This is a genomic window from Pseudomonas sp. NFX183 (genome assembly GCF_047943075.1).
Classification (GTDB): Bacteria; Pseudomonadota; Gammaproteobacteria; order Pseudomonadales; family Pseudomonadaceae; genus Aquipseudomonas.
This window is the reverse complement of sequence record NZ_CP181333.1, coordinates 1,240,914-1,354,591: the sequence shown is the minus strand read 5'-3', so window position 1 is coordinate 1,354,591 and position 113,678 is coordinate 1,240,914. Positions and strand designations below refer to the sequence as shown.

The window sequence follows — 113,678 nt, the reverse complement described above, 5'->3', positions numbered from 1 at the left end:
TCCTGGGGCTGAAGCCGGTCCCAAGGGTATGGCTGTTCGCCATTTAAAGTGGTACGCGAGCTGGGTTTAGAACGTCGTGAGACAGTTCGGTCCCTATCTGCCGTGGACGTTTGAGATTTGAGAGGGGCTGCTCCTAGTACGAGAGGACCGGAGTGGACGAACCTCTGGTGTTCCGGTTGTCACGCCAGTGGCATTGCCGGGTAGCTATGTTCGGAATAGATAACCGCTGAAAGCATCTAAGCGGGAAACTAGCCTCAAGATGAGATCTCACTGGAACCTTGAGTTCCCTGAAGGGCCGTCGAAGACTACGACGTTGATAGGTTGGGTGTGTAAGCGCTGTGAGGCGTTGAGCTAACCAATACTAATTGCCCGTGAGGCTTGACCATATAACACCCAAGCAATTTGCTTGCTTCGAGCTGAAAAGCGAAAGAGCACCAGATTGCGGTGTGTGAAGACGAAATGAACCGAAAGTTCGAATCTCACAAAACACCGAAAGCTGTCACATACCCAATTTGCTGAAGCGAGACCACATGGTCACGACTCAGTACCCGAATTTCTTGACGACCATAGAGCATTGGAACCACCTGATCCCATCCCGAACTCAGCAGTGAAACGATGCATCGCCGATGGTAGTGTGGGGTTTCCCCATGTGAGAGTAGGTCATCGTCAAGATTAAATTCCAGAGCCCCTGTTTGCTAACGCAAACAGGGGTTTTGTTTTGGGCGGTCGAAAAGCGCAGGTGCAAGCGTGCTGGCAACGAACGCCAGCAAAACGCGCATTCTCCGAATAACGCGAACGTTCTGATATCGAGCGAAAGCCCAACCTTCTCCCCGAGATCGCCAATATCAGCGGACGCTCCGTCATCCCATTATTCGCGCCGCATGCCGCGACCGCCCCCTCGACCAGCGGCTCAATCCCGGCCGACAAATTTGCACAGTTATTTCTGAACCAGACCATTAGAATAGGCACCTAACCTTTTTTAGAGTTCGAGCCCTAACTATGCCCGATCCGGTTGATACCCCAGCGGTGTCGGATTTACCCCTGGACGATCTGGTGGCATGCCATGAGTGCGACTTGCTGATGCGCAAGCCCACGCTCGCTCGAGGCGAAAAGGCTCAATGCCCACGCTGCGGTTACGAGCTCTATGCTCACCGCTACAATGTCGTTGAGCGAAGCCTCGCCTTGGTAATTGCCGCGTTATTGCTGTACATCCCCGCGAACTTTTTACCCATCATGCAGCTCAATCTACTCGGGCAGTCCTCAGAGGACACCGTTTGGAGCGGGGTTGTAGGTCTGTTCGATACCGGCATGCAAGGCGTCGCCGCAGTGGTGTTTCTGTGCAGCATGGGCATCCCATTGCTCAAATTGCTCTGCCAATTGGCTGTGCTGCTGAGCATTCGCTGGAAGATCGGCCGCAGCTATGGGTTGTTGCTTTACCGCATTTACCATCACTTGAAAGACTGGGGAATGTTGGAGGTCTACCTGATGGGCGTGCTCGTGGCGATCGTCAAACTCGCCGACATGGCCTCCATCACGGTCGGCCTGGGGCTTATCTGTTTCGTCAGTCTATTAATGGTTCAGGTGCTGCTTGAGGTGGTGATGTCGCCCCACCAGATCTGGCAAGCGTTGTCAGGAGAGGATGATCATGCGGGCGATTGATGCAGGCATTCTGATTTGTACCGAATGCCACGAGCTGAACAAGCAAGAGGCCGACACCGATGAGCAGCTCTGCACCCGTTGCGGTGCGCTGATCCACGCCCGTCGTCCCAACAGCCTTACGCGTACCTGGGCGTTACTGGTCACGGCGGCGATCCTGTATATCCCCGCCAACCTGTTACCAATCATGACCGTTAACTCCCTTGGCCAGGGCGATCCAAGTACCATCATGGCCGGCGTGATCCAGCTGGTGCAGCACGGCATGTTCCCCATTGCTGCTGTGGTGTTTATTGCCAGTATTCTTGTACCGACATTCAAGCTGGTGGGCATTGGCCTGCTGTTGTTCTCGGTGCAGCGTCGCCAGCCGCTGTCCGCACAACAACGGATTATCATGTACCGCTTTATCGAATTCATTGGCCGCTGGTCCATGCTGGATATCTTCGTGATCGCCATCCTGGTAGCGGTTGTTAACTTTGGGCGACTTGCCAGTGTCGAGGCTAATCTCGGTGCTGCAGCGTTCGCCAGTGTGGTGATCTTGACGATGCTTGCCGCAGTAACTTTTGATCCCCGACTGATTTGGGACAACACGGAGTCGGACGACGACCATGAGTGATTTGCCAAAAGCTAAAACCCGCCCGGCCTCCAACTGGTCGGCCATTTGGGTGTTGCCCCTGATAGCCCTGATCATCGGTGGTTGGCTGGGATGGCGTGCCTATTCCCAACAAGGCATCGAGATCCAGGTGCGCTTTGAAAGCGGCGAGGGCATCCAGGCCAACAAGACCGAAGTGGTCTACAAAGGCATGCCCGTGGGCAAGGTCAAGACCCTGGCCCTGGACGACGAGGGCAACAATCGTGGGGTGATCGCCACCATCGAGATGAACAAGGATGTGGAGCAATACCTCAAGACCAACACCCGTTTCTGGCTGGTCAAACCCAGCGTCAGCCTCGCCGGTATCACAGGCCTGGAAACCCTGGTCTCGGGTAACTACATTGCGGCCAGCCCTGGCGACGGCGAGCCGTCCCGCAAGTTCAAGGCCCTGTCCGAAGAGCCGCCTTTATCCGACGCCAAGCCCGGCTTGCACCTGACCATCAAGGCCGATCGCCTGGGCTCGCTCAACCGTGGCAGCCCGGTGTTCTACAAGCAGATTCAGGTTGGCCAGGTCAAAAGCTACCTGTTGTCCGAAGACCAGAGTACGGTCGAGATCAAGGTCTACATCGAGCCCACTTACGCCAGCCTGGTGCGCAAACATACGCGCTTTTGGAACGCCAGCGGCATCAGCATCGACGCCAACCTCTCCGGCGTGAAAGTGCGCAGCGAGTCTCTCGCGAGCATTGTTGCCGGCGGCATCGCTTTCGCCACACCCGAGAACCGCAAGGACAGCCCTCCCACCGATCCAAGCCTGCCGTTTCGCTTATACGAAGACTTCGACGCAGCGGCGGCCGGTCTCAAGGTCAAGGTCAAACTCACCGACTTCGAAGGTCTGCAGGCCGGGCGCACACCGGTCATGTACAAAGGTATTCAGGTCGGTAGCCTGAAAACCCTGAAGATTGACCCCGACCTGTCCAGCGCCAATGCCGAGCTGACCCTCGACCCGCTTGCCGAAGACTACCTGGTGCAAGACACCCAGTTCTGGGTGGTCAAACCGTCCATCTCGCTTGCCGGTATCACTGGCCTGGAAGCGCTGGTCAAAGGTAACTACATCGCCATTCGCCCTGGCGACAAAGGCAGTGCGCCGCAGCGCGAATTCGTCGCTCGGGCCAAGGCACCACCGTTGGACCTGCGTTCCCCCGGCCTGCACATGGTGTTGTTCACCGACAGCCTCGGCTCGCTGGATGTCGGCAGCCCGATCCTCTACAAACAGGTCAAGGTGGGTTCGGTACAGAGCTACCAGTTCTCGCGCAAGAACAAGCAATTGGTGATCGGTGTTCACATCGAGAAGGAATACGAAAACCTGGTTAACGGTTCGACGCGCTTCTGGAATGCCAGCGGCGTCACGCTGACGGGCGGGCTCACCGGGGGCATCCAGGTCAAGAGTGAATCCCTGGCCAGCTTGATGGCCGGCGGTATTGCCTTCGAGACCCCGGAACCGAACGTGCCGCTGAAAAAACGTATCCCGCGCTTCCGTCTGTTTGCCGATCGCGAAGCCGCCAATCAACACGGCACGCTGGTGACCATCAAGGTCGATCGCGCCGACGGCCTGCGCCCCGGCACCGCGGTACGCTTCAAAGGCCTGGACGTGGGCAAGATCGAGAGCGTCGACCTCAGTGCCGATATGCAGTCGGTGTTGCTCAGCGCGCGCATCACCCAAGTAGCCGATCGGATCGCCCGCGCTGGCAGTCAGTTCTGGGTGGTCAAGCCCGAATTGGGCCTGATGAAAACCTCGAACCTGGAAACCCTGGTCACGGGCCAGTACATCGAGGTGCAGCCATCCGCGAAAAACGCCGGCCCACAAAAGAGTTTCGTCGCGTTGGACAAGCCACCGGAGGCGGCCCGTCAGGAGGAAGGCCTGAGCCTGGTACTCAGCGCCGCACGCCGTGGCTCGTTGAAGGAAGGCGTGCCGGTCACCTACCGTGAGGTCACCGTCGGCAAAGTCACCGGCTACGAGCTGGGTCAGACCGCCGACCGCGTGCTGATCCATATCTTGATCGAACCCAAGTACGCGCCACTGGTGCGCAGCGGCAGCCGCTTCTGGAACACCAGCGGTTTCGGTCTCGACTTCGGCCTGTTCAAGGGCGCGACGGTGCGCACTGAATCCCTGGAGACGCTGGTCGCCGGCGGTATCGCTTTCGCCACGCCAGACGGCGAGCGTATGGGCAATGCCGCCCGGCCGCAGCAGACCTTCCCGCTGTTCGACAAGTTTGAAGATGAATGGCTGACCTGGGCGCCTAAGATTTCGCTCGGCAAATAAACCGAGGCGCGGCCATCGCGGGCAAGCCCGGCTCCCACATTCAAGCGCATTTATCCTGTAGAAATGCGCTCACCTGTGGGAGCGGGCTTGCCCGCGAAGAGGCCATAACAGGCGAAAAAAAAGGCCCCTGGGTGCTCACCCAGGGGCCTTTTTTAATTTCAGCTCAGTGGATCAAACCTCATCCAGCTCCGGCTCATCCGCCTGCACATTCACGGTCGCCTTCACCGCATCGTGACGACGGATGTACTTCCAGTCCGCCTCATCAATGTAGATGCCGTTCGGTCCACTGCCACCTTCCAGGTCAATCGCCACCTGGGCGGACACCTGCGGCTTCACACTGGCCAGAATCGGCACAAAACCCAGCTGCAAACTGGTTTCCAGCAGCGCCGCCTGGTTTTTCTCATCGATGTCCGCTGCCTCATCGAGGTAATACGGCAAACGCACACGCCCGGCCTGATCACGGTCCATCAAGTGCAGCAACAAGTACATGTTGGTCAGCGCCTTGATGGTCATGGTGGTGCCGTTGGATGCCGCGCCGTCGATGTCGGTGTGAATCACCGGCTGGCCATGCACCTTGGTGATCTCGAACGCCAGCTCGAACAGGTCCTTGAGGCCCAACTGGTTATGGTTGGCGGCTACCAGGCGCGCCAGGTACTCCTTGGCTTCCTCGTTCTTGTTGTCTTGCTCGGCGCTCTGGCTGAGGTCAAACACCGACAACGTCTCGCCTTCTTCATACTGACCGGCACTGTGGATGATCTGGTCGATATGCTTGAGGGCTTCCTTGTTCGGCGCCAGCACAATGCGGAAGCTTTGCAGGTTGGACACCTGACGCTTGTTGATCTCGCGGTTGAACAAGGCCAACTGGTGTTCCAGGCTGTCGTAGTCGCTGCGGATATTGCGCAGGGTGCGCGCAATATCGGTGACGGCTGCACGGCGCGCCTTGCCCAAGGTCAAGGCTTCGTCAGTGCGGTGCGCATACGCGTTGATCAGCAGTTGCAGGCGACGTTCGACGTCATCCTCGCTGTCAAACTTGGCCACGCCTTTAAGGCGAACCTGCGCATACAAGGCTTCGATCTGGCCATCGGCGCGCAGTAAACCCTGCCAGCTGTCCTGATAGTCATTGAGCAGCGGCAGCAGGTTATCCATGGAGTCGTCGACCGGGTCCATGAACGGCGTGCCGAACGGCAAGTCCGCCGGCAACAGCTGACGACGGCGCAGTGCGTCATCCAGCGTGCGTTGCTTGGCCTCCATGTCGCCAATCTGGCGCCCAACCAGTTGCAGCTTGGCCGACAGTTGCTGCACACGTTCGGTGAAGGCGTCGCTGGAGCGCTTCAACTCATCCTGGGCAGCTTCCATTTGCGCCAGGTTTTCCAGCTTCTCGCCTTCTTCAGCGCTCAGGGTCTGGGCGCGACGGAAGTCTTCCAGTGCCTTCTGCGCATCCAGCACTTGCTGGTACAGCGCTTCAGTTTGGGTCTTGCTCGCTGCGCGGTCGGAGGCCACGGCCTGCTGGGTCTTGAGTTGCTTGAGTTCTTTTTCCAGGCGCTCTTTCTGGTCGCGCAACGCCGCGCGGTCCGCCAGGGCCTGCAACGCCGGTGGCTCGATGTGCGAGATGTCGATGGACAGCCCCGGCACTTCGAAGCGCTCGCCTTTGAAGCCGTCGAGGATCTGCTCCAGGGATTTGACCCACTGGCCGTCCTCATCCAGCGTGATGCCGTGCTCGCCCAATGGCAGGCTGAACAACGAGCTGTTGAACAGGCGCATCAGACGCTCGACATCCTGCTGCGAAAACTCTTCGCGCAGTTTGGCGTAGCTGTTGTTGTCCGCGTGGTCGAGCTGCTGCTTGACCGACTTCAAGCGTTTTTCCAGATCGCGCAAGCGCTCGTCCAAATCCTCGGCGCTGAACTGCCGCGACTGCGCCAGGGCGCCCGCCAATTCATCGTGGGCATCCTTGGCCGCCAGCAGTTGCTGCTCCAGCACCTTGACGTCATCCACCAGGGCGAAGCGATGCTTGAGCACCGACAGCTCGCCCAGCCAACGCTGGATGCCGCTTATTTCGCGCTCCAGGCGCATCAGCTCCTGAGTGCCACCGCGCTGATCGTTTTGCAGCGCGTCCTGCTCATTGCGGTAATGCTCGGCCTGGATCGTCAGCTCTTCCTTGCGCGCACTGGCGTAGTCCGACCAGGTGCCCAGCAACGAATCCAGCAAGGGCGACAGGCGATGCAGTTTGCCGCGCAATACATCGCGCTGCCGAACGCCATTGGCCAACGCCTCAACCAACGGGCCGGCCGCCACCAGCGAGTTGTAATCCTGCTCCATGCGCCTTACATCGCGGAACGCTTCTTCGCACGCCGCGATGTAGTCCACGCTGCCGGAGCGCAGGCTGTGTTCGAAGGCATCCAGGAACAATTGCTTGAGCTTGGCGGCGGTGATTTCGCGCATGTGCAGCAGGTTGATAAACAGTGCGCGGAAGGTCTTCAGGCTCTGCTCGCTGGTGGAGCGCAGCGGAATCAGGGTCAGGTCCAGCGGGATCGACGTGTGGCCGCCCACCAGCAAGCGGCGCAGTTCGTCCGGCTTGAGCTCGTAGGCTTTCAGGCCTTCGCGCTCAAGGTTGGTGAACAGCTCTTTCTGACGCAGGCAGGTGTCGTTTTTCTGGTAATGCGCCAGGTCCAGCTTGCCGGCATAGGCAAAGAACTGGTGCCCGAAACCACCGCCGGGGCCACGCCCGACCACGCCGATCACGTGCGGGCCGTGGGGCAGCGAGACTTCCACGAGGATGTAGCTGGTGTCGGTGGCAAAGTAGAAGCGCCGCGATTGCTCCAGGGTGTACTTGCCGAAACTCATGTCCGACATGCGCGCCAGAATCGGGAACTGCAGGGCGTTGATCGAGGCGGATTTACCCAGGTTGTTCGCGCCGTACACCGACAGCGGTTCTTCCAGCGGGAACAGGCCCAAACTGTAACCGGCGGTGTTCAATAGGGCGAAGCGGCGGATGCCGTAGCGTTCCTTGCTCATGCGTCGGTCTCCTGTTCTTCGGCAATGGCGCGGGCCAGGGCGTCTTCTTCGCTTTCTTCGTCAAAGTCGCTCAAGTCCAGCGGGTCGTCGGTCTTGAGCAGTTTTTCATCGCTGTCTTCGTCGATGATCACCGGCACCGGCAAAGGCAGCACGCTGTGCACACTGGCGGCGAGGTCGCGGTCCTGCTGCACTGACAGGCACACGTCGAGGAAACGGTGCATCGGCGGCAGGAAGCGATACACGCCGTTGTCTTCGCTGGCAAAACCCAATTGGGTCATACGGCGCATGATTTTTTCTTCAAGTTCTTCCTGGGTCTGCACTTCGGCCTGGATAAACAGGTCGCGGTACTTCTCCAGCAACGACGGCAACTCGTCACGGCCCAGGCTGCCGCCGTCGAGCACGGCGATCGGGTCGCGGCCCTGGTCGGCCAGGTGCTCGACAAGGATGAAGGTGAACAGCGCCAGGCGCTGGGCGGTCTTGTTCACTTGCGCGCTGGCAATCGCCGAGTCCGGCACAAAGTAATAGAAGCCGCGTGTATCGCACACCAGTTCAAAACCCAGCGCCTTGAACAGCGTGCGGTACTGGTCCTGGAAGTTCGACAGTTGCGCGTACAGCTCCGGGTCGCGGCGGCTGACGTGGTAACCCTTGAACAGCTCGCGAAAGATCGGCGCCAGCTGGGACAGTTCGGATAGATCAAGATGCATGAGGTGTACTCGCAGAATTCTCGGCCATATCAGCGCCGGCCGGGAGCAGGGCGAATGAGCGCAGGCTGACCTGGTGCTCGTGTGTGTGGTAATCGCGGCGTTCCAGGCGTTCGCGCTTGAAGCGTTTTTCGCGGGACAGGCGTGAGAACCAGTACAACAATTCGTCGGTGGCGCCGTCCGGTTCCTGCTCCAGCAGCCAGGTCATCAGGTCTGGCATCGGCAGCGCGTCTTCGCAGCGCTCGAGCATTTCCTTGACCGTGCGCGGTGCACGCTGGGCGTCGCCCTTGTGGGATTTGTGCGCCTTGGGGAAACGCGCCGGTTTCGGCTCGAAATTCGCCAGCGCGTACACATAGGCCTCGACCTGGCTGGCACTGCCGAGGAAGGTGCTTTGCGGTCGCGTGAACATCGGCATCGCCGCTTGCGGCACGGCGTCCAGACCTTTACGGCGGATGGCCGACAAGGCCAGCGCGGCGCCACGGGTCACGGCGTTGTGCCGGCGCGCTTCTTCACGCAGCGGCAGCAGCAATTCGCGCGCATGACGCAAGGTCAGTTGGGCGCTGGTCTGCATTTCGAGGATGCGCGCGTGGGTGCGCAGCAGCATGTCGTCATCGACCAGGTGGCCGAGGCGTTGTTGCTCGGTGAGCATGCGCAACAGCACGTTTTCGACCTTGCGCACGCCTTGCTCGAAGGCGCCGTCGGCGTTCACCAGCTGGATCATCGGCTCGACGTATTCGTCCCAGGTCGCCAGCACTTCGGCGTAACGCTGGCGCAACGGGATCTGCCGGTCGCTGGTCTTGGCGCGGTCGGCCACGGCCGCGAGGGCTTGCTCATCGTTGGCGAGTTTTTTCAATACATCGCGTACGCGCATGTCCAGCAGGCGCAGCTGGCGGGCCAGGTCGTGGCCATCGCGGATGTCGAAAGCGTCCTGAATGTAGCCGGCCAGGCGCTCGAGGTGGCGCAGGTAGGCTTCGATTTCCAGGCACAGGCCAAGCCGGTGCTCCTTGCGAAGATAGGCCAGGAAGTCGTGGATCTGTGCGTTGAGCTCGAAACGGTTCGGGCTTTTGGCGACAGGCACCAGGATATCCAGGCGAATCCACACGTCCAGCAGGCTGGTGATGTCCTGGGGCGTGCTGTCCAGTTGTTGGGCGGCCAGTTGCGCGCGCAGTTCGCCAAGGCTCAAGGTGCCTTGGTCGAAGTGTTCGCACAGTGGCTCAAGTAAGGCCCAGTGTTCGGCGAGGGCGCGCAGGACGCGCTTGGGTTCGATCATGGGAATGGCCGGCTGGTTGGCGATTAAAAGTCGCGATTGTACTGCATCAGGCGCGGGATTTATCCACAGCCGGTCAGTGCGCAGTGGGCGATTGTTACCGAACAGCGGTAGAATCCCCGCTCTTTAGTTATCCACAAGTGGCCGAGCTGTGCTTATCGAGTCCCGACGTCGCGCTTACTTGACCGCCATGCAGGTGGTCAACTGGCTGCCCCGCACCGAACTGCCGTTTGCCGCCCCGTCGCGGCCCGAGCTGCTGCAGGCGCTTGAGCCTTATGAGGCGTTCGACGTGTCGGGGGAAGAGGCGGCTGCGCCGGTGGCCGTGGTCAAGCCCACACCCGAATCGCGCCCTGTCGTCGAGCGGGCGAAGGTCGAAGTGCCGCGCCCGGCACCAATGGCCAAGCCAGTGGTGGCCGAAACGGTTGCGCCGGTAGCCAAGGCGCCCGTGGTGCCGCCGCCGCGCTTTGCCCTGCAATTGCTGCGGGCCGGGCGTTGCCTGCTATTGGTGGAGTTACCCACAGGCGAGCGTTTCCAGACCCGCGACCCGGCTTACATGTTGCTCAAGGACATGCTGCGCGCTGCCGGCTTGCCCGACAGCCCGCAAATCGTCGGCGACCCGGTGCGCTGGCCGCTGCTGGTGCGTGGCAACATGGACCAGGGCCCGGAAGCCGCGCGGGATTTTGTGCAAGGTTTTGTTTCGGCGCGCCTCGAAGACGAGCCATGCGTGTGCCTGTGGCTGATCGGCCTGCCCGCCGTGCGGTTTGCCGGCGAGGCGAATGCCGAGGCCTGGTACCGTGAACTGCAGGTCGAGGGTCTTGGGTCGGTGTGGGCCCTGCCGGGCCTGGAATTATTAATGGAAGAGCCACAGCGTAAGGCTGATGTATGGCAAGCCATGCGCCGGCTGATGGCGCGCTGGAAAAGTACCGATGAGTGAAGCTTTATCTTTCCGCCCAATGACCGAGGCGGACCTCGACGCTGTACTGAAGATTGAATACGCGGCGTTCAGCCATCCGTGGACCCGCGGGATTTTTCTCGACGGCTTGGGCAAGTACCAGATCTGGTTGATGTTTGAAGGTGAGCAGCAGGTAGGCCACGGCGTGGTGCAGATCATCCTCGATGAAGCGCATCTGCTGAACATTACCGTCAAGCCGGAAAACCAGGGCCGGGGTTTGGGCCTGGCGTTGCTGGAACACTTGATGTCCCGCGCCTATGCCGCCAATGCCCGGGAATGCTTCCTGGAAGTGCGCGACAGCAATACGGGGGCGTTCCGCCTGTATGAGCGTTACGGCTTCAATGAGATCGGCCGTCGGCGCGATTACTACCCCGCCGTGGGTGGCCGCGAAGATGCCGTCGTGATGGCCTGCACGTTAGTGGACTGAATACAGAAGCCAATGTGGGAGCGGGCTTGCTCGCGAATACGGTGTATCAGTCAAAGATTTACTGACTGAACGATCGCATTCGCGAGCAAGCCCGCTCCCACATTTTGAACCGCGCTGTATCAGCGGTTACCGTCAACCGGGTCGATGTCGGCCAGCTCAGCCTCATCCAGCCCATTGCCGCCACCAATCTCATCTTCATCGACGATGCTCAAGTCGTAATCCGCCGGGTTATCCTCGCCTTCCTCCCGCGCATCCCGCGCACCGTCCTCATGGATCAGCGTTTCCGGGCTCATATCATCATCAGTCGGCTCATGGTCCGCCGTCGATGCGCCAGTCATGCCCGCTTCGCGCACCCGTTCGTCGGGCATCAATTGCTCGCGCTCTCCCGGCGGGATCTCATCACCGATTTCCGCGGTCGGTTCTTCCTCGTCAAAATCCAGCTCGCGTATCGAGCCCATGCGGTCTTCGTTGTCGTCAATCGGTTCCGGCTGCGTAGCGCCGTAGGGACGTCGTGATTCAGTCATGGCCAATCCTCATACTGTGGGGCTTATAGTGTGTGGACAGGCACGGCGCCCTAAAGATTCAAGCTAATTACGGCTTGGCGTGACCCGGACGAGCGGTTGTCTGTCACACAGCTGCGCATCATTCCTGAGGCTTTCCCTGATGAACGAACTACAAGACCTGCTTGATAACAACGAACGCTGGGCGGACGCGATCAAACAGGAAGATCCCGAATTCTTCGCCAAGCTTGCCCGCCAGCAAACCCCGGAATACCTGTGGATCGGTTGCTCCGACGCCCGCGTACCGGCCAACGAGATCGTCGGCATGTTGCCGGGTGATCTGTTCGTGCACCGCAACGTCGCCAACGTGGTGCTGCACACCGACCTCAATTGCCTGTCGGTGATCCAGTACGCAGTCGACGTGCTCAAGGTCAAACACATCCTCGTCACCGGCCACTATGGCTGTGGCGGTGTGCGCGCGTCGATGCAGGACCGCCAGTTCGGCCTGATCGACGGCTGGCTGCGCACTATTCGTGATCTCTATTACGAAAACCGTGACCTGCTGGCGCAGCTGCCCACCGAAGAAGAGCGCGTCGATCGCCTTTGTGAGCTGAACGTGATTCAGCAGGTGGCCAATGTCGGCCACACCAGCATTGTGCAAAACGCCTGGCACCGTGGGCAGAGCCTGTCGATTCATGGCTGTATCTATGGCATCAAGGATGGCCGCTGGAAAAGCTTGAACACCACCATCAGTGGGTTTGAGCAGTTGCCGCCGCAATACCGCCTGCGCCCGTTGGGCGAAGCCTAAGGTCTTTTGCGTTCACGCCATCGGGCCATGAACGCCTGACCTTCGCTGTTTAACGGCTCCTGGCTGCCGGTGATCCAGCCCCGGCAGTTCAGCTCGCCGCACAGGCAAGCGAACTGCTGGGGCAGCGCGTCCTCGGTACTGGCGTAATCCAGCGTCAGCAAGGTGCCGGCAGCGATGGGCTGTACGGTCCAGAGCTCCAGGTCTGTGGTGTCGAAAAACACATTCGGGTCGCAGGAGTGCAACAGCAGGCCGCAGAACCAGCAGTCATACAAGTGGATACGGGGCGACAGCTGCAGCGTATGCGGGCGCCGCTCACCCACGGCATAGCCGGAAACCTTGGCGATGCGCACACGGCTGTCAAAGGCGATGCGCGCCTTGACCCCGGCGGGTAATCCGTTAGCGTCCTGAATGGGCAGAAATTGCTCGGTCGAAGGATAGCCCGGCTCAAAAAGCAGGGTTTTGAAAGGGTAAAGGCAGTCCTTTGTGCTGGTTTTAGCCTTATCCATGGCTTGAGTTTTCATAACTCTCCTGGCCTAGGCTGCATCGACCTACTGAGTTGTCTGACTGCCAGTCTTGCAGCGAATGTGTGCGACCCCAGACTCGCCCAAGTTGAATTCGATTTCTACTGTCAAATCTGACAGTAGAAACCGTTCTGTTTGTGCGCTTTATAGCGCTGGCGCGGTAAGAGATGCTGCCGGCACGACGCCCTTCAACTGTTTCAACTGGGCCCTGATCGCAGGCGTGGCGCATTTGGCGTTGGCCTGTTCCGGGGTCAGGTTGCGGACCGAGGTGTAAAACAACTCACAGGTTTGCTCCTTGCGCGTGACCTGCCAGGTGTTCATGCACGCCTTTAGCAACACATTCGGATCGCTGGCGGGCTTCTGTCCCATGCCGGCTTGCCAGCAGGCAGCGCTCAAATCCTGGCCCATCACCTTCAAACCGGCTTCGTCGGCTTTTTGTTCATTGCCGTCGTAGGTGGCAGGGTCTGCCGCATACCAGATGTAGCTGGGGTGGTTGGCGCCCAGCACCGACACGGGTTTGCCCTCGGTCGGGCTGATCTGCGCCAGGCCCAACACCGCCACCGTCTGACCGTATTGCTGTTTGATCCAGCTGCGCACCGGCGCACCGAACGCCACCATCGGCAATGAGCCGTTGGCGTGCAGGCTCAGTTCCTTGACCATGCGGGTCTGATAGTCGGTGAAATAGCTGTAAACCGTTTCCAGGTCCTTGCCCGCGTTGGATGGCGCGGCGATGGGGGCGATATCGATGATGGTCTGGTAGGCCGGGGTTTCGGTGGCCGGGATGCCGTTGTCGGTGAGCAACGTGGCCCAGCGATCCGTGGTGGCCGATTCCAGGTAATCTTGGGCCTGGGTCAGCGAGTAATCCGGCGGGAAGTGCAGCAGCTCGATGCTTTTGCGGTTTTCCAGCGCCATGCCCAGCGGCAGGAACAGGTACCAGTTGTAGGCCCATTTGCCGTCGGTGTTGAGTTTGCTGGCGCCTTGGTAGGCCAGGTCAGCGGTGTTGAGCAGCGTGGTGAGGGGCTGGCCGTAGTGGTCAGGTACGCCGCTGAAGGTCGCCACGACCTCGCCGTCATGGGTTTTCACGCTGACCTTGGCGCGGCTGTACCCGTCGCGCTGCAAGCTCTGGTTCAGGTAGTGCTCGGCGGTCTGCTCCAGCGTCCATGGCCGAAAGCAGATCACGTTGCAGTTATTGGGAAACGCGAACACTTGGGTGACGCGTTGCGTGCTGCCCAGTGGTACTTCGATATCGGCGTGTACGAGCGCACTGGCCAGCAGTGCGACCAAGGTGAAGGACAGCCTGGTCGGTTTGAACATAGTTGGTTCCTTGTCAGCGAAAGCCCGTCTGCGCGGGGTGAAAGCCCACCTGCACACAGTAGCGGCTGACCAGGAAAACCGCGTGCTAAATCGCCAGGCGTGTCGTTATTGGATAAGAAAACCTACAGCTTGAATTGCAATGCGTTGCTCAAATCGCCCATGGGCGTCTGGCCGCGGGAAATCATCGCGTCATCGCGCTGCTTGAGGCCGTCCAGTTTCTCCAGCTGGAACACCCTGGTGATCAAACGCAGGATCGATGCCGTGTCGTAAACCGTGTGGTCCACGGTGCCTTTGCGCGCAAACGGCGACACTACCAGCGCCGGAACCCGCGTGCCCGGGCCCCAGCGGTCGCCTTTGGGCGGTGCCACGTGGTCCCACCAGCCGCCGTTCTCATCGACGGTCACCACCACCACCATGTTTTTCCACTGCGGGCTTTCCTGCAGCACTTTCAGGGCGCGAACGATATGGCGATCGCCCGAGGCTACGTCGGCGTAACCGGCGTGCATGTTCAGGTTGCCCTGAGGCTTGTAGAAGCTCACGGCAGGCAGCTTGCCGGCCTGGGCGTCGGCGAAGAATTTGTTGGTGCTGGCCTCATCACCCAAGCCGCCATCGCGCAGGCGTTTATCACGCTCGGCACGGTTTTCTGGCCCTTGTTGCTTGAAGTAGTTGAACGGCTGGTGGTGATACTGAAAGTTGGGGATTTTCGGAATGCCGCCCGAGTCCTTGAATTGGTCGAGGGTCGCTTGCCACGCCCCGGCGTACCAGGCCCAGTCGACGTTCTTTTTCGACAGCTTGTCGCCGATGTGTTCGTGGGTCTGCGGCACCAGTACGTTGGGCAGGTCGGGTTTGGAGTAATCCGGGTTGTCCAGGTCGCGAATCCAGGTCGGCCAGTACGGCGGGGCGAGGGTGTTCACGCCGTAGCCATCCGGCGTCAGTGCGCTGGGGCCAAACTGCGGTGGGCCGGTCATGGCGCTGGCGGGTGACTTGTCCAGCGGCTTGAGACGCGGGTCGGCTGGGTCATCGCTTTGCAGCGTGGCAATCTGCGCCTTGGCCACCGACTGCGCGGCGTTCGGATAAAACGGCGCGGTGGCGCTGATCAGGTATTGGTGGTTAAGAAACGAGCCACCAAATGCACCCTGAAAGAAGTTGTCGCACAGCACAAACTCCTTGGCCACATCCCACAGGCGCAAGGAATAACGGCTCTGGGCGTAATGGCCCATCACCAGGCCACCGGAATCGCCCCAGGCCACAAAGTTGTCGTTCTTGCCGCCGTTGATCTGCATCTGGTTCTGGTAGAACACGTGCCACAAATCGCGCGTGACCAGGCTCAAAGGCAGGTCTTCGGCGTTCGGGCCTTTGAGGGCGAACGGTGCGTTGGGCAGGTTTTCCTGGAATTGCACTTCGCTGGGGTAGGTCACCCCGTCGACACTTTGCGGGCCGACTTGCAACACACCGCCCCAGGTTGGCGGCAGGCTGGTCAGCAGGCTGCCGTCGCGGTCGCGTTGCTGGGCATCGGCGCCGGAGAGCGCCGACAGTGGTTTTTCCACGCCAGGGAAATCAGCAAACAAATTGTTGAAGCTGCGGTTTTCGGCATAGATCACCACCACGGTTTTCACCTGGTCGTGCAAGGCCTTGTCCAGCTCTTGAGGTGTGAGCGGTCGCGTCACCGGTGTGGTCGGTGTTTCACCGGTGTTGCCGCAGGCACTCAAGGTCGCGCCGACCCCCAGCACTGCCGCGCCCCCCAGGAAACGCCGGCGGCTGGTGTCCACCGGCGGTTGGGCGATGGAATCGGGAGAAGGGCGGTCTTCGTGCTCGTCACTCATTGCTGGGAGTCCCTGCGCGGTGGTTGTTTCAAGATATTTCGCAGGACGGTAGCAATGCAATGTGACGAAAAGAAGACAGTCGGGTTAAAGCCTCAGGTCGAAATGTGGCAGCGGGCTTGCTCGCGAAAGCGCTGTATCAGTCAACCGTTTCCGTCACTGACCCGCGGGCATTTTCGCGAGCAAGCCCGCTTCCACCCTGACCGTGTTAGGGCATGACGGGCGGCAAATACTTCAACGTCGTCCCCAACGCCCACAGCAGGAACAACACCAGCGGCGTATGCACCAGCAACTGCACAAACGAAAAGCCGATCAAATCCCGCGCCTTGAGCCCCAACACGCCCAGCAGCGGCAGCATATAAAACGGGTTGATCAGGTTCGGCAGCGCCTCGGCCGCGTTGTAGATCTGCACTGCCCAGCCCAGGTGGTATTGCAGGTCGTTGGCCACTTGCATCACGTAAGGCGCTTCGATGATCCACTTGCCGCCGCCCGACGGAATAAAGAAGCCCAGCACCGCCGAGTACACGCCCATCAACAGCGCATAGGTGTCGTGTGAAGCAATAGAGGTGAAAAAGGTTGAGATATGGTGCGCCAGGGTTTGGCCGTCGCCGCCCTTGACCACCGTCATCAGCGCCGCGATGGAGCCATACAGCGGAAACTGGATCAGCACGCCGGTGGTGGTCGGTACGGCGCGCGCCACCGCATCAAGGAAGCTGCGCGGGCGCCAGTGCAGCAGTGCGCCGACCATGATGAACAGGAAGTTGTAGGTGTTGAGCCCCGATATCGCACTGATCGCCGGCTTGGTCGAAAACTCATGGAACAGCCAACCGGCCGCCAGCAACGCCAGCAGAATAGTCAGCAGCGGGCTATGTTCCAGCCATTCGCCCGGGCGGGTGGGCGCTTGAAGCTTGGGCAGGTTGAACGCCGGGTCGACGCCGCAGGCCTTTGCATCACGGGCGCTGTTCGGGCCGGGCGCGGTGGCGTAGGCGATGATCAGCGAGACCACGATCAGCGCCAGTAACATCACCCCGGATTGCCACAGGAAAATCGTGTCGGTGAACGGGATCACCCCCGTAATCGACAGGATCGATGGCGGCAAGCTGGCCGGGTTGGCCTGCAACTGCGCGGCCGACGACGACAGCCCCAGCGCCCACACCGCGCCCAGGCCCAGGTAGGCCGCAGCGCCGGCTGCGCGGTAATCCATGCGTAAATCCGTGCGGCGGGCCAGTGCGCGCACCAGCAACCCGCCGAACACCAGCGACAAGCCCCAGTTGAGCAGGGACGCGACCATGGAAATCAATGCGACCCAGGCCACTGCCGAACGGCCGTTTTTGGGGATACGTGCCAGGCGGTCAATCAATCTCACCGCCGGTGGCGAACTGGCCACCACGTAACCGCCGATCACCACGAAGGCCATCTGCATGGTGAACGGGATCAGGCTCCAGAACCCGTCACCAAAGGCTTTGGCGGCTTCGGTGGGTGCGGCGCCCATGCCCAGGGTCGCCACGGCGACGATGATCACCGCGAGGGCGGCAAACACCCAGGAATCCGGAAACCAGCGTTCGGCGAAGTTGGAGCAGCGCAGGGCAAATCTGGCATAGCGGCTTTCTTCGATAGCATCGGCCACGAGTCATTCCTCTTGTATTTATTATGGTGTTGGCAGTTTTACGGCATGTTCCGCTACGGCCATTGATATGGGAATGCAGTTATCTTCATCGATCCATGAGTAAAACAAATATATCTGCCGTGATTGCCATCACCGGACTCAACTCATAACCTGCACGCCATTTTGTTTGTCTGCCGAGCTTGCACATGACTGCCACCTTTTCCCCACGGGCGCAGCGTTTTTCCCGCTCCGACTACAAAACCCTGGGCCTGGCCGCCCTCGGCGGCGCCCTGGAAATCTACGATTTCATCATCTTCGTATTCTTTGCGCTGACCCTCAGCCAACTGTTTTTCCCGCCCGAAATGCCCGAGTGGCTGCGCCTGCTGCAAAGCTTCGGCATCTTCGTGACCGGCTACCTGGCGCGCCCGCTCGGCGGCATCCTGATGGCGCACTTCGCCGATCACCTGGGTCGCAAACGCGTGTTCAGCCTGAGCATCCTGATGATGGCGCTGCCGTGCCTGCTGATCGGGATCATGCCGACCTACGCGCAAATCGGCTATTTCGCGCCGCTGATCCTGCTGGTGCTGCGCGTGCTGCAAGGTGCCGCGGTGGGCGGCGAAGTGCCCAGTGCCTGGACCTTCGTCGCCGAGCACGCACCGCGTCATCACCGCGGCTACGCCCTGGGTTTCCTGCAAGCCGGCCTGACCTTCGGCTACCTGCTGGGCGCACTCACTGCCACGCTGCTGGCGCAAGTCTTCACCCCAGCCGAAATCCTCGATTACGCCTGGCGCTTCCCGTTCCTGCTCGGTGGCGTATTCGGCGTGATCGGCGTGTGGCTGCGCCGCTGGCTCAGTGAAACCCCGGTGTTCCTCGACATGCAGGCCCGCCGCCAGGCGGCCGCCGAACTGCCGCTGCGCACCGTGCTGCGCGACCATCGCGCCGTGCTGCTGCCGGCGATGATCCTCGCCTGCGTACTCACCTCGGCCGTGGTGGTGCTGGTCGTCATCACCCCGACCCTGATGCAAAAAACCTTCGGCATGAGCCCCAGCCGCACCTTCGCCTTGAGCGCGCTGGGCATCGTCTTTCTGAATATCGGCTGCGTCCTCGCCGGCCTGCTGGTGGACCGTATCGGCGCCTGGCGCGCGGTGCTGGTCTACAGCCTGTTGCTGCCAGTGGGGATTGCGCTGCTGTACGCGAGCCTTATCAACGGCGGCCTCTGGCTGGGCGCGGCGTACGCCGTGGCGGGCTTGAGTTGCGGCGTGGTGGGCGCGGTGCCATCGGTGATGGTCGGCCTGTTTCCAGCGCACGTGCGGGTGTCGGGGATTTCCTTCACCTACAACATTGCCTACGCGTTGTGGGCGAGTACTACGCCGTTGCTGCTGATCGCGCTGATGCCCACGCGCCCGTGGATTTGTGTGGGCTATTGCGTGGTGATGGGCGCGGTGGGGGTGGCGAGTGTGGCGCTGTTTGGCAAGCGCCACCCAGTAAACGCTGTTACAAATGGCACTTAGGGCCATTAATTGACGGTTAGGAAGGTCGCTCCTATAGTCACGCCCAATCTTGACGAGCACACTTACCTCTATGTCTCAGGTCGCCTATGTCAACCCTGCAATCCTGTCCTGGTCTCGCCAGCGAGCAGGGCTATCTGAAGCGCAGGTTGCCAAAGGTCTCATGGTCAAATTGGACCGGCTGAAGGAGTGGGAAGGCGGCCAGAGTCTTCCCACCTTCAACCAGGCGCAAAAGTGGGCTGCCATTGTGCACGTGCCTTTCGGCTATCTCTTTCTCAGGGCTCCTCCACTAGAGCATTTGCCTCTTCCAGACCTGCGTACTGTGGGTGGCGTTTTTCCAGACGAGCCCAGCTTGAACCTGATGGACACAGTGAGAGACGTGCTCCGTAAGCAAGACTGGTACTTGGAGTACTTGCAGGATCACGAGCGAGCCCCGTTGCCCTTTGTTGGGCATTTCAATAGCCACTCGCCGATCAAAGACGTTGTTGCAGATATTCGTCGCGTACTCGGCGTGACGGATGCATTTGCTCGAATGGGTTACGAAGACTATGTGAGGGCTTTGGTGAGTGGTGCGGAAGAGGCCGGAATTCTCGTCATGCGAAGTGGTGTTGCCTTGGGCAACACCCACAGGAAACTCGATGTCAGTGAGTTTCGAGGTTTTGCGATCAGCAATCCGATGGCCCCGGTGGTTTTCATCAACAGTGCGGACGCGCCCACGGCGCGGCTTTTTACATTGATGCATGAACTGGCGCATATATGGATTGGTAGCACGGGCGTGTCTGATGGCAGCAGTCAAAGTGCCCGTCAGGAAGAGGCCTTCTGCAATGCGGTGGCGGGAGAGTTTCTAGCGCCGGAACTCATTTTTCGAGCGCATTGGGTTGCCGATGTTCACTGGGAAGAAAACCTGGGGCCTTTGGCCGGACGCTTTCGTGTCAGCGCATTGGTGATTGCACGGCGCGCCCGTGATCTTGGCTACATCAGTAATGATCAATACGGCGCTTACTACCGCCGGATCTTGCAGGAGTATCGAGATAAAGACGGCAGTGGAGGCGACTACTACCGCACAGCAGCTATCAGGAATAGCGCTCGGTTTAGCAAGGCCGTTCTCGCAGAAGCACAGAGCGGGCGAATTTTGTTGCGGGACGCAGGAAAATTGCTGGGTGTGCAGCCAGCTAAGCTGAAGACTTATGGAATGAAACTATCGGCATGAAGCATCTATTGGATTCGAATACATTAATCGAGGCCAAGAACCGTTATTACGGAATGACGATATGCCCAGGCTATTGGGCATGGATACTTCAGCAGCATCAGGCCTTGGAAATTGCCAGTATTGTTCCAGTCAGAGACGAACTAGCCAAAGGCAACGATGAGTTGACGCTGTGGGTAAAGGGTAATGCTGGACTGTTTGAAGACTCGAGTGATCAACAGACCCAAGTGGCCTTTGGGAATATTGTCTCAAGAATTGCCGAGCAAGTACCGGTGATGAAGGCCGGAGCACTGGAAGAGTTTCTTGAAGGGGCAGATGCTTGGCTAATCGCCAAGGCGATGACGACGGGGGCTGTGGTTGTCACACATGAAGTCTACAACCCTGACATCAAGCGCAAATACACCATTCCCAACGTGTGTGCTCTGTTTGGCGTTCCGTACATGAACACCTTCGAGTTGCTCAGTAAGCTCGACGCTCGTTTCGTTTTACATCACTGACAACGTGAAGGGGAGCGCGCGCCCCCCCGTTACAAGATCTTCAGGTCAGAAAGTGCCAGAGCAACAGCGTACCGACCAGGCCGACCACGGAAACGATGGTTTGCAGCACCGACCACACCCAGATCGTCTGCTTCAACTGCAAGCCAAAGTACTCGCGCACCATCCAGAACCCGGCGTCGTTGACGTGGCAGAAGAACACCGAGCCGGCGCCAATCGCCAGCGCCACCAGTGAACTCTGCGTCGCCGCCAAACCCGCCATCATTGGCGCGAGAATGCCCGCCGTGGTTGTCGTGGCGACGGTCGCCGAACCGGTGGCCTGGCGCAGGGCCACGGCAATCAACCAGGCCAGCAGCAGATACGGCATGTGCGCGCCTTCGGCGACTTTACTGATGGTCTGGCTGACGCCGGCGTCCAGCAATGTTTGCTTGAGGCCGCCGCCGGCGCCGATGGTCAACAGCAACACGGCGATGGGCGCGAGGGCTTTGCGCAGCGTGTTGCCGACCTCGGCGCGTGGCATGCCGGCGGCCCAGCCCAGGCAGATCACGGCGGCGATGACAGCCAGGCCGAGGGCGATCAGCGGTTCACCGAGGAACTTCAAGGTCAGTGCCAGCGGGTTTTCCGGCGCCATCGCGACTTTGGCCAGGGTACTGCCGAGCATCAAAATCACCGGCAACAAAATGATCAGCAACGACACCCCGAAACTCGGCTGGCGCGGTGCCTTGGGCGGTGCGCTGAACAGCGCGCCGATGTCGGCAGGTTCATCCACCTGCATGCGCTTGGACAGCCAGTTGCCATACAGCGGCCCCGCGAGAATCACCGCCGGCACCGCCAGGCAGAAGCCCAGCAACATGGTCAGGCCCAAGTCGGCGTGCAATGCGCTCACCGCAATCAGCGGCCCCGGGTGCGGTGGCATCAGCGCGTGCAGGGTGGTCATGCCCGCCAGCGCCGGAATGGCGATTTTCAGCAGCGGCTGATTCGAACGTTTGGCCATTACGAAGATGATCGGCACCATCATCACCAGCCCGACTTCAAAGAACAGCGGCAGGCCGATCACCATCGCCACCAGTGCCATCACCCAAGGCAACGACTTGCCTTTGCCCAGCCCGAGCAAGGTGGTGGCGATACGGTCGGCGGCGCCGGATTCGGCCATTAACGCACCGAGCATCGAGCCCAGAGCAATGATGATCCCGGCCTCACCGAGGATCGCCCCGGCGCCTTTGCTGAAGGCCTTGGCGACTTCTTCCGGCGGCAGCCCCGCGCCGACGCCGGCGATAAACGTACCGATCAGAATCGATAAAAATGGCGGCAGCTTGGTCGCGCTGATCAACACAATGATGCTAGCGATGGCCAGCAGAACGCAGAACATGAGACGGGTGTCGTGAACCATCCACGCGGCAGTCGATAACTCCAAAACGGAACTCCTTATCGAACAGGTTGGCTAATTTGTTTCTTTTTGTTTCCTGCTCGAAAAGCATACCTGATAGAACTGTTGCAGCGCGTCCATGGGCGATTTTGGTGCGCGCGATATAACGGCGAGCTGTCGCGCGGATGACAAATTTGCAACCCCTGCGCGGGGATCTGGCCTATAGCTCTATGATCAACGAACCCCACCTATTGAGGAATTTTCATGAGCGCAGGACATAATCACGGTCAGGTACGCGCCGGTCACGAGCGTCTTCTATGGATCGCCCTGGGGCTGACCAGCAGCTTCATGATTGCTGAGGTGATCGGCGCGTTTATCACCGGCAGCCTGGCGCTGTTGTCCGATGCCGCGCACATGATGACCGACGCCCTGGCGCTGGCGATTTCTCTGGTGGCCATCCAGGTCGCCAAGCGCGCGGCCGACCGCAAGCGCACTTTTGGCTACGCGCGTTTCGAGATCCTCGCGGCGGCGTTCAATGCGCTGCTGTTGTTTGGCGTGGCGTTTTACATTCTGTATGAGGCCTATCAACGGCTGCAGGCACCGGCTGAGATCCAGTCCACCGGCATGCTGGTGATTGCGTTTTTGGGGCTGATCGTCAACCTGATCTCGATGAAACTGCTCAGTGCCGCCAGCGGTGAAAGCCTGAATGTGAAGGGCGCTTATTTGGAGGTGTGGAGCGACATGCTCGGCTCCATCGGCGTGATGATCGCGGCGGTGGTGATCATGTTCACCGGGTGGGGCTGGGTTGACTCGGTGGTGGCGGCGGCGATTGGTTTCTGGGTGTTGCCGCGCACCTGGACGCTGCTCAAGGAAAGCATGAACGTGCTGCTGCAAGGCGTGCCGGACGGCATCGATATCGATCAGGTCGAGCAGGCCATTCGGGGTGTGCCGGGGGTCAAGGACGTGCACGACCTGCATATCTGGGCCCTGACCAGTGGCAAAAATGTGCTGAGCACGCACTTGGTGGCGGATGCTGCGCTGAACACGGAACAAAAAATCCTTAGCCAGGTGACGGAATTGCTGCACGAACAATTCGATATTTCCCACGCCACGATTCAGGTGGAAGGCGAGGGGTTTGTGCACGACGAACATGACGAGGTGCATGCCTGAGCCCGGCTAACGGATTTGTAATGTTGCGCCCACGGCCCTGATAAGTACCGAAAGCTACATTGCCCCCCGCTGGGAAATCTCAGCGACTTCATGGGCGTGGAACTTTCGTTATGGCACTTTCCGTTAAAACATTTTTGGGGGCAGCAGCGTTGTGGGTGGCCGCAGGCGCTGCCCAGGCGCAGACCCTCACTCTGGATGCAGCCCTGCAAGCCGCCTTCGCCAACAACCCTGACCTGGCCGCTGCGCAATGGGACATCGACATTGCCCAGGGCGGCCGCCAGCAGGCCGGCTTGATCCCCAACCCGGTGGCGTCCTGGGATGCCGAAGACACTCGCCGCAACACGCGCACTACCACCCTCAAACTCAGCCAGACCCTGGAACTGGGCGGCAAACGTGGCGCACGCATTGACGTCGCGACGCGCGCCCAGGACGCCGCCGCGCTGACGCTGGAGCAGCGTCGCAATGGCCTGCGCGCCGACGTAATCGACAGTTACTACAGTGCTTTGCGTGCCCAGCAGCGCCTCGACTTGGCGCAACGCTCGATGGCCCTGGCCGAGCGTGGCCTGGTGGTCGCCAAAGGTCGCGTCACCGCCGGCAAGTCATCGCCGGTGGAAACCACGCGCGCGCAGGTGCAGGTGTCGCAGATCCGCCTGGAATTGAACCGCGCGCAAATCGGCCTCAGCGATGCCTATCGGCGCCTTGCCGCCAGCACCGGCAGCGCCACGCCTGACTTTGAGGACGTGGCCGCGCAAAGCCAATCCGCGCCGCCCTTGCCGGCCGCCGCGCAATTGCTCGCGCGGCTTGAGCAAACCACCGAACTGCGCCTGGCCGACCTGCACATTATTCAAAGCGAAGCCAGCGTGGGCCTGGAAAAGGCCCAGCGGATTCCCGACCTCGATGTGTCCATCGGCAGCCAGTACGACGCCAGCGTGCGTGAACGCGTGAACCTGGTGGGCGTGTCGATGCCGATCCCGCTGTTCAACCGCAACCAGGGCAATGTGCTCGCCGCCAGCCGCCGTGCCGATCAGGCCCGCGATTTGCGCAACGCGGTCGAACTGCGCCTGCGCACCGAAACTCGCCAGGCCCTGGACCTGTGGCAAACCGCCGACACCGAAGTGCGCGCGTTCAACCAACACATCCTGCCCGCCGCCCAGAGCGCGGTGGACAGCGCCACCCGTGGCTTCGAGATGGGCAAGTTCAACTTCCTCGACGTGCTCGACGCTCAGCGCACCTTGATCGCAGCCCGCACCCAATACCTGGTGGCGACCGCTCAGGCGACCGACGCCTGGGTGCGCATCGAACGGATTTACGGCGACCTCGCCCGGTTTTGATTTTTTCTGGAGTGTTTTATGAAGCATAAACACGGTGTGGCGCTCGCCGTCGCCCTGGGCCTGATGCTGTCTGGTTTTGCACGGGCCGAAGAGAAGGAAGAAGGCAAACTCGAACTCACCGAGCAGCAGATCCAGGCGGCCGGTATTCAGCTCGCCCAAGCCCAACCGCGCGCGATCAGCACGCTGCTGACGCTGCCGGGAGAAGTGCGTTTCGACGAGGACCGGACCTCACACATCGTGCCGCGTGCGGCCGGTGTGGTGGAGGCGGTGAAGGTCAACCTTGGCCAGTCGGTGAAAAAGGGCGAGTTGTTGGCCGTGATCGCCAGCCAGCAGATTTCCGACCAGCGCAGCGAGTTGGCCGCCAGCGAGCGACGCGTCGAGCTGGCGCGCACCACCTTTGAGCGCGAGCGCCAGCTGTGGAAGGACGAAATCTCCGCCGAGCAGGACTACCTGCTGGCGCGCCAGACCTTGCAGGAAGCGGAAATCGCGCTGACCAACGCGCGTCAGAAGATGACGGCACTCAGCGGCAGCGCCGTACTGACCGGCGGTAATCGCTACGAGCTGCGCGCGCCATTCGCCGGTGTAGTGGTGGAAAAACACTTGGGCGTGGGCGAAGTGGTCGGCGAAACCAGCAACGCCTTCACGCTCTCGGATTTGTCCCAGGTGTGGGTCACCTTCGGCGTGTTTCCCAAGGACCTGAACAAGGTGCGCGTCGGTAAACCGGTGAAGGTCAGCTCCTCGGAAATGGGCACTGAAGTTCAAGGCACGGTGGCCTATGTCGGCAACCTGCTCGGCGAGCAGACGCGCACCGCTACCGTGCGCGTGACCGTGCCCAACCCTGACGATGCCTGGCGCCCAGGGTTGTTTGTGACTGTGCAACTGGCCACCGACACCTACCAGGCCAAGGTCACCGTGCCGCAAACCGCCATCCAGACGGTCGAGGACAAACCCTCGGTATTCGTGCGCACGGCGGACGGTTTCATCACCCGCCACCTCGAACTGGGCGTGAGTGAAAACGGCTACGTCGAAGTGCGCCAGGGCCTTGAAGCCGGCGCGCAAGTAGCGACCGAAGGCAGCTTCATCCTCAAGTCCGAACTGGGTAAAGGCTCGGCCGAGCACGCCCATTGATCCTGCGAGTGATTCCCCATGTTTGAGCGCCTTATCCAATTCGCCATCGAGCAGCGCATCATCGTGTTGCTGGCGGTGCTGTTGATGGCCGGTGTCGGCATCGCCAGTTATCAGAAGTTGCCCATCGACGCGGTGCCCGACATCACCAATGTGCAGGTGCAGATCAACTCGGCGGCGGCCGGCTTTTCGCCGTTGGAAACCGAGCAGCGCATTACCTTTCCCATCGAAACCGCCATGGCCGGCCTGCCGGGTTTGCAGCAGACTCGTTCGTTGTCGCGCTCCGGTCTGTCCCAGGTCACGGTGATCTTCAAAGACGGCACTGACCTGTTCTTCGCCCGCCAATTGGTCAACGAGCGCCTGCAGGTGGCCCGCGAGCAATTGCCCACTGGCATCGAAACCGCGATGGGGCCGATTTCCACTGGTCTCGGGGAAATTTTCCTGTGGACCGTCGAAGCCGAAGACGGCGCGCTCAAGGAAGACGGCACGCCTTACTCGCCGACCGACCTGCGCGTGATCCAGGACTGGATCATCAAGCCACAGCTGCGCAACGTGCCGGGCGTGGCCGAGATCAACACCATCGGCGGCTTTGCCAAGGAATACCAGATCGCCCCGGACCCAAAACGCTTGGCGGCCTACAACCTGACGCTGACCGATTTGGTCACCGCGCTTGAGCGCAACAACGCCAACGTCGGCGCCGGTTACATCGAGCGCAGCGGCGAGCAGCTGTTGATTCGCGCACCGGGGCAAGTGGCGTCGATCGATGACATTGCCAACATCGTGATCACCACGTCGGACGGCACGCCGATCCGCGTGCGCAATGTGGCGAAAGTCGACATCGGCCGTGAGCTGCGCACTGGCGCCGCCACGGAAAATGGCCGTGAAGTGGTGCTGGGCACGGTGTTCATGCTGATCGGTGAAAACAGCCGCACCGTGTCCCAGGCGGTGGCGAAAAAACTCGAAGAGATCAACCGTTCGCTGCCTCAGGGCGTGGTCGCCGTTACCGTTTATGACCGCACCAACCTGGTCGGAAAAGCCATCGCCACCGTGAAGAAAAACCTCTTCGAAGGCGCGCTGCTGGTGGTCGCGGTTTTGTTTCTGTTTCTGGGTAATATCCGCGCGGCGTTGATCACCGCGATGGTGATTCCGCTGGCGATGCTGTTCACCTTTACCGGCATGTTTACCAACAAAGTCAGTGCCAACCTGATGAGCCTTGGCGCGCTGGACTTCGGAATTATTGTCGACGGCGCGGTGGTGATCGTCGAAAACGCCATTCGCCGTCTGGCCCATGCGCAGCAGCGCCATGGCCGCTTGCTCACCCGCAGCGAGCGCCTGCACGAAGTGTTCGCTGCGGCCAAGCAAGCGCGGCGCGCACTGATCTTTGGGCAACTGATCATCATGGTGGTGTACCTGCCGATCTTCGCCCTCACCGGAGTGGCCGGGAAGATGTTCCACCCCATGGCGTTCACCGTGGTCATCGCTTTGCTCGGCGCGATGATTCTGTCGGTGACCTTTGTGCCGGCCGCGATTGCGCTGTTTGTCACCGGCAAGGTCAAGGAAGAGGAAAACCTGGTGATGCGCACGGCGCGTCGGGCCTATGCGCCGGTGCTGGATTGGGTCATGACGCGCCGCCCGCTGGTGTTCGGCCTGGCGGTGCTGACCATCGTCGCTTCGGGCGTGGTGGCCAGCCGCATGGGCAGCGAATTTATCCCCAGCCTCAGTGAGGGCGACTTCGCTCAACAGGCTCTGCGTGTGCCTGGTACCAGCCTGACGCAATCGGTGCAGATGCAGCAGCAGCTGGAGAAAACCTTGATGGCCCAGGTGCCGGAAATCGAGCGAGTCTTTGCGCGCACCGGTACCGCGGAAATCGCTTCCGACCCGATGCCACCGAATATTTCCGACAGCTATGTGATGCTCAAGCCCAAGGACCAGTGGCCTGATCCAGCGAAATCCCGCGAGGCGCTGATCGAAGATATCCAGCGCGCCAGTGCGATTGTGCCGGGCAGTGCGTATGAACTGTCGCAGCCGATCCAGCTGCGCTTCAACGAGTTGATTTCCGGGGTGCGCAGTGACGTGGCGGTGAAGGTATTTGGCGACGACATGGCAGTGCTCAACAAGACCGCCGCAGAGATCGCCGAGACCTTGCAAACGCTTGATGGCGCCTCGGAAGTGAAGGTGGAGCAGACCTCTGGCCTGCCGGTGCTGACCATCAATATTGATCGCGACAAGGCCGCGCGGTTTGGCCTGAACGTGGGCGACGTGCAGGACACCATCGCCGTCGCCGTGGGTGGACGCCAGGCCGGCACGCTGTATGAAGGTGACCGCCGCTTCGACATGGTCGTGCGTTTATCCGATGCGCTGCGCACCGATATCGAGGGCTTGTCGCGGCTGTTGATCCCGGTGCCGGCGCTGGCCAGCAACGCCTCGGACCAGTTGGGTTTTATTGCCTTGTCCCAGGTCGCCAGCCTGGACCTGGTGCTGGGCCCCAACCAGATCAGCCGCGAGAACGGCAAGCGCCTGGTGATTGTCAGCGCCAACGTGCGCGGGCGTGATATCGGTTCGTTCGTCGAAGAGGCCGAGTCTGCCATCAGCACTCAGGTGAAGGTCCCGGCGGGTTACTGGACCACCTGGGGCGGCCAGTTCGAACAGCTGAAGGAAGCCTCCGAGCGCTTGCGTATTGTTGTGCCGGTGGCGTTGCTGCTGGTGTTCGGGCTGTTGTTCATGATGTTCAACAACCTCAAGGATGGCTTGCTGGTGTTTACCGGGATTCCGTTCGCGTTGACCGGTGGGATCATGGCGCTGTGGCTGCGCGATATTCCGTTGTCGATCTCTGCGGGGGTGGGGTTTATTGCGTTGTCCGGTGTGGCAGTGCTTAACGGACTGGTGATGATTGCTTTCATCCGCAACCTGCGCGAGGAGGGGCGTTCACTGTCGGTGGCGATCCATGAAGGGGCGCTCACACGTTTACGCCCGGTGTTGATGACCGCGCTGGTGGCGTCCCTGGGGTTTATCCCCATGGCCTTGGCCACCGGCACCGGCGCCGAAGTACAGCGCCCGTTGGCGACGGTGGTGATCGGCGGGATTATTTCCTCTACGTTGCTGACCTTGCTGGTGCTGCCGGCGTTGTATCAGTGGGCGCACCGCAAGGAGGAATGACGCTTACTGTGGCGAGCGGGCCTGTTGTGGCGAGCGGGCTTGCCCCGCGTTGGGTGGCGAAGCCGCCCCAAATCTTTCGCCACGGTATATCGGGGATACCGAGGTGGCCTTGATGGGGCTGCTGCGCAGCCCAACGCGGGGCAAGCCCGCTCGCCACAACAGGCCCGCTGCCACAACAACGCCGCTGCCGCAACAAGTGCGCTTGGCACAACAAGCAGGCTCACCCTCAAGGGGCTTACACCCGAGGAAACACCAGGCGAAACACGGTGAAAGCGCCGGGCGAACTGCGCACGTCGGTTTGCCCCTGGTGCAGGGTCATGATTGACCGCACGATGGCCAGTCCCAGGCCGGTTCCGCCCTCGGTGCGCGCGCGGCTGCTGTCGACACGGTAGAACCGTTCGAACAGGTGCGGCAGGTGGTGCACTTCAATCCCCGGGCCTGGGTTGCTGACAGACAACGACACGCTGTTGCCGTAAGCCTCCACCCGCAATGCGATATGCGCGCCCGCCGGGCTATGGCGGATCGCATTGGACAGCAGGTTGGAGAGGGCGCGTTGAATCATCAGGCGATCGCCCTGCACCTGGGCCTCGCCACTGAGGGTCAGGGTCAGTTGTTTGTCTTCGGCGCTCAGGGCGAATAAATCCATGACCCGATGAGCTTCGTCCGCCAGCGATACTGCGGTAAACGAAGCTCGCGCTGCCGGGTGGCTGACCTGGGCCAGAAACAACATGTCGGAAACGATGCGTGCCAGGCGCTCCAGCTCTTCGGTGTTGGATTCCAGCACTGCTTTGTATTCGCCCGGTGGGCGTTGGCGCGACAACGTGAGCTGGGCTTTGCCCATCAGGTTGGTCAGCGGTGCACGCAATTCGTGAGCAAGGTCGTCAGAGAATTGCGAGAGTTGCTGCACCCCGGCGTCCAGGCGGTTGAGCATCACATTGAAGCCTTGCGCCAACTCGCCCAGCTCCTTGGGCAGGTTGTCGACGGACAAGCGATGGGTGAGGTCCTGGGTGGTGACTTTGGCCGCCACATGGCTGAACTGCTTCAACGGAGCAAGCCCCCGTTGCACCAGCCACCAGGCCCCCATGCCGATCAGTATCAACAACATGGGCAAGGCGATCACGGTGGCGCGCAGGTAGGCACTGAGCAGCGCCTGATCGTCCCTGCGGTCCAGCGACAACAGCACGCGTACGCGTTCGCCACTGGCCAGGCGCATCAGGCTGGAGGCGCTGAGCACCTGGTTGCCATTGCTGTCGGCCCAATTGAGGTAGCCGAGTGTTTCTCGCGGTGTGAAGTTTGTCAGCAGTGGCTCCTGAGGCTTGGCACCGATGCTCAGCAGCACCGTTTCATCGGGCGCGGTGCCGACGATAGTGAGGTAAAAATTGTCATGGCCGATCACCAGGTCCATCAGCGAATGCGGGCGCGCCCGGATGGCGTGGGCGTCGAGGCCTTGAGACAGGCTGTGCTGGATCTGTTCCATCTTGCTTTCCAGGCCTTTGCGCGCCAGTTTTTCCAGTTCGTGGGTCAGGGCCAGGTACGCCAACGTCGCCAGCAACAGCACCAGGCCGGCGCCCATGAGGCTGACCGTCAACCCCAGACGCATCGACAGGCTGCCGGTTTTCATGACCGTGCTTCCAGCACGTAACCCACGCCGCGAATGGTGTGGATCAGCTTGACCTCGCTCTGATCGTCCACTTTGGCCCGCAGGCGGCTGATGGAAACTTCCACGACGTTGGTGTCACAGTCGAAATTCATGTCCCACACCAGCGAAATGATCTGCGTGCGGGTCAGCACTTCACCGGTCTGGCGCATCAGCACCTGCAGCAGTGCGAACTCCTTGGTGGTCAAGTCAATGCGCCGTGTGCCGCGGTACGCGCGATGGCGGCGCGGGTCCAGTTCCAGGTCCGACACGCTGAACACTTCCGGCTGTGGGATGTGCTCGCTGCGCCGCAGCAGGGTGCGTACCCGCGCCAGCAATTCGGGAAACTCGAAAGGTTTGACCAGGTAATCATCGGCGCCCATGTCCAGGCCCTTGATCTTGTCGGCCAGCCGGCCGCGGGCGGTCAGCATCATCACGCGCTGGGTGCCGTTGCGGCGCAATTGCTCCAGCACTTCCCAGCCATCCTTGCCCGGCAGGTTGACGTCAAGAATCACCAACTCATAGGCGTGCTGCTCAGCCAGGTGCAGGCCATCAATGCCATTGGACGCGCAGTCCACGACGTAGCCACTTTCATTCAGGCCTTGCTGCAGGTAGTCAGCGGTTTTTTGCTCGTCCTCAACCACAAGGATACGCATGGGGATTTACCTTTTACTGAAAGAGAAGGGTTCCATTTCCCTATGGAATCAGGTGTGTTGTGAGTAGGAAAATTCTGAAGTGTGAAGCAGCTTCAGGGTCAACTGCGGCAATGGGTCGCGACTAAGCCTGCGCCCAAAAAAAACGCCCCAGAGGGGCGTTAAAAAATCATCTCTTTCCAAAGGAGCTAAAAAAGCTTCAGAGACGAATGTTGCTCGTTGCTGACAAGTTGAAGCGAGTATAGGAAGTTCAACTTAACGGGAAGCTGGGGCCAATGTTACAGTTTTGATAGATAGCAATTTGTGAACAGATGTTAGTCAAGCGCGAACGAATGTAAGCACTCGACTGGGCAATTGTTCAAAGTGCGACCAATGGGTATTCCGCAATCAGGCGAACTTCTTCCAGGTCCGACTCAAACGCACTGGAGCGCACGGTGGCCTGGCGCAAGCGCAATGACAAATCCTTCAGGCTGCCACTTTGCACCACGTACTTGGCCTCGACATCCCGCTCCCAGCGGCGTTGATCGGTCAGCGGATTGCCGGTTGCATCGCGGCGCATGTACACCGCGTTGGCATGGCTGTAATCGGCGCCGGTGCCTTTGGCATAACGGGTCATGAACGACAGGCCAGGTATACCGAACGCCTGCATGTCGAGGTCGTAACGGGCCATCCACGAACGCTCCTTGGGCGAATTGAAGTCGCTGTACTGAATCGAGTTATTGAGGAAAATCGAGTCCGATTGGCGCAGGTAATCGAAGTCGTCATCGCCGTTGTTGCGCTGGTGCGAGAGGGCCACGCTGTGGGCCCCGACCTTTACCCCGAGCCTGGCACTCCAGATGTTGTTGTCGAATTTGCCCAGCAGCTTTTTGCCTTCGTCCACAGCCTTGTAATAGTTGAAATCGCCGAATAACGACACGTCGTCGGTCAGTGGGTAACTGGCGGCACTGCCGACGTAGTACTGGTCCCAGGCGTCCTTCAGGCGGCTGCTGTAGAGGCTCACGTTCAGGTGTTTGTTGACGGCGTACTCCCCCCCGAAGTAGCCGATCCAGGGCGAGTCGACCTTGCCCGCGTAGAAGGTCGCAAAGCCCTTGTTCATCCCGCTTTCGCTTGGCTGGCTCATGCCGCTCAGGCGTCCGCCTTGCAGGCTCAAGCCCTCAAGGCTGGTGTTCTGCGCGGTGACGCCGCGAAAGCTTTCCGGCAATAACCGCGAATCGCCGTAGGCCACCACCGACGTGAGCGGGAACACATCGCCGGCCTTGATAACCGTGTCCAGCACGCGCAATTTCGCCGCGCCGCCGACTTTGCTGTAGCTGCCTTCGGGGTGATTGTCGCTGTCCACCGGCAGTACGCCGAACGAACCCTTGCCGCCGCTGCGACCGGTGCCCGAGTCGAGTTTCAGGCCGTACATGGCAAACGCATCCAGGCCAAAGCCTACGGTGCCTTGGGTAAAACCGGATTCGAATTTGCCGATCAAACCCTGCGCCCAGGCTTCGGAATACCCATTGCCGGTCGGGCTGGACTGGCCCTTGCGGTCATCGCGATTGAAGTAAAAGTTGCGGGCCAGCACGGTTACGCTGCTGCCTTGGATAAAACCTTCGGGCGTGTCTTCCACCGCCACGGCTGCCAGAGGCAGTGCGGCAATCAATGAAAAGGGAAGGGTGTAGTAAGCAATGTTCATGTTTCGCTCCTGGGTGTTGGCAGTTTTCAGCTTCTTATAGGTAGGGGCGTTTTTATTGATCTGGCCCGGGCTGATAGTTGCAAACAGGGGATAACGGTCAGGTGGCGCGAACATTACAATTCTGGAAGCTCACGGCGATCTAACAGATAAGTAATCTTTTGGTGAACATGGCGACAGGGTTGGTTGATTAGTCTCGTGACTGAACTTATCAACCGAGGAACCTGTAATGACATTTTATAAAATTGGCTTGGGTGTATTAGCTGCAGTCCTGTCACTGGGGGCGATGGCCGAAGGCGGAGGCGACCGCACGTTTGCGCTGATGATGGAACGTAATCAAAAAGCCATGGCGGCTTACGCGGAAAAAAACGGCCAGCCAGCACCCCAGGTACAGGCGTATCGCTATGGCATGGCGCTGGATATTGCCAAGGTCGTCAACGTTACGCCGCCGATCAGTTCGTGCAATGCCGTGCCTTCACGCATGACCTATGAAGACTCCAGCGGCAAGCTCAATACGGTGGAATACAAGGTGATGGGTGTTTGCCGAAACAACGGCAGTTAATGGATCCAAAAAACAGTTGGGCACGCCACAAAAAAGCGCTTCAGAAAACCTCGCCAGCGCCGATGCAGGTCAGATCCATCTCCCCCAAATGACCATCGGTGCCCCATGTTCAACACCCGTTTGAAGCAGGAGCTGTCGGCTCTTCGCGAAGAGTTGTGCAGCTTGCAACAGGTCAAGGAGAGCCTGGAAAGCGAAATGCTGTGCCTGACGCTGGACGCCAAAGGCCGGGTGGAGTGGGCGAATGCCAACTTCCTGCAAGAGCTGTCGTACCAGGCCTCCAACGTCGTGGGGCGGCACATGGAAGAGCTGGTGCCTGCGCACCTGCGCCAGGACGAATTCCAGCAGCGTTTTCACAATGCCCTGGTGCGCGGCGAACACTTCGCCGGCACCGTGCGCCTGATGCGTGGCAACGGCAAAGAGGCCTGGTTGCGCTCGATCCTGCAGCCCGTGCGCAGTTCTGACGGGCGCGTCTAGCATTTTTCGATTTACTCCAGCGACCTCACCCGCACCATCGAGGGGTCACGCGAGCATGAGAACCTGATCACCGCGCTGGTGCGTTCCACTGCGGTGATCGAGTTCGACCTCGGCGGTCATGTGCTGACCGCGAACGACCGGTTCCTCGGTGGCATGGGCTACAGCCTGGCGCAGATCCAGGGCAAACATCACCGTATGTTCTGCGAGCCGGAGGAATACAACAGCGCCGAGTACCAGGATTTCTGGAAGCGTCTGAACGCCGGTGAGTTTGTTGCGGCGCGCTTCAAACGTGTCGACAGCCATGGCCGTGTGGTATGGCTGGAGGCGACCTACAACCCGGTGCTGGACGCCAACGACCGCCTGTACAAAGTGGTCAAGTTCGCCACGGTGATCACCGACCAGGTCAACCAGGAGCAGGCCGTGGCGGAGGCCGCAAACATTGCCTACAGCACCTCGCTGCAAACCGACCACAGTGCCCAGCGCGGCACCACTGTCGTGACGCAGGCGGTGGATGTCATGCGTGATCTGGCCAGGCACATGCAGCAGGCCGGTGATGGCATCGAGGCGCTGAACGCCCAGTCCCAAGTGATCGGCACCATCGTCAAGACCATCAGCGGCATCGCTGAGCAAACCAACTTGCTGGCGCTCAACGCGGCGATCGAAGCGGCGCGGGCCGGCGAGCAGGGCCGTGGCTTTGCGGTGGTGGCTGATGAAGTGCGTCAGTTGGCCTCGCGCACCAGCAAGGCCACCAAGGAAATCGTCGGCGTGGTCCGACAGAACCAGGACATGGCCCGCGATGCGGTGTCCGTGATGAACGAGGGCCGTTTGCAGGCCGAGCAAGGCTTGGCCCTGGCGGCCGAGGCGGGCACGGTGATTATGGAAATCCAGGACGGTGCACAAAAGGTGGTGAGCGCGGTCGGGCAGTTTGCCAATCAGCTGTCGAGCTGACCCGTAGGGCTTGTGCTTGAGGTATCGTAGGTTTTTTCTTGCTTGAAGAGCCGTTCCTCCATGAGCCCAACTCACCGTCGCCCCGTACCGTTGTCCAAGGCCTACCGTTTGCTCAATCACGGGCCGACCGTATTGGTGAGCGCGGCCCACGCTGGCAAGCGCAATATCATGGCCGCTGCCTGGGCCATGCCGCTTGATTTCGAACCGCCGAAGGTCGCCGTGGTGCTCGACAAGGCCACCTGGACCCGCCAACTGCTGGAAGCCGCCGGCACCTTTGTGCTGCAGGTGCCTTGTGTGGCCCAGGCCGATCTGGTGCAGACGGTCGGCAACACCACGGGCGCAGACACCGACAAATTCGCCACCTATGGCTTGCAGACATTCAACGGTGAACACACCGAAGCGCCGCTGCTGGACGGTTGCGTAGCGTGGCTGGAATGCCGCCTGCTGCCCGAGCCTCACAACCAACAGACCTACGATTTATTCCTCGGCGAAGTCGTCGCGGCCTATGCCGACGCGCGCGTGTTCAGCGACGGGCACTGGCACTTCGAAGGCCATGACGAATTGCGCACCTTGCACCATATCGCGGGCGGGAATTTCCTGAGCATCGGCGAGCCGGTGGTCGGGTGCCAGCTGTAGGCCTTACCAGCGGGCGTTTGCCAGTGCATCGGCAAACGCCATCAGCTTGGGCGAATACTGCCGGGACGGCGGATAGACCAGTGAGATCGCGCGACTGCGCCCGGCAACGTCTTCCAGCAACGGCACCAGGCGCCCGGCGGCCACGTCGTCGCGCACCGCAAAATCCATCACTTGGGCGATGCCGAAACCACCCACCGCGCCGTCTACCAGCGCATCGCCAATGTCGAAAATAAGCCGCCCTTCGACGCTCACGTCCTGCACTTTGCCCTCCTTCATGAACTGCCAATCCACCATGCGCCCGCTGCGCAAGTTACGCACAGTGAGGCAGCTGTGGTCCTTGAGTTCGTCCACCGTTTGCGGCGTGCCCCAACGCGCCAGGTAAGCGGGCGAGGCCACCGTGACCCAGCGCAACGGCGGCAGGGCACGGGCGATCAGGCGTTGATCCTGGATTTCGCCCGTGCGCAGCAATGCGTCGAAACCTTCGTCGACGATATCCACCAGGCGGTCAGTCATCACCGCTTCGATGCGCAATTGGGGATAGCGCAATGTCAGTTCGCCGATCACCGGCATCACCACCTTGCGACCGAACAACGACGGTGTGCTGATTTTCAACAGGCCGGACGGGCTGCTGCGCCGGTCGAGCATCAGCTTTTCGGTTTCAGCCAGTTCTGCCAGTAACGGCGCGCTGCGCTCGTACAGCATCTGACCGTCGGGCGTGAGGCTCACGCTGCGCGTGTTGCGTTGCAGCAGGCGCACGCCCAGCTGGCTTTCCAGGCGCGAGATTGCGCGGGATAGCCCGGACTGCGTCAGCCCCAATTCACCGGCCGCGCGGGTAAAACTGCGCGTTTCGGCCACGCGGACCAAGAGTCGAACGGCGTTCAGATCCATGATTAAAGTCATTACTGAAAGAGTGATAGCGCTATTTATCATCTGTCAGGCATGAAAGAAACTGGCACATCTTATTTTCGGACTGGACGCTGTGATGTCTTCCTCTCGACCCTCTGGCTGGATGCTTTTATTGCTGGCCACCGCACAACTGATCATCGCCCTGGATGCCACCATTGTGTTTGTCGCCCTGCCGCAGATTGGCGCGCACCTGGATTTTTCCGCGCAGCAACTGCAATGGGTGGTGAGCGCCTACAGCGTGGCGTTTGGTGGTTTTCTGTTGCTGGGTGGCAGGGCGACGGACTTGCTTGGCAAGCGCCGTTTTTACCGGCTGGGCCAGTCGCTGTATGCGCTGGCTTCCCTGGCGGCGGTGCTCGGCGGCAGCGCGGTGTTGCTGGTGCTGGCGCGGGCGATACAAGGCGTGGGCGGGGCGTTGTTGTTCCCGGCCACGTTAGCGTTGATCAACACGCACTATGCCGAAGGGCCTGCACGCAATCGAGCATTTGCGGTGTGGAGCGCAGCCTCGGCAGCGGGGTTGGCACTTGGCGCATTATTGGGCGGCGTGCTGACTCAGGTGTGGGGGTGGGAGGCGGTGTTTTTGGTGAATGTGCCGTTGGCGGGCGGCTGCGCGTGGGCGGCGCGTTACTGGATTCCAGCCGATGGCGAGCGTGTGCGTGGGCGCAAATTCGACATCGGCGGCGCCTTGACTGTGACTGTCGGTGGCACGCTGCTGGTGTTCGCGCTGGTGCAAGGCCCCGAGTGGGGCTGGTCGGCGCCGCAGACGCTGGCCTGCATCGCCTTGGCGCTGGCATTGCTTGGGGTGTTCGCCTGGATCGAGCATCGCGGCAGCGATCCGCTGATGCCGCTGCGCTTGTTCGCCTACCGCGAACTGCGCATGGCGATGGTGCTCACGGCGGTGTTCATGAGCAGCTTTGGCGTGCAGTACTACTTCCTGGCGCTGTATTACCAGCAGGTTTATGGCTACAGCGTATTACAAGCCGGCTTGGCGTTTTTACCGGCGACCCTGGTGTGCACGTTTGGCATCTGGTTGGCAGAACGTTCGCTGGCCAGGCTGGGGTTGCGCAACACCTTGGTCAGCGGGCAACTGGCGGGCGCGGTGGGCATTGCGCTGGTGTGTTGGGCATTGCCGACGGGCGTGGGATTTTGGTCGCTGTTGCCGGGAATCTTCATTTTGAGCATCGGACAGGGCATGACCTGGACAGCAATGTGGGTGGCGGCGGGGCTGGGTATTCGGCCTGGGGAGCAGGGCGTGGCGGCGGGGATGGCGTCTACCAGCCAGCAGATCGGTGGCGCGTTGGGCCTGGCGGTGCTGGTGTCGGTGGCGAATGCGGGCGGTATTGAGCTGGCGCTGTGGTGGAGCGCGGCAATTGCCTTGGTGGGCGCGGTGGTGGCGCTGCGGCTCAAAACGCAAGCGCCCGAGCCGAATGCGATAGTGGAAACAACATAGAACCAATGTGGGAGCGGGCTTGCTCGCGAAGGCGGTGGATCAGTCACTCATGCATCGACTGACACTGCGCTTTCGCGAGCAAGCCCGCTCCCACATTTTGATTGCGTTTCACATCAGCGCCCGAGCATCTTCACCCAGCGCGACGGCGGCATGCCGTAGGTGCTGCGAAATTGCCGGGTCATATGGCTCTGGTCGGTGAAACCGGCGGTCAGCGCCGCGTTCACCAGCGATTGGCCCTGGGCCAGCAAGCCGCGCACCAGGTCCAACCGTCGCATGGTCAGGTACCGATAGGGACTGGTGCCGAACAACAAGCGAAAATCCCGCGACAGCGCCCAGCGATCACGACCGCAATGGTCGGCCATTTCATCCAGGGTGATGCTGCGGCCCAAGGCGCTGTGGATAAATTCCCGCGCGCGCTCGGCGGCGACGTAATCGAAGGATTTACGGCTGATGATCACCCCCGAGGCAGCGCTCAGTGCTTGCGCCAGGTCGTACAGCGCGTCCTGTTCCTGCATCGGGTCAATCGGGCAGTCCAGGCTTTGCAGCAACACTTCGCTGGCGCGGAACAGCCGCGGGTCAGTCGACAGGCCGTTGTGGATAAACGGCAACGGCCGGCCGCCGAGAATCTGCTGGATCAGCGCCGGCTCCACATAAATCATGCGGTACTTGAAGCCTTCCACACTGCTGGCGCGGCCGTCATGGGATTCGTCAGGGTGAATCACCATGGTCGTACCCGGCAGGCTGTGCGTCATGCAGCCGCGGTAGTGGTAGCTCTGCACGCCAAACAAGGTGCGCCCGATGGCGTAGGTGTCATGGCGATGCGGGTCGAATGCAAAGCCGGCGAAATACGCTTCGATGCGGTCCAGCCCGCTGGCGTGCGGGGCGCGGTGCAACCAATCGAGGGTGGAAGTGGGTTGGCCCATGGTGACTTGTCACAAATAGAGGTGGGAAACACGTTAACCCAGTCTGGCGTGTCGTGTCTGTCGAGGTCTTGAACGATTGTGCGTGCTTGAGAGGAGGCATTCGGCAGCGTAAATGTTGAGTTGGGTTAATAAATGATTGTTTTACGATAATTAACCTATTATTTTTGCGACCTCACTTACTGATCGAGGTTACTTATGAATACCCAACGTCTGGCTCAGCTCAGCCAGCGCATGTCGCTGCTTACGCTCCTGCTGATGGTCGTCATGCTGGTGCTCAACACCGGCGTCTGGCTGTTTCCGGTGCTGGGTTCTTCCGCCGATGGCCTGGGCCTGAGCTTTTCCTTGAGTAACCGGATCCAGGACAGCGGCGTGCAAATTGCGCTGCTCCCCTGGTGGCAAAAACTTGGCGGAATCATTTTTTCCAGCATCCCGCTGGTGGCCTTGGTGTCGGGGTTGAACCATCTGCGTCAGCTGTTTCGCAACTACGCGCGGGGCGAGTATTTCTCCAGCGCGGCGGCGCAGCATCTGGGCAAAGTCGGTCGAGCTGTTGCATTGTGGGTACTGCTGGACTTTTTATGCGAGCCGTTGCTCGGCCTCTGGGTCTCGATGAACCAGCCGCTGGGCCAGCGATTTTTCACCTTGAGTCTGACCCCGCCGAGCTTCGTCGCGTTGTTTCTCGCTGCCTGCATTGCGGTAATCGCGCGTATCCTGTGGCAGGCCAGCGAAGTGGACTCTGAAAACCGCACTTTTGTTTGAGATCGAAATGCCCATTGTGATTGAACTGGACGTTATGCTTGCCCGGCGCAAGGTCAAATCCAAAGACCTGGCAGCCGCCATCGGGATTACCGAACAGAACCTGTCGTTGCTCAAGCAAGGCAAGGTCAAGGGCATACGGCTGGGTACGCTGGATGCGATCTGTACCTACCTGGACTGCCAGCCTGGCGACCTGTTGGTGCACACCCCTGAACCTGCGGGCGAATAGGTTTAACCACTTAAGAACAAGAGGGATCGTCCAATGCTGTTCTCCGACTTGCCGTACGTTGCGCCGCTGCTGTCGCTAGGGCTGCTTTGGACCGTCGCGGTGGTGACGCCGGGCCCGAACTTCTTCAATACCGCCCAACTGGCGGCGAGCTGTTCGCGTCGGCATGGGGTGGTGGCGTCTGCCGGAGTAGCCACGGGCACGGTGATCTGGGGGCTGGCGGGCGGTTTGGGCATCAAGTCGCTGTTCACTGCGGCGCCCATGCTCTATCTGGCATTCAAGATCATCGGTGGCTGCTACCTGATCTACCTGGGGCTGAAACTGTTCAAGCGTTCGGCGCCAACCGCGAGCCAGACCGTGTTGCCCGACGAACCCAAGCGCTCGCTGTTCTCCGCCTGGCGCTTCGGTCTGCTGGGCAACTTGTCCAACCCCAAGGCCGCGCTGTTCGTCGCCACGGCCTTCGCGTCGACCATGCCGCCTTCACCGTCGCCGACATTGTTGGCCCTGGCGGTGATTACCATGGCCACCTTGTCGTTCAGTTGGTACACGAGTGTGGCCCTGGTGTTTTCCAGTGAGCGCATGGCCAACCTCTACAGCCGTTCACGCAAGTGGCTCGACCGGTTTGCCGGTGGGTGCTACCTGTTGTTCGGCGCACATCTGGTAGCGAATCGCTGACCGCTCATGGTAAGAAGCCTTACTTTCAACAGTGAGGCCGAGTCATGAGCAAGGTGCGGGTAGGTATTATTTTTGGTGGCCGTTCGGCCGAGCACGAGGTCTCGCTGCAGTCGGCGCGCAACATCGTCGATGCACTGGACCGCTCGCGCTTCGAGCCGGTTCTGATCGGCATCGACAAGGCCGGCCACTGGCACCTGAACGAAACCTCGAACTTCCTGATCAACCAGGAAAACCCGGCCCTGATCGCCCTCAACCAGTCCAACCGCGAACTGGCGGTGGTGCCGGGCAAGGCCAGCCAGCAAGTGGTGGAAACCTCCGGGCAGAGCCTGCTGGAACACATCGATGTGATCTTCCCTATCGTTCACGGCACCCTTGGCGAAGACGGCTGCCTGCAAGGCCTGCTGCGCATGGCGGACCTGCCTTTCGTGGGCTCCGACGTGCTCGGCTCGGCGGTGTGCATGGACAAGGACATCAGCAAACGCCTGCTGCGCGATGCCGGTATTGCCGTTACCCCGTTCATCACCCTGACGCGTCGCAACGCGGCGCGCAGCGGTTTTGATACAGCAGTGAACAAGCTTGGCTTGCCGATGTTCGTCAAACCCGCCAACCAGGGCTCCTCGGTGGGCGTGAGTAAAGTCAGCAACGAGGCCGAGTACCATGCCGCGGTCGAACTGGCCTTGGGCTTTGATGAAAAAGTGCTGGTGGAGTCGGCTGTCCAGGGGCGTGAAATTGAATGCGCCGTGCTGGGCAACGACAACCCTGTCGCCAGCGGCTGCGGCGAGATCGTGGTGGGCAGCGGTTTCTATTCCTACGACAGTAAATACATCGACGCCCAGGCCGCCCAAGTGGTGGTGCCGGCTGATATCAGCCTTGAGGCCAGTGAGCGTATTCGCCAACTTGCCATTGAAGCGTTTGAGGTTTTGGGCTGCGCCGGGTTGGCGCGAGTCGACGTGTTCCTCACCGACGATGGCGAAGTGCTGATCAACGAAATCAACTCACTGCCCGGCTTCACCCGCATCAGCATGTACCCCAAGCTGTGGCAGGCGGCGGGCATGAGTTACAGCGAATTGGTAAGCCGCTTGATTGAGCTGGCGCTGGAGCGACATGCGGGGCGCAAGGGGCTGAAGATCAGCCGCTGATAATCGTTGGGGCCGGACGAACTCTGTGGCGAGCGGGCTTGCCCCGCGCTGGGCTGCGAAGCAGCCCCAAAACCTGCCTACTCATTCCTGTCTGACACAATGCGGTGAGCCTGACGGGGCTGCTGCGCAGCCCAACGCGGGGCAAGCCCGCTCGCCACAACAAGCCCGCTCGCCACGACAAGCTTGCTCTTCAGGTTTTGCGGGCGATCCACGAATAGATCAGCGTCTTCGGCTCTTCTGGGTGGTGGGTTCTTCTGCGGTAGCTGGCGAAGGTCGGTGATGTGCAATACGTGCACACCTCGCTGACGTCGATCTGCTCACGCTTAAGGCCCGCCGCTTGCAACAGCATCACCCCGTAAGCACTCAAGTCGAACCACGCACTTCCCGCTTGCCGCGCGTGGGGCGGTGCAATCTGCGGTGACAGCCGTGGCGTCGGTTGCTCGAAGTGCCATGGCGCCTGAGCGTCACGCCACACGTGCCCCTGATCCGCCTGAAATTGCGCGATAAACTCGGCGCTCACTTCATAACAACACGGCTTGATCGACGGCCCGATCGCCACCCGCAACTGGTCAGCGGCAATGCCCTCGGCAGCCAATTGTTTCACCGCGTTGGCGATGATTCCCCCTTGCAGGCCCTTCCAGCCGCCATGCACGGCGGCGACCCGTTCACCACTGTGTGCGGCGATCAGAATGGGCAGGCAGTCAGCGGTGATCACGGCGATTGGCTGAGGCGCGCGCGTGAACACGCCGTCTGCCTCAATGGTGTTGCTCACCTGCTGCGCCTGCCATTCAATCACCGAAGCACTGTGCACCTGCTTGCAGATAAACACCTCGTGCGGCCGCAATGGATCATTGATCGAACAAAAACCGTGGTCGACGCCGGGGATGGCGCCGAGATTGTTTGCTTGTTGCAAGGGGCTCTCTCCGCTCAATAAAGTCAGTCGCCGACCGCTTCGCCTTCACGCCGAGGGTCGGCGCCGCCGCTCAGCGATGCTTTACCCTGGGCGTCCCGCGTGCGCACGATGGCCTGGATGCCGCTGGTCATATCAATCTCGCTCAGTGCATGGCCTTTGTCCCTCAGCGCCTGCTTCAACTCGGGGCTGAACATCCCAGCCTCAAGCTCGGTGGCGCCGTTACGGCTACCAAAGTTGGGCAAGCTGATGGCCGCTTGCGGGTCGAGGTTCCAGTCGAGCATCGCCACCAGGGATTTGCTCACGTACTCGATGATCTGCGAACCGCCTGGCGATCCGACGGTGGCCAGCAACTCGCCGCTCTTGCGGTCGAACACCAGTGTCGGTGCCATGGCCGAACGCGGGCGTTTGCCCGGCTCGACGCGGTTGGCCACCGGCTGGCCGTTTTCTGCGGGGATGAACGAGAAGTCAGTCATCTGGTTGTTCAGCAAAAAGCCCTGAACCATCACGTGCGAACCAAACGCCGCTTCCACCGTGGTGGTCATCGACACGGCGCCGCCCAGGTCATCTACCGCCACCACCTGCGAGGTCGAAATGCGCAACGGCGAGCGGTCCGGCGCGTACGCCACCTGGATGCCCGCAGGCGTGCCCGGCTTGGCGATGCCCATGCTGCGGTCGCCGATCAGTGTGGCGCGTTTGGCCAGGTAGTCCGGGGCGACCAGGCCTGCGGTCGGCACCGGCACGAAATCGGCGTCGGCCACGTACAAACCACGGTCGGCGAAGGCCAGGCGACCGGCTTCAGCGAGCAGGTGCACGGCTTCAGGTGTGGGCTCAAGGCCGGCAGGCGATGTGCTTTTCACCGGCTTCATCGGTGCGATGGCCAAGCGCGGGTCGCGGGTTTCCAACGCCTGCAACGTACCGAGGATCTGCGCGACCGCAATCCCGCCCGATGACGGCGGTGGCATGCCGCACACCTGATAGCGCTTGTAGTCGGTGCACAGTGGCGCGCGCTCCTTGGCGGTGTAGCCCTTGAGGTCCGCCTGCGACAGGCTGCCCGCATTGCGGTTGCCCTGGACCTTGCGCGCGATCTCATCGGCAATCGGCCCCTGGTACAACGCGTCCGGCCCTTCCTTGGCGATGCGCTTGAACACGCTGGCCAACGCCGGGTTTTTCAACAGCGTGCCGGCAGCTTTAGGTGTTCCGTCGGCATTCAGAAAATACGCCGCCATCTCGGGCGATTGCGCGATGTAACGGTCGGCAGCGATCAGCGCGTGCAGGCGCGGGGAAATCGCGAAGCCTTGCTCGGACAGGCGAATCGCCGGTTCAAACAGCTTGGCCCATTGCAGGTGACCGGTCTTTTTGTGTGCCATCTCCAGCGCGCGCAACACGCCTGGCGTGCCAACCGAACGCCCACCAATCTGCGCCTCGGCAAAGGCCATCGGCGTGCCGTCCGCTTTAAGGAACAAGCGTTCGGTGGCGCCCGCGGGCGCCGTTTCGCGGCCGTCATACGCGTGCACGTTTTTGCCATCCCACAGCATGATGAACGCGCCGCCGCCGATGCCGGATGATTGCGGCTCCACCAGGGTCAACACCGCCTGCATCGCAATCGCGGCGTCAATGGCCGAGCCGCCCTGGCGCAGCATCTCGCGCCCGGCTTCGGCAGCCAGCGGGTTGGCGGCGGCGGCCATATGGCGCTCGGCGTGGCGGGTGGTGAGGTCGGTGCGATAACCCGAACCCAGCTCCGGCGCGGGCGGTTGTTCATTGACGGCGGTATGGCAGCCAGCCAGGGCGAGGGCGGCGGCAATCATTGACAGTTGACGGCGGGAAATCGAAAACACGCGCTGAACTCCGTTCATTTTGAGAATGATCTGTTGTCCTTGGGTTACGGCTTTTTACAGGTATATCGTGCCTTGCAGGTAGAGCACCGCGTGGCCGGAGATAATCACGCGGTCATCCTTGAGTTCGCAACGCAGTTGCCCACGGCGCTTGCCGCCCTGTTCAGCAGTCAACTGTGACTTGCCCAAACGCTCGGCCCAGAAGGGCGCCAGCGAGGTGTGCGCGGAACCGGTGACCGGGTCTTCATTGACGCCCACGTTGGGGCCGAACCAACGGGATACAAAATCAAACCGCGTGCTTTTGGCCGTCACTGCAATCCCGCGTTTGGGCAGGCCCTTGAGCCGCGCGAAGTCCGGCGTCAGGGCGGCGACTTGAGCTTCGTCGTCGACCAGCACGAGGTAGTCGTCGGTGGCAAACACCTGGGCATGCTCAATCCCCAATGCGCTCAACATGCCGCTTGGCGGCTCGCAGCGCTGGGGTTGTTTGGCCGGGAAATCCATCGCCAGTTCGTCGCCATTGCGCGTCACGCGAAGCTCGCCGCTGCGGGTGGCAAAACGCAATACGTCGGGTGCATCCGCCAATTGGTGAATCAACACCCAGGCTGCGGCCAGCGTGGCATGGCCACACAGGTCCACTTCGACCTCCGGGGTGAACCAGCGCAACTCGTAGAAATCGCCACGAGGGACGAAGTAGGCGGTTTCGGAGAGGTTGTTTTCAGCCGCGATGTTCTGCAGTTGTTCGTCGGGCAGCCACTCGGTGAGCGGACAGACTGCCGCCGGGTTGCCGCCAAAGGGGTGTTGGCTGAAAGCATCGACTTGATAGATATCCAGTTTCATCGAGGGCACTCCGAGTAGGGAGGCTGGACACTAACAGTGGGTCTTTAAGGCGTCAAAATACAGATGCGGAGTTTTTTTGAGCGCATGCGCCTCGCTCATCCCAGGCGCAACACCATCGCCCCGGCGGCAATCACACACGCGGCCACGATGCGCACGCGCGTCAGACGCTCTTTGAGCACCCAGGCCGAGATCACCACGCCAAACAGGATCGACGTTTCGCGCAGGGCCGAAACGGTCGCGATGGGGGCTGCGGTCATGGCCCACAGCGCCAGGCCATACGAGGCGATCGTGCCCACGCCGCCGACGAGGCCCAAGCGCCAGTTACGCGCGAGGTAATCACAGAACAGCGCGCGCCGGGAAGCTAACGCCCACGTCGCCAGCGGGACGCCGGTCAGCAGGAAAATCCACAGCGTGTAGGCCACTGGCGCGCCGGATTTACGCACGCCCAGGCCATCGATAAGGGTGTAGCCGGCGATCACGCCGGCGTTGATCAGCGCCAGCACCAGGCCTTTTCTTTGCCCTGAAGAAGGCGCCAGGGCCATGCTCAAAATGCCCAGTGAGATCACCGCAATGCCAAGCCAGGCGGATGTCGACAGTGGCTCGGCCAACACAAACACGCTTACCGTCGCGACCAGCAGCGGCGCTGTGCCGCGCATGATCGGGTAGGTCTGGCTCATGTCGGCAATGCGGTAGGTCGAGGCCACCAGTACGAAATACAGCACCTGGAGAATCACCGACGCGCCGATGAACGGCCAGCTCTCTCTTGCCGGCAGCACCAGAAACGGGGTGGCGGCCAACGCGATCAACGAGGCGACGGAGGCGATCATGCAGGTGGTCAACAGCTTGTCGGCGCCGCCTTTGACCACGGCGTTCCAGGTGGCGTGGAGCGTGGCGCCCAAGAGGATGATGGCGAATACGCTGAGGCTCATCAGTTGCTCTGCGCATGGTTGATCAGCGACATCAGCACGTGGTCCGCCCACACGCCGTTAATCTTGAGATAAGCCCGCGCTTGACCCTCGCGCTCAAACCCCAGCCGTTCCAGCAGGCGTGCACTGCGTGCATTTTCGGGGCGGTAGTTGGCCATGATTCGATGCAGTTTCATGGCATCGAACACATAGGCAATCGCAGCCTTCAGCGCTTCGTGCATCAGGCCCTGGCCCTGAGCCGATTCGTCCAGCGCGTAGCCCAGGTGGCAGGCTTGAAATGCACCGCGCACGATATTGGTGAAATTGCACGCGCCGATGATCTGACCGTCGCGCCGTATCAGCAGGTGCAGCGCTTCGCCGCTGGCGGTTTTCTCGGCCATGGTTTCGAGGCGTTGGGTGATGGCGTCGAGTGCAAAGAAGTCATCGTCGCGCGTGGGCTCCCAGGGTCGCAGGTAAGCGCGGTTTTGCAGCAGATAGGTTTGCAGGGCCTGAGCGTGAGACGGCTGGGCGGCTTGCAGTATCAGCCGCTCGGTGGCAATGCCGTGGGTGGGGAAGTGCGGGTTCACGAATCGCCTCCTTGTGGTTGGGGGCGAGTATGCCTGAGGGCTTTTGTTCAGGCATAAAAAAACGGCCTACCTTTCGGTAAGCCGTTTTTAGTACTTGGTGGTACACAGTCATTTGAACAGGAGTCCTAAGATTTTGTATTTATAATATTTTCTGAATACTAAATCATTAAGGCATACACATAGGCATACACACTGACGGACTTTCAACGGCTACTGAATCGCCCCTAGTTTCGTAGACACCTCCAAGCCTTAAAATGAGGCCCATTAGGAGGTGCCATGAGCAACCAGCGTTATCCCGAAGAATTCAAAATCCAGGCGGTCAAGCAAGTGACCGAAAAGCAGCTTCCTGTCTCGGAGGTGGCTGCACGATTGGGTGTGTCTGTGCACAGCCTCTATGCCTGGGTTAAGCGCTACACCAAGCCTCAGGAACAGCGCGTTGAGGAGGATGATCAGAGCGCTGAGGTTCGTCGTCTACGTGCCGAGCTGAAACGGGTGACGGAGGAGCGAGACATCTTAAAAAAGGCCGCCGCGTACTTTGCCAAGGAGTGCGGCTGAAGTACGCCTTTATTAAGCAGCAAGCGGGTCATTACGCGATTCGACGGCTTTGCCTGACGCTCAAGGTTCATCCCAGCGGCTACTACGCGTGGCTATCAGAACCAAAATCTGCGCGAGCCAAGGACGATCAGCGACTGCTTGGATTGATCAAACACTCCTGGCTGGAAAGCGGTGGCGTTTATGGCTATCGAAAGATCCATGATGACCTGCGAGAGGTTGGTGAGAGCTGTGGCCGTCACCGGGTGGCTAGGTTGATGCGCCTTGAAGGTTTACGTTCTCAGACTGGGTATCGACGGAGGCCTGGAAAATACGGCGGTAAGCCAGCCGTTGCCTCACCGAACTTACTGAAGCGCCAATTCGATGTCAGAGAACCCAACAAAGTTTGGGTCACAGACATTACCTACATCCGAACATATGAAGGCTGGCTGTATTTGGCCGTGGTGCTCGATCTGTTTTCACGCCAGATCATTGGTTGGTCAATGAAGTCGCAGATGACCAGCGACGTAGCCATTGATGCACTGCTGATGGCGGTTTGGAGACGTAAGCCGAAGCAAGAGGTGATGATCCACTCGGATCAAGGCAGTCAGTACAGCAGCTCAGACTGGCGAAGCTTCTTGAAAGCTAACAACCTGGTAGCCAGCATGAGTCGTCGAGGTAATTGCCACGACAACGCTGTGGCGGAGAGCTTTTTCCAGTTGCTGAAGCGGGAACGGATCAAGCGTAAAATCTACACTACACGCCAGGATGCTCGAGATGATGTGTTCGATTACATCGAGATGTTTTACAACCCAAAACGACGCCACAGTTTCAACAATCAGCTGTCACCGGTAGAGTTTGAAAAGCGTTACGCAGCGAGCCTTGAGAGTGTCTAGAAAACCCGGGGCGATTCAGAATTCAAAATCCAATTGGTCAATCGAGTAACCGAAAAGAAGCTGCCTGTCGCTGATGTGATGGCCCGCCTTGGCGTGTCGACGCATAGCCTCTATGCCTGGATAAAACGCTACAGCAAACCTTTAGAAGAACGATAGCAAGACGATCATTACCCCTCTGAACTGCGTCGTCTGCGAGCGGAATTCAAGCGCGTTATTGAATAGCGATACATATTAAAAAGGTCGCCGCGTACTTCGCCAAGGAGCACGGCTGAAGTACGCCTTTATGAAGCAGTGCGCAGGCGACTGTTCGATTTGACGGCTTTGCCTGGCGCTGAAAGTCCATCCCAGCGGTTATTACGCCTGGCTTTCTGAGCCGCAATCTGTACGCCCCCAAGACGACCGACGACTGCTGGGTTTGATCAAGCATTCCTGGCTGGAGAGCGGCGGCGTTTATGGCTATCGCAAAATCCATGACGATATGCGCGAGGTCGGTGAGGATTGTGATCGTCATCGTATGGCAAAGCTTATGCGTCTTGAAGGTCTGTATTCTCAGACAGGTTATCGACGCCGCCCAGGAAAGTACGGCGGTAATCGAGCGGTCGCCTCATCCAATCAGCTGACGCGCCAGTTAGTTGTCGTGGAACCCAACAAGGTTTGGATCACCGACACCACGTACTTACGTACGAATGAAGGCTGGTTGTATTTGGCGGTGGTGCTAGACCTGTTTTCTCGTCAGGTCGTTGGCTGGTCAACTAATTCGCAGATGACCAGTGATTTGCAACCCCCAGAATACGAATTTTACTGGTCGACCACGAGTTCGAGGCGCGCGAAACGCTTGCTGCCTGGCTAATGCAGCTTGGGCATGAGGTTGTCGCCGTCTACGATGCGACCGCCGCTCTAGAGGACTGAAGGACGATAAAACGCCATTCGCATTGATGACCAGTGACGTTGGCTTGAGCGGTTACATAGATGGATGCGAACTGCCCACAAGTGCCGAATGCTGTATTACCAACTACCAGCGTTGCTCATTACTGGATATGCCGGCCTTGACCTGGAACACCGGATACCAAACGATACCGCGGTGCTCGTTAAGCCATTCGACATGCACATCTTGATACCATCAATTTCCAACTGCCTGAACGGGAATCCATAGTTAAATCTGTATCGCGAGCAAGCACCCAATCGGTGCATGTTAATGGGCTTGCCAGAGGCTTCATGGCCAACGTGAAAGTGCCATAGATCAGCTATTGCCGCGTTATTGGGCTTCAGCCTGACCTACCCAGTCTATGTTTCTCCGCGCAGTTGCAAAACTATGTGGGGCTTGTTATCGCTCTCAATCATAGCGCGAATGCGTAACTTGATTGTCTCAATGGAAAAGCCCGCTGTTGGCGGGCACATGTCAAACAAGTCTGAAGTGTCGCACTACAATTGATCAGTCGCCCGGCTTGTGCTTGTGTGGTGGCAAGGTCGGGTGTTTTTTCTCGCTAGGCGGATCTACATGCCGTCTGCGATCATCCTGACCGTCCTCGCGCTTAGGTTTGGGTCCCGGTTTGATGTCAGTAAACATGACGTACTCCTGTGATGAATGGATAAGCGGGTTAAAGGTAGCTATCGTTATACAATCAGCGAATTGGATGTTGCCGTCTCGAAAAAAGTTGCTCCACCTGGGAATATGCGTGGAAGTGCTTTTATGACGTGGTGACTGGCGTATCACCCACTGGGGCTGTCATAACGCTGCCGTTGGCTTTACGCCAACGGAAATGCTGGAAACAGGCAAGAAGTGAGGGCGTTGGTAATGGCAGCAGCTGGGCGCTAATTACACATCGGGCTGATCCAGGCCTCGCTGTATTGTTAAAGCGTTAATTGCCCACACACTTTGTTGATAGGGGGGCGTCGATAGACGCTTTACCAACGTAGCCACTCCAAACACGATGTAGCGATGGTTACTGAAAAAAAGGATTGATCCATAAAAAATACTGGCGGCAAGCGGCACCGTATGACGTTGCCACAAACTTGCCCAGGTACAGTTTTGAGTTCACCGCGGCTGATGAGGATACACGTCCCCGCGTGATCGATAACTCTCAAGCCATGGGTGTGCCGCGCCGGCATTTTTTTGTGTGGGACACCACCAACGATTCCCACAAGCCGGTGTACATAACCCTGACCAGGGACGGCGAAACGTTTGGACCAGCGGGTTGAATACACGCCGCGTGCCGTGAACGGCATGAAAAGGCAGGCCCTTATGTCAAATGCCAACCTTGGGACATGGGCGAGTCAAACCGCGGGATACCTGCTGGTAGTTACCACAGGCTTATTAATTCTTGGCGTCGCTCAGGAGCTAGTGATCGATACCTCCTTCTCGATGAATAAATGGGGCCTCAGGACGGTGTATACGCTTGCCAGCGAGCCAGCTAGGTATTGGGGCATGCGTGCTATCGCATAGCACGATTGCGCTGGTCCTAAGCGCCTCGGTGGCCGGTGTGTTCTGGCTGGTCAGGTTGAAATCCACGCTCACAGCGCCTGAGATAACCGCCATGCCTGAAACAGCACACATCAGACAGCAGCAAGAGATGAGCGAACTCATTCAAGAGACGGCCAACCTGCTGGATGAAGGCGCCGCAGACATGCCGTTAGCTTTTTTCGAAGCCTGCGAACATCTGCACCTGCGGGTCGCGCAGCTGATGCGTACGACTTTTCTGGCGGTGCAAAAAAAGCCAGCGGCCGGAGGATACACCAACCTACAAGGTGAAGTACTGACAGCCGTGTGAGGTTAAGCTTGGGGGGCACTCCGTGAGTATTGAATGCGGGCCAATCCCACCGCACTGGTACCTACCGTCACTGCCCAGGGAAGTGACCGTTGCCCGTATCACCCGTCATGCCCACAAGTGGCCCTAATCAAAAGGCTGGTTCAAATCAATGGATCCTACTCGGCCGCCTCGCATTTGAGGGTTGGAAAAATATCTACCCTTGATTTGGATCTTGAGGGCCACGCCGTTCCTCAATACCGTCGCGTCATACCCTGCCTGCCTATCCAACTCCAATTTGAGATTGAGAATGCGAGCGGCTTCATACTCTGCAACCTCACCTGTGACACCTAGCGGCTTGCCTGTGAGCTGATAATGACGCCGAGCAAAGGACTTTCGCGTCGCTCAGGATCGTGTAAACCTCATCGTTTACTTCTATGCTTTTTACCGGGATGGAGCCGGGCTTTCACCCTGCCCTGAAAGATGATTTGCGCGATCTAACCAAAATCGTGCCTTCTGAAAGTATCGATCAGCTTTCGTGACTCGGCCTGCTGCAAAGGCCTTGTTGCCATCTGCAAGCCAGTGGCTTGCCTTTATCTGCGCATCGAGTATACGGTCATCCAGCCGCACTTTAGGGGCTTTGGTAGGCATGGCTTTTTCAATCCACGATTCGACCCCAGCAGAACTGTGGTCTATAAATTAAAAATAGGTAACGTGCCACCATCGGCACACCTACTGAGAGGTTCCGCATGGCTAACAATGAAAAAACAAGTAAAGGTGTTGCGTCCAAGGCCAGCGAGCAACTGAAGGACAAGAAATCTACCGCTGATGAAAAATCAGTTGCAGGTTCGGCACTGACTCAAGCGCCGGATAAAAAGAAAAAGTAGATTGTACTTTAGGGCATATAGCCCTAACGCTTTCCTGCATTGCGTAACTCAGGCGAATGTTGTCAGGAGTCGGCTTATCACGAAGAAAATAAAGCTCGCGCGGTGTCTTGCAACGCTTGGGCTTGATAGTGCCGGCGAGCAGCACCTTTTGAAAACTGATCAGCCCTATGCACTCGGTTTTGAGGATCGAAAAACATTACTCTCCTACGTACCTGGCCCCATGTTTTACGGCGGGGCTTAGGTGTACCTGGCGCGGTTTCAGATATCTGCTGCCCGGTACATCCGAGGCCAATAAGGCGACTCCACGCCCGCGCAGCGCACCATGCCAGATAGCGACAGAGGCTGGAACCGCTCACCGTCGAAGCGCCAGAACTGCTCGCTGCCACAGTCACCAAAGCCCCTAGCCCGGTTAAAACTCGACAGTTCTCCTGTGTCCGGATCGTAACCAACAGCGCCGTTTGGCTCATCGCCCAAGCCATGAGGAAAAACCTGCATTTCAAGAGGCTTGACCTGCTCAGGATGCTCACGCGGTGCTTGGTATAGCACATATGCGCAGTTGTAGGCTGCACACCAAGTCTGGATGATAACCAGCGCCTGTTCCTCGTTCAGAGCGTAAACGCTGGTCTCGACCTTGCTCATATCATCGACGTCTTGTTTCCAGGTATCAAGAGTCGCAGCGATCACCGCATCGCCGATACGCTTTTGTTCTGCTTCATCCGGCTGCCCAACAGGCTTGAACTCCGGCAGTACAGGTGCGGCCGGCGCCGACGGCACTTCACTGTCAGGCTTGGCACCTCGACGCATCAAAGCGCTCTGTGTGCCGACTCGCTCCTGCACTGCATCCATCAACAACAGTGCAGCACTGATTCCATCAAGCGAGGCTACCTGTTCGCCCTGTGTCGCAGCTACAGTCAGGCGATTGCCATTGCGTAACTCGTCGATCAGCGTCAATGCTACGGCGCCGGTGGCGTACCAATCCTCGCCTGATTCTGCATCGCCCTTCTGCAGTGCACTCCTTAACGGTTTGCCGTCCAGTTGGGGCTGGCCATTAACGTCCTGTTGGGTATAAAGAGCAACCCTTAGTTTGCCCTCAGGGCCGGCCTTGCGGGTAATGCGTACCGTCCACTGCGCAAGCTCCATGTCCTCAGACGCAGACACTGCTGTGCACTGACGTGTATTGTCACATCCCACCACCCAGTCCTTGATTTCACGATACAGCGGCACGTGCTCAGCTGCGTATGGCGAAGAGCTCACCCATGCGGCCGCCAGCCCTGCGGCAATTAATGCGGACTTCATACGAAGCCCATCTGACGCTGACGCAGCGCTGCCAGTTCCTGCTCAGCCCGGGCCACGTTCAAGTAGCTCTCCATCACGCCCAGGAGCTCGTCATCGCGCAGCGGTTTTCCGTTGACCCGATAGCCCACGGACATGATGCGTACCTTTGGCGTACCACGGCTGCGCGTGAACAGGGCCTTGGAGAACTCGAAGCTGACCTTGCGCTGGTGTGAGTTTTCGCCTGAGTCCGAGCCGAGTTCAAGTATCAGCGATTCCATCCAACGGCCGTTCTTGTAGCTCACACGCCCCACCTGCAGCAGGTCGATAGGCTGTTGGAGGTTGTGCACACGCAGAAAACGGTGATCCAGCGTCATGAACACAAACGTTCCTGAGTGGCGGTTGGCCCAGGTAGCGGCAACCAGTATGGCAACCCCGACCAGGCAGAAGATCAAGGCGCCCACGCCGCCCTTGTCACCCGGACGATGCACCCCACCCATGTCACGCAGCACCGCCCAGGCCAGCAGTGCCATCACCAACGCGGCGATGGGCAACACGTATTTGACACGAGGTGAGGAGGTAAACTCGGTCTTATCCGGCACCGAGTCGATGAAGGCTTGCAAGTTACCGGTGGCGTCTTCGGCTTCGGTGCGTGTGGCCTGGTTGTATTCGTCGGTCAGCGACGCAGCAAGGTCGGCAGCGCTGCCAGGTTGGTAGGGTGGTTTATTCATGGGTCAAGTCTCCGTGCTGCTCATGCGGTGTGCGCCGTGTCGGCGAGTAATTGGTTGAACCACTGGCTGTCAGCCTCGCTGGCCGGACGGGACGCCTGACGTAGCAAGTCGTCGTCCAGTGCCACCTTAAGGTTGTGTACGCGCTGCAAGGTGGGCGGATGGGTGTCGAAGGGGTGCTCGACACGGTGTTCGAGGGTGTGGGGGCTGACCGGCAACGCGTGCTGCCCCATGTGGCTGTTGAGCGCCTGCACAATGTTGCGGGTCTGCGGGCTGGCGAGCAGCAGGTCGATCAGCTCGGACAAGGCACACACCCGCAGCAAGGCGCAGGCGAATGTTCGGGCACCGGCCACCCTGGCGCCCACTTCGTCGGCGGCCAGTTCCTGCCGGCGGCTCCAGTGATGGAAGGCGTGATCGAATCGCTCAAGAAAGTACAGCGACACCCAGATGCCAGGGCCGGCCAGCAGGGTGTCACTGTCGTTGTCTTCGAGCATGGTGTGGATACGTGAATGCACGCTATGGAACAGCGACGACAGTTGCGAGCCCTTCTCCGTGTCGCCGGATGCGAAGTGCCCCAGCTCATGTCCCACCACAGCGCCTGCTTCGTCCTGGCTCATGGCCGAGGCGTAGGTGAGCGGGATATACAGCGTGCGCCCAAGCAGCGGCGCCTGCGCTGACTGCAGGAACACCTGGCTGCTGGTCACGAACCAGGAGCGATCAACGCCCACCACGATATGATCCGGCGAGGGTGCATTGGCCGTACGTGCAATGTCATCCACCCAACGCCACAGGCCCGGCGCATGCTCGCGTGACAATTCACGCCCCAGCAGCCCCAGCGCAGGTGCCTCCAGCGGTGCCAGCCGCTTGCGGATGCTGCGCAGCAACAGCACGCCACCTGCCAGCACCACCCACAGCGGCAGGGTGAACAGCAACGGCATGGCGCCGCCCCTGTCCCAGTTGCTGTAGGCCCAGACCATTTCGTAGAGCAGGCACAGGCTGATACCTGCCACTAGCAGCGCCACATCAAGGAAGATCAGTTGGGTGACCCGCTGCCAGGCCAGTGTCAGGTGCTGCAGCATGTAGTCTTGCGAACGAATAGAGCGCAGGGCGTCATACTTGAGCTTACCCAGCAGCGCCAGACCGGTCAGGGCGGCCGCCAGCGCACACAGCTCAGCCAGGTGCGCGAGTAACCCGCGTAACGTCAGCCAGCCGTGGTCCTGCACGATGCGGGCGATCTCCTGCTGCATGTGCGGCACGATGTACTCGGCCCCCACATACCCGCCGGTCAGGCTCTTGTGCACCGGCAAAAGATGCTCGGGGTCTTTTTCGGCGGCCACGATCCAGTCGCGCATTTGCTGCTCGTCGCTCAATGCCCAGTGCACGCGACCGTCTTGCAGCAGTGCGTAAAGCATCAGCCCCAACGGGACCAGAAACAGAAAGGCCAGCAGCCGCAACCTGCGTGATGAGGTAGACATGATCACTTCTGGTTCAGGTAGTCGGTGAGGAACGCTTGGGCATTGCCCTGTGACGATAGCCCTTCGCTGTAGCCCACGTTCAACTCCTGGCTTTCGTCAGGCAAGTACAGCTCGCCATAGCCATCTTGAAGGATCAGCGCCACGAACTTCTGGCCGTTGACCTCGGTGCTGTAGCGCGTGTCCTTGGCGGTCTTTTCCACTTTCATTTTCTGGATGCGCAGGTTCCAGTCATGGTCCACCCCTTCCACTTGCACCAGGGCCTCGTTGACAGGGCGGGCACCGATGCGCAGCGTCCATACCTTCATGCCTTGCTCACCTTGGTAAGCCATGACCTTGTCGGCCACTTCCGGGCGGGCGTCGTCGGCCAGGGTGAAAGCGGAAGTCAGCAGCAACGCGCCAACGGTGAGTGCGCGCGCGCAGGTGCTCAGGAACATGCCAGTGTCCTCGGTAATGAAATGAGTGCACCTGATAAGCCAGAGTCACCGAATCGTCAAGGTTGCTGACCGCCTCACACAAGTGAATGGCCGCCGGTCACAGGCACTGGTTAAAAAAGCACCACCAGCACTATACTGCGACCCCATTGTCGGATTGACGTCAAATAGCCGTTAGCCAGTATTGAAAGCCATGCAGAGTTGGACCCCTTACCGGGACACCGAAGTGTTCTTCGATGGCCCGCAGCCCTTGAGCCGGTCAAATATCCTCGACGCGTCCGCGCGGGAGATCATCGGCAGTGCCAGCGGGTACTACCAGGCGCGAACCGTGCGCCCATTGATGCAGTATTTCGACTGCGACCTTCGCTTTACCGAGCCGCTGCGCATCCACAAGGTGCTGCCCGAAAGTCTGTGCATTGTGCAGGTCCTCGAAGGAGGATGGAGCCATAGCATCGACCGCCGCACGCCTAATCGCTACACGCCGGAAGCCCCGGTCAGCTTGGGCCTGAGCGAGCCAATGGAAGCGGTGGATATCCTGCCGTCCGGTAGCCACGCACGGCTGGCGGGGCTGCGCATCGCCGGCTCGTTCATTCACGAACAGGCCGAGGAAGGCGACACCACGCTGTTGCCGCTGCTGCGCCTGCAACAGGACGGTGTACGTTTCACGCCACTGCCCCGCTGCATGGCGCTGCGCTCGCTGTTCGAGCGCCTGTACCAGACGCCCTACCACGGCGCACTGGGCAGGCTGCATCAGGAAAGCCTGACCCTGGCAGTACTGGTGGAGCTGGCAGCGCACCTGGGCGGCCAGCAAACCCGCCCCCAGGGCCAGACCCGTGCCCAGCGCGATCTGGCGCACGAAGCCCGGCAACTGCTCGAAGATAATCTCGCCCGGCCACCGGCCAGCCCTGAGCTGGCATGCATGCTGGGTGTGGGGGAGACCACGCTGCGCCGCGCCTTCAAGCAGGCGTTCGGCAGGTCGATGCTGCACTACCTGCGCGACTGTCGCATGGAAGTGGCTCGCCAACTGTTGTGCGAACGCAAATGGCAGGTGGCGCAGGTTGCGTACCGTGTCGGCTACGCAGACCCGGCCAACTTCACCCATGCCTACAAGGCGCGGTTCGGGTATCCGCCGGGTAAGGAGTGAGCGGCGTATTGAATCAACCTGGGCTAAGCCGACTTGTTTGAGCGCCTCTGCGGCCACCTGGGGCCCATCGTACAGCCAAACGACCTGTGCTGAAGCAGCCCGCCGTGCTCAAATTTCGTGAGTGCCATGGTCGTTTTTCGTGACTACTGGCTGCCTTTGAGAATGATGTGTGTGCTTGGTAAGCGTCCGGTGAAGTCAGGTTGATACAACCGGATTCGTGGCGCTTTTTCCCTGCTATCCGGGCTTGATCGGAGCGGCATGGGGTTCGGCGGCGCTCAACGTATCAAAGTGATTCGTGGTCGAAACCTGGCTTAATGGAATCAAGCCCCTCTAAATTGAATCCACGCTCCAGGTTTAACCGCACTAGCTGGCATCGGTCGTAGTCACCTACACCGGTAATGTGCGCTTTAGGAGGGCAAAGTTTCTCCACCAGCTCAGCACCCAGATCCATACGCCCAGTCCGGATGAAATGTGCAGCGGCAATTAAAACTCCGACTTGGTTTTCGCTGTTCTTCAATCCCATTCTATTCATCATCCGTATGCGTCCGGGCAAGTCACCCACAAGACTCCGCAAAACTAAGACATGGTATTCACTTAGTGGCCACCAGCCAATCAGATGAGGAATTGTTGAGTGCCGTTTGAGTTATTGGATCAATCCGAAGCCGGTGAGGGCTATTGCTTCGGCTTGCTCTTACTGAGAACGAACCACACTGCTAAACAGATAAGCCCGCCGCCGTATAAATGCGCGACCGAAAAACGCTCACCAAGGAACATCACAGAGTGATTCTGACTTGGCCGTGAAGGCGATGAATACAAGCAGAGACCTGGCCACCGAATCTCTTGGTGTTGCCCAAGAGGCCAGTACCTCACTGGATCAAATATCAACGGGCATTATTCAAATTAACGAACGCAACCTAATGATCGCGACAGCCTCTGAAGAGCAATCTCACGTCGCTAGGGAAGTTGATCGAAACCTGGTCAGCATTCGTGAACTTGCAACACAGAGTGCTGCTGGAGCCGCCCAAACAGCGAGTGCGTGTGGTGAGATGTCAAAGCTAGCGGTTAACCTGAATCAGTTAGTTAACCGATTTGTTGTGTGACAAAGGCTTTTTGGGGGCGCTGATGGCTAGCTTCAGACTAGCACTCAATGACAGGTTGAGTAGCCTAATTGATGCAATCGTAGCAACACCAGGCAATTTCTATAAACCGAACTTCCGCTTTTAGCCGACTACTGCACTTTGTAACGGGCAGCCATCGGCCAGAAGCAGTCATCCCGTGATCACTCTACAACCTCGACGCGCAGTATCAGCCAAAAGAGCATCAACGCAGTGAGGAACAATACGGTGTGAGCGGTTTATAAAATGCTCTATCGCACGAGCGCGCGGATGGGAATGGATAAGCTGGCATATTTTGAGAATGTGCCGCTGAAAGCCGACGCAATTTTTGCAGGGGAACTCCCTGAAGAGCGGTTTAGAACCCTATTGAGCTGACCGTCGGGTCGTTGTTCGCCGCAATCCGACTTCTGGGCACTTTGCTTGAGACCAGCGTGATGGTTCAGCCTCCAGATGATTCTGCATCACACAAAAGCTCCAGCAAGTCATTCGCCAGGGCCGCCGCTTCTTGTTGAAAGTCGGTATTCCAGCGGCTCGACCAGTTAACAGGCTTTCCCTCATCCTCCCAATGCGCCAGCGCAAGCCCGTTGATTATTTCCAGCTCGAACCAAATACGCCGCCAGGCGACGGCGTTCTGGACTGACCTTGTGTCTTTCCACAGGAATTCTGTTTGCGCGACAAATGCCGCCCATGCGAACACATCTTCTGAGGCTCGCTCGCCGAGCGTTCGGAAGTATTTTGCGCTAGCCAATTAACGATTCCTTGTAGTCGTGCACCTATCTAGTAAATGTCCATCCCCGGATACAGAGCTTCAGGTGGATGATAATCGGGGTCCTCAAACCTGCTGTTCTGGTAATAGGTTTGGGCCGTCGGTCCATCACCGTTATAGGTCACCTGCGGATTCGGCGTGAGATGCCAACCGTGTCCTTCTGTGTCGCCCTCAATCAGCGATGCGTACACCCTACAGCTGCCTGATGAGCCGGATGTCAGCCTGAACTGGTAATAGAGTCCGGCTTGGGGAGTAAACTTCGTCGAGATGTGGCAGGAGCGAGTGAGTGACCCCTCCCAGAAAAGATCCACCTGCGTTTCGATACCGGGTCGGATCTGCGTTTCGTAATAGTCCCATGTGAGGTCTTGCCCTGCCTTGGGCATACCCAAGTCCTGTGTATGGGTGAACGGCAGGAGGCCAGTGCGAACAGCGCCGCCGGAACGTTTACCGTTTTCGTATTGGTAAACTTCGGCATGTTGCGTGTAGTCGACGATACGTACCCAGGCAGGATTGGGCTCGTTTTCGGGCGCGGTGAAGTAGTTGGTGTGGGGCAAATACTGGCAACCTGCGAACAACGGCAATGCAATCAGGCCAAGCAGAGGGCGTATCGACATGAAGCCTTTCCTTTTGCGGAGTCAGGGTTACAGACCACAAAAGAGGAGTCGCATTGCGTAACAACAGAAAATTTTGTGCTTGAAGCGTCGCGACGATATCAGATGCGGAGCCTATGCAGTGCACATAGAGAGCGGCGTAGCTTGATCATTGGGAGGTATTTGCTTAAGAAAATCGAAATGAGCACCTCGCATGATCCCTGGTACACCCCCTTTCGTGCTCTTCGGGTCGTGAACAGCCTTAAGCCAGATTTGCAACGACAAATTGCTTTCCAACTCCGGCAACCACAGTAAAGGAACTCAAGCGCACAAATGGTCTGTCAATTCTTCAAGCCCGGCCCTTTAACACGAGCAGACGCTTTTCGGCCAGAAGCACACCCGGGACTTACTATCTCATCCTGAGCATTGCCGCTGTACCAAAAGTACTCCTGGATTCTCAGTTTAGACTTTGTAACGCGCCAGGGTAGGACCGATTTGAGGATACGTTTCCAGCTCCGATACTGAGTTTCATGATGCGCATCGATGCGTTTAGATCGGATTTTATCCGCTTCTTGAATCGCTTTCTCTTAGCTATAGATGGCTGTACAAGTCCCGCAGAAACGAAGCAGCCCGCCATTACGTCAGCTAGGCCGCCCAGACAACCAGGCACCCTCGTCAAGCCAGGCGAGAAGGGCGACCGGTGATAATGGCTTGGCGAAGTAATAACCTTGGCCCTGCTGACACCCCCAACCTCGCAGCAGGTGGTAGTGCAGCTCAGTTTCAACTCCTTCCGCCACGACGGTCAGGCTAAGATTTCTCACCAAGCTGATCAGGCCTCGGATTATGTGCCATTCTTTGTTACCCGGCTGAAGATCAACGAGCAGTGAACGATCGAGCTTGACGCTGCTTGCCGGAATCTCGCGCAGGTAGGCCCAGTTACTGTAACCACTGCCAAAGTCATCAATCCCAATGGCAACGCCGAGATCGCGAAAACGTTGCAACTGGACCCGCACGGCCTGGAAGTCAGTCACTAGGACGCTTTCGGTAAATTCGAGCTCAATGAATCGTGGTGCTACCTTGAAGGCTTGCAGGCTCTCGACCAACTGATCGAACAGACGTCCGTCAGTCAGATCCAGTGCCGAGACGTTCAGGGAGACAGTCATTTCCAAGCCCTTAGCGCGCCACTCTGATAGCTGCTCACAGACGCGCCGCACTACCCAACTGGTGATGTGGCGAATAGAAGCTGTGGTTTCGGCCAGCGGGATGAATTCAGCAGGGCTAATCTCACCTAGCTTGGGATGCGACCACCGCAGCAGTGCCTCAACAGCAACGCACCGGTTGCTGGCAAGATCGACACGAGGTTGGTAGACCAGCCTGAATTGATCAACGGTGCCAAGTGCCGCTTCGATGTCATTCAGAAGTACGGTGCTGCGACGCAGGCTCGAATCGATCGCGGGGTCGTAATCGAGCCAACGCCTCTCGCTTCGGCGCGCAGCATCAGTGATGCTGGACATCTGGCGCAGGATATCCGTCGGCAGGCCAGATTCGGGCTTGTGCGGCAGTACGCAGATCCCTACATCGGAGAAAACGGGGATATCCCCACAGTACAGCGGTCTTTCGAACGCATGCACTATGCTGTCGGCCAGGCTGGACAGCGACAGTGTCCGGTGGTTGAGCAATGCGACAAAGCCCAGAGTGCCGGAGCGGTACAAACGCGTCTCTGCGGGCAGCAACTTCAAGACCAGCTCTTTGACCGCCAGCATGAAGTTGGTGAAAAACTCGCTGCCAAGCGACTTCGCCAAACTGTCCATCCCCGATGCGGAGAGCGGCTCTATAAGGACAGCGACCCGCTCATGCTGATCAGGTGCCTGCAGAATGTCTGCTTCAAAGCGCTGCCGGTTGGGTAAGCCAGTCATCGGGTCGATGTAATGCGAGCGGTGCATGGATTCCAACCTCGCCACCACGACCTGGGCCGCGTTGCGCAGAAGGGTTCGCCCTTGCTCGTCCATCGGAGCGTGCGCTTTATAGTCAAGCACGCAGAGCCTGCCCAGGTTGCGCCCTGAATTGATTGTCAACGGAGCACCTGCGTAATACCGGATGAACGGAGCGCCTATTACCAAGGGGTTGCTCAAGAACCGCGGGTCAGCGACAGGGTCACATATTTCTAACATCCCCCCTTCGTCGAGACTGTGGGCGCAGAAGGATATTTCGCGCGAGGTCCGTTCAGGCTCCATGCCCACACGGGCTTTGAAAACTTGATAGTCGCGCTCGATGATGCTGACCAGCGAAGTAGGCACCTTAAAATAGCTGGAGACCATCGCCACAATGCTGTTTAGCACAGGGTCCGAGCCGCTTTCCAAGTCGGAGGTCAAACGGTCTACGTCGACCAGCCGAGCGCATTCTTCTTCGGGCCATAAGTTGCATGTGGTCATTTCGGCTACTATTGAGTGATAAGTCGGCTGGAAATACCAAGATTAGGTGTTGATTCTATGCCTTGAGCTTATCACGGCGCCAAATTCCCACAATTATTGTTAGCCATTGCGCTGATAATCAGAAACTATAGGCCCTAGTTGTAAACCGCTTAAAGCTGAAGGAGTGGTTGCCTATAATTATCTAAGGTTGCGAACCATCGCCATATCGACTGCCGACAATTCGCACCTCAGCTCTCCGACCTGGCCCCGACGGAGCAACATTTGATCAGTATTCTCTCTCGTAGTCTTGAGTTGGTGCGCCGATTTGCACGCAATCAGCCAAGCCCTCCGGTTAGCTACGCCGGCACCGTCGTGGTGATTGCGCTTTGGGCCGCCGTGCGCGTGCAGCTTCCCTTTACAGCACTACCGTACCTGTTTTTCATACCGGGGCTTATGTTCATCGGTTTCTGTTTCGGCGTTGGTCCATCGGTCATAGGCTGCGTGCTAGCAGTGCTCACCGCACACTATTTCTTCATTGGCGAGATTGGCTTTAATGATGGCTTGACAGCCTGGGTTAGTAGCGCAAGTTTCGCCCTCGTGACCTTCGGCATGGCGGTTGTTTGCGCCTTATTCCGAAGAACCTTGAGCGCCCTCTCCGATGTTAACGATCGTCTGGAGTATGAGGTCGAGCGTCGTACACTGGAGCGAGATGGTATCTGGAATGTATCCCCTGACCTAATCTGCACGTTGGCCGAGGACGGTGACGTCGTGGCGATGAATCCAGCCTGGCAAACCGAAACCGGGCTTTCAGATCTAGAACTCAAGGGCGGTGCATTTTTCTGCTTCATCTCCCCCTCCCAACTGTCGGACGCCCTACTCACCCTGGGCAGAGGGGATATCGCAGAGCTCGATACCCAAGGCTCTCGCGCCAATGGCAAACCGCTGCACTTGAACTGGCGAATAGCACGTCGAGAGGGGCTGTACTTTGCGGTCGCGCGGGACGTTACTCAATACAAGGAATGTCAAGAAGCGCTGGAGCAAGTGAGCTCGCAGTTGCAGCAGAGCCAGAAAATGGAAGCAGTGGGCCAGCTAACAGGTGGATTAGCCCATGACTTCAATAACCTGCTGACCGTAATCACGGGCAGCTTGGACATGCTCGACCGACGTATCGCCCAGGGCAAGCAAGAGGACCTACCACTATATGTAGGGCTCGCACGAAATGCTTCTGCCCGGGCAGCCTCTCTGACACATTGGCTGCTGGCCTACGCCCGACGTCAGCCTCTGGCGAGCTCAGTAGTCAACCTGGCGTTGCTAGCTCAAGAAATGAGGGAGCTCATCAGCAGGAGCCTCACGCCGCGGATCGAACTGGAGCTATTGGCACCAGAAGAAACTTTGCTGTGCTTATGTGACGCCCACCAATTGGAAAACGCGATATTGAACCTGTGCATCAATGCGCGCGACGCTATGCCTCATGGAGGTCGGCTCCAGATCCAAATCAGCAAGGCCCGCGTTGATACCTCGGATGGCGCTACAGCGCTGAACGCAGGGCAATACGCACTTTTCCGGATATCTGACACCGGGACGGGGATGCCACAAAGCGTGCTTGAGCGCGCTTTCGACCCATTCTTCACAACCAAACCCTTGGGCTCTGGAACCGGCCTGGGCCTCTCGATGGTCTATGGTTTTGCCCAGCAATCATCGGGCGAAGCCCGGATCGAATCAGTTATGGGTAAAGGCACTACGGTGAGCCTTTTCCTGCCATTGCACCACAGTCAAGCCACAACTGTTGATGTCAGCGTACCCATCAGTATGGAACACGATTTCCAGGCACATAACGCAAGGGTAATCGTGGTCGACGACGAGGATGCTATTCGGGACCTTATTGGCGAGACGCTGGAAGAAGTCGGCTATCAAGTCACCAAGGCTGGAACCGCTGCACAAGCACTGCGGGAGTTGGAAGAACAAGCAGAGGCAGCGTTACTGATCGCGGACATCGGCCTGCCCGGCAGTATGAGTGGCGATGAATTGGCGGTGATCGCTCTCGAAAAATGCCCTACGCTCAAAGTTCTTTTCATTTCCGGCTTCTTGGAAAATGCTGTCCCGGCGATCGCACTTAAAAGCGGCCAGACCGAACTCCTGCTAAAGCCCTTTGCCCTAAAAGAGCTTAAAGCAATTGTGCAGCGTTTAATCTCTCAACGATGAGCAGGCTCGACACCTCAGGTATACGCCGAGCAATTCGCAACCTTCGTGCCTTGCCCGCGAAGCCAATGACTGCATCTTTCAAAGTTGGCGAACTACCGCTAGCCAATCACGTTGCTCACATTGCGTTCTGCCGAGCGCTACTCCTTGATCGAATAGCACACAGCCGCATCGACGTAGGATTACGACAACCGTGCAGATGCATCCTGTTGGCGCCAGAAAGCGATGGGGTGATGTGTTTCAGGTAGCCCTGTAAGCGAAGGATGGGCTTCTTGCTTGCAGAGTTTGAGCTTCAGTTCGGAAAGCGTCCGCCTTTGGCCGAACACTGCCGATCACTAAAGGTAGAAACCGACCACAAGCGACCTTTAAACGAGGTCTGTTGACACATTTGCTCATTCAGGGGCAATTCATACAAAAAGAACGTGTACAAACTTAAATTTGTGTACAGCTTTTTTCTTCAGTGACGATATAGGTGGCGAGGTGCCATGGATAGGGCCCGCAACAATTATGAGTCCAATTACCATGACTACCTTCTTTGGAATGCGCCGTGATCGTCGCGCGATAAAACAATTGGTGACTGCGATTACTCGCGGTGTACCGCCAAAAGTAGACGGATGCGCTGAAGCAGTTGCAGTCCTTGATGCCTGGAGGGCGTTTGATTCACTCGATCGCAGTTCCAGATCCCGTATACAGGAGCTTGAGCAGGAATTGGAAGCAGCTCGTGAGCTACTTCGCGACGCAGCATCGTCCGCTTCTGCACACGAGATCAGATTCGACCTTGTGAACCGCGCTTCCAGCGAAGGGCTGTGGGATATGGAGGTAGTCGCCGGCGACCCCGTGAATCTTAAAAATCGTTTTTGGTGGTCTCAGCAACTACGCAACCTTCTGGGGTTCAGCGATGAGCGCGACTTCCCAAATGTTCTAGCGAGTTGGGCTGATCGCCTGCATCCGCAGGATAAGCAAGCCACTCTTGACGCTTTCACCCGCCATCTGAACGATAAATCCGGGCACACCCCTTACAAGGTGAAAAATCGGCTTGCGATGAAGGACGGCTCATACCGCTGGTTCTATGCACAAGGAGAAACGCTGCGGGATGATCGAGGTATGCCTATACGCGTAGCGGGTTCTCTGCGTGACATCCATGATCAGCTTGAGCGAGACGAAGAGCACGATGTGATCATCACCAGGTTCGAACTGGCCAGGGAAATGCTCTCGGACGGTTTGTGGGATATGGAAGTTATCGCGGGTGACCCGGTAAATCCAAAGAACCCATTCTGGTGGTCTCCTCAATTCAGACGATTGCTTGGATTTGAAACCGTGGAGGAGTTCCCTGATGTCTTGGATAGCTGGGCATCCAGGCTGCACCCGGATGATAAGGAGCAAAGCCTAAAAGCCTTTGGAGCTCACCTGAACGACCGGTCTGGGAGGACGCCCTTTGATATCGAGTATCGGCTAAAGATGAAGAGCGGTGAATATCGATGGTTCAGAGCTCGAGGTCAGACTCGGCGCGACGCCTCCGGCTCGCCGCTTCGGGTGGTAGGGGCCCTTGTGGATGTCCATCTGCAGCACGAGCAGGAAGCGCTAAGACAGGCAGAGGTCGCGCATCAGCAGACGCTTGAGGAAAACATCGCTCAATTGTCTCAGATAGTTGGGACTATACAGAGCATTGCGAACCAGACAAATCTCCTGGCACTGAACGCGGCGATCGAGGCCGCGCGCGCTGGCGAAGCGGGTCGTGGCTTCGCGGTCGTTGCCGACGAGGTTCGCAAGCTCGCGACTCGCACTACAGAAGCAACCGAACAAGCTGCCGGAATGATCGCCCGCTAACTACTGCTCTGTTTAATCCAAGCTGGGGCGATATTCGCCCATCTGCTCGCTGCCTCGGTACGTACTAAGTAAATTACAGTAGACAACCAACGGCAGTGAGCTCGAGCATCCATTACCCATCCAGATATGAACCATCTGTTGGGAATTTATTCAGGGCGCTCTGTATCGTTGCTTATTATTGTAGAGCCCTGAATGACCTCCGGGAGGTGACATGTCATCAGCGTCCGCTTCTGGCCGTTTTCTGCCCGTCGTAGACCGAGGTCAGCGGGGGAGGCTGGTAGTTCCGTTATGCCTTGAAACGTTAGATTGACCGTTAGCTTTGAAGCCTGCGAACGGCTACGGTAATCGAGGTTAAGACCCTCACTTCACATGAACTTGTCGGCCGGGCGGGCCGCAGGGATGAAATGCCCTTTAATCGGACGTTAGCGTGCCCGCTTACATCGACTTGACCGAGATAACTTCCACAAATCTGAATTTTTTCTTGGCTAACTTTGTAGCTTCTTGCTCTGCAACTAGAGAACTGAGCGTATCGGCTTCATGTACGATCTCGTGCATCTTGCCTTCGAATTCATTCCCCACCCTCAGTGTGACTTTCAATCTGGGAGTAAAGGATTTTGAGAGTTTCTTTTTCTTCACTACCTTTGTCTGCTCCGCGATCACGATTTCTGGTGCAGTGTCTTGCTCATGGGTGTCGATCACTGATGCAGGGGCCTCTGGCGCACCGAATAGCGCCCGACGCATTTCTTCTTCCGTCAGCTCTGTAGTCATACCATTTCTCAAGAGGGGGTCGTGTATAGCGTTTTCGATTCTATCACTGCGGACAGCGTCGGAAATAAGAAGGCTTGACGTGGTATCTGACTTGCCATAGCCACTAAATCCGAACGTGCGTGAGTTTCTGCTCAGAGCGCTTGTTCGAATGCAGCCTTATTGACACTCATGCTTGTGTTGTCGCCGCTTCACATTTACGCTTTGCTCCGTCGCGGTCAATCCCGCGACCGGGTGTCGCAACCTGAATCGAAACCAAGGCGCGGTATGTGCCATATCGCACAGTCAGCACTTCAAGTGCTAGCTGCTGCTTTTCTATGGCGCACCGTGCAGGGCAGGCTTCGGCCTGGCCGGGTTCCTTGGTTTCCGGTTTGCGACCCCTGTACGGTGTGCCACCCATTCGTGTCGCAACGGTGGATGGCATTCCTTAATCAAACCAAGGAGATAAGGAAAATGGCATGTCCCCCTTTTAAGCTCGTGCGCCACCCCGGCCAAATGGTTCAGGCTGCAAACTATCTCGGAGGACTCCGTGATGTTTGATCTTTCGCTTCTCATCGGACTCCCCAAACCCAACAGCATCGATACTTCAGTGCTTACCCCTGAAGATGCTGCGATTAAACTGCGGCAGGCTGCCACTCTCCGGCTTAACGGAGCCCAGAGTATTCTGCTTCATTTTCCGCAAGACGTTGAGCTGGCAGTAGAGCTGTTGGATGACGCCGCGGTGTTGTACGACAGGGCGTTCCGGAATCTGACTGGCATCCCAGCTCAAAGCGTCCATCAACAGATTCATGAATATGTCTCTGTCCCGTCAGTTGAAGGGGCTCCCGCGATCCAAACTCCGTGGGGCGATGAGTTCGCTCCGGTAATCAAGGAGGGCGTTCGTTGCGCAGAGACTTGGCTTGAGGGCTCATCATTACCGTTATGGTGGGCGCTGTCTCAGAACCGAAAACGTCATCGTCCAGGTGATCCACAAGAGGCATTTGAAGCAGGTTTTTTGCTGCGGTTGCAGCAGACGCTGATCATGCGACGTGAGGCCGTCACCTCCCAATCAACCCGCTTCGATGCCTGAGTTTGTAATTGACGTTTGAGATTTGCTTTTCCCGCCAAACCCTCCGATCAAGCGATCTTTGATCGTGCCGATCGGAGGGTTCACTCGCTTTTTCTGGAAGCCGCCGCGTTCCACCCTTCATGCTCAAATTTAATTCACACCACGCCTACTTTCACCATCAGTATTTCCCCCCGATTTCCATCGAGCGCAACGTTATTCAGTGTATGTGTCCGAATCTTTTCGTTGGGCATGGATGTAGGTGTGGCGACAGCGGCGACGGCGGCGACAACCCACGTATAACGTGGTCTGGGGCATGGCGACAGAAGTGGCGACAGTCGCCACTTTCTCAGCGCGTTGGCTGTGACGCTTGACCACCTTTTCGAGTGGGTATAAAAAGTGGTGCACGGATCGCTGTCGTTGACAGCACCTGCCCAGGTAGCCAGAACCTTTAAGGCTACGCCCCTCGCGTGGTGGTTCTTCCCCAAGTGCGATTAGTGTCCGGCAGCTCGCACGGTCACTCCCCAAGAGTGATGGATGCCTACTCGACCAATCTGCCCCCTTCGGCCGACGATGGACCTACCTCGCTGCATTGCAGCAACCTCACCTCTTGGCACACTTCGCTGCGCCAGACCTTGCCCGTCTCTTTCTGCTGGAAAGAGACGGGCGCTCGTACCACTGCTGCAAGCCACGTCGTACAGGGCATTGCCGCAACTCTCCTCGTGACAATCGACCTGACAAATCCGATTCGTCGCCATCCGCAACGACACAGGCACCGGTGCCGCAGCCAATGGAAAGGCAGCATCTGACTGACAGTCAGGCATGCCCCAGGTGTCCATGTCGTTGCCTTCTCTTACTCCGGATCTCCAGGTGCCGAACTCGTCAGTCGGCACAGCCTCTACCCGCCCGCATCTTCGGATGCGACTAAGGAGGCCAGATTCATGGGGTCATGCCCTTGCTCCCGGTCGTAAGGAGCCGTTCGTTCCACGTCAGTGAACACCTCACAGGCCGCAGGGGCCTTGATCCCTGATAACACTCAACAGCCGTGGCGGGACTACGTGAGGACAACCAGCAATGAACGAGGAGAGGGCCCATGCAGCAGTTAGATCCGAAGCTTGAACTACCACAACCACCTCGACTGCTGATTGAGTCGAATCCCGTGGCCCCGCCTTATCCGGTGCAGGCACTGGGTGGGATTCTTGGGCCTGCAGTCGAACGCATGGCCGAGGTCATCGGGGTGCCCCAGGCATTGGCTGCACAATCGGTGTTGGCTGCTTCGGCGCTGGCCACTCAAGGTCATGCGGGCTTACAGCTCGATGGGAGACATTATCCCCTGTCGTTGTACCTGATCACGGTGGCCGCGTCAGGGGATCGTAAAACGGCGGTGGATCGATGTGCATTGCTCCCAGCACGGCAATGGGAGCGTGAACAGTGGCAGCGCTATCGCGAACAACTTGTCCGGTACCGTGCCGCACAGCGACAGGCGCAGCGTATCAAGCCTGGCGATTCTGAGCCCGCAAACGGAATGTCGCTCGAAGCGGAGCCCTCAGCACCTAGGCTGATCACCACGGATCCGACTATCGAGGCCCTGATCAAGGGACTCTGCCATGACTTGCCGAGCATGGGTCTGTTCTGTGATGAGGGTGGACAATTCCTTGGCAGCAGCACCATGAGTCGGGATAACCGTTTGAAAGCGGTCACGACCTTGTCGTCACTCTGGGATGGCAGCCCGATAGATCGCGCGCGTTCCATGGTTGGTGAAAGCTTGCGAGCCTATGACCGACGCTTGAGCCTGCACCTTATGCTGCAACCGTATTTGGCCGTGCAGTTACTCAGTGACCCGTTGCTGCAGGGGCAAGGCATTCTCGGGCGCTGCTTGATGACGTGGCCCACCAGTCTAGCCGGGCAACGTGGCTACCAGGCTGTCGACTTGTCCAAAGACGCCGCCCTCAGGCGTTATCATCACCGCCTTTCGGCTCTGTTTTATCAGCCTTGGTCACTTTCCGCTGACGGAGCCTTGCAACTGTTAAATCTGAGCCTCAGTCCGCTGGCGCGTCGTCGCTGGATTGATTTGCATGATGCTATCGAAGCTCAACTGGGTGAGTTTGGCGAGCTGGCCAGCGTGCGGCCCAGCGGTTCGAAGGCCGCCGACAACCTTTTGCGCGTCGCCGGCATTTTGGCCGTTGTGGAGGAGAGCAGTGTCGTGGAGGTCGACCATATCCAGCGGGCCTCGGCCTTAGTTGGCTACTACCTCACCGAGATCCAGCGCCTGACCGAGCAGGAGCCGGTGTGCAGGGTAAAAGAAGAGGCGGACCGGCTGTTGCGCTGGCTGCAGGTCAAGGATTGGAAACGCTTCAGTATTCGAGAGCTGAATCGCAACGGTCCTCGCTTTGCCCGCAAGAGCAGCCGTCATGCGGCCAAGCTGCTGGTCGAGTTGATTGATCATCAGTGGTTGATCACCGATGGCCAAACCTTCGAGGTGCGTCATGTTCAATCTTGATGAAGCGCTGCGTAACCATCTGGCTCAGCGCCAAAATGAACCGAAAGTGCGGTTTGTCGCCGCGAGTGTCGCCACTTTGTCGCCACGCTCAAAGCCAGACAAGGCAAGGGTTGTCGCCGGTGTCGCCGGTGTCGCCATCACCCGTAAAGCTAGCACCTCGACGACAGCCATAATCCAATGGTTGAAAAAGGAGGGCGCGCAACTATACGTCGCCGGCAACACGCTGTGTTTCCGCCCGACTGATTGGGCCCAGTTCGCTATTGTGAATGCACACTGGCGAGCCCTTTTTTATGAGCTCGCGGCAGTCGATCAGGAGCAGGAAAATGGCTCGGGTCGCTAAGCGAGCGGGTCGTAATTTTGGCTTTGGTCGCCAACTCAGCTACGCCGGACCGCAAGCACTGAAAGACCTGTTTGGCGACGGCCATTTTGCTACCGTCAAAGCCCATAGTGATCGCTGGCAGGCGTTCGTGCATTGGTGTCGATCCGATGAAGGACCGAGGGTCAACGACGCGCGCCAGATAGACCGCGAGATCCTCATGCGGTACGCCGTCCACGTGCGGGAGCAGGTTGATCAGGGCAACGTGGGCATTGCCACCGCGCAGAACCGACTGTCCAGCGTGAACCGAACGATGGCCGCGCTGCGCGGTGATCAGTACGTCAAAATCCCGAGTCCGAGCAAGGCGCTGGGCCTGCAGCGCTCAGGCGTGCGCAGTGAGGCACCGCAAGGACAAGACCGTGTGCAGGTCGAGCAGATCGCACTGGCGTTGTCAGAGCGCGGTCAGCAACGAGTAAGCGCAATTGTGCACCTGGCCCGGGAGACCGGCATGCGTCTGCGTGAAGCTATCCTGGCGGACCTGCCCCGACTGCAACGAGAGGCCAGGCAACTGGGCAAGTTCAACATCCAGGACGGCACCAAAGGCGGTCGATCAGGCACGTCAGCACCGCGCTGGATCGCGGTTACTGATCAAATTCGTGGCGCCTTGGATAGGGCCTGGGAGGCTTCACCCAGTCGCAGTCGGAACCTGTTGGCCCCCAACGAGAGCTACAAAGAGTTTATGCAGTCAGTTGTGCGATCGGCACGTGACATCTTGCATGAGCATGGATTGAAAGGCTTTCATGAGCTGCGTACGGTTTATGCCTGTGAGCGTTATGAACAACTGACGGGCTTCTCGGCACCCGTCAATGGCGGTCGTGGCCATCGAGAAGATCGAGAGCTTGATCGGCAAGCCCGCCAGCAAATCAGCCATGAGTTGGGACATAACCGCATCGATGTGGTGAGTGCCTACATCGGAGGTCGGCGATGACATCCGCGTTCGACATGGCGTTGTTTCTGAGTCCAGTGCTCAAAGGTGCGCATGCCACGCGGCAGCGGCACATCAGGCAAGCGGAAAGGATGCAAGAGGCAATTGGTCGGCGCTGGGGTTGCGCGACTCCATACTCCTGGAAAGAAAAACATGTGAGGTGGTTTCTGCAGCACCACCTGCGTTGCTCAGCTCCAGCTACCGTCTACTATTATGAGTTAACAACAGCTCTAATTCGTAGGCGGCGTGAAAGTATCAAAGCTGACATTCAGCTCAATTTGGATAAGTGCTCACCAAGCTGTGGCATCCCGCAACCTAAATGGTCGACTTCAAGCTAAGCCTATCACTACGCTCTGCGGACGCACTTCACTGGGCAAGAAGCTAAGAGGCCGTAGTTTTACACGGCTCTGGTATTTCCTGTCTCAAGCCCGTCAAGATGATCGGCGTACCACTGCATCATTGTCGTACGTTGCTCCAGATACTGAGCCTTGTTATAGATCCCTCGGACACCTGACGGCTTGTGACTGAGCTGTGTTTCAATGTGGTCCGCTGGAAAGCCGTGCTCGTTGAGGACAGTGCTTGCAATATGACGGAAGCCATGTCCGGTCTGTCGTCCTTCGTAACCAAGGCGCCTTAGCGCCATCAGAAAAACGGTATCGCAGCGAGGCTTGGTTCGATCACTTCGACCAGGGAACAGCAATGGGTACGCTCCCGTGATTTTCCGTAGTTCAGTAAGAGCGCTTAATGCCTGCTTACAGAGTGGCACAAGGTGTTCACGCCCCTTTTTACGGCCTTTGCGTTCAACGGGGATGGTCCAAAGCCGTTTGTCAAAGTCGAACTCAGCCCAGTATGCCTCTCGAAGCTCGCTGGGACGGACAGCCATGAGAGTAAGCAGTTGGAGGCCAAGCTGAACATCTTTGGCGTGAGGGTATGATCGTATTGCTCTGAGCAGTGTGGGAAGTTCTTCCAAGGAGACATGGGCGTAGTTCTCAGCCTTTCCTGATGACAGAAATTTATGAACCCCCTCTAAAGGATTGTTCATAGCCCTGCCGGTTACGCGAGCCAGGTCGTAGATGTCTTTGCAGTAAGCCCTCACGCGACTCATCTGCTCGAGGATGCCCTGACGTTCGAGCCCTCTCAAAAGCTCCATCCATTCCATCGACATGATGGAAACATAGGGACGTTTTCCGACAAGAGGGAATACGTGACGGTCCAAGGCTCCAAGGACTCTTTTTGCTGTGCCGACATCCCAGCCACCCAAGCGAGATGTATGCCATTCACGAGCGAGGGCTTCAAAGGTTTCGTTTGTTGCTGCTACTTCCGCAGCTTTTCTAGCTTTCTTGGCGGTTATCGGATTTTTGCCTTCTGCTGCATCTGATCTCAATTCGGCAGCCTTTTGCCGGGCAAGGGCGCCGCTGACTTCTGGATAACCGCCTAGCCCGAGCCACGACCATTTGCCGTCGGGCTTCTTATAGCGCAACTCCCACGATTTCTGCCCGTTAGGCTTTACTCTAAAATACAGCCCCGAGCTGTCTAGCTCACGGTAGGCCACCACTTCAGGGGCGAGGTTGACTAGTGCAGTATCGGAGAGAGGACGGCGTTTAATATCGCTGCGTTTCATGCGTGTATGCCTCCAGTTCAATTTTTATTGAAGCATACACAGGGGCATACAGGATGTGAAGGTTGTGGATGGATCAGCTTGGACGTCCAGATACAAGAAAGCCCGCACTAGGCGGGCTTCTTGAGGTGATTCATAGACATCCTTGGATCTCTATAAATCGGTACTTGGTGGCTACACAGGGACTTGAACCCCGGACCCCAGCATTATGAATGCTATGCTCTAACCAACTGAGCTATGTAGCCAAGTGGCGCGCATTATTCGCGTAGAACGGGAATGCGTCAAGCACTTTTATCGAAATTTTTTCTACGCTTTCAATTGTTTAACCGGAATCATCAGTTCTGGCGACGAGTGGCTTGTCATTCGTCCGCCTGTCGGGCCGTGTGTGGCCGCAGGCTTTCAATTAAGCGATCAATCACGGTCGTGGTGATTTTCTGCAGATGCCCTAGGGCGTTGATCGTGACGCTGCAGGAGGGCGCCGCAGTCGAGAACGGTAGCGCAAGCGCTGAGCATCAGGTGGGAGAGGCAGGGCTGGGCGTCTTCGCCGCTGAGGTGGTTATTGGCGCTGAGTCAGTCGGTAGGGTATGGGATGTTCGGGCGGTTGGTGAACGCGTCGCGGTGAATGAAAGGAGCAAAATTCGGTTGGGCAGATATCCCTGCCGCCCAACGATTACCCGCTAGAGGACCTTACGGTTGCGACGGGTTATGCGTGACGCGCTTGAGGTGTTCGCGCGCGCGTGACAAGCGTGAGCGAACGGTGCCGATGGGTATGTCCAACACGTCGGCGGTGTCCTGGTAGCTGCCGTCGGTCTCCAGTGAGGCGTACAACGTCTTGCGCATTTCTGTGGGCAGGTGGTCGATGGCGGTCAGGGTTTTCTCCAGTCGGCGGTTGATCTCGAACTGCCAATCCAGGTTCTTGGTTTCCTCCTGCCCATGCCACAGCGATTCATCGAATTCGCAGTGCACAGGCTTGGCGTACAGGCGGCGGAAGTGGTTGCGTACCAGGTTCTGAGCAATCCCGCACATCCAGGTACTGAGGCTCGCCTGACCACTGAAGCGCTCCCTGTTGCGCCAGGCTTCCAGGTAAGTCAGTTGCAGTATGTCGTCTGCATCTTCGGGGTTGAGTACGCGTTTATGAATAAAACGCCGGAGTTTTTTCTGTTGGTCGTCCGTCAGTTGGAGCATGAATTGAGGCGAGCTGCCAACCAGGTGCGCTAAAGCTTCAATTGGGATATTCACGTTTTTTTCCTCAGGGTAGACGCTATCGAAATAAGTTCGATGGAAACCCCTTTAGCACTGGGTGTGCCAAATGTAAAAATCGCGTAACTAGCTGATTATTAAGGGTAAATATCTTGAAATGGAGAGGTATTGCGCAGTGGTTTGCAAAAAGCGCCGAGGCTTTGTGCCGGTCTTGTCAAACGTCTCGATAGCCGCGTTCTGATGGAACCGTATCGGCAGGCATTGCCACATAGGGACACACTCTTCCCGTCTTGGCATGCTTATGAAAGTCGAATCCCCTAAAGATGCGCCCTCTGCCCAGCGCCTGGATCAATCCGCCGTTGCGCCTGTTTCCACGCCCGCACCCGCGAAGGTTGATGAGCTTGCTTCGCTCTTCGACCAGGAAGTGATTGCCAACAACCGCGCTCAGCGCTCGGTGTCGATTCGCGTGCCCCCCACCGAACAGCTTGCGCAACTTTATGAGCAGTTGGGCCATCCTGCTCAGGAGTCCCTGGCGACTATTTCGCGGCGGTTCAGGCAGCAATTGCAGCAGCATCCCAGTGTCGACAAGCTGGTAGAGCTCGCCGAGGGCGACCCCGCACGTGCCTACGTGGTGCTCAAACATCTGGAAGCCCAGGCGGACAATGATGTGCGCCCCACCGAAGCTGCCTTGGCGCGGGATGCTATTGGCATGCTGGCGGTGGGCTTTAAAGGGGAGATCCAGGCGGGCCTCAAATTCGCCACGGCGTTGATGGAGGCCGGTGGTGATCCGCAGGAGCGCCAGGCGCTGCGCGCGCTTTATTACGCCAGTGTGGCCACGCGCCAATCCCTGGCGACGATGATGCAGGCGCTGTTGGGCGTATACGGCGGCGATACGTTTTCCGTCAGGCTCATCAGCATGCGCAAAGCCTTGGCTGACGACATCGCGGTCCTGGTTTCGTCAATGACCACGCCGCGATTGCGCACGTTGTTGCTGGCCCTGCAAAGCTGTGGGCAACTGAGCACCGTGTTGGCCGGTTGCCACGCGTTGATCCAGCGCCTGGGCATCGGCTACGACGCCGTCAGTCTTTTGCAGCGCCTGCTGGGGTATGCCGGCAGCGGCATCGATGCGGGCGAAATCCTGCGACTTGGGCATGATCTGGGCAGTGGCCCGAGCCCCCGGCAAGTGATTGTTCTCAACGCGCTTTACCCTCTGGTCCGGCAGTTGCCTTTGGCCTTGTGGCCTGACAGTCGAACCCGCCAGGGCGCGCTGGACAGCTTTTTGGCCGTGATGGGGGAACTGGAGCGGATCGAGCGCGGCCCGATCAAGTTTGCCGGCGACCTGGGGGCGTCGGCGTGACTGCACTGTCAGCCATCAACGCTGTACTGCTCAAAATGGCACAACGTGCCGAAGTCCTGGGCGCAGTGGTGATCCTGGGCATCGTGTTTATTTTTATCGTGCCGTTGCCCACCTGGCTGGTGGACATTCTGATCGCGCTGAACATTTGCATATCCTGTCTGTTGATCGTGCTCGCGCTGTATTTGCCAGGCCCCTTGGCGTTCTCGTCGTTCCCATCGATTTTGCTGCTGACCACCATGTTCCGTCTGGCGCTGTCGATCGCCACGACGCGCTTGATTCTGCTGGAACAGGACGCCGGTGACATCGTCGAGGCCTTCGGCAACTTCGTCGTGGGCGGCAATCTGGCGGTGGGGATGGTGATCTTTCTGATCCTGACCCTGGTCAACTTCCTGGTCATCACCAAGGGTTCGGAACGGGTCGCCGAGGTGGCGGCACGGTTCAGCCTGGATGCGATGCCGGGTAAACAGATGTCCATCGACAGTGACCTGCGTGCCGGGCTGATCGACGGCACGCAAGCGCGGGACAAACGTGAGCAGTTGTCCCGCGAGAGCCAGCTGTTCGGTGCCATGGACGGTGCGATGAAATTCGTCAAGGGCGATGCCGTCGCCGGTTTGATCATCGTTGTGGTCAACCTGTTGGGTGGTTTCACCACGGGCATGTTTCAACACGACTTGAGCGCCGCCGAGTCGATACGGCTGTATTCGGTGCTGACCATCGGCGACGGCCTGATTGCACAGATTCCGGCGCTGCTGATCTCCCTGACCGCCGGCATGATCATCACCCGCGTGGCTCCGGATGGGCGCAAGGGGATCAGTAACATGGGCGCCGAAATTGCCCGGCAAATGACCAGCGAACCCAAGAGCTGGATGATTGCGTCGGTGGGGATGCTCGCGTTTGCAGCGGTGCCTGGCATGCCGACCCTGGTGTTTATCCTGATTTCGATGGTCACCGGCGGCCTGGGTTATTACTTGATGCGCCAGCGTCAACGACAAGAACAGCCGGTCGCCGAAGCCGCGGACGCCGTGCGCCCGGAGCAAAACGGTGATGAAGACTTGCGCGGGTTTGATCCGTCGCGACCTTACTTGCTGCAGTTTTCCCCGGTTCTGCGCGGAACCCCCGAGGTCACCGAGCTTATCCACGGGATACGCCAGGCCCGAAACACACTGGTGGCCAATATCGGTTTGACCTTGCCGCCGTTTGAAGTCGAACTGGATGACGCCCTGGCCGCCGATGAAATGCGCTTTTGTGTGCATGAAGTGCCGATGGTCAAGGCCTCGGTCGTTAACCATTTGGCCGTGGACCGCAAGGCGCTGGCGGTTGAGCCCGAGCACGCAATACCCGGCAAGGCCGACCGCGATGAACAGGATTGGGTGTGGTTGGCGCCTGATGATCCGCTGCTCGATGACCCGCAGCTGGAACGCTTCACCGCAACGAGCCTGATCATCGAGCGCATGAGGCAGGCGATGATGCTCAGCGGGCCGCAGTTCCTGGGGATCCAGGAGAGTAAATCGATCCTCAGTTGGCTTGAGCACAACCAGCCGGAACTGGTGCAGGAACTGCAACGTATCATGCCGCTCTCGCGGTTTTCGGCGGTCCTGCAACGCCTGGCCAGCGAAGGCGTGCCGCTGCGTGCCGTGCGGCTGATTGTCGAGTCGCTGATCGAGTACGGTCAGCATGAGCGCGAGCCCGAAGCGCTGGCTGACTACGCGCGCATTGCCCTCAAGGCGCAGATTTTCCACCAGTACAGCGAGGAAGACGGCCTGCACGCCTGGCTGTTGTCGCCCCATACCGAAAACATCCTGCGCGAGGCGTTGCGTCAGACGCAGACCGGGGTTTTCTTTGCGCTTGATAACGAAAGCAGCGCCGCGTTGATCAACCTTCTCAACCAGGCCTTCACCTTACGCGCCAAAAGCAAAAGTGTGATGTTGGTGGCACAAGACCTGCGCAGTCCCTTGCGCACCCTGCTTCTGGAAGAGTTCAACCATGTGCCGGTGCTGTCCTTCGCCGAGTTGGGAAGCACCTCCAAGGTGAAAGTGCTGGGGCGTTTTGACCTGACCCAGGATGAGCTGGCGCGCGGTGCGCTGGCATGAATCGCCAGTCAGCTTCAACGCGTCGGAGCGCTCGATAATGTTTGAGTTACGGGTGCTCAATGGTCTGCGCCAGGGCGCCGCGTTGCCGCTTTTTGGCGAGCAGTGGAGCATCGGCGCTCACCCTGACGCTGACCTGATGCTGAATGATCCAGGCATCGCCGAGCAGCACGCGCGGTTGCGGCTGATCAACGCAAACTGGTCAGTGCAGGCCGAAGCCGGGCTGCTGCACGGTGATGAAGGGCAGGTGCTGGCCCAGATTGCGAGCCTGGCGCTGAACGTACCGTTTTCAGTCGGGGCTGTGCGGCTGTGTGTCACTTGGGCCGATCAGCCATGGCCCGAGGCACCCGCCCCAGCGGCCCCGGCCCCTGAGGCGCCGCGGGCGCTGCAACTTTCGTCCATCTCGCACGCGCAGCAAAAGCGCCTGATCAGCGTGGCGCTGGTGGTTGCGATCATCGTCGTGGTGGTGGGCATCGCGTCCACGGGTGAGCGTGAGGCCCAGGCCTCATTGATGCCTCCTGTGGTGGTCAAACACGAGTTGGCCACGCCGTTTGAGGTGCGCCAGCAGTTGCTGAAGATGCTCAATGAACGCGAATTGAGCCAACGGGTCAGCCTGCAAGTGATCAATGGCCAGGTCGCGCTCAACGGCGACGTGTCGCAGGACGATGTGGAGTTGGTGTCGCGCATGCTCAGCCGTTTTGTCGAGCTGTTCGACAGCGCGGTGCCGGTGATCAGCCGTGTGCGTGTCAGCGACGGCGCGCTGCCGTTCAAGATCGTGCAGATCGTCGGCGGCCCCAATGGCCATGTCGTCCTGGAAGAGGGCAGCCGGGTGTTTGTCGGTGATGAAGTGGACGGCCTGCGCCTGGTGCTGATCGACAACAGCAAAGTGGTGTTCGATGGTGCGCGGCGTTATGAGGTGCGCTGGTGAACGAAGAACTGAACGCACGTCTGGATGCCTGGCAGCAGCGTCAGGCCCAGGCGCTGGCCAACCTGATGCCGGTGACCCTGCGCGGTCGGGTCCAGCGCGTCAACGGCATGTTGTTGCAATGCCGGTTGCCGAGCGCGCGTATTGGCGACTTGTGCCAGGTCGAGAAATCTGCCGACGACTACATGCTGGCGGAAATCATCGGCTTCGATCAGCAGGATGCCGTGCTCAGTGCCTTGGGCAACCTTGAAGGGGTGCGCGTGGGCGCCAGTGTGCAGCGTCTGGGTGTCTCGCATCGAGTGCGCGTCAGTGATGCGTTGCTGGGCCAGGTGCTGGATGGGTTCGGGCGGCCGATTACGGGCGTTGGCCCCAATGCCTTCGCCGAGACCGACAGCCCGGATGCGAGCATGGTGCTGTGTGAGGCGCCGTTGCCGACCGAACGGCCGAGGATCCATCGGGCCCTGGCGACCGGGGTGCGCTCGATCGATGGTCTGTTGACGCTTGGCGAAGGCCAGCGCGTGGGCCTGTTTGCCGGTGCCGGCTGTGGCAAGACCACGTTGTTGGCTGAGATTGCCCGTAACGTCGAGTGCGATGTGATTGTGTTCGGCCTGATCGGTGAGCGCGGCCGGGAACTGCGCGAATTTCTCGACCATGAACTGGATGATCAATTGCGCGCCAAGGCCGTGCTGGTGTGCGCGACATCCGACCGCTCAAGCATGGAACGCGCCCGCGCAGCGTTCACCGCAACGGCGCTGGCTGAGGGCTATCGACGCCAAGGCAAGCGGGTGTTGCTGCTGATCGACTCCTTGACGCGTTTCGCCCGCGCGCAGCGAGAAATCGGCCTGGCCGCCGGTGAGCCCTTGGGGCGCGGGGGCTTGCCGCCTTCGGTGTACAGCTTGCTGCCGCGTTTGGTGGAACGCGCCGGGTTGACCCGCGACGGCGTCATCACCGCAATCTACACCGTGCTGATCGAACAGGACTCCATGAGTGACCCCGTGGCCGACGAGGTTCGCTCGCTGCTGGACGGCCATATTGTGCTGTCGCGCAAGCTGGCCGAGCGCGGTCACTACCCGGCGGTGGATGTGCTGGCCAGCCTGTCGCGAATTCTGAGCAATGTCGCCACGCCTGAGCACATCCAGGCGGGGACCGGGCTGCGCCGTTTGTTGTCGGCGTATCAGCAGATCGAGCTGATGCTCAAGCTGGGTGAATACCAGGCCGGCAATGATGCCCTGACCGACCTGGCGGTGGACAGCCGTGCGGCGGTGGATGGCTTTTTGCGCCAGGACTTGCGTGAGCCTTCACCGATGGCGGCGACCCTGGATCAGCTGACGGAGCTGACCGCCTATGTTCCTTTCTGAATTGGAAACCCTGAGGCGTCTGCGCAAACACCGCGCGGACCCGGCCGAGCGCGCATTGGGTGAGGCTAAAAGGCATCAGCGTGCACTGCAGTTGCACGTTGAGCAGGCGCAGCAGCGCCTTGAGGACACTCGCCTGCAGGAGGCCGAGGAAGCGGCGCAGCTATTGAGCAAGCATCAAGGGCACGTGCTCTCGTTTCAGGAGCTCAAGTCGTGGAATACCCAGGAGCGCTCATTGTCCGCCAGCACGCAGCGTGAAGAGGCGCAGTTACAGACGCTACAGGGGCAGCAGGCGCAGCAAGTGGTGCATATCGACAGCATGCAAAAGCAGGCCAGCCAGTATTTGCGCGAGGTCGAGAAACTCTCGGAATTATCCCAGTTACTGGTGCAGGAGCGTCATGAAACGATTGCCTGTGAGCAGGTCTGAGCGGCCGCGTATCCGCGAGCCCCGGGAAGACCGTGAGAGAGGCGTTGAGGCCGTGGTGCCGTGGGTTCATGTGCAGGTATTCGCGCAACTGTTTGCCAAGGACGACGGCCAGGGCGGTTACGTTTCCAGCCTGCCTGCGCAAAGTGTGGCGACGGATAAATTGATGATTGAGGCATTGGCGGGGCAGTTGGCGCTGCGCGTTCAAGGCGCCACGCAATGGCCGTTGCTGGCGGTGCTTTACCTGCCACGGCTGGGGCGAATCAACGCCAGTGTGCAGCGGCAGTCGGGCGCGTGGAACATTGAGTTGGACGCCGAAGAACCGCGTACGGCGCATTGGCTCGCCACGGTGCAAAAACGCTATCAGAACAGGCTGACCGAGGCGTTGGGCCAGCCTGTCGATATCCACATCAACAGCACGGGGTCCGCATGATCATGTTGGCGGTGGCACCGCCCCTGGTTGAGGCGGCAAGGGTTGCGGCGTTGCAGCGGCTGGGGCGCGGATTAAGCATGCCGTTTCAGGTTGGTGATCAGCAGGGCGCGTTTGTGCTCGAGCCCGGCCGCGCGCCTGAAGGGCGCAGCCCGGTGTGTTTCGAGAGTGCCGTCGGTGTACTGGGGTTCTCGGAACCCGAGGCGATGTTCAGCCTGATGGGCGAATGCCCGGTCACCCTGGCAGAAGCCGGCAATGACTCGACGTCGTGGTTCTGGGAATTGTTCCAGCATCACCTCAGCCCCCAAGTGGTGGCGTTGTTCGGTTATCTGCGCTTGCTGCCGTCACCCAAAACGCCTGGCTTTGGTTGCCGCTTCACCGTGCTGTTGGGGGCCTCCAAGGTCGATGGTTACCTGTGGCTGGCCCCGCAGAGCTTGCTGGCGATGTGTGCGGCGGGCGCTTGGCGGTCGACGGCCAGCTCATTACCCGCATCGTTTCCCTTGGCAATCGCCGTGACCGTGGGCCGTTTGAGCTTGCCTGTCGGGCAGTTGCGCAGCGTGCGTGCGGGTGACGTGCTGATGGTTGAACACGCCTTTTTTGATGTGCAGGGCCGTGGCCACTTGCCTATCGGGCGTCGCCGTCTGCAAGGGCGTATTGACGATGAATCCGGGCCCTTGTGCCTGAACCTTATTGCGATTGAGGAAGCGTCCATGGACGAGAACTTTGTAATAGAAGAATACCCGGGGCCTGAACAGGATCAGCCGGTGGAGGATATCTTTGGCCGTGAGCCCTTTGATGAATTGAGTATGGCGCTGACGGTGCGCTGTGGTGTCCTGAGCCTGACCCTGGGCGAACTGCGCAATCTTGCTCCCGGAGCGGTGCTGGGCATTACCGGGTACGCCCCGGGCATGGCCGGCCTGTATTACGGTGAGCGGCCCATTGGCCAGGGGCAATTGGTGGAAGTGGATGGGCGACTTGGCTTGCAAGTGTCTCGCGTGGTGTTTTCGCGATGATATTCCAGGGCGTCGACCCGGTTGTCCTGGCGCTGTTTTTCGGGGCGTTGTCGTTGCTGCCGATGCTGCTGATCATCTGCACCGCGTTCTTGAAGATCGTCATTGTGCTGATGATTACCCGCAACGCTATCGGCGTGCAGCAGGTGCCCCCGAGCATGGCGATCAATGGCATCGCGTTGGCCGCTACGCTGTTTATCATGGCCCCCGTGGGTTACCAGGTCGCCGAAAACCTCAAGGGCGCGCCCCTGGACATGAGCACCGTGCAGACCCTTCAACAGACGGGGCTTGTGGCCATACAGCCGCTGCGCGCGTTTATGAAACGCAACACCGATCCGGATGTGTTGACCCACATGCACGAAAACACCGCGCGCATGTGGCCGCCTGAAATGGCGCAAAGCACCCAGCGCGATGACCTGATCCTGTTGGTCCCCTCCTTTGTGCTGTCGCAGTTGCAGGCCGGGTTTGAGATCGGCTTCCTCATCTACATTCCGTTCATCGTCATCGATCTGATTGTGTCCAACCTGCTGTTGGCGCTGGGGATGCAGATGGTCTCGCCCATGACCATTTCCCTGCCGCTCAAACTGCTGTTGTTCGTCATGGTCTCCGGATGGTCGCGATTGCTCGACAGCCTTTTCCTTTCCTACCTTTGAGTGCCCTATGGAACCGATCGTACTGTTCAAGCAGGGCATGCTGCTGGTGGTGGTGTTGTCGGCACCGCCGCTGATTGTGGCGGTGATCGTCGGCGTGCTGACGTCGTTGGTGCAGGCGCTGATGCAGATACAGGATCAGACCCTGCCCTTTGGCATCAAGCTGGTTGCGGTGGGCATCACGCTGATATTGACGGGGCGCTGGATTGGCGTGGAGCTGATTCAACTGATCAACCTGATGTTCGACATGATCGCTCGCTCGGCACTGAACTGAGGGCATGCACGTGCTGCTTTATCTTGAGTATCTACCCAGCCTGCTGGTGGCCATGGCGCGTATCTATCCCTGCGCAATCCTGGTGCCGGCGTTCTGTTTTCAGCATCTGCGCGGCATGCCCCGGCATGTGATCGTGATGGTCATGGCGTTCATTCCGGCTCCCGGCATCCATGCGGTACTGGCGGGCCAGGACTATTCGGCGCTGATGATCATCGGGCTGATGCTCAAGGAGGTCACCCTGGGCATTTTGCTCGGGGTTTTGCTGGCCATGCCTTTCTGGATGTTCGAGTCGGTTGGCGCGCTGCTGGATAACCAGCGTGGCGCCCTGGCGGGTGGCCAGCTCAACCCGTCATTGGGGCCGGATGCAACGCCCGTGGGGCATCTGTTCAAACAGCTGGTGATTTACTTGCTGATCGCCGTCCTGGGCTTGAGCGTGCTTACCCAAGTGATCTGGGACAGTTATCTGCTATGGCCGGCCACCGCTTGGGTGCCGCTGCCGGCAGTCAATGGTTTCAGTATTTTCCTGGGCCTGGTCGGCGATACCTTTACCCACATGATGCTCTACGCTGCGCCGTTCATTGCGGTGCTGATGTTTCTGGAGTTCGGCATCGCGCTGTTGGGGGTCTACAGCCAGCAGTTGCAGGTGAGCACGCTGGCGCCGCCGGTCAAATGCCTGGCGGGTATCGGGATTCTGTTGCTGTACTTTGCGTTGCTGCAGGACCTGATCGTCGGGCGCTTGAATGTGCTCGGCGATCTTAAACACTCGCTCGGGCTGATGTTCCAGGTCTCGACGCCATGAGTGACTCCGGTGAAAAGAAGCACCCGGCCTCAGCCAAGAAACTGCGCGATCAGCGCAAGAAGGGCCAGGTTTCCCAAAGCCAGGATGTCAGCAAGCTGCTGGCGCTGACGGCCATCAGCGAGGTGGCGTTGTTCACCGCCGAAACCAGTTTGCAGCGCTTTCAGCAACTGATGGTGTTGCCAATGTCGAGTATGGCTCAGCCGTTCACGCGGGCGCTGGAGACGGTGCTGTTTGAAGGCGCGATGATGTTTTTCACGTTCGCCCTGTTGATGGCCGGATTGGCCATTGCCGCGAAGCTGATCAGCAGTTGGATGCAGTTCGGGTTCCTGTTTGCTCCCGAGACCTTGAAGCTCGATTTCAATCGGCTCAACCCCCTCAAGCAGCTCAAACAGATGTTTTCTGCGCAATCGGTCATGAATCTGTTGATGAGCATCACCAAGGCAGTGCTACTGGGCGTGATTTTGTACGTGGTGATCAAGCCGTCTTTGGGCACGCTGATTAACCTGGCCAGCAGTGACCTGCAAACGTACATCTTGGCGTTGATCGTTCTGTTCCGTCACTTGTTGCATGCCTGCCTGGGGCTTTTGCTGGTGCTGGCGCTGATCGACCTGGCGTTGCAAAAACACTTCTTCGCCAAGCGCATGCGCATGACCCAGGTCGAGGTCGTCAAAGAGTACAAAGACATGGAGGGTGACCCGCATGTGAAGGGGCAGCGCCGTTCGCTGGCCCAGCAGCTGGCCCAGGAGGAACCGAAGATCAAACTGCCCAAGCTGGAAGAGGCCGATATGCTGGTGGTCAACCCGACGCATTTTGCCGTGGCGCTGTATTACCGCCCGGGTGAGACGCCGCTGCCCATGCTGGTGTGCAAAGGCACGGACGACGCGGCGCGCGACTTGATCCAGCAGGCCAAGGCCGCTGAGGTGCCGGTGATTCAGTGCGTGTGGCTGGCGCGCACGCTCTACACGAACAAACTGGGCGCGAGCATCCCCCGCGACACCCTGCAGGCCGTGGCGCTGATCTATCGCACGTTGCGTGAGCTGGATGATGAGGCCAAGCGCGAAACCCTGGAGTTGCCGGCGCTGGAGGTGCGCTGATCAGCGCACCGAACCTCCGCGAAGCCAGGGCCAGGTGAGCCGCCGCGCTGCTCACCTGACGGCCCGACAACTGCCGGCGTTGATCGCTGAACACTCAGCGTTCCAGCGAAATTGTCTGGTAATCCGCGCGCTCTCCGGAAGGGCCGGGCTCGACGCGCATCTGCGGTGGCCACCAGATTACCAAGGTGTCTTTGGTCGATTGCGGGCGTGAGCAGGAGTCGCCTTTGCACGTGGGAGCGCAGCCGGCGATGAGCAGCACGGTGCCGATCAGGGTGATGCACAACAGGTGGCGTTTCATGGGGCAACCTTCTTCTGAGTGGGCGTGATCAAGGAAGGGCGGGGCACGCCGATGTGTTCATCCTTCACCACCGGGCGCATGGCGATAAAGACCTCGGCTTCTTCACCCGGTTTGAGCCAGGCGCGTGGCCATACCGTGACGGCCAGGGTCTGCGAATTGCTGCACTCCTTTTCGTCGATGCGCACATTGCGCTTGATCTGATTGCGCACCACCACCACCGCCACATTGAACTGCGGGCCGGCGTACCACTGGCTGCGCTCGGTGTTCATGGCCAGTAGATCGCGGGTGTTGCACAGGGTGTCCAGGCCCAATGGCATCGGTGCCGCCTTGAAGGCCAGGGGCACTTGCCCGGTCACCAGATTGGCCAGAGTGCTGGTGATGTCACTGCGCTTGATGACCGGCGGGTGTTCGGCGTAACGCCTGGCCAGGGGCTTGAGCGCGGCCTGCAACTCCACTTGATCTTCCTGCGGCAAATACCGTGAAGGGTCCGCCTGATCGCCGATGACGCGTGGCGTCAGGATGAACAAGCGTTCGCGGCGATTGTTCTGGCGTTCGCTGGAGGAAAACAGCGCCTTGCCCAGCAGCGGTATGTCGCCCAGCAGGGGAACCTTATTGCGCTTGTCGGTGCTTTCGGTGACATGAAAACCACCGACCACCAGCGAGCGTTTTTCCGCCATCACCGCCTGGGTGCTGACATTGCCCCGGCGCACGTCGGGGCCGATGCGATCCGGGTTGGATTCGTCGAAGTTGCCGTCCTCGATGTCCACCATAAGGTGCACCTGATGAGTGCCACGGGTGGTAATCACCCTGGGGATCACTTGCAGGCTGGTACCGACGGTAATCGGCAGGATCGTCGCCACCTCCGTGCCTGCGGTCAGGTACTGGGTGCGGTTGAAGTCAATCACCGAGGGCTGGTTTTCCAGGGTAAGCACCGAGGGGTTGGACACCATGGTTGCCAGGCCGCGCTGCTCCAGGGCGCGTATCTTGGCAAAGAAGCGGTCACGGTTTTCGATCGACAGCTCCGATGAACTCCCAGGCGCCATTCTCATGTCGCTGCTGAAATGGCTGTTGCCCCAGTTGACCCCGAATTCGCGCAGTTGGGAGCGCTCTATGTCGAGGATGATTGCGTCGATTTCCACCATTTTGCGTGCCACATCGAGCTGGTTAATCAGCTCTCGGTACATGGCCTGCCGTTCCGGGAGGTCGTAGATCAGCACGGCGTTGTTGCGCACGTCGGCCTCTACGCGGATTTTGCCTGCCGACACCGGAGCGCGCGGGGTGAGCGTGGCGCCAGAGGCCAACTGGCCTGGGTCCGCTGTCTGGCCGAACATTTGCCCGAGCATGGGATTGCTCAACCGCGGAACGTTCGGCGTGATGGGCGAGGGCTGCGAGGAGGGGCGCGGGGAAAGCGTCGACAGGGATGACGTCGCCCGAGGCTCCAATAAGCCCCGCAGCATGCTGGCAACGCCAGGGACGACTATTTTTTCGCCGCGGTAATCGATCTGGCGATCTCCCGCGTTGGCGAATTTCAGCGGGTAGCTGAGCACGCTTTGTTTTTCGTCGGGTGACTTACGCTGGCTGCTGAATTGCTTGATCTGTTCGATGTAGCGCTTGGGGCCAGAGACCAGCACCACGCCGTCATCGGGCAGTTCACCCCAGCCGAAACGACTGTCGAGCAAGCCGATATCGGTCAAGGCCCGTTTGAGATCGGCGACGGTCTCGGAAGAAACCTCCAGGCGCGCGGACTCTTGCAGGTCCAGGGTGCTGATATAGAGGGTGTTGTTGTACAAGTACCATTGAAAGCGGTGTTCAACGCCCAGCCTGTCGAGTAACGACTGCGGGGTATTGGCGCGTATCTTGCCATTTACGATGCCCTCCAGCAGACCGTCGACTTGCAGTTGCGTGCCAAACGTTTGAGCAAAGTCCTCCAGCACATCCCGCAGGGGCTTATGCTCGGCTTCATAGGCGTAGGCGGTGTTTTTCCATTCGGAGGGAATGGCGGCGAGGGGGTTGTGCAACGGCGCCAACAACAAGGGCAGCGCAAGCAAACAACGCCAGTGGGCGCGTTTTGCCAGAGCCGCGGGCGAGTTCAAACGCAAGCCGGTGTGCTTGTTGATCTTGCTATACATGACAGGTTCTCTGTTTCAGTGCGAAAGCGTCGTAATGAAGTGGGCCGGATTTGCGCCCAGCCGTTGTCAGGCGCGCGGTTGCGCCGCGCCAGGTGTCACGTTGGTTGAGAGGGACTTCAAGGGTTTGCAATCAAGTGGCAGGCATTGCACCCACCGGAGATGGCGCGTGGCGCGAACCTGGGCAAGTGCTGACTTGCGGTTCAAGCCGCCGCCTATTCTGTTCACGACCGCCCAAGCCAACAGTCAGCGTTTGCCGCCAGCCACTAAACGACATTGATGGCCGATTTAACCGTCTCGTGTTTGTAGCTGAGGTAGGTCGAACTCACGGCAAAGTTGTTAACCAGGGCGGACTTTTCCTCAATGAGTTGTTCGAAGAGCCGCGCGCTGTCTTCGCTTGCTTCGCTGTACGGAATGTCGGCGCTGATCTGGTCGAGGTTTTTTTCGGCTTGGGATTGCTGCCTGTAGAGACTGCTGAGTACGCGTGAGTCAGTATTCATGGCGTTATCTCCAGTGGGTTTGTATCCCTGTGTGGCGGCAGATTGCTCACCAGTTCCAACAACAGGTCTGTGTGGTTAAAAAGAACAGCGTTTACCCAGCAACGTTGTCACTTGATTTGGCCAAGGGTGGAATCGCCACCAGGTTGTCGAGGGCATGCGCCCAGTTGATATGAAACCCGCCATCTTCTGTCTCCAGCAGCAGCGACTGGGCGGCGATCCCGTCTTCGACTCGAAGCGTCCAGGGCACGCTGCTGTGAAGGTTGAGCCATAGCTCGACGTGTTCACGGTCCTGCGGGTTGCACACCAGGTGCGCCTCAACGGTGGGCAGTTGCGCCTCCAGCAGTTTGTTGAGCAGTGTCGTGAGGCGTTGAACGGGCACAGTCTCCTCCAGCAGGGTTTGAATGGCCGCGTTGATGACTGAGCTTGCGACCTGCTCCAGACTCGCCAGCATTGCCTGGCGCTCTGACTCCCAGCGATGCAGCTGGGCATTGGCGCGTTGCCAGAACTCATCGCTGGCACGTTCGAGTATCTTTTCGCATTGGGCCTGGGCCTGGCTGATGCGCGTCTGCGCTTGAGTTTCTGCGTGTTCCAACAGCTGACGGGCCTGGGTGTAGTCAGACAGCATTTCCCTGGGGATCAGGGCCGTGGGCAGTGCGTGGGCGGGGGTGTTCAGCTCAATCGTGTGGGCGCAAAACATGGTTGGGTTTCTCGCGAGGGGCGGGCGGCGCGTCATCGACAGCGGTGGAGGTTGCGCGCCAGATCGTGGCTTTCCACAGGGTATCCAGCCGGCCGTGCGTGTCCGCCAGGCGAGAATGCTGTTCCAAGGCCAGCACCCTTGGGCGGGCAAAATTCAGGCGTAGCCGCTGCCAGACATTGGGAGCGACCCACGCGCGCAGGTAGTGCAATGGGTCATCGACGTTCACCGGTGCTGAGCCCGTGGGCAGTGCCTTGGCCAGGCGCTGGCACCACAGCAGTTGCTCTTGATTCAACCGGCTGTCGTGGGGCGCGTTGTACACCTCATTCACCAGTGTCAGTGCGAGGTCGCGTTGTTGTGCGCGGCTCAACACCCATTGGAGGAGGGCTGGAGACGTGGGAGGGGCAAGCTCGGGCGCGATGCCGAACAGGCTGCTCACGCGGCGATGATAGGCGCGTGAAAGCGCTGCGGTTTCCACAAACCCCGTTTGCGTGAGCCAGTCGATGTGGGCGTTTCTCCATGGGAAAGCCCACCATTTTACCCAGCTGAGGTCGTCACTCATGGGCGTGTGCCGGTGTGCTTTCGGGTGTGAGTGTGGAGACTTTCCTGCGGCGCCAGAACAGCCAGGCGATGCCTGCTGACAGAGCGATGATCAGCGGCGCAATCATGCTGGCGCGCCAGAAACCAAGGTCTTGCTCGGGCACCAGAAAAGGGCCGAGGTAGGTCAGCTGTTGCTGTTCGGTGTAGGCGGTGGCCGGTACAAAAATGACGGTCAGTTTTGTCGTGTTGTCTATGGCCGAGGCCATGCCCGGGATGCTGCTGGCCACCAGTCTGCGCACGCGCGGATTGATATTGTCCGGATCCAGTCGCGGGTCGTGCTTGATGAAGACCGAGGCGGAGGCCGGCTGTACCGGCTCGCCTGGCGCGACGCGCTCAGGCAGTACCACATGCACACGCGCGACGATCACCCCGTCTATGTTGGACAAGGTCGATTCCAGCTCCTGGGACAGCGCGTAGATATAGCGTGCGCGCTCTTCCAGCGGGGTGGAGATGACGCCTTCCTTGCGAAAGATATCCCCCAGCGTCGACCGGGCCGTTTTGGGCAGCCCCGCCGCATCCAGGGTACGCACAGCCCGGCTGATGTCACTGGCCTTGACCCGAACAGCGACCCCGTCTTTGCCTGGCACCTTCTGGGCCCGGATTTGCTTGTCTGCCAGCTCCGCGATGACTTCGTTGGCTTCCTGCTCAGAAATATTGCGATGCAGCTCTACGCTGTCACCACAACCGGACAGCATCAACGCTAATGAAAACAAGAATGGGGCGGTTAGGCGGCGGTACATGCAGCTATCCCATGCTTGAAATTTTGTCGACGCCTTTCGCGACGGCGCCGATGACCTTGACGCGTGACATCACGTCGATATGCGCTTCGGCGAGCGACTGGGGGAACTCGTTCGCGTCCTTGGTCTTTTTGTTCAGGCTCGCGTCACGAAAGCCTTTGGATACGCGTCTGGATAAAGTGTCCGACGCTGTCGCGCTCCACGCCTGAGCGGGGGACGCCACCGCAGGCACGATGCCTTTCACAGGCGACTCGGTCTGGCTGAGTTGGGCGTTGAAAAAGTTGATGTCAGACGCCCGGTTGATCGCGCCAGGCGCCTCGGCTTGAGAGAGGATGCTGCCGTTTTCCGGTTGCCCTGGGGTGGTGATGTACATGTGAACCTCCATCGAACGTATCGAGTGTTACGTGCCTCGTGACGATGAAAAACCTCCTCGACCGGGGCAGAGGAGGTCAGTCTGACTTACGCGAATCGCAAAGACTTAATGCGGCCCGCTTTCGCGGTAGTCAGTTCTTGTTCAGCAGTCTTCTTGGCCTCTTCGACGACTTTCCTTTCTTTATCTGCGTTGATTGCGTCCAGTTGCGCCTGGTTACCCGCGCTGGAACCACCAATACCTGAGATTGAGGACATAGATCACCTTCTTGATTTCAAATGAAGTCTGATAGCGAGTGTTAGCTACCGTCACGTGTTGAGTGGCTGTGAAGTCACCCACTTATAAGTGGCGGAAGGAAATAAAGCGTTCCAGTATTTATATGTTTAAAATTATTTCTAGTGCGGTTTTTTGTGAAGTCATTGTTGTAATGCTTGATGCTACGTATGCGCTAAAGTGTCCAAGGACGTCCGAGTGGTAAGTTTTGCCGCAATACATTAATTGCACTGTTTCGGTTATAGGTCGAGTTGTTTAATTCGGTGATAGAGCGTGCGTTTGGCGACGCCTAATTCAATTGCGGTGATATCCACGCAATGATCATTGCGCCGCAACGACTCTTCAATCAGTGCTTTTTCGATTTGTTGCAGGCGTTCCTTCAGGCTCAGTTCGCCATCGTGCGGGTTGCTCATGGGCGTGGAGAATGGTGGCAGGCCCAGCACGAACCGCTTGGCGGACGAACGTAATTCGCGAATATTGCCCAGCCAGGCGTGGCACAGCAGTTGTTGCAACAGCGGGCCGGGAACCGTCGGAGCGGGGCATCTGAAGTGCTCGGCTTCTTCCCGGACCATCTTCATGAACAGCGGAATGATGCGTTCCCGCTGGTGCCGCAAGGCCGGAAGTTCGAGGCTGACGACATTCAGGCGAAAGTACAGGTCACGCCTGAAGGTGCCTGATTCGACCATGTGGTGCAGTGACTGCTGGGCCGAGGCAATGACGCGCATGTCCACCGGGATGAAGCGGGTTGAACCCAGCCGCTCCACGCCCCGCGACTCCAGCACCCGCAGCAGTTTGGCCTGCAGGCTCAATGGCATGCTGTCGACCTCATCGAGGTACAAGGTGCCCAGGTGAGCCGCCTCGACAAAGCCGGCCCGCGATTGCATGGCCCCGGTAAAGGCGCCACTGTTGACCCCGAACAATTGGCTCTCCGCGAGGCTTTCCGGAATAGCGGCACAGTTCACGGCAATGAAGTTACCGCGCCGCCCCGACAAGCGATGGACCCGTTGGGCCAAGGTGTCTTTCCCTGTGCCGGTTTCCCCTAATAGCAGAATGTCGATATTGAGTGACGCTGTGCTGTTAAGGGTGTTTTCAATACCTGAGGTGTCACTGATTGAGATGTCTGTTTCAACTTCCCTATGGTAGGCATCCGACATCAAGTAAGTGCTCCATTATCACTGTGCATCATTCAGGCAACGGTCGACAGGCAAAGGCCAGCAGGTCGCAAATTATAGTTTTTTTATTGTTGTTCTGAAGTAGGAACTTACGCGCAAGGCGTAGGAGAAATGAGATAGGTTTGGGAGTTGTTTTGCTTGGAGGTGTAGTCAGTAAAATATTGAGGGTTAATAGGAGGAATCTTAAGTTTCGGAGTGTTCGGATGAGCGTCCATAAGTAGTCGCCCACAAAAAAGCCGATGCAGTGCATCGGCTTTTTGTTTGCGGCAATGACCGCAAGGTTTACTTATACGTTGAAACGGAAGTGCATGACGTCGCCATCTTTGACGATGTATTCCTTGCCTTCAAGGCGCCACTTACCGGCTTCCTTGGTGCCGGCTTCACCCTTGTACTGGATGAAGTCGTTGTAGGCGATGACTTCGGCGCGGATAAAGCCTTTTTCGAAGTCGGTGTGGATCACGCCGGCAGCCTGTGGCGCGGTGGCGCCGACTTTGACGGTCCAGGCGCGGACTTCTTCGACACCGGCGGTGAAGTAAGTCTGCAGGTGCAGCATTTCGTAGCCGGCGCGGATCACACGGTTCAAGCCAGGCTCTTCCAGGCCCAGCGCCTCGAGGAACATGTCTTTTTCTTCGCCGTCATCCAGCTCGGCGATTTCGGCTTCGATCTTGTTGCACACCGGCACCACGATCGCGCCTTCTTCCTCGGCGATGGCCTTGACCACGTCGAGCAATGGGTTGTTCTCAAAGCCGTCTTCAGCGACGTTGGCGATGTACATCACCGGCTTGGTGGTCAGCAGGTGGAAGCCTTTGATCACTGCTTTTTCATCGGCATTCATGCTCTTCATCAGGCTGCGCGCTGGCTTGCCCAGGGTGAAGTGAGCGATCAATTGCTCCAGCAGGCCTTTCTGGACCACGGCATCCTTGTCGCCACCCTTGGCGTTACGCGCGACTTTCTGCAGTTGTTTCTCGCAGCTGTCGAGGTCGGCGAAGATCAGTTCCAGGTCGATGATCTCGATGTCGCGTTTCGGGTCGACGCTGTTGGAGACGTGAATCACGTTCTCGTCTTCAAAGCAGCGGACCACGTGGGCGATGGCATCGGTTTCACGGATGTTGGCCAGGAACTTGTTGCCCAGGCCTTCACCTTTCGACGCGCCGGCCACCAGGCCTGCGATGTCGACGAATTCCATGGTGGTCGGCAGGATGCGCTTTGGATTGACGATAGCCGCCAGCTCCTGCAAGCGCGGGTCCGGCATGGCCACGATACCGCTGTTGGGTTCGATGGTGCAGAAGGGGAAGTTCTCCGCCGCAATACCGGACTTGGTCAAGGCGTTGAACAGGGTGGATTTGCCGACGTTGGGCAGGCCGACGATGCCGCAATTGAATCCCATGGTGTTTCCCCTCGGTAAGAGTCAGGCCTTCTGGCTGTGCAGGTTTTTCATCGCACGGTTCCATTCACCGGCGAAGATATCCGGCAGCACGCCGAGGGCAAAGTCGATGCTGGCATCGAGTTTTTCCTGTTCGGCGCGTGGCGCACGACCCAGGACGAAATTTGAAACCATACTGGCAACGCCTGGGTGGCCAATGCCGAGCCGCAGACGGTAAAAATTATTCTGATTGCCCAGCTGCGCGATGATGTCGCGCAGGCCATTGTGCCCGCCATGCCCGCCGCCTAACTTGAGTTTGGCAACGCCGGGTGGCAGGTCCAGTTCGTCATGGGCCACCAGGATTTCTTCGGGTTTGATCCGGAAGAAGCCCGCAAGCGCCGCGACGGCTTGGCCGCTGCGGTTCATGTAGGTGGTGGGAATCAGCAGACGAACATCCTGACCTTGATGCGAAAAGCGTCCGGTCAGGCCAAAATATTTGCGATCGGCCACAAGGTTTACGCCTTGGGCGTGGGCGATACGCTCAACAAAAAGGGCCCCCGCGTTATGCCGGGTCTGTTCGTATTCGGCGCCTGGATTTCCCAGGCCAACGATCAGTTTAATGGCAGTCACGACAGGGGCCCTTCCTTTGGAGTTGTGGATAACATCGCCGCAACCTGCGTGCGGCGAAAGTGGACGACAAGAGATCATTTACTCAAGAGTAAACGCCGCGTTATCGCCCGCTTTCTCGCTACGTTTCGGTCCGCGATGTTTCCTCAAGCTCCGGCAATACAGAGTGAATTACTCTGCAGCGCCTTCTTCTTCAGCTTCTGGAGCAACGCGTGGAGCGTGAACGTTGGCAACAGCTTTGTCATCACCGTGAGCCAGTGCGACAAATTCAACGCCTTTAGGGGCCTTGAGGTCGGACAGGTGAACGATGGCGCCGATTTCCAGAGCCGACAGGTCGACTTCGATGAACTCAGGCAGGTCTTTCGGCAGGCAGGTCACTTCGATTTCGTTCAGGACGTGCGAGATCTCGCCGCCTTTCTTGACCGGAGCTTCTTCGCCAACGAAGTGCACTGGAACGATAGCGGTCAGTTTCTGACCGGCTACAACGCGTACAAAGTCAGCGTGCAGCACGTGGCCTTTGGCCGGGTGACGTTGCAGAGCTTTGATGATCACGTTTTGCTTGGTGCCGCCAACGTTCAGTTCGATAACGTGGCTGTAAGCAGCATCGTTTTCGAGCAGTTTGGCGATTTCTTTAGCCAGCATGCTGATGGATTCAGGGGCTTTTTCGCCACCGTAAACTACAGCTGGAACCAGGCTTGCGAGACGACGCAGGCGGCGGCTCGCACCTTTCCCCAGGTCGGAACGCAGTTCAGCATTCAAAGTAAAATCGTTCATGTTGTATCTCCAAAATAACCACATTCGCCCCAGCGTTTGCGACCAGCGCTAAAGGCGATATGGGCAAAAAAGCCCCGCCCCAACAGTATGCTGGGGCGGGGCGCTTTTCGTCAGGTTGATGTCGCTAAGGTGTGAACCTTAACGGAACATCGCGCTGATCGATTCTTCGTTGCTGATGCGGCGAACCGCCTCGGCAACTACCGGTGCGATATCCAGTTGACGGATACGCGAACAGGCTTGAGCTGCTGCGGACAACGGGATGGTGTTAGTCACCACCAGTTCGTCCAGCATGGAGTTCTCGATGTTCTCGATCGCTCGGCCCGAAAGCACAGGGTGTGTGCAGTAGGCGAAGACTTTTGCGGCACCGTGCTCTTTCAGGGCTTTCGCCGCGTGGCACAGTGTGCCGGCGGTGTCGACCATGTCATCAACCAGAATACAGGTACGCCCTTCGACATCACCGATGATATGCATCACTTCAGAGTGATTGGCTTTTTCACGGCGTTTGTCGATGATCCCGAGGTCAACGCCCAGGGATTTGGCAACGGCACGTGCACGCACGACGCCACCAATGTCCGGGGACACGATCATCAGGTTTTCAAAGCGCTGGTCTTCGATGTCATCCACCAATACTGGGGAGCCGTAGATGTTATCTACCGGGATATCGAAGAACCCCTGAATTTGGTCAGCGTGCAGGTCAACCGTGAGAACACGGTCGATGCCTACCACGGTCAGCATGTCAGCAACGACTTTCGCGCTGATAGCCACACGTGCGGAACGCGGACGGCGATCCTGACGGGCATAACCAAAGTAAGGGATTACAGCTGTGATTCGAGTCGCTGAGGAGCGGCGGAAGGCATCAGCCATCACGACGAGTTCCATCAGGTTATCGTTGGTCGGAGCGCAGGTCGGCTGAATAATGAAGACATCTTTACCGCGGACGTTTTCATTGATCTCGGCTGTAATTTCGCCGTCGGAGAACTTACCGACAGAGATGTCACCGAGAGGGATATGCAGCTGACGTACGACACGTCGAGCCAGATCGGGGTTGGCATTCCCCGTAAAGACCATCATCTTGGACACGCGCAGTACCTAGAGGCTGAGGGTAACCTGGATGAGTATTAGAAAATGGCAGGGGCGGCTGGATTCGAACCAACGCATGGCAGGATCAAAACCTGCTGCCTTACCGCTTGGCGACGCCCCTGTATCTGTTGCAACGAGTACCCAGTACTCGGTTCCTTTAGAGCAGACTTTGCAGCTTGCGATGCAACATCGAAACGTTGCTTCCCTTTGCTACAAACCCTGTAAGGGTCTCTGTAAGAAGGGCCGAGACTTTATCAGCTTCAGCTTTGCTTGGGAAGCCCCCAAACACACAACTTCCAGTTCCGGTTAATTTTGCTTCGGTAAATTTACCTAACAAATTCAAAGCGTTACGTACCTCTGGATAACGCCTTGCTACAACCGGTAAGCAGTCATTTCGACTGTTTCCCTTGGGAACGGGGCGCACTTTAATGGGAGGAGAGTTACGTGTCAACAGTGGATCTGAAAAAATTTCTGCTGTACTTACAGATACTTGCGGAACAAGCACGACATACCACGGCTCTTCGGGGTATTCCGGGGTGAGTTTCTCCCCCACGCCCTCGGCAAAAGCGGCATGCCCACGCACGAAAACCGGGACGTCAGCGCCCAGCGTCAGGCCCAGCGTAGCCAGGCGATCATGGTCCCAGCCCAGTTGCCACAAGTGATTGAGGCCGAGCAACGTCGTCGCAGCATTTGAGCTGCCACCGCCAATGCCACCGCCCATGGGCAAAATTTTATCGATCCAGATGTCGATGCCCAGGGTGCAACCGGATTGTTCCTGAAGTTTTTTCGCGGCCTTCACAATCAGGTTGCTGTCGTGGGGCACGCCTTCGAATTCGGTGTGCAACTGAATCACGCCATCATCGCGCACGGCGAAGGTCAGTTCGTCGCCGTAGTCCAGAAATTGAAACAGCGTCTGCAGCTCGTGGTAGCCGTCTTCACGGCGACCCAGAATGTGCAGCATCAAATTGAGTTTGGCGGGGGAGGGCAGCGTCAGCGTTGTAACAGTCACGTTTATTGCCCCAGCTTGCGCGGTTGCCAGTCCTTGATCACCAGCGTGACGTCAAGGTCGGTGCCATGCAGCTTGATGCGCTCGGGCAGCCAGTAACCGCTTTGTTGCACGTAGCTGAGGTACTCCACCTGCCAGCCATCCTGTTCCAGCGTGGCCAGCCGACTGTCGCCATTGAGGCTCAGGCGACTTTTGCTGTCCGGCGCGGGCAAACCGCGAACCCACCACACCAGGTGCGAAACGGGCAGCTTCCAGCCCATTTGCTGCTCCAGCAATTCTTCCGGCGACGCCGCTTCGTAGCGTCCCTGGTTGGCCACTTCCAGGCTGACTTGCCCCGGGCGTCCCGTCAGGCGAGCTGCGCCGCGGCCCAGTGGGCCGGACAGGCGAATGTCGTAATAGTCCTGGCGCTGCAGCCAGAACAACGTGCCGCTGCCGGAATCTTTTGGCGCGCGAACCCCGACCTTGCCTTCGATCTGCCAGCCATCAATGCTGCTGAGCTGATCCTTGTGTTGTTTCCATTGCGCCGGGTTGCCCTGGCCTTCAACGGATTCGCGGGCGCCGGAACCCGCGCAACCGGCGAGCAGGGCGATGAAGCTGAAAACAATGACGTGGCGCAAGAACATAAGCTTAAAGGGTCTCGGATCCGGTCAGGCGCTTGATGGTGCCGCGCAGGATAGGGCTTTCGGGTTGTTCCTTGAGGAATTTTTCCCAGATTTGTCGCGCTTCGCGCTGCTTGCCATTGGCCCACAGCACTTCGCCAAGGTGGGCGGCCACTTCCTGGTCGGGGAAGCGTTCCAGTGCCTGGCGCAGCAAGCGTTCGGCTTCGTCCAGGTTGCCCAGGCGGTAATTGACCCAGCCCAGGCTGTCGAGCACGGCCGGGTCTTCCGGGTTGAGCTTGTGGGCTTGCTCGATCAGCACCTTGGCTTCGGCGTAGCGCGTCGTACGGTCGGACAAGGTGTAACCCAGGGCGTTCAGCGCCATGGCATTGTCCGGGTCACGCTTGATGATCAGGCGCAGGTCTTTTTCCATCTGCGCCAAGTCGTTGCGTTTTTCCGCCTGCATGGCGCGGGTGTACAGCAGATTCAAATCGTCGGGGTATTGCAGCAAGGCTTGTTGCAGCAATTTCCAGGCGCGTTCGCCCTGCTTGTTGGCCGACAAGGTTTCGGCCTGGATCAGGTACAGCTGGATCGCGTAGTCCGGTTCGGCATCGCGCGCTGCGGCCAGGCGTTTTTCCGCCTCGTCGGTGCGGCCGTTGCTCATCAGGATGTCAGCTTGGCGCAATTGGGCCGGCAGGTAGTCGTTGCCAGGGCCGACCTGAGCGTACTCGAGCAGGGCCGCCTGCGGGTCGTTGCGCTCTTCAGCGATACGGCCGAGGTTCAGGTGCGCCGAGTCCACATGGCTTTCGCGTTGGATCAGCTCTTCCAGATAGCCCTTGGCCTCGTCCCAGGCCTTGGCTTCCAGGCACACCAGGGCCAGGGAGTAGCGCAATTCATCGTCGTCCGGGTATTGCTGGACCAGATTGGCGAACTGCACCTTGGCGTCTTCCATACGGTCCTGCTCAACCAGCGTGCGCGCATAGGTCAGGCGCAGGCGCTTGTCGTCCGGATACTTCTTGATGCTCTTTTCCAGCAGAGGAATCGCTTCCTTGCCGCGATTGAGGTTCTGCAGCAAGCGCGCACGCAGCAAAATCGGTGCGATCTCGCCGTCTTCCGGCGGATTCTGCTCCAGCAGCTTGAGTGCGGCGTCGGCTTCATCATCCTGTTGCAGCAGTAACGCCTTGCCGAAAATCAGCTGGCTGTTCTTTGGGTGTTTTTGCAGCAGGCGGTCGAAACTCTTCATCAGGCCATTGCGCGTGTCCTGGTCGGTGTCGGCAGCCGACAGCGCGAGGAAGTCGAAATGCGTGTCGCCCTTGCCCAGCAGGACTTTCTCCATATAGACCATGGAATCGTCATAGCGCCCCGCGCGCGCCAGTTGAATGGCCGCGGCCCGCTGCGCTTCCAGGTCGTCCGGTGCGTTTCTCGCCCAGATCAGCGAGGTGTCCAGCGCAGCCTGGTCAGCGCCCAGGTATTCGGCGATGCGAAACGCGCGCTCCGAAATCCCCGGATCCTGGGTATTGATGGCCTGGATCACGTAGTTATCCAGGGCAATATCGAAACGATTGCGCTGGCCGGCGAGTTCCGCGGTCAGCAGGCTGTAGATCGTTTCTTCATTGAACGAGGAATAAACCTTGGGCTTTTCAGGGGCGGGGGTGCTGTCTTCAACCGGCGGCGTACCGTCCGGCGACACGGGTGCCAAGGCCTGGCAGCCGCTGAGGAAGACAAAAGCAAGGAGCAACGCGGAAGATCTATTCATATAGGAAGAGGACGACTAACCTGCGGTCGGATCATCATGACACAAGCCTTCGGCCAAACATAACCGAGTCTCAGTTGGCGCCTTTATAGGCATAAGCTACTAGGACAATAGACGACGGTGGTTGTTCTGGATCTTTCGAAGTAGGACAATTGTCGGCTTCCCGACATCATCAGCGATATTGAATGGCCTTCCTCGCACTCGGTATTAACCACAAGACTGCTTCTGTAGACGTGCGCGAGCGCGTGGCGTTTACGCCAGAGCAGTTGGTTGAGGCCTTGCAGCAGCTCTGCCGGCTCACCGACAGCCGCGAAGCTGCGATCCTTTCGACCTGCAATCGCAGTGAGCTTTATATAGAGCAGGAACATCTTTCAGCGGATGGGGTGCTGCGCTGGCTGGCCGATTATCACCATTTGAGCCTCGATGACCTGCGCGCCAGTGCGTATGTGCACGAAGAGGATGCGGCAGTTCGTCACATGATGCGCGTCGCCTCAGGGCTCGACTCGCTGGTGTTGGGCGAACCGCAGATCCTTGGCCAGATGAAATCCGCCTATGCCGTGGCCCGCGAGGCCGGCACCGTGGGGCCACTGCTGGGGCGGCTGTTCCAGGCCACTTTCAACTCGGCCAAGCAGGTGCGCACCGACACTGCCATCGGTGAAAACCCGGTGTCGGTAGCGTTTGCCGCCGTCAGCCTGGCCAAACAGATTTTCAGCGACTTGCAGCGCAGCCAGGCCTTGCTGATCGGCGCCGGTGAAACCATCACGCTGGTGGCGCGCCATCTGCACGACCTGGGTGTGAAGCGCATTGTGGTCGCCAACCGAACCTTGGAACGCGCGAGCATTCTTGCCGAGCAGTTTGGCGCCCATGCCGTGCTGCTGTCGGATATCCCGGCTGAACTGGTGCGCAGCGATATCGTCATCAGCTCCACCGCCAGCCAGTTGCCGATTCTTGGCAAAGGCGCGGTCGAGAGCGCGCTGAAGCTGCGCAAGCACAAACCGATCTTCATGGTGGATATCGCCGTTCCCCGCGATATCGAGCCGGAAGTCGGCGAGTTGGACGACGTTTACCTCTACAGCGTCGACGATCTGCACGAAGTGGTTGCCGAAAACCTCAAGAGTCGCCAGGGCGCCGCCCAGGCGGCCGAGGAAATGGTCAGCACCGGCGCCGAAGACTTCATGGTGCGCCTGCGCGAACTGGCGGCGGTCGACGTGCTCAAGGCGTATCGTCAGCAGGGCGAACGCCTGCGTGACGAGGAATTGATCAAGGCCCAGCGTCTGCTGGCCAACGGCAGCAGCGCCGAAGAGGTGCTGATGCAACTGGCGCGTGGCTTGACCAACAAGTTGCTTCACGCCCCCAGCGTTCAGTTGAAAAAGCTTACCGCCGAAGGCCGCCTTGATGCGCTGGCCATGGCCCAGGAACTCTTTGCCCTCGGTGAGGGCGCGTCAGATAGCTCTTCGGATAAAAAACCGCAATGAAAGCGTCACTGCTCAATAAACTGGACGTGCTCCAGGACCGTTTCGAAGAACTGACCGCCTTGCTCGGCGATGGCGAGGTCATCTCCGATCAGACCAAGTTCCGCGCCTATTCCAAGGAATACGCCGAAGTTGAGCCGATTGTGGCCACCTACAAACACCTGATGAAAGTGCAGGCCGACCTCGAAGGCGCCCAGGCGCTGCTCAAAGACAGCGACCCGGACATGCGCGAAATGGCCGTGGAAGAAGTTCGCGAGGCCAAGGAAAAACTGGCTGAGCTGGAAGGCGACCTGCAGCGCATGCTGCTGCCCAAAGACCCCAACGACGGGCGCAACGTGTTCCTCGAAATCCGTGCCGGCACCGGTGGCGACGAGGCGGCGATCTTCTCTGGCGACCTGTTCCGCATGTACTCGCGCTACGCCGAGCGTCGTGGCTGGCGCGTCGAGATTCTGTCCGAGAACGAAGGCGAACACGGCGGCTATAAAGAAGTCATCGCCCGGGTTGAAGGCGATAACGTCTACGGCAAACTGAAATTCGAATCCGGCGCACACCGCGTGCAGCGGGTGCCGGCGACAGAATCCCAAGGCCGTATCCACACCTCGGCGTGCACCGTGGCCGTGTTGCCAGAGCCCGACGAGCAGGAAGCCATCGAGATCAATCCGGCGGACTTGCGTGTCGACACCTACCGCTCATCGGGCGCCGGTGGTCAGCACGTCAACAAGACCGACTCGGCGATCCGCATCACGCACTTGCCGTCGGGCATCGTGGTGGAGTGTCAGGAAGAACGTTCCCAGCACAAGAACCGTGCGCGGGCCATGTCCTGGCTGTCGGCCAAGCTCAACGACCAGCAGACCAGCGCCGCCGCTAACGCGATTGCCAGCGAGCGCAAGTTGCTGGTGGGTTCGGGTGACCGCTCCGAGCGCATCCGTACCTACAACTTTGCCCAGGGCCGGGTCACCGACCACCGGGTCAACCTCACGCTTTACTCCCTCGACGAGATTCTCGCCGGCGGTGTGGATGCAGTGATCGAACCGTTGCTCGCCGAATACCAGGCCGACCAATTGGCGGCGATAGGTGAATAAATGACCATCATTGCCAGCCTGCTGCGCGCCGCAGACCTGCCCGACTCGCCCACTGCGCGTCTGGATGTGGAGTTGTTGCTGGCCGCGGCCTTGGGTAAATCGCGCAGCTACCTGCACACCTGGCCGGAAAAAATCGTCAGCAGCGAACATGCGCTGACCTTTGCCGACTATTTGCAACGTCGTCGTGGCGGTGAGCCGGTGGCGTATATCCTCGGCCAGCAAGGCTTCTGGAAGCTGGACCTGGAGGTCGCGCCTCACACGCTGATCCCACGTCCGGAAACCGAGCTGCTGGTGGAGGCCGCGCTGGAACTGTTGCCCGCCACGCCTGCCAAGGTTCTGGACCTGGGCACCGGCAGCGGCGCCATCGCCCTGGCCCTGGCCAGCGAACGTCCGGCCTGGCAGGTCACGGCGGTTGACCGCGTGCTCGAAGCCGTGGCCCTGGCTGAACGCAATCGCCAGCGCCTGCACCTGAAAAACGCCACAGTGTTGAACAGTCATTGGTTCAGCGCCCTGCAAGATCAAACCTTCGACCTGATCATCAGCAACCCGCCGTACATTGCCGATAACGATCCCCATCTGGTGGCCGGCGACGTGCGTTTTGAACCGGCCAGCGCGCTGGTGGCGGGGCATGATGGCCTGGATGACTTGCGGTTGATCATTGCCGAATCTCCAGCCCACTTGAATGCGGCTGGCTGGCTGTTACTCGAACATGGCTACGATCAGGCGGCGGCCGTGCGTGACCTGCTGCTTGGCGCAGGCTTCGAAGAGGTGCACAGCCGCCTTGACCTCGGTGGCCACGAACGCATTACCCTGGGGCGCCGGCCGTGCTGACCGACCAGGAGCTGTTGCGCTATAGCCGACAGATTCTGTTGCAACATGTCGACATCGACGGCCAATTGCGCCTGAAAAACGCCCGCGCGTTGATCGTCGGCCTGGGCGGGCTGGGCGCGCCGGTGGCGCTGTACCTGGCGGCAGCCGGTGTAGGCGAGCTGCACCTGGCGGACTTTGACACCGTCGACCTGACCAACCTGCAACGCCAGATCATCCACGACACCGAGAGTATCGGGCAGACCAAGGTCGATTCGGCCCTGCGTCGTCTCGCGGCGATCAACCCTGAAGTCAAACTGCTTGCTCACCGCACAGCGCTGGATGCCGATTCACTGGCCGCGGCGGTAGCGGCGGTGGACGTGGTGCTCGATTGCAGCGACAACTTCTCCACCCGTGAAGCGGTGAACGCGGCCTGTGTTGCCGCCGCCAAGCCATTGATCAGCGGCGCAGCGATTCGCCTGGAAGGGCAATTGTCGGTGTTCGACCCGCGTCGCGCCGACAGCCCGTGTTACCACTGTTTATATGGGCACGGCAGCGACACCGAACTGACCTGCAGCGAAGCCGGCGTCGTCGGTCCGTTGGTTGGCGTGGTCGGCAGCCTGCAAGCACTGGAAGCCCTGAAATTGCTGGCCGGTTTCGGTGAGCCGTTGGTGGGCCGCTTGTTGCTGATTGATGCGTTGACCACACGTTTTCGCGAACTGCGCGTCAAGCGCGACCCCGGTTGCAGCGTGTGCGGGACGCAGCATGGTTAAGAGCGCGCCCATCGGTGTGTTCGATTCCGGCATCGGCGGCTTGACCGTGCTGGACGAAATTCAGCAGTTATTGCCCCATGAGTCGCTGCTGTACGTGGCTGATTGCGGGCATATCCCCTACGGCGAGAAAACCCCGGCATTCATTCTTGAGCGCTCCCGGCGTGTCGCCGAATTTTTCCGCGAGCAAGGCGCCAAGGCGTTTGTGATCGCCTGCAACACGGCGACCGTCGCCGCCGTTGCCGATTTGCGCCAGGACTATCCCGATTGGCCCCTGGTAGGCATGGAGCCCGCCGTCAAACCCGCCGCCGCCGCCACTCGCAGCGGCGTGGTCGGTGTACTCGCCACCACCGGCACCCTGCAAAGCGCCAAGTTCGCCGCTTTGCTTGATCGCTTCGCCACCGACGTGCGTGTGATCACCCAGCCATGCCCGGGCCTGGTGGAGTTGATTGAAAGCGGCGACCTCGACAGCCCCGAACTGCGCCAGATGTTGCGCGGCTATGTCGAACCGTTGCTCAGCGCCGGCTGCGACACGATTATTCTCGGCTGCACCCACTATCCCTTCCTCAAGCCGCTTCTGGCGCAGATGCTTGCTCCGAGCATCATCCTGATCGATACCGGCGCTGCCGTGGCACGCCAGCTCAAGCGTTTGCTGGGCGAGCGTGACCTGCTGGCCAGCGGCAACCCTGAGCCGGCCCGGTTCTGGACGAGCGGTAACGTCGATCATTTAAGAAATATCCTACCTACACTATGGAAACATTCCGGAGTTGTGCGAAGCTTCGACGCGTGAAAAATTCGTGAAATACCGGGGTTAGACACTGAACTTCTGGCTATGCGCGCGCTTCTATAGCGAGTTAGCTTGTACCAAACCATACAACTTCGTTCTCAAGGACTGTTTCTTATGAAGCGCTTGTTCTGTTTGGCTGCGATTGCGGCCGCCGTGGTAGGACACTCTGTTTCGGCCCAGGCCGCTGGCCTGGAATTTGGTGTGGGGAGCACCAGCGATTCGACCATGACCTATCGGTTGGGGCTGACATCGGATTGGGATAAAAGCTGGTGGCAGAGCGATACCGGCCGGTTGACCGGCTACTGGAGCGGCGCGTACACCTACTGGGAAGGCGACAAACGTGCGGGCGCCAGCAGCCTGTCGTTCTCGCCGGTATTTGTGTATGAGTTTGCCGGGGCATCGGTAAAACCTTACATCGAGGCCGGCATCGGCGTGGCCGCGTTCTCGCGCACACGCCTGGAAGACAACAACATCGGCCAGTCCTTCCAGTTCGAAGACCGCCTGGGCTTTGGTTTGCGTTTTACCGGTGGGCATGAGGTGGGCATTCGTGCCACGCACTATTCCAACGCGGGCATCAGCAGCAATAACGACGGCGTAGAAAGCTACTCGTTGCACTACACCTTGCCGTTGTAAATCATCAGGCACCCGCTGACTAATGTGGGAGCTGGCTTGCCTGCGATGCAGACACCTCGGTCTATCAGTTACACCGAAGTGATGCTATCGCAGGCAAGCCAGCTCCCACATTTTGATTTTCATCTACATCAGGATCAGCGATACGCCGTTGCAATCCCTTCACGCTCGGTGAGGCATTCCGGCGCACCCATCTCGAACTCCCGGCAGATCAGCGGCCGTCGCTCGTAAATCGTGCACATCATCGTGTCCCGGTCCAGCGCCGCACACCAGCCATCATCCAGACGCAGCATCACTTCGCCGCCCCAATCGTCCGTGTCGATATAGCGCTCCGGCACGCCGGTGTCGGTGATCAGCATCACTTCCAATTGGCAACAGCAGGCCGCGCATGTCGAGCAAGTGACGGCGGGTTCGGTGATTTGAGTGTGGGGAATGTTGGTCATAGGCGCGCAGTGTAAGGCAAGCGTGTCAGGTAGGTGTGAAAGCTCTGACGGACGTCAGTGCCCCAGTTGTCGGGCGATCCAGTGCAGCACCGGGAACACCAGCGCCCAAAGCAGCGCCAGGCCAATCAGGGTTGGCGCCGTGCCGTAACCGAAACTCACGCCGGCCAATTGGCTGCCCGCGTAATAAGACAACGGTCCGCCGACCGCGCCCAACACGCTGGCGCGCCACCAGGGCTGGGCACTCCAGGCCAGGCAATGGCGTAGCGTGGTGGCGAGCAACGCCCACAGCAACACCAGCCAAAACGGGATCAGTGGCCCCGGAAAACTGAAATGAAAGACGCCAAAGGTGCGCAATGCGGTATCCACCACAGTGCCAAACAACGTGACGGCGAGGATCACCTGGCCTTCCCGCGACCATGAACTTATCCACAGCAGGTGGATGGCCAGCACTGCACCGACCACCAGCAACCATTCGCTGTCGCCCCCCAGCACACAGGCAAACCAGCCGCACTGGAACAGTACGGCGTTCGCCAGCGATTTAAGCACTGAAGCGCCCAAGCAAGGGTGGGTTGATTGCCGCCGGTTTGGCCAGCAGCAACTGCGCGGTGCCTATCGTTCGTTCCATGAACCCACCTTCGCAATAGCACAAATAGAATTCCCACAAGCGCAGAAAGTATTCGTCGTAGCCCAACTCGGCAAGGCGGCCATGGGCGCGGCGGAAGTTCTCATGCCACAGGCGCAGGGTTTTTGCGTAGTGCAGGCCGAAGTCTTCCATGTGCAGCAGGTTCATGTCGGTGTCGCGGCTGACGATGTGCAGCATGTTCTGCACGCAGGGCAGGGCGCCGCCGGGGAAAATATAGCGCTGGATGAAATCGACGCTGTTCTTGGCCTGCTCAAAACGCTGCTCGCGAATCGTGATGGCTTGCAGCAGCATCAGGCCGTCGCTCTTGAGCAAATGCGCGCACTGCTTGAAGTAGGTCGGCAGGAAGCGATGGCCCACCGCCTCGATCATCTCGATGGACACCAGCTTGTCGTATTGACCGGTCAGGTCGCGGTAGTCCTGCAACAGCAGGGTCACCTGGCCCTGCAGTCCCAGGGCATCGATGCGCTTTTGGGTGTAGGCAAACTGCTCTTTGGACAAGGTCGTGGTGGTGACTTTGCAGCCGTAATGCTGCGCTGCGTACAGCGCCATGCTGCCCCAGCCGGTGCCGATTTCGAGCAGATGGTCGGTGGGCTTGAGTGCGAGCTTTTGGCAGATGCGCTCCAGCTTGTTCAATTGCGCCTGTTCCAGGGTGTCATCGGGCGTCAGAAATTGCGCCGCCGAGTACATCATGGTCGGGTCGAGGAATTCTTCGAACAGGTCGTTGCCCAGGTCATAGTGGGCGGCGATGTTTTTCTGCGAGCCCTTGCGCGTATTGCGGTTGAGCCAGTGCAGGCCTTGAGTGAAGGGGCGTGCCAGGCGCGCCAGGCCACCTTCCATGGCGTCGAGCACCTCCAGGTTGCTGACCATCACGCGCACCACGGCGGTCAAGTCCGGGCTGGTCCAATAACCGTGGATAAACGCCTCGCCGGCGCCGATCGATCCGTTGGCCGCCACCAGGCCCCACACCGCCGAGTCGAGGATCTGGATTTCCCCCAGCAGGTGCGCTTCGCGGGCGCCGAACACTTGGCGTTCGCCGTCCTCGATCACCACCAGCTGGCCGTGGCGCAGTTGGCTGAGTTGGCGCAGCACGGCCTTGCGCAGCAATGCGCTGGTCATGCCGTTGACGTTCAGGCGATTGGTCTTGACCGATAAGCTAGGGGATTTCATGGCGGCGATCCTTGGTATACCCGACTGCGGTGCGAGAGGCGCCATCGGCGGCCTGATGGGAAAAAATCGGTGTGCGTTTGAGCAACAGGCGCATGGCCTGCCAGTAAATGGCCAGGCACGTCTTGGCGGTCATCCACGGGAAGCGCCACAGATAGCGATGCAGGCTGGCGCGGTTCAACGCCTCCTTGTGCAGGCTCAGCGTGGCGTCGAAAACCTTCAGCTCACCTTGCCAGTCGGCCATGTGCACGCCGAGCTTGGCGGCGGGCGGGCTGAAACTCATGCGGTACTCCAGGTCGCGCGGCAAAAACGGCGACACATGGAAGGCCTTGGCCACGGCGAAGTGCTGATGCTCATCGGCGCCGAGCGCCTGGGCCGGCAGCACGTAGTGATAGCGCTCGCGCCATGGGGTGTTGGTCACTTCACACAGGATCGCGGCCAGTTGCCCATCGGCCTCGAAGCAGTAGAAGAAACTCACCGGGTTAAAAGCCAGGCCCCAACTGCGAGCCTGGGTCAGTAGGCAGATAACGCCCTGGGGCTCGCGCCCCAGCGCCTTGCCAACTTCCTGGCGCACGGCATCGCTCAAGCTCATGCCGTGGCGCGTGAATTCACGCAGGTAATCCTGCTGGCGAAAGCCAAAGGGCGCCAGGCGGCCAGCGCCGGCCAGGGGCGACAGCCCGAGCACTTCGTCTTGTTCGCTTAAATCCAGGTACAGCAGGCCGATGCGGTAGCGAAAGGCGTGAGCCTTGGGCGCAAACCGGCGATGGGCGATCCAGCCGCTGTACAGGGCGCTGTTCACAGGGTTTCTCCAAAGGCTTGAGCCACGCGCAATGCGCTGACCACGCCGTCTTCGTGGAAACCATTGGCCCAGTAGGCGCCGCAAAAAAAGGTGTTGCGCGTGCCTGCCAATTCTTCCCAGCGCGCTTGGGCAGCGACCGCCGCGAGGCTGTACTGCGGGTGCGCGTAGGTGTAGCGCGCGAGGATCTTCAGCGGGTTGATCATCGGCGTCTGGTTGAGGCTGACGCAAAAGGTGGTGGCGCTGTCGATGCCTTGCAGAATGTTCATGTCGTAAGTGACGGCGGCCTGGGTTTGGGTATCGCCGGTCAGCCGATAATTCCAGCTGGCCCAGGCGAGCTTGCGGTCCGGCAGCAGGCGCGTGTCGGTGTGCAGCACCACATCGTTGTCGGCGTAAGGCAGCGCGCCGAGGATTTCCTGTTCCGCCGTGCTGGGGTCGGCCAGCAAGGCCAGGGCCTGGTCGCTGTGGCAGGCCAACACGACCCGGTCAAACGTCTCGCTGCCGGCGGCGCTGTGGATCACAACGCCCTCGTCGGTGCGCTCGACGTTATGCACCGGGCAATTGAGGCGCACCTGTTCGCGAAAGCTGCGCGTCAGCGGCTCGATGTAGCTGCTCGACCCGCCCTCGATCACGCACCACTGCGGCCGGTTGTTCACCGAGAGCAAACCGTGGTTCTTGAAAAAGCGCACAAAGAACTGCAAGGGAAAGCCGAGCATGTCGGCCAGGGACATCGACCAGATCGCCGCGCCCATCGGCACGATGTAATGCCGGATAAAGCGTGGGCCGTAGCCGCCGGCTTCGAGGTAATCGCCCAGGGTCATCCCGGCGCTGATGCGTTGTTCCTGCAGGTCCAGCGGCGCCTGGCGATTGAAGCGCAGAATGTCGCGCAACATGCCCCAGAACCCTGGCGACAGGATATTGCGGCGTTGGGCAAACAGGCTGTTGAGGTTGTTGCCGTTGTACTCGAATCCGGCGCTTTGATCGCACACCGAAAAACTCATTTCGGTGGGTTTGAAGCTGACGCCAATCTGCCCCAGCAAGCGAATGAAGTTGGGGTAGGTCCAGTCGTTGAACACGATAAACCCGGTGTCCACCGCGTAGCTTTTGCCCTCAACCGTGACGTCGACCGTGTGGGTATGCCCGCCAATGCGCTCGCCCGCTTCGAACACAGTGATGTCGTGGCGACGGCTGAGCAGGTAAGCGCTGGTCAGCCCGGCGATGCCGCTGCCGATAATGGCGATCTTCACAGGTCGTCCTTCTTCGGTGGCGGGCTGCGCAACATGCGTTTGCCGATGATCAGTTGCGCACGGTTGGGCAGCTTCGACAGCGGCCACAAGGTGGCGATAAACATGGCGGGAAAGGCGATTTCCAGCGGACGTTTTGCCAGCTTGGCGAAGATATGCCGCGCGGCCTTGTCCGCGGACCAGCTCAGGGGCATCGGGAAGTCGTTGCGTTCGGTCAGCGGGGTGTCGACAAAGCCCGGGCTGATCACGGTGACGTCGATGTTCTCGGGCGACAGGCTGATGCGCAGGGATTCGAACAGGTAGCGCAGCCCGGCCTTGGACGCACCATAGGCTTCGGCGCGGGGCATGGGCAGGTAGGTGACGGCGCTGGCTACGCCGACCAGGTGCGGCGAATGCCCGGCGCGCAACAGCGGCAGCGCGGCTTCGATGCAATAGCTGCTGGCCAGCAAGTTGGTGCGCACCACGTACTCGACAATCGATGCATCAAATTGCTTGGCATCGACATATTCACAGGTGCCGGCGTTGAGAATGACCGTATCGACGGAGCCCCAGACCACGCCGATGTGCTCGCCGATCTCACGCACGGTCTGGCTGTTGGTCAGGTCGCCGGCCACCACCAGCACTTGGCCTGGATAACGTTGGGCGAGGGCTTCGAGCGGGCCTTTCGTGCGTGAGCTGAGTGCCACGTGGGCGCCGCTGTTGAGCAGCTCCACGGCCAGCGACGCGCCAATGCCACTGCTGGCGCCGGTCAGCCAATATCGGCGGGGCGGTGTAAGGCTCATCCCATTCTCCTTTTCAGCCAACTGATGACGCGGCCGAGTACTGGCAGGTGTTCGTAGAGCAGAGCGCCTGCATCGAAATAATCCCGGTGCCGGTACACCTTGTCGCGCCACATCAGGTGTGAGCAGCCTTCAACCCTGATCACCTTGCCGCTGTTCAGGCGCGGGTGGCAAAAACTCATCTTCCAGCGCAGGTAGCCTTCACCTTCGGCCACTTGGTCGAAGCCGTGAAAGTCAAAACGCAGCTGGCTCACATTGCCATACAGTTCGGTGAAATAGCGGTGCAGCGCCGTCAGCCCGTGCACTTCATGCAGCGGGTCGGTGAAGGCGATGTCCTTGCTGTACAGGCTGTCGAGCAGGTGCAGGTTGTGCTTGTCCAGCGTCGCAAAGGTCTGGGCGAACCGGTGCAGGAAGTCACTCATGTTCGGCAACCCCCTGGCGCGAGGGCAGGCTGCGGAAGGCGGCCAGGGCGCGCGCGCGGGACTTTTTCAGGTCGACGATAGCGCGTGGGTAATCGGCCACGCCAAACAGGCCGCCGACCGCCTCGGGGTTGTGCACTTCCTTCTTGTTCAGCGCCGCCAGTTCCGGCAGCCAGTGCTTGATGAACACGCCTTCGCTGTCGAATTTTTCCGACTGGCTCAGCGGGCTGAAAATCCGGAAATACGGCGCCGAGTCGGTGCCGGTGGAGGAGCTCCACTGCCAGCCGCCGTTGTTGGCGGCCAGGTCGCCGTCGATCAGGTGGCGCATGAAGAAGCGCTCGCCTTCGCGCCAGTCGATCAGCAGGTTCTTGGTCAGGAACATCGCGACCACCATGCGCAGGCGATTGTGCATCCAGCCGGTTTCGAGCAACTGGCGCATGGCGGCGTCGATGATCGGCAAGCCGGTGCGCGCTTGCTGCCAGGCGGCGAGGTCCTTGGGCGCATCGCGCCAGGCCACCGCTTCGGTCTCGGGACGGAACGCACGGTGGCGCGACACCCGTGGATAGCCGACCAGAATGTGCTTGTAGAACTCGCGCCAGAGCAGCTCGTTGATCCACGTGATCGCGCCGATGTCGCCGCTTTCAAACTCACCCTGGTTGGTTTGCAAGGCGGCATGCAGGCACTGGCGTGGCGAAACCACGCCGGCGGCAAGGTAGGCGGACAGTTGGCTGGTGCCGGGTTTGGCCGGGAAGTCGCGCTCATCTTTGTAGTAGCTGATTTGTTGATCGGCGAAGGCGTCGAGACGGCGGCGTGCTTCGTCTTCACCGGCCGGCCAGAGCGCGCGCAAGGCTTCGCTGGGCGGCTCGAACCCGTCGACCTGTGCAGGTATCGGATCGCTTTTGAGCTTGATCGGCACCTGGACTTTAGGTGTTGCCACCAAACGGGGAAGGGCGCTGTGCAGGCGGCTGTAGCAGACCTTGCGGAACTGGCTGAAGACCTGGAAGTACGTGCCGGTTTTGGTCAGCACGCTGCCGGGCTGGAAGAACAATTGGTCCAGGTAGCTGTGGAACGTCACGCCCTGGGCTTCCAGAGCCTGAGCCACGGCGGCATCGCGGCGGGTTTCGTGGATGCCGTATTCCTCGTTGACGTGGACCGACTCGACCGACAGCTCCCGACACAGCGTGCCGAGCACGGCGGGCGCCTGGTCCCAGGTCGCGGTGGTGCGGATCAGCAGGGGAATATTCAGCTCGCCGAGCGCCTGGCTCAAGTGCTGCAGGTTGCGCAGCCAGAAGTCGACTTTGCACGGTGCATCATCGTGGGCCAGCCACTGTTGGGGAGTGATCAGGTACACGGCCGCAACCGGGCCTCGCTGGCAGGCGGCGGCCAGGGCGGTGTTGTCGTGTAGGCGCAGGTCGGTGCGCAGCCAGATCAAATGCATTTAAAGAAGTCCACGCTGGATCAGAATCAAATGGGCCGACAACGGATCTTCGGCCACGAACAATTCAGGGGTTTCACGGGTTAATACGGCCAACTCGGCCTGGTGGATGCATACCGTTGGTCCGGCAATCAGCGTCGGGCAGCCGACGCCGCCCAGCAGCTTGGTGAGTGTCGACACCTGCAGGGCCTTGCTCGAATACAGCAGCACGGCCCGCGGTTGCAGGTGCTCCACCGCTAACGCCAGCTCACCGACCGGCAACGGCCAATCGAAGACTTCCACTGGGCAATCGGCGCTGCTGGCCAGCCAGGCGCTGAGCCACAGATGCGGCTCCAGCGGCAGGTCCGAGTGGTTGACCAGCAGCAGCGGGGCGCCTTGCAGCTGGCGATTGTTGTGATAGATGCGTGCGCCGAACTTGCTGCGCAGCCAGGACAGGAAAAATACCCGCTCCATCTGCGCGCCGAACTGGCCTTGCCAGCGCTGCTCGAGTTCCTGGAGCAGCGGCAGCAGCAACTGTTCGCACAGGGTACGTGGCGGGTACAACGCCATGGCTTGGTTGAACGCATCGTCGACCCGGCGCTCGGCCAACGCGCTGATGGCGCCCACCAGGTTCTGGCGCAGGGCGTGCCATTCGTTTTCGACGGTGTCGGGGCTGACCTGGGCGGAGTCGATCAAGCCTTTGACCTGACTGACCGGCACACCGCGGTTGAGCCAGGTCAGGATGGTGTGGATGCGTTGCACGTGTTCGGCGCTGAACAGCCGGTGGCCCTTGGGCGTGCGCTGGGGCACGATCAGGCCGTAGCGGCGTTCCCAGGCGCGCAGGGTCACGGCGTTGACGCCGGTCTGGCGCGCCACTTCGCGAATCGGCAGCCAGCCGTCTTGGAGGGCTTGGGCGATGTCTTCGCCGGGTTCGTCTTGCAGGGCAGCTTTCATAATGTAGTTTTCATGGGTCAGATCGCATTACGCAGGCTGAGGTTTTCCGGGTGCGGTTGCAGGTAAGCCTGCTGCGCGATGTAACGATCAGGGTGTTGGCGGAAGTGGTGTTTGAGCAGGGTCAGCGGCACCACCAGCGGCACGATGCCGGTGCGGTACTGGCCGATGACGGTTTGCATTTCCTGCTTGTCGTCGGCGCTGATGGCCTGCTTGAGGTAGCCGCTGATGTGTTGCAGCACATTGGTGTGAGTGCCGCGGGTGGCGCATTTTTTCAGGCCGGTCATCAGCTCGCTGAAATAGCCGGCGGCCAGTGCGTCGAGAGAGGTGTCCTTGCTCATGCTGCCCAGCAGGTGGCCGAGGCTTTTGTAATGCACCGGGCTGTGGGCCATCAGCAGGTATTTGTAGCGCGAGTGAAACGCCAGCAGGCGGTGGCGGGTCAGGCCCTCGGCCAGCAGGTGCTGCCAGCTGGCGTACACAAAGACGCGGGTCAGGAAGTTTTCCCGCAACACCGGGTCATTCAGCCGGCCATCTTCTTCCACCGGCAGGTTGGGGTGGCGCGCGCAGAACGCCTGCGCGTAGATGCCGCGCCCGCCGCCGTCCACAGGTGTGCCGTTCTCACGGTAGACCTTGACCCGTTCCAGGCCACACGACGGCGATTTCTGCATGAAGATGTAGCCGCACAGGTCAGTGTGTTCCAGGGCCATCTGCTGGCCGTATTCGTCCAGTGGCTGCGTAACGTTGAGTTCACGGCGCACCGTGCCGACGGCCTGCGGCTGGGCAGGGTCGCCCACCAGGCGGATCGGTTCGCGGGGGATGCCCAGGCCGATGGCGACTTCGGGGCACAGCGGCACGAAGTCGAAGTAGTCAGCGAGCGTCTGGCTGCACAGCAGGGATTGTTTGTGTCCGCCATTGAAGCGCACGTTCTCGCCTAACAGGCAGGCGCTGATAGCGATCTTCGGTTTTCCAGTGCTGGACATGTTCAAACCTCTCCGAGATTCCTGTACAAACTCTTAAGTCTGTACAACTAAATCTCATCATAGGTTTGATGCTGTACAAGTCAAATATTTTGTACAAGTATTTTCGGGCAACCTACTTCCAGCCGATTCGCCAGTCTTCGGCGTTCTGCAGGGTTTGCCAGGCCAGGCGTTCAGCACGGCGAGTCATGACGGCTTGCAGCTCGATTTCCAGCACAGTGCCTTCCTCGTCACGAAACAATTCGGTGACCAAGAAGTGTTTCTCCTTGTTGCGAGGACGCGCTGCTGTCCACTTCGACAGCAGCAGTTTGGCGGGATTGATGCGGTTCATTGCAGGTGCTCGATCAGGCGTCGCGCCGCTTCCTGGCCGCTGAGCCATGCGCCTTCGACCCGACCGGACAGGCACCAGTCGCCGCACACATACAAGCCCAGGTCAGCATCGGCCAGTACCCCGAATTCATGCGCGCTGGAGGGGCGCGCGTACAGCCAGCGATGCGCCAGGCTGAAAGAAGGCGCGGGCATGGCGCTGTGCAGCAGCTCAGCGAAGGCGCCGTGCAGGTGTTCGATCACAGCTTCTTTGGGCAAGTCCAGGTGTGCCTTGCTCCACGCGCTGGTGGCGTGCAGCACCCACGTGTCGAGGGTGGTATCGCGCCCGGGTTTGCTGCGGTTGCGCGCGAGCCAGTCGAGAGGGCTGTCCTGAACGAAACAGCCTTCCATCGGCGTGTCCAGAGGTTTGTCGAAAGCCAGGGCGATGGCCCAGGTCGGGTCCATTTTCACCCCAGCAGCGGCACCCGCCAGCTTCGGCGCGGCGGCGAGCAGCGCGGTGGCCTGGGGCGCCGGCGTGGCAATCACGACGTGGCTGAACGGGCCGTGATTGCCGCCGTCGGCGTCCAGCAGGTTCCAA

At 59.3% G+C, this 113,678-nt stretch carries 105 protein-coding genes, 2 tRNA genes, 2 rRNA genes and 6 pseudogenes (2 of these 115 cut by a window edge); 56 read left to right on the top strand and 59 right to left on the bottom strand.

What is annotated here, in order from left to right; translation table 11 throughout:
* The 5 genes from ACM530_RS06480 to ACM530_RS06460 form a co-directional block, all read left to right on the top strand.
* Positions 1–386: ribosomal RNA gene (locus tag ACM530_RS06480) — 23S ribosomal RNA — on the top strand (it extends 2,506 nt beyond the left edge of the window).
* A 170-nt stretch (positions 387–556) separates the two neighbouring features.
* Positions 557–672 (top strand): 5S ribosomal RNA (gene rrf / locus ACM530_RS06475).
* 327 nt (positions 673–999) lie between these two features.
* Positions 1,000–1,659: a paraquat-inducible protein A gene (locus ACM530_RS06470; RefSeq protein WP_145165466.1), complete on the top strand. Its 660-nt coding sequence runs from the start codon at positions 1,000–1,002 to the stop codon at positions 1,657–1,659.
* Positions 1,646–2,269 carry a paraquat-inducible protein A gene (locus ACM530_RS06465; RefSeq protein ID WP_242195008.1) on the top strand — a complete coding sequence of 208 codons (624 nt, stop codon included), beginning with the start codon at positions 1,646–1,648 and terminating at the stop codon, positions 2,267–2,269. Before ACM530_RS06470 ends, ACM530_RS06465 begins: the two co-directional genes overlap by 14 nt.
* A complete protein-coding gene (locus tag ACM530_RS06460) occupies positions 2,262–4,565 on the top strand; it encodes an MlaD family protein (protein WP_416364459.1) in 2,304 nt (767 codons plus the stop codon). Before ACM530_RS06465 ends, ACM530_RS06460 begins: the two co-directional genes overlap by 8 nt.
* A gap of 171 nt (positions 4,566–4,736) precedes the next feature.
* Here the strand turns inward: ACM530_RS06460 and mksF are convergent, their stop codons facing one another.
* From mksF to mksB, 3 genes are read right to left on the bottom strand one after another with little or no spacing between them, the layout of a single operon-like run.
* A complete protein-coding gene (gene mksF, locus ACM530_RS06455; protein ID WP_106578505.1) occupies positions 4,737–7,577 on the bottom strand; it encodes an Mks condensin complex protein MksF in 2,841 nt (946 codons plus the stop codon).
* The gene (mksE, locus tag ACM530_RS06450) at positions 7,574–8,281 is read right to left on the bottom strand and encodes an Mks condensin complex protein MksE (RefSeq protein WP_145165472.1); all 708 of its coding nucleotides are present in this window, start codon (positions 8,279–8,281) and stop codon (positions 7,574–7,576) included. Before mksE ends, mksF begins: the two co-directional genes overlap by 4 nt.
* Complete coding sequence (gene mksB, locus ACM530_RS06445) at positions 8,271–9,548, bottom strand: Mks condensin complex protein MksB (RefSeq protein ID WP_145165474.1); 1,278 nt, start codon at positions 9,546–9,548, stop codon at positions 8,271–8,273. The genes mksE and mksB overlap by 11 nt, the downstream gene beginning before the upstream one ends.
* Positions 9,549–9,735: 187 nt before the next feature.
* Between mksB and ACM530_RS06440 the strand changes: the two genes are divergently transcribed.
* Together ACM530_RS06440 and rimI are read left to right on the top strand one after the other, a co-directional pair.
* Positions 9,736–10,479, top strand: a complete 744-nt coding sequence (locus tag ACM530_RS06440) for an energy transducer TonB (RefSeq protein ID WP_145165603.1) — start codon at positions 9,736–9,738, stop codon at positions 10,477–10,479.
* Positions 10,472–10,924, top strand: a complete 453-nt coding sequence (gene rimI / locus ACM530_RS06435; RefSeq protein ID WP_003188286.1) for a ribosomal protein S18-alanine N-acetyltransferase — start codon at positions 10,472–10,474, stop codon at positions 10,922–10,924. Before ACM530_RS06440 ends, rimI begins: the two co-directional genes overlap by 8 nt.
* Positions 10,925–11,043: 119 nt before the next feature.
* On the opposite strand, the gene ACM530_RS06430 is transcribed toward rimI, so the two are convergent.
* The gene (locus ACM530_RS06430; RefSeq protein WP_242195005.1) at positions 11,044–11,448 is read right to left on the bottom strand and encodes a serine kinase/phosphatase; all 405 of its coding nucleotides are present in this window, start codon (positions 11,446–11,448) and stop codon (positions 11,044–11,046) included.
* A gap of 139 nt (positions 11,449–11,587) precedes the next feature.
* Between ACM530_RS06430 and can the strand changes: the two genes are divergently transcribed.
* Positions 11,588–12,232 (top strand): carbonate dehydratase, encoded by a 645-nt coding sequence (can, locus tag ACM530_RS06425; RefSeq protein ID WP_010213394.1) that lies wholly within the window; start codon positions 11,588–11,590, stop codon positions 12,230–12,232.
* Here the strand turns inward: can and ACM530_RS06420 are convergent.
* The 4 genes from ACM530_RS06420 to ACM530_RS06405 all read right to left on the bottom strand — a co-directional run bounded on the left by ACM530_RS06420 (position 12,229) and on the right by ACM530_RS06405 (position 17,514).
* Entirely contained in the window at positions 12,229–12,753 is a 525-nt protein-coding gene (locus tag ACM530_RS06420; RefSeq protein ID WP_242195002.1) for an SET domain-containing protein-lysine N-methyltransferase, read from the bottom strand. The genes can and ACM530_RS06420 overlap by 4 nt on opposite strands.
* 144 nt (positions 12,754–12,897) lie before the next feature.
* Positions 12,898–14,067 carry a hypothetical protein gene (locus ACM530_RS06415; protein WP_416364458.1) on the bottom strand — a complete coding sequence of 390 codons (1,170 nt, stop codon included), beginning with the start codon at positions 14,065–14,067 and terminating at the stop codon, positions 12,898–12,900.
* A gap of 122 nt (positions 14,068–14,189) precedes the next feature.
* The gene (acpA, locus tag ACM530_RS06410; RefSeq protein ID WP_416364457.1) at positions 14,190–15,890 is read right to left on the bottom strand and encodes an acid phosphatase; all 1,701 of its coding nucleotides are present in this window, start codon (positions 15,888–15,890) and stop codon (positions 14,190–14,192) included.
* Positions 15,891–16,095: 205 nt separating this feature from the next.
* Entirely contained in the window at positions 16,096–17,514 is a 1,419-nt protein-coding gene (locus ACM530_RS06405) for a short-chain fatty acid transporter (RefSeq protein WP_145165484.1), read from the bottom strand.
* Between the two features lie 185 nt (positions 17,515–17,699).
* On the opposite strand from ACM530_RS06405, the gene ACM530_RS06400 reads away from it, so the two are divergent.
* The 3 genes from ACM530_RS06400 to ACM530_RS06390 all read left to right on the top strand — a co-directional run bounded on the left by ACM530_RS06400 (position 17,700) and on the right by ACM530_RS06390 (position 20,705).
* Entirely contained in the window at positions 17,700–19,004 is a 1,305-nt protein-coding gene (locus tag ACM530_RS06400; protein WP_416364456.1) for an MFS transporter, read from the top strand.
* Positions 19,005–19,074: 70 nt separating this feature from the next.
* Complete coding sequence (locus ACM530_RS06395; RefSeq protein ID WP_416364455.1) at positions 19,075–20,211, top strand: XRE family transcriptional regulator; 1,137 nt, start codon at positions 19,075–19,077, stop codon at positions 20,209–20,211.
* Positions 20,208–20,705: a DUF4411 family protein gene (locus tag ACM530_RS06390; protein ID WP_145165490.1), complete on the top strand. Its 498-nt coding sequence runs from the start codon at positions 20,208–20,210 to the stop codon at positions 20,703–20,705. Before ACM530_RS06395 ends, ACM530_RS06390 begins: the two co-directional genes overlap by 4 nt.
* 40 nt (positions 20,706–20,745) lie before the next feature.
* Here the strand turns inward: ACM530_RS06390 and ACM530_RS06385 are convergent, their stop codons facing one another.
* Complete coding sequence (locus tag ACM530_RS06385; RefSeq protein ID WP_106578515.1) at positions 20,746–22,116, bottom strand: gluconate:H+ symporter; 1,371 nt, start codon at positions 22,114–22,116, stop codon at positions 20,746–20,748.
* A 216-nt stretch (positions 22,117–22,332) separates the two neighbouring features.
* Here ACM530_RS06385 and ACM530_RS06380 point away from each other — a divergent pair, with 216 nt between their 5' ends.
* The 4 genes from ACM530_RS06380 to ACM530_RS06365 all read left to right on the top strand — a co-directional run bounded on the left by ACM530_RS06380 (position 22,333) and on the right by ACM530_RS06365 (position 28,850).
* On the top strand, positions 22,333–23,238 hold the full coding sequence (locus ACM530_RS06380) for a cation diffusion facilitator family transporter (protein ID WP_106578516.1): 906 nt from the start codon (positions 22,333–22,335) through the stop codon (positions 23,236–23,238).
* Positions 23,239–23,348: 110 nt separating this feature from the next.
* Positions 23,349–24,569: a TolC family protein gene (locus tag ACM530_RS06375; RefSeq protein WP_416364454.1), complete on the top strand. Its 1,221-nt coding sequence runs from the start codon at positions 23,349–23,351 to the stop codon at positions 24,567–24,569.
* 18 nt (positions 24,570–24,587) lie between these two features.
* Positions 24,588–25,697, top strand: a complete 1,110-nt coding sequence (locus ACM530_RS06370) for an efflux RND transporter periplasmic adaptor subunit (RefSeq protein ID WP_416364453.1) — start codon at positions 24,588–24,590, stop codon at positions 25,695–25,697.
* Positions 25,698–25,715: 18 nt separating this feature from the next.
* A complete protein-coding gene (locus tag ACM530_RS06365; protein WP_416364452.1) occupies positions 25,716–28,850 on the top strand; it encodes a CusA/CzcA family heavy metal efflux RND transporter in 3,135 nt (1,044 codons plus the stop codon).
* Positions 28,851–29,085: 235 nt separating this feature from the next.
* Here ACM530_RS06365 and ACM530_RS06360 read toward each other — a convergent pair whose 3' ends face one another.
* From ACM530_RS06360 to ACM530_RS06350, 3 genes are all read right to left on the bottom strand, one after another.
* Complete coding sequence (locus ACM530_RS06360) at positions 29,086–30,471, bottom strand: heavy metal sensor histidine kinase (protein ID WP_416364451.1); 1,386 nt, start codon at positions 30,469–30,471, stop codon at positions 29,086–29,088.
* Complete coding sequence (locus ACM530_RS06355) at positions 30,468–31,142, bottom strand: heavy metal response regulator transcription factor (protein ID WP_416364450.1); 675 nt, start codon at positions 31,140–31,142, stop codon at positions 30,468–30,470. The genes ACM530_RS06360 and ACM530_RS06355 overlap by 4 nt, the downstream gene beginning before the upstream one ends.
* A gap of 355 nt (positions 31,143–31,497) precedes the next feature.
* On the bottom strand, positions 31,498–32,817 hold the full coding sequence (locus ACM530_RS06350; RefSeq protein ID WP_416364449.1) for an OprD family porin: 1,320 nt from the start codon (positions 32,815–32,817) through the stop codon (positions 31,498–31,500).
* A gap of 226 nt (positions 32,818–33,043) precedes the next feature.
* Between ACM530_RS06350 and ACM530_RS06345 the strand changes: the two genes are divergently transcribed.
* The 5 genes and pseudogenes from ACM530_RS06345 (at position 33,044) to ACM530_RS06325 (ending at position 35,434) form a co-directional block, all read left to right on the top strand.
* Positions 33,044–33,376: a DUF2790 domain-containing protein gene (locus ACM530_RS06345; protein WP_145165503.1), complete on the top strand. Its 333-nt coding sequence runs from the start codon at positions 33,044–33,046 to the stop codon at positions 33,374–33,376.
* 105 nt (positions 33,377–33,481) lie between these two features.
* Positions 33,482–33,850 (top strand): PAS domain-containing protein, encoded by a 369-nt coding sequence (locus tag ACM530_RS06340; RefSeq protein ID WP_416364448.1) that lies wholly within the window; start codon positions 33,482–33,484, stop codon positions 33,848–33,850.
* Positions 33,851–33,859: 9 nt separating this feature from the next.
* A pseudogene (locus ACM530_RS06335) lies at positions 33,860–34,258 on the top strand (PAS domain-containing protein); the annotation flags it as partial.
* Positions 34,259–34,366: 108 nt separating this feature from the next.
* Positions 34,367–34,798 carry a methyl-accepting chemotaxis protein gene (locus tag ACM530_RS06330; protein WP_416365080.1) on the top strand — a complete coding sequence of 144 codons (432 nt, stop codon included), beginning with the start codon at positions 34,367–34,369 and terminating at the stop codon, positions 34,796–34,798.
* 60 nt (positions 34,799–34,858) lie between these two features.
* A complete protein-coding gene (locus tag ACM530_RS06325; RefSeq protein WP_416364447.1) occupies positions 34,859–35,434 on the top strand; it encodes a flavin reductase family protein in 576 nt (191 codons plus the stop codon).
* A gap of 3 nt (positions 35,435–35,437) precedes the next feature.
* On the opposite strand, the gene ACM530_RS06320 is transcribed toward ACM530_RS06325, so the two are convergent.
* Positions 35,438–36,322 carry a LysR family transcriptional regulator gene (locus tag ACM530_RS06320; RefSeq protein WP_369302524.1) on the bottom strand — a complete coding sequence of 295 codons (885 nt, stop codon included), beginning with the start codon at positions 36,320–36,322 and terminating at the stop codon, positions 35,438–35,440.
* A gap of 121 nt (positions 36,323–36,443) precedes the next feature.
* Here ACM530_RS06320 and ACM530_RS06315 point away from each other — a divergent pair, with 121 nt between their 5' ends.
* The gene (locus ACM530_RS06315) at positions 36,444–37,787 is read left to right on the top strand and encodes an MFS transporter (RefSeq protein WP_416365079.1); all 1,344 of its coding nucleotides are present in this window, start codon (positions 36,444–36,446) and stop codon (positions 37,785–37,787) included.
* A gap of 113 nt (positions 37,788–37,900) precedes the next feature.
* Here the strand turns inward: ACM530_RS06315 and ACM530_RS06310 are convergent, their stop codons facing one another.
* Positions 37,901–38,710 carry an AraC family transcriptional regulator gene (locus tag ACM530_RS06310; protein WP_416364446.1) on the bottom strand — a complete coding sequence of 270 codons (810 nt, stop codon included), beginning with the start codon at positions 38,708–38,710 and terminating at the stop codon, positions 37,901–37,903.
* Positions 38,711–38,905: 195 nt separating this feature from the next.
* Between ACM530_RS06310 and ACM530_RS06305 the strand changes: the two genes are divergently transcribed.
* From ACM530_RS06305 to ddlA, 4 genes are read left to right on the top strand one after another with little or no spacing between them, the layout of a single operon-like run.
* Complete coding sequence (locus tag ACM530_RS06305) at positions 38,906–39,466, top strand: DUF2975 domain-containing protein (protein ID WP_145165513.1); 561 nt, start codon at positions 38,906–38,908, stop codon at positions 39,464–39,466.
* Positions 39,467–39,473: 7 nt separating this feature from the next.
* Entirely contained in the window at positions 39,474–39,692 is a 219-nt protein-coding gene (locus tag ACM530_RS06300; protein ID WP_145165515.1) for a helix-turn-helix domain-containing protein, read from the top strand.
* Between the two features lie 33 nt (positions 39,693–39,725).
* On the top strand, positions 39,726–40,364 hold the full coding sequence (locus ACM530_RS06295) for a LysE family transporter (RefSeq protein WP_242194952.1): 639 nt from the start codon (positions 39,726–39,728) through the stop codon (positions 40,362–40,364).
* A 44-nt stretch (positions 40,365–40,408) separates the two neighbouring features.
* On the top strand, positions 40,409–41,503 hold the full coding sequence (gene ddlA / locus ACM530_RS06290) for a D-alanine--D-alanine ligase (protein WP_416364445.1): 1,095 nt from the start codon (positions 40,409–40,411) through the stop codon (positions 41,501–41,503).
* A gap of 190 nt (positions 41,504–41,693) precedes the next feature.
* Here the strand turns inward: ddlA and pgeF are convergent, their stop codons facing one another.
* From pgeF to ACM530_RS06265, 5 genes are all read right to left on the bottom strand, one after another.
* Positions 41,694–42,416 (bottom strand): peptidoglycan editing factor PgeF, encoded by a 723-nt coding sequence (gene pgeF / locus ACM530_RS06285; protein WP_416364444.1) that lies wholly within the window; start codon positions 42,414–42,416, stop codon positions 41,694–41,696.
* A gap of 23 nt (positions 42,417–42,439) precedes the next feature.
* Positions 42,440–44,269: a gamma-glutamyltransferase gene (gene ggt, locus ACM530_RS06280; RefSeq protein ID WP_416364443.1), complete on the bottom strand. Its 1,830-nt coding sequence runs from the start codon at positions 44,267–44,269 to the stop codon at positions 42,440–42,442.
* Between the two features lie 36 nt (positions 44,270–44,305).
* Positions 44,306–45,085 carry a PhzF family phenazine biosynthesis protein gene (locus ACM530_RS06275; RefSeq protein ID WP_145165525.1) on the bottom strand — a complete coding sequence of 260 codons (780 nt, stop codon included), beginning with the start codon at positions 45,083–45,085 and terminating at the stop codon, positions 44,306–44,308.
* A 95-nt stretch (positions 45,086–45,180) separates the two neighbouring features.
* Positions 45,181–46,014 (bottom strand): EamA family transporter, encoded by an 834-nt coding sequence (locus tag ACM530_RS06270; RefSeq protein WP_416364442.1) that lies wholly within the window; start codon positions 46,012–46,014, stop codon positions 45,181–45,183.
* Positions 46,014–46,577, bottom strand: a complete 564-nt coding sequence (locus tag ACM530_RS06265; protein ID WP_416364441.1) for a GNAT family N-acetyltransferase — start codon at positions 46,575–46,577, stop codon at positions 46,014–46,016. The genes ACM530_RS06270 and ACM530_RS06265 overlap by 1 nt, the downstream gene beginning before the upstream one ends.
* Positions 46,578–46,853: 276 nt before the next feature.
* Between ACM530_RS06265 and ACM530_RS06260 the strand changes: the two genes are divergently transcribed.
* The 4 genes and pseudogenes from ACM530_RS06260 (at position 46,854) to ACM530_RS06245 (ending at position 51,635) form a co-directional block, all read left to right on the top strand.
* A protein-coding gene (locus ACM530_RS06260) for an IS3 family transposase (RefSeq protein ID WP_104502081.1) occupies positions 46,854–48,004 on the top strand; the annotation gives its coding sequence in 2 pieces (ribosomal slippage) (positions 46,854–47,088 and positions 47,088–48,004; 1,152 coding nt in all).
* Positions 48,005–48,031: 27 nt separating this feature from the next.
* Positions 48,032–48,782, top strand: a pseudogene (locus ACM530_RS06255) (IS3 family transposase); the annotation flags it as partial.
* 1,651 nt (positions 48,783–50,433) lie between these two features.
* Positions 50,434–50,772 (top strand): hypothetical protein, encoded by a 339-nt coding sequence (locus ACM530_RS06250; RefSeq protein WP_416364440.1) that lies wholly within the window; start codon positions 50,434–50,436, stop codon positions 50,770–50,772.
* Between the two features lie 725 nt (positions 50,773–51,497).
* The gene (locus ACM530_RS06245) at positions 51,498–51,635 is read left to right on the top strand and encodes a hypothetical protein (protein WP_175413286.1); all 138 of its coding nucleotides are present in this window, start codon (positions 51,498–51,500) and stop codon (positions 51,633–51,635) included.
* Positions 51,636–51,893: 258 nt separating this feature from the next.
* Here the strand turns inward: ACM530_RS06245 and ACM530_RS06240 are convergent, their stop codons facing one another.
* The 4 genes from ACM530_RS06240 to ACM530_RS06225 are packed head-to-tail and all read right to left on the bottom strand — an operon-like array spanning position 51,894 to position 55,544.
* Positions 51,894–52,931, bottom strand: coding sequence for a DUF1176 domain-containing protein (locus tag ACM530_RS06240; RefSeq protein ID WP_065951375.1), 1,038 nt, complete (start codon positions 52,929–52,931; stop codon positions 51,894–51,896).
* The gene (locus ACM530_RS06235; protein WP_416364439.1) at positions 52,928–53,638 is read right to left on the bottom strand and encodes a hypothetical protein; all 711 of its coding nucleotides are present in this window, start codon (positions 53,636–53,638) and stop codon (positions 52,928–52,930) included. Before ACM530_RS06235 ends, ACM530_RS06240 begins: the two co-directional genes overlap by 4 nt.
* A 20-nt stretch (positions 53,639–53,658) precedes the next feature.
* On the bottom strand, positions 53,659–55,110 hold the full coding sequence (locus ACM530_RS06230; RefSeq protein ID WP_065951377.1) for a M48 family metallopeptidase: 1,452 nt from the start codon (positions 55,108–55,110) through the stop codon (positions 53,659–53,661).
* A 2-nt stretch (positions 55,111–55,112) separates the two neighbouring features.
* Positions 55,113–55,544, bottom strand: a complete 432-nt coding sequence (locus ACM530_RS06225) for a hypothetical protein (protein WP_416364438.1) — start codon at positions 55,542–55,544, stop codon at positions 55,113–55,115.
* Positions 55,545–55,734: 190 nt separating this feature from the next.
* Here ACM530_RS06225 and ACM530_RS06220 point away from each other — a divergent pair, with 190 nt between their 5' ends.
* Positions 55,735–56,685, top strand: a complete 951-nt coding sequence (locus ACM530_RS06220; RefSeq protein ID WP_242194927.1) for an AraC family transcriptional regulator — start codon at positions 55,735–55,737, stop codon at positions 56,683–56,685.
* A gap of 776 nt (positions 56,686–57,461) precedes the next feature.
* A pseudogene (locus ACM530_RS06215) lies at positions 57,462–57,785 on the top strand (methyl-accepting chemotaxis protein); the annotation flags it as partial.
* Between the two features lie 454 nt (positions 57,786–58,239).
* Here the strand turns inward: ACM530_RS06215 and ACM530_RS06210 are convergent.
* From ACM530_RS06210 to ACM530_RS06200, 3 genes are all read right to left on the bottom strand, one after another.
* Positions 58,240–58,548: a hypothetical protein gene (locus ACM530_RS06210; protein ID WP_416364437.1), complete on the bottom strand. Its 309-nt coding sequence runs from the start codon at positions 58,546–58,548 to the stop codon at positions 58,240–58,242.
* A gap of 29 nt (positions 58,549–58,577) precedes the next feature.
* On the bottom strand, positions 58,578–59,180 hold the full coding sequence (locus tag ACM530_RS06205) for a hypothetical protein (protein ID WP_065951382.1): 603 nt from the start codon (positions 59,178–59,180) through the stop codon (positions 58,578–58,580).
* A 617-nt stretch (positions 59,181–59,797) separates the two neighbouring features.
* Positions 59,798–61,588, bottom strand: coding sequence for a GGDEF and EAL domain-containing protein (locus ACM530_RS06200; RefSeq protein WP_065951383.1), 1,791 nt, complete (start codon positions 61,586–61,588; stop codon positions 59,798–59,800).
* A gap of 261 nt (positions 61,589–61,849) precedes the next feature.
* On the opposite strand from ACM530_RS06200, the gene ACM530_RS06195 reads away from it, so the two are divergent.
* The 3 genes and pseudogenes from ACM530_RS06195 to ACM530_RS06185 all read left to right on the top strand — a co-directional run.
* On the top strand, positions 61,850–63,769 hold the full coding sequence (locus ACM530_RS06195) for an ATP-binding protein (protein WP_416364436.1): 1,920 nt from the start codon (positions 61,850–61,852) through the stop codon (positions 63,767–63,769).
* A 504-nt stretch (positions 63,770–64,273) separates the two neighbouring features.
* Positions 64,274–65,311 (top strand): annotated as a pseudogene (locus ACM530_RS06190) (PAS domain-containing protein); the annotation flags it as partial.
* 45 nt (positions 65,312–65,356) lie between these two features.
* Positions 65,357–65,584 (top strand): annotated as a pseudogene (locus ACM530_RS06185) (methyl-accepting chemotaxis protein); the annotation flags it as partial.
* Positions 65,585–66,028: 444 nt separating this feature from the next.
* Here ACM530_RS06185 and ACM530_RS06180 read toward each other — a convergent pair.
* Entirely contained in the window at positions 66,029–66,361 is a 333-nt protein-coding gene (locus ACM530_RS06180) for a hypothetical protein (protein ID WP_065950574.1), read from the bottom strand.
* Positions 66,362–66,890: 529 nt separating this feature from the next.
* Between ACM530_RS06180 and ACM530_RS06175 the strand changes: the two genes are divergently transcribed.
* From ACM530_RS06175 to ACM530_RS06155, 5 genes and pseudogenes are all read left to right on the top strand, one after another.
* Positions 66,891–67,427, top strand: coding sequence for a LasR-specific antiactivator QslA (locus ACM530_RS06175; protein ID WP_065950575.1), 537 nt, complete (start codon positions 66,891–66,893; stop codon positions 67,425–67,427).
* 1,069 nt (positions 67,428–68,496) lie between these two features.
* Positions 68,497–69,903: a YfjI family protein gene (locus ACM530_RS06170; RefSeq protein WP_242194919.1), complete on the top strand. Its 1,407-nt coding sequence runs from the start codon at positions 68,497–68,499 to the stop codon at positions 69,901–69,903.
* Positions 69,890–70,243: a hypothetical protein gene (locus ACM530_RS06165; protein ID WP_416364435.1), complete on the top strand. Its 354-nt coding sequence runs from the start codon at positions 69,890–69,892 to the stop codon at positions 70,241–70,243. Before ACM530_RS06170 ends, ACM530_RS06165 begins: the two co-directional genes overlap by 14 nt.
* Positions 70,227–71,207 carry an integrase domain-containing protein gene (locus ACM530_RS06160; RefSeq protein ID WP_416364434.1) on the top strand — a complete coding sequence of 327 codons (981 nt, stop codon included), beginning with the start codon at positions 70,227–70,229 and terminating at the stop codon, positions 71,205–71,207. Before ACM530_RS06165 ends, ACM530_RS06160 begins: the two co-directional genes overlap by 17 nt.
* Positions 71,204–71,452 (top strand): annotated as a pseudogene (locus tag ACM530_RS06155) (hypothetical protein); the annotation flags it as partial. The gene ACM530_RS06160 and the pseudogene ACM530_RS06155, both read left to right, overlap by 4 nt.
* Before the next feature lie 149 nt (positions 71,453–71,601).
* Here ACM530_RS06155 and ACM530_RS06150 read toward each other — a convergent pair.
* From ACM530_RS06150 to ACM530_RS06140, 3 genes are all read right to left on the bottom strand, one after another.
* Positions 71,602–72,825 (bottom strand): tyrosine-type recombinase/integrase, encoded by a 1,224-nt coding sequence (locus tag ACM530_RS06150; protein WP_242194913.1) that lies wholly within the window; start codon positions 72,823–72,825, stop codon positions 71,602–71,604.
* Positions 72,826–72,990: 165 nt separating this feature from the next.
* A tRNA-Met gene (locus ACM530_RS06145) sits at positions 72,991–73,067 on the bottom strand.
* A 442-nt stretch (positions 73,068–73,509) separates the two neighbouring features.
* On the bottom strand, positions 73,510–74,061 hold the full coding sequence (locus tag ACM530_RS06140; RefSeq protein ID WP_106578536.1) for an RNA polymerase sigma factor: 552 nt from the start codon (positions 74,059–74,061) through the stop codon (positions 73,510–73,512).
* Positions 74,062–74,323: 262 nt separating this feature from the next.
* Here ACM530_RS06140 and ACM530_RS06135 point away from each other — a divergent pair, with 262 nt between their 5' ends.
* Genes ACM530_RS06135 through sctU form a run of 11 tightly spaced genes read left to right on the top strand, consistent with a single transcriptional unit; the run spans position 74,324 to position 84,427 of the window.
* Positions 74,324–75,379, top strand: a complete 1,056-nt coding sequence (locus ACM530_RS06135) for a TyeA family type III secretion system gatekeeper subunit (protein ID WP_178119746.1) — start codon at positions 74,324–74,326, stop codon at positions 75,377–75,379.
* Entirely contained in the window at positions 75,376–77,469 is a 2,094-nt protein-coding gene (gene sctV / locus ACM530_RS06130) for a type III secretion system export apparatus subunit SctV (RefSeq protein WP_404486760.1), read from the top strand. Before ACM530_RS06135 ends, sctV begins: the two co-directional genes overlap by 4 nt.
* Before the next feature lie 37 nt (positions 77,470–77,506).
* Positions 77,507–78,394, top strand: coding sequence for an FHA domain-containing protein (locus ACM530_RS06125; RefSeq protein ID WP_416364433.1), 888 nt, complete (start codon positions 77,507–77,509; stop codon positions 78,392–78,394).
* Positions 78,391–79,749 (top strand): FliI/YscN family ATPase, encoded by a 1,359-nt coding sequence (locus ACM530_RS06120; protein WP_315975618.1) that lies wholly within the window; start codon positions 78,391–78,393, stop codon positions 79,747–79,749. Before ACM530_RS06125 ends, ACM530_RS06120 begins: the two co-directional genes overlap by 4 nt.
* A complete protein-coding gene (gene sctO, locus ACM530_RS06115; protein WP_416364432.1) occupies positions 79,736–80,173 on the top strand; it encodes a type III secretion system stalk subunit SctO in 438 nt (145 codons plus the stop codon). Before ACM530_RS06120 ends, sctO begins: the two co-directional genes overlap by 14 nt.
* Positions 80,145–80,603, top strand: coding sequence for a type III secretion system HrpP C-terminal domain-containing protein (locus tag ACM530_RS06110; protein WP_416364431.1), 459 nt, complete (start codon positions 80,145–80,147; stop codon positions 80,601–80,603). The genes sctO and ACM530_RS06110 overlap by 29 nt, the downstream gene beginning before the upstream one ends.
* Positions 80,600–81,613, top strand: a complete 1,014-nt coding sequence (locus ACM530_RS06105; protein ID WP_242194899.1) for a FliM/FliN family flagellar motor switch protein — start codon at positions 80,600–80,602, stop codon at positions 81,611–81,613. Before ACM530_RS06110 ends, ACM530_RS06105 begins: the two co-directional genes overlap by 4 nt.
* A complete protein-coding gene (sctR, locus tag ACM530_RS06100; RefSeq protein WP_145165544.1) occupies positions 81,610–82,263 on the top strand; it encodes a type III secretion system export apparatus subunit SctR in 654 nt (217 codons plus the stop codon). Before ACM530_RS06105 ends, sctR begins: the two co-directional genes overlap by 4 nt.
* A 7-nt stretch (positions 82,264–82,270) precedes the next feature.
* A complete protein-coding gene (sctS, locus tag ACM530_RS06095) occupies positions 82,271–82,534 on the top strand; it encodes a type III secretion system export apparatus subunit SctS (protein WP_058411467.1) in 264 nt (87 codons plus the stop codon).
* Positions 82,535–82,544: 10 nt separating this feature from the next.
* The gene (sctT, locus tag ACM530_RS06090) at positions 82,545–83,333 is read left to right on the top strand and encodes a type III secretion system export apparatus subunit SctT (protein WP_145165604.1); all 789 of its coding nucleotides are present in this window, start codon (positions 82,545–82,547) and stop codon (positions 83,331–83,333) included.
* Positions 83,330–84,427: a type III secretion system export apparatus subunit SctU gene (gene sctU, locus ACM530_RS06085; RefSeq protein ID WP_416364430.1), complete on the top strand. Its 1,098-nt coding sequence runs from the start codon at positions 83,330–83,332 to the stop codon at positions 84,425–84,427. The genes sctT and sctU overlap by 4 nt, the downstream gene beginning before the upstream one ends.
* Before the next feature lie 94 nt (positions 84,428–84,521).
* Here sctU and hrpT read toward each other — a convergent pair whose 3' ends face one another.
* The 17 genes from hrpT to ACM530_RS06000 form a co-directional block, all read right to left on the bottom strand.
* A complete protein-coding gene (gene hrpT, locus ACM530_RS06080; protein ID WP_119736448.1) occupies positions 84,522–84,725 on the bottom strand; it encodes an HrpT family type III secretion system protein in 204 nt (67 codons plus the stop codon).
* Positions 84,722–86,854: a type III secretion system outer membrane ring subunit SctC gene (gene sctC / locus ACM530_RS06075; protein WP_416364429.1), complete on the bottom strand. Its 2,133-nt coding sequence runs from the start codon at positions 86,852–86,854 to the stop codon at positions 84,722–84,724. Before sctC ends, hrpT begins: the two co-directional genes overlap by 4 nt.
* 263 nt (positions 86,855–87,117) lie before the next feature.
* Positions 87,118–87,351, bottom strand: a complete 234-nt coding sequence (locus tag ACM530_RS06070; protein ID WP_145165552.1) for a hypothetical protein — start codon at positions 87,349–87,351, stop codon at positions 87,118–87,120.
* Between the two features lie 91 nt (positions 87,352–87,442).
* Positions 87,443–88,048 (bottom strand): type III secretion system stator protein SctL, encoded by a 606-nt coding sequence (gene sctL / locus ACM530_RS06065; RefSeq protein ID WP_416364428.1) that lies wholly within the window; start codon positions 88,046–88,048, stop codon positions 87,443–87,445.
* Complete coding sequence (locus ACM530_RS06060) at positions 88,026–88,607, bottom strand: type III secretion protein (protein ID WP_416364427.1); 582 nt, start codon at positions 88,605–88,607, stop codon at positions 88,026–88,028. Before ACM530_RS06060 ends, sctL begins: the two co-directional genes overlap by 23 nt.
* Entirely contained in the window at positions 88,600–89,385 is a 786-nt protein-coding gene (gene sctJ, locus ACM530_RS06055) for a type III secretion system inner membrane ring lipoprotein SctJ (protein WP_416364426.1), read from the bottom strand. Before sctJ ends, ACM530_RS06060 begins: the two co-directional genes overlap by 8 nt.
* A 4-nt stretch (positions 89,386–89,389) precedes the next feature.
* The gene (locus tag ACM530_RS06050; protein ID WP_416364425.1) at positions 89,390–89,755 is read right to left on the bottom strand and encodes a hypothetical protein; all 366 of its coding nucleotides are present in this window, start codon (positions 89,753–89,755) and stop codon (positions 89,390–89,392) included.
* Between the two features lie 86 nt (positions 89,756–89,841).
* Complete coding sequence (locus ACM530_RS06045) at positions 89,842–90,009, bottom strand: hypothetical protein (RefSeq protein WP_157986803.1); 168 nt, start codon at positions 90,007–90,009, stop codon at positions 89,842–89,844.
* A 255-nt stretch (positions 90,010–90,264) separates the two neighbouring features.
* Positions 90,265–91,179: a sigma 54-interacting transcriptional regulator gene (locus tag ACM530_RS06040; RefSeq protein WP_416364424.1), complete on the bottom strand. Its 915-nt coding sequence runs from the start codon at positions 91,177–91,179 to the stop codon at positions 90,265–90,267.
* A 304-nt stretch (positions 91,180–91,483) separates the two neighbouring features.
* Positions 91,484–92,584: a redox-regulated ATPase YchF gene (gene ychF, locus ACM530_RS06035; protein WP_101266309.1), complete on the bottom strand. Its 1,101-nt coding sequence runs from the start codon at positions 92,582–92,584 to the stop codon at positions 91,484–91,486.
* Between the two features lie 21 nt (positions 92,585–92,605).
* Entirely contained in the window at positions 92,606–93,190 is a 585-nt protein-coding gene (gene pth, locus ACM530_RS06030) for an aminoacyl-tRNA hydrolase (RefSeq protein WP_010213318.1), read from the bottom strand.
* A 168-nt stretch (positions 93,191–93,358) separates the two neighbouring features.
* Entirely contained in the window at positions 93,359–93,961 is a 603-nt protein-coding gene (locus tag ACM530_RS06025) for a 50S ribosomal protein L25/general stress protein Ctc (protein ID WP_106578554.1), read from the bottom strand.
* A 138-nt stretch (positions 93,962–94,099) separates the two neighbouring features.
* Positions 94,100–95,041, bottom strand: coding sequence for a ribose-phosphate pyrophosphokinase (locus ACM530_RS06020; protein WP_003208392.1), 942 nt, complete (start codon positions 95,039–95,041; stop codon positions 94,100–94,102).
* A 46-nt stretch (positions 95,042–95,087) separates the two neighbouring features.
* A tRNA-Gln gene (locus ACM530_RS06015) sits at positions 95,088–95,162 on the bottom strand.
* A 36-nt stretch (positions 95,163–95,198) separates the two neighbouring features.
* Positions 95,199–96,002, bottom strand: coding sequence for a 4-(cytidine 5'-diphospho)-2-C-methyl-D-erythritol kinase (gene ispE, locus ACM530_RS06010; RefSeq protein WP_256676513.1), 804 nt, complete (start codon positions 96,000–96,002; stop codon positions 95,199–95,201).
* Between the two features lie 50 nt (positions 96,003–96,052).
* Positions 96,053–96,670, bottom strand: coding sequence for a lipoprotein insertase outer membrane protein LolB (lolB, locus tag ACM530_RS06005; protein ID WP_416364423.1), 618 nt, complete (start codon positions 96,668–96,670; stop codon positions 96,053–96,055).
* Between the two features lie 4 nt (positions 96,671–96,674).
* Positions 96,675–98,399: a tetratricopeptide repeat protein gene (locus ACM530_RS06000; RefSeq protein ID WP_416364422.1), complete on the bottom strand. Its 1,725-nt coding sequence runs from the start codon at positions 98,397–98,399 to the stop codon at positions 96,675–96,677.
* A 182-nt stretch (positions 98,400–98,581) separates the two neighbouring features.
* Here ACM530_RS06000 and hemA point away from each other — a divergent pair, with 182 nt between their 5' ends.
* The 6 genes from hemA (at position 98,582) to ACM530_RS05970 (ending at position 103,947) form a co-directional block, all read left to right on the top strand.
* On the top strand, positions 98,582–99,871 hold the full coding sequence (gene hemA, locus ACM530_RS05995; RefSeq protein WP_106578558.1) for a glutamyl-tRNA reductase: 1,290 nt from the start codon (positions 98,582–98,584) through the stop codon (positions 99,869–99,871).
* Positions 99,868–100,950, top strand: a complete 1,083-nt coding sequence (prfA, locus tag ACM530_RS05990) for a peptide chain release factor 1 (protein ID WP_119736461.1) — start codon at positions 99,868–99,870, stop codon at positions 100,948–100,950. Before hemA ends, prfA begins: the two co-directional genes overlap by 4 nt.
* Positions 100,951–101,781: a peptide chain release factor N(5)-glutamine methyltransferase gene (prmC, locus tag ACM530_RS05985; protein ID WP_242194847.1), complete on the top strand. Its 831-nt coding sequence runs from the start codon at positions 100,951–100,953 to the stop codon at positions 101,779–101,781.
* Positions 101,775–102,530: a molybdopterin-synthase adenylyltransferase MoeB gene (moeB, locus tag ACM530_RS05980; RefSeq protein WP_416364421.1), complete on the top strand. Its 756-nt coding sequence runs from the start codon at positions 101,775–101,777 to the stop codon at positions 102,528–102,530. The genes prmC and moeB overlap by 7 nt, the downstream gene beginning before the upstream one ends.
* A complete protein-coding gene (murI, locus tag ACM530_RS05975) occupies positions 102,523–103,317 on the top strand; it encodes a glutamate racemase (RefSeq protein WP_242194843.1) in 795 nt (264 codons plus the stop codon). The genes moeB and murI overlap by 8 nt, the downstream gene beginning before the upstream one ends.
* A gap of 111 nt (positions 103,318–103,428) precedes the next feature.
* On the top strand, positions 103,429–103,947 hold the full coding sequence (locus ACM530_RS05970; RefSeq protein WP_145165577.1) for an acyloxyacyl hydrolase: 519 nt from the start codon (positions 103,429–103,431) through the stop codon (positions 103,945–103,947).
* 134 nt (positions 103,948–104,081) lie between these two features.
* Here ACM530_RS05970 and ACM530_RS05965 read toward each other — a convergent pair whose 3' ends face one another.
* From ACM530_RS05965 to ACM530_RS05910, 12 genes are all read right to left on the bottom strand, one after another.
* The gene (locus ACM530_RS05965) at positions 104,082–104,387 is read right to left on the bottom strand and encodes a YkgJ family cysteine cluster protein (protein ID WP_016977069.1); all 306 of its coding nucleotides are present in this window, start codon (positions 104,385–104,387) and stop codon (positions 104,082–104,084) included.
* A 54-nt stretch (positions 104,388–104,441) separates the two neighbouring features.
* Positions 104,442–104,933, bottom strand: a complete 492-nt coding sequence (locus ACM530_RS05960; protein WP_145165578.1) for a DUF2878 domain-containing protein — start codon at positions 104,931–104,933, stop codon at positions 104,442–104,444.
* The gene (locus ACM530_RS05955; RefSeq protein WP_145165579.1) at positions 104,926–106,197 is read right to left on the bottom strand and encodes an SAM-dependent methyltransferase; all 1,272 of its coding nucleotides are present in this window, start codon (positions 106,195–106,197) and stop codon (positions 104,926–104,928) included. The genes ACM530_RS05960 and ACM530_RS05955 overlap by 8 nt, the downstream gene beginning before the upstream one ends.
* Positions 106,184–106,993 carry a DUF1365 domain-containing protein gene (locus ACM530_RS05950; RefSeq protein ID WP_124416390.1) on the bottom strand — a complete coding sequence of 270 codons (810 nt, stop codon included), beginning with the start codon at positions 106,991–106,993 and terminating at the stop codon, positions 106,184–106,186. The genes ACM530_RS05955 and ACM530_RS05950 overlap by 14 nt, the downstream gene beginning before the upstream one ends.
* Positions 106,990–108,237: an NAD(P)/FAD-dependent oxidoreductase gene (locus ACM530_RS05945; RefSeq protein WP_242194837.1), complete on the bottom strand. Its 1,248-nt coding sequence runs from the start codon at positions 108,235–108,237 to the stop codon at positions 106,990–106,992. The genes ACM530_RS05950 and ACM530_RS05945 overlap by 4 nt, the downstream gene beginning before the upstream one ends.
* Entirely contained in the window at positions 108,234–109,016 is a 783-nt protein-coding gene (locus tag ACM530_RS05940; RefSeq protein WP_106578568.1) for an SDR family NAD(P)-dependent oxidoreductase, read from the bottom strand. The genes ACM530_RS05945 and ACM530_RS05940 overlap by 4 nt, the downstream gene beginning before the upstream one ends.
* Complete coding sequence (locus ACM530_RS05935; RefSeq protein WP_416364420.1) at positions 109,013–109,435, bottom strand: nuclear transport factor 2 family protein; 423 nt, start codon at positions 109,433–109,435, stop codon at positions 109,013–109,015. The genes ACM530_RS05940 and ACM530_RS05935 overlap by 4 nt, the downstream gene beginning before the upstream one ends.
* Positions 109,428–110,870: a deoxyribodipyrimidine photo-lyase gene (gene phrB, locus ACM530_RS05930; RefSeq protein WP_416364419.1), complete on the bottom strand. Its 1,443-nt coding sequence runs from the start codon at positions 110,868–110,870 to the stop codon at positions 109,428–109,430. Before phrB ends, ACM530_RS05935 begins: the two co-directional genes overlap by 8 nt.
* Entirely contained in the window at positions 110,871–111,800 is a 930-nt protein-coding gene (locus ACM530_RS05925) for a MerR family transcriptional regulator (protein WP_262210063.1), read from the bottom strand.
* A gap of 17 nt (positions 111,801–111,817) precedes the next feature.
* The gene (locus ACM530_RS05920) at positions 111,818–112,777 is read right to left on the bottom strand and encodes a YbgA family protein (protein ID WP_416364418.1); all 960 of its coding nucleotides are present in this window, start codon (positions 112,775–112,777) and stop codon (positions 111,818–111,820) included.
* A gap of 112 nt (positions 112,778–112,889) precedes the next feature.
* Complete coding sequence (locus ACM530_RS05915) at positions 112,890–113,105, bottom strand: TIGR02450 family Trp-rich protein (protein ID WP_106578573.1); 216 nt, start codon at positions 113,103–113,105, stop codon at positions 112,890–112,892.
* A protein-coding gene (locus ACM530_RS05910) for an NAD(P)/FAD-dependent oxidoreductase (protein ID WP_106578574.1) crosses the window boundary here: on the bottom strand, positions 113,102–113,678 show its 3' portion. The gene runs 410 nt beyond the window's last position; 577 of the gene's 987 nt are visible here — the last part of the coding sequence; the start codon falls outside the window, past its right edge; its stop codon occupies positions 113,102–113,104. Before ACM530_RS05910 ends, ACM530_RS05915 begins: the two co-directional genes overlap by 4 nt.

Excerpts from the sequence above, each read along its gene's own strand:
- ACM530_RS06470 (WP_145165466.1), top strand. The coding sequence starts at position 1,000 with ATGCCCGATCCGGTTGATACCCCAGCGGTGTCGGATTTACCCCTGGAC.
- ACM530_RS06465 (WP_242195008.1), top strand. The coding sequence starts at position 1,646 with ATGCGGGCGATTGATGCAGGCATTCTGATTTGTACCGAATGCCACGAG.
- ACM530_RS06460 (WP_416364459.1), top strand. The coding sequence starts at position 2,262 with ATGAGTGATTTGCCAAAAGCTAAAACCCGCCCGGCCTCCAACTGGTCG.
- mksF (WP_106578505.1), bottom strand. The coding sequence starts at position 7,577 with ATGAGCAAGGAACGCTACGGCATCCGCCGCTTCGCCCTATTGAACACC.
- mksE (WP_145165472.1), bottom strand. The coding sequence starts at position 8,281 with ATGCATCTTGATCTATCCGAACTGTCCCAGCTGGCGCCGATCTTTCGC.
- mksB (WP_145165474.1), bottom strand. The coding sequence starts at position 9,548 with ATGATCGAACCCAAGCGCGTCCTGCGCGCCCTCGCCGAACACTGGGCC.
- ACM530_RS06440 (WP_145165603.1), top strand. The coding sequence starts at position 9,736 with ATGCAGGTGGTCAACTGGCTGCCCCGCACCGAACTGCCGTTTGCCGCC.
- rimI (WP_003188286.1), top strand. The coding sequence starts at position 10,472 with ATGAGTGAAGCTTTATCTTTCCGCCCAATGACCGAGGCGGACCTCGAC.
- ACM530_RS06430 (WP_242195005.1), bottom strand. The coding sequence starts at position 11,448 with ATGACTGAATCACGACGTCCCTACGGCGCTACGCAGCCGGAACCGATT.
- can (WP_010213394.1), top strand. The coding sequence starts at position 11,588 with ATGAACGAACTACAAGACCTGCTTGATAACAACGAACGCTGGGCGGAC.
- ACM530_RS06420 (WP_242195002.1), bottom strand. The coding sequence starts at position 12,753 with ATGAAAACTCAAGCCATGGATAAGGCTAAAACCAGCACAAAGGACTGC.
- ACM530_RS06415 (WP_416364458.1), bottom strand. The coding sequence starts at position 14,067 with ATGTTCAAACCGACCAGGCTGTCCTTCACCTTGGTCGCACTGCTGGCC.
- acpA (WP_416364457.1), bottom strand. The coding sequence starts at position 15,890 with ATGAGTGACGAGCACGAAGACCGCCCTTCTCCCGATTCCATCGCCCAA.
- ACM530_RS06400 (WP_416364456.1), top strand. The coding sequence starts at position 17,700 with ATGACTGCCACCTTTTCCCCACGGGCGCAGCGTTTTTCCCGCTCCGAC.
- ACM530_RS06395 (WP_416364455.1), top strand. The coding sequence starts at position 19,075 with ATGTCTCAGGTCGCCTATGTCAACCCTGCAATCCTGTCCTGGTCTCGC.
- ACM530_RS06390 (WP_145165490.1), top strand. The coding sequence starts at position 20,208 with ATGAAGCATCTATTGGATTCGAATACATTAATCGAGGCCAAGAACCGT.
- ACM530_RS06380 (WP_106578516.1), top strand. The coding sequence starts at position 22,333 with ATGAGCGCAGGACATAATCACGGTCAGGTACGCGCCGGTCACGAGCGT.
- ACM530_RS06375 (WP_416364454.1), top strand. The coding sequence starts at position 23,349 with ATGGCACTTTCCGTTAAAACATTTTTGGGGGCAGCAGCGTTGTGGGTG.
- ACM530_RS06370 (WP_416364453.1), top strand. The coding sequence starts at position 24,588 with ATGAAGCATAAACACGGTGTGGCGCTCGCCGTCGCCCTGGGCCTGATG.
- ACM530_RS06365 (WP_416364452.1), top strand. The coding sequence starts at position 25,716 with ATGTTTGAGCGCCTTATCCAATTCGCCATCGAGCAGCGCATCATCGTG.
- ACM530_RS06360 (WP_416364451.1), bottom strand. The coding sequence starts at position 30,471 with ATGAAAACCGGCAGCCTGTCGATGCGTCTGGGGTTGACGGTCAGCCTC.
- ACM530_RS06355 (WP_416364450.1), bottom strand. The coding sequence starts at position 31,142 with ATGCGTATCCTTGTGGTTGAGGACGAGCAAAAAACCGCTGACTACCTG.
- ACM530_RS06350 (WP_416364449.1), bottom strand. The coding sequence starts at position 32,817 with ATGAACATTGCTTACTACACCCTTCCCTTTTCATTGATTGCCGCACTG.
- ACM530_RS06345 (WP_145165503.1), top strand. The coding sequence starts at position 33,044 with ATGACATTTTATAAAATTGGCTTGGGTGTATTAGCTGCAGTCCTGTCA.
- ACM530_RS06340 (WP_416364448.1), top strand. The coding sequence starts at position 33,482 with ATGTTCAACACCCGTTTGAAGCAGGAGCTGTCGGCTCTTCGCGAAGAG.
- ACM530_RS06330 (WP_416365080.1), top strand. The coding sequence starts at position 34,367 with ATGCGTGATCTGGCCAGGCACATGCAGCAGGCCGGTGATGGCATCGAG.
- ACM530_RS06325 (WP_416364447.1), top strand. The coding sequence starts at position 34,859 with ATGAGCCCAACTCACCGTCGCCCCGTACCGTTGTCCAAGGCCTACCGT.
- ACM530_RS06320 (WP_369302524.1), bottom strand. The coding sequence starts at position 36,322 with ATGGATCTGAACGCCGTTCGACTCTTGGTCCGCGTGGCCGAAACGCGC.
- ACM530_RS06315 (WP_416365079.1), top strand. The coding sequence starts at position 36,444 with ATGCTTTTATTGCTGGCCACCGCACAACTGATCATCGCCCTGGATGCC.
- ACM530_RS06310 (WP_416364446.1), bottom strand. The coding sequence starts at position 38,710 with ATGGGCCAACCCACTTCCACCCTCGATTGGTTGCACCGCGCCCCGCAC.
- ACM530_RS06305 (WP_145165513.1), top strand. The coding sequence starts at position 38,906 with ATGAATACCCAACGTCTGGCTCAGCTCAGCCAGCGCATGTCGCTGCTT.
- ACM530_RS06300 (WP_145165515.1), top strand. The coding sequence starts at position 39,474 with ATGCCCATTGTGATTGAACTGGACGTTATGCTTGCCCGGCGCAAGGTC.
- ACM530_RS06295 (WP_242194952.1), top strand. The coding sequence starts at position 39,726 with ATGCTGTTCTCCGACTTGCCGTACGTTGCGCCGCTGCTGTCGCTAGGG.
- ddlA (WP_416364445.1), top strand. The coding sequence starts at position 40,409 with ATGAGCAAGGTGCGGGTAGGTATTATTTTTGGTGGCCGTTCGGCCGAG.
- ggt (WP_416364443.1), bottom strand. The coding sequence starts at position 44,269 with ATGAACGGAGTTCAGCGCGTGTTTTCGATTTCCCGCCGTCAACTGTCA.
- ACM530_RS06275 (WP_145165525.1), bottom strand. The coding sequence starts at position 45,085 with ATGAAACTGGATATCTATCAAGTCGATGCTTTCAGCCAACACCCCTTT.
- ACM530_RS06270 (WP_416364442.1), bottom strand. The coding sequence starts at position 46,014 with ATGAGCCTCAGCGTATTCGCCATCATCCTCTTGGGCGCCACGCTCCAC.
- ACM530_RS06245 (WP_175413286.1), top strand. The coding sequence starts at position 51,498 with ATGGCTAACAATGAAAAAACAAGTAAAGGTGTTGCGTCCAAGGCCAGC.
- ACM530_RS06240 (WP_065951375.1), bottom strand. The coding sequence starts at position 52,931 with ATGAAGTCCGCATTAATTGCCGCAGGGCTGGCGGCCGCATGGGTGAGC.
- ACM530_RS06235 (WP_416364439.1), bottom strand. The coding sequence starts at position 53,638 with ATGAATAAACCACCCTACCAACCTGGCAGCGCTGCCGACCTTGCTGCG.
- ACM530_RS06230 (WP_065951377.1), bottom strand. The coding sequence starts at position 55,110 with ATGTCTACCTCATCACGCAGGTTGCGGCTGCTGGCCTTTCTGTTTCTG.
- ACM530_RS06225 (WP_416364438.1), bottom strand. The coding sequence starts at position 55,544 with ATGTTCCTGAGCACCTGCGCGCGCGCACTCACCGTTGGCGCGTTGCTG.
- ACM530_RS06220 (WP_242194927.1), top strand. The coding sequence starts at position 55,735 with ATGCAGAGTTGGACCCCTTACCGGGACACCGAAGTGTTCTTCGATGGC.
- ACM530_RS06205 (WP_065951382.1), bottom strand. The coding sequence starts at position 59,180 with ATGTCGATACGCCCTCTGCTTGGCCTGATTGCATTGCCGTTGTTCGCA.
- ACM530_RS06200 (WP_065951383.1), bottom strand. The coding sequence starts at position 61,588 with ATGACCACATGCAACTTATGGCCCGAAGAAGAATGCGCTCGGCTGGTC.
- ACM530_RS06180 (WP_065950574.1), bottom strand. The coding sequence starts at position 66,361 with ATGACTACAGAGCTGACGGAAGAAGAAATGCGTCGGGCGCTATTCGGT.
- ACM530_RS06175 (WP_065950575.1), top strand. The coding sequence starts at position 66,891 with ATGTTTGATCTTTCGCTTCTCATCGGACTCCCCAAACCCAACAGCATC.
- ACM530_RS06170 (WP_242194919.1), top strand. The coding sequence starts at position 68,497 with ATGCAGCAGTTAGATCCGAAGCTTGAACTACCACAACCACCTCGACTG.
- ACM530_RS06165 (WP_416364435.1), top strand. The coding sequence starts at position 69,890 with ATGTTCAATCTTGATGAAGCGCTGCGTAACCATCTGGCTCAGCGCCAA.
- ACM530_RS06160 (WP_416364434.1), top strand. The coding sequence starts at position 70,227 with ATGGCTCGGGTCGCTAAGCGAGCGGGTCGTAATTTTGGCTTTGGTCGC.
- ACM530_RS06150 (WP_242194913.1), bottom strand. The coding sequence starts at position 72,825 with ATGAAACGCAGCGATATTAAACGCCGTCCTCTCTCCGATACTGCACTA.
- ACM530_RS06135 (WP_178119746.1), top strand. The coding sequence starts at position 74,324 with ATGAAAGTCGAATCCCCTAAAGATGCGCCCTCTGCCCAGCGCCTGGAT.
- ACM530_RS06125 (WP_416364433.1), top strand. The coding sequence starts at position 77,507 with ATGTTTGAGTTACGGGTGCTCAATGGTCTGCGCCAGGGCGCCGCGTTG.
- sctO (WP_416364432.1), top strand. The coding sequence starts at position 79,736 with ATGTTCCTTTCTGAATTGGAAACCCTGAGGCGTCTGCGCAAACACCGC.
- ACM530_RS06110 (WP_416364431.1), top strand. The coding sequence starts at position 80,145 with ATGAAACGATTGCCTGTGAGCAGGTCTGAGCGGCCGCGTATCCGCGAG.
- ACM530_RS06105 (WP_242194899.1), top strand. The coding sequence starts at position 80,600 with ATGATCATGTTGGCGGTGGCACCGCCCCTGGTTGAGGCGGCAAGGGTT.
- sctR (WP_145165544.1), top strand. The coding sequence starts at position 81,610 with ATGATATTCCAGGGCGTCGACCCGGTTGTCCTGGCGCTGTTTTTCGGG.
- sctS (WP_058411467.1), top strand. The coding sequence starts at position 82,271 with ATGGAACCGATCGTACTGTTCAAGCAGGGCATGCTGCTGGTGGTGGTG.
- sctU (WP_416364430.1), top strand. The coding sequence starts at position 83,330 with ATGAGTGACTCCGGTGAAAAGAAGCACCCGGCCTCAGCCAAGAAACTG.
- hrpT (WP_119736448.1), bottom strand. The coding sequence starts at position 84,725 with ATGAAACGCCACCTGTTGTGCATCACCCTGATCGGCACCGTGCTGCTC.
- sctC (WP_416364429.1), bottom strand. The coding sequence starts at position 86,854 with ATGTATAGCAAGATCAACAAGCACACCGGCTTGCGTTTGAACTCGCCC.
- ACM530_RS06070 (WP_145165552.1), bottom strand. The coding sequence starts at position 87,351 with ATGAATACTGACTCACGCGTACTCAGCAGTCTCTACAGGCAGCAATCC.
- sctL (WP_416364428.1), bottom strand. The coding sequence starts at position 88,048 with ATGTTTTGCGCCCACACGATTGAGCTGAACACCCCCGCCCACGCACTG.
- ACM530_RS06060 (WP_416364427.1), bottom strand. The coding sequence starts at position 88,607 with ATGAGTGACGACCTCAGCTGGGTAAAATGGTGGGCTTTCCCATGGAGA.
- sctJ (WP_416364426.1), bottom strand. The coding sequence starts at position 89,385 with ATGTACCGCCGCCTAACCGCCCCATTCTTGTTTTCATTAGCGTTGATG.
- ACM530_RS06050 (WP_416364425.1), bottom strand. The coding sequence starts at position 89,755 with ATGTACATCACCACCCCAGGGCAACCGGAAAACGGCAGCATCCTCTCT.
- ACM530_RS06045 (WP_157986803.1), bottom strand. The coding sequence starts at position 90,009 with ATGTCCTCAATCTCAGGTATTGGTGGTTCCAGCGCGGGTAACCAGGCG.
- ACM530_RS06040 (WP_416364424.1), bottom strand. The coding sequence starts at position 91,179 with ATGTCGGATGCCTACCATAGGGAAGTTGAAACAGACATCTCAATCAGT.
- ychF (WP_101266309.1), bottom strand. The coding sequence starts at position 92,584 with ATGGGATTCAATTGCGGCATCGTCGGCCTGCCCAACGTCGGCAAATCC.
- ACM530_RS06025 (WP_106578554.1), bottom strand. The coding sequence starts at position 93,961 with ATGAACGATTTTACTTTGAATGCTGAACTGCGTTCCGACCTGGGGAAA.
- ispE (WP_256676513.1), bottom strand. The coding sequence starts at position 96,002 with ATGCTGCACATTCTGGGTCGCCGTGAAGACGGCTACCACGAGCTGCAG.
- lolB (WP_416364423.1), bottom strand. The coding sequence starts at position 96,670 with ATGTTCTTGCGCCACGTCATTGTTTTCAGCTTCATCGCCCTGCTCGCC.
- ACM530_RS06000 (WP_416364422.1), bottom strand. The coding sequence starts at position 98,399 with ATGAATAGATCTTCCGCGTTGCTCCTTGCTTTTGTCTTCCTCAGCGGC.
- hemA (WP_106578558.1), top strand. The coding sequence starts at position 98,582 with ATGGCCTTCCTCGCACTCGGTATTAACCACAAGACTGCTTCTGTAGAC.
- prfA (WP_119736461.1), top strand. The coding sequence starts at position 99,868 with ATGAAAGCGTCACTGCTCAATAAACTGGACGTGCTCCAGGACCGTTTC.
- prmC (WP_242194847.1), top strand. The coding sequence starts at position 100,951 with ATGACCATCATTGCCAGCCTGCTGCGCGCCGCAGACCTGCCCGACTCG.
- murI (WP_242194843.1), top strand. The coding sequence starts at position 102,523 with ATGGTTAAGAGCGCGCCCATCGGTGTGTTCGATTCCGGCATCGGCGGC.
- ACM530_RS05970 (WP_145165577.1), top strand. The coding sequence starts at position 103,429 with ATGAAGCGCTTGTTCTGTTTGGCTGCGATTGCGGCCGCCGTGGTAGGA.
- ACM530_RS05965 (WP_016977069.1), bottom strand. The coding sequence starts at position 104,387 with ATGACCAACATTCCCCACACTCAAATCACCGAACCCGCCGTCACTTGC.
- ACM530_RS05955 (WP_145165579.1), bottom strand. The coding sequence starts at position 106,197 with ATGAAATCCCCTAGCTTATCGGTCAAGACCAATCGCCTGAACGTCAAC.
- ACM530_RS05940 (WP_106578568.1), bottom strand. The coding sequence starts at position 109,016 with ATGAGCCTTACACCGCCCCGCCGATATTGGCTGACCGGCGCCAGCAGT.
- ACM530_RS05935 (WP_416364420.1), bottom strand. The coding sequence starts at position 109,435 with ATGAGTGACTTCCTGCACCGGTTCGCCCAGACCTTTGCGACGCTGGAC.
- phrB (WP_416364419.1), bottom strand. The coding sequence starts at position 110,870 with ATGCATTTGATCTGGCTGCGCACCGACCTGCGCCTACACGACAACACC.
- ACM530_RS05925 (WP_262210063.1), bottom strand. The coding sequence starts at position 111,800 with ATGAAAGCTGCCCTGCAAGACGAACCCGGCGAAGACATCGCCCAAGCC.
- ACM530_RS05920 (WP_416364418.1), bottom strand. The coding sequence starts at position 112,777 with ATGTCCAGCACTGGAAAACCGAAGATCGCTATCAGCGCCTGCCTGTTA.
- ACM530_RS05915 (WP_106578573.1), bottom strand. The coding sequence starts at position 113,105 with ATGAACCGCATCAATCCCGCCAAACTGCTGCTGTCGAAGTGGACAGCA.